We start from the raw sequence: 112758 nt of genomic DNA, 5'->3' as shown, positions 1-112758 counted from the left end.
CGCTCAGCCTCACGCGTCAACGGCTTGAGGGTATACAGCTTGGCCATCGCCTCCGCCGTCGGGTACAGGTTCGGGTTGTTGCGAATCGCCGGGCTCACCTTGTCGGTAGCATCTTTGTTCGGGTTCGGATAGCCGACGAAATCGCTGATCGGCGCGATCACCTCAGGCCGCAGCAGGTAGTTGATGAATGCATGGGCATCCTCCGGGTTTGCCGCGTTCTTCGGGATCGCCAGCATGTCGAACCAGATTGGTGCACCTTCCTTGGGCAGGCGCATGTCCACCACCACGCCATTCTTCGCATCCTTCGCCCGGTTGGCGGCCTGCGAGAAGCTGCCGCTGTAGCCCACCGCCACGCAGATATCGCCATTGGCGATGTCGGCCATGTACTTCGAGGAATGGAAGTAGGTGATGTACGGGCGGATCTTCAGCAACAGTGCTTCGGCCTTCTTGTAGTCGTCCGGCTTGTCACTGTTGGGGGGCAAGCCCAGGTGCTGCAGGGCCAGCGGCAAGATCTCCGACGGCGAGTCGAGCAGCGCGACGCCGCACTGCTTGAGCTTGGCGATGTTCTCTTCCTTGAAGATCAGGTCCCAGCTGTCGACCGGGGCTTTGTCGCCGAGCACGGCCTTGACCTTGTCCGGGTTGAAGCCGATCAGGATGGTGCCGTACATGTAAGGCACGGCGAACTTGTTGCCCGGGTCGTTGGCCTCGATCAGCTTCATCAGCGCCGGGTCCAGGTGTTGCCAGTTCGGCAGCTTGCTGCGGTCCAGCGGCTGGAACACCCCGGCTTCGATCTGTTTGGCGAGGAACACGTTGGACGGTACTACCACGTCGTAGCCGGAGTTGCCGGTGAGCAGCTTGGCCTCGAGCGCTTCGTTGGTGTCGAAGATGTCGTAGATCAGCTTGACGCCACTATCCTTCTGGAAGTCGCTCAAGGTCTGCGGTGTGATGTAATCGAACCAGTTATACACACGCAGGGTGCGCTGCTCGGCGTGAGCCTGCAGGGCACCGGTGAACAGGGTGGCAGCGATGAACGGGGCGAGCAGACGCTTGAGTCGGACCATGATCAGGCTCCTGGCTGGGCGCGCTGGAAGCCTTCCAGCACATTGACTGCGTTGATACCGATTTCTTCCACAGCATAGCCACCCTCCATCACGAACAGGGTGGGCTTGCCGAGCTGGGCGATGCGCTTGCCCATCTCCAAGTAATCCGGGCTATCCAGTTTGAACTGGGAGATCGGATCGTCTTTGAAGGTGTCCACGCCGAGGGAGATCACCAGCACGTCGGCGTCATAGGCGGCAATGCGTTGGCAGGCGTCTTCCAGTGCACCGCTCCAGGCTGCCCAGTCACTGCCGGCGGGCAGTGGGTAGTTGATGTTGCAGCCTTCACCTGCGCCTTCACCGGTTTCATCGGCATAGCCGAGGAAGAACGGGAATTCGTCCGTTGGATCGCCGTGGATCGAGGCGAAGTACACGTCGTTGCGCTGGTAGAAGATGTCCTGGGTGCCGTTGCCGTGGTGGTAGTCGACGTCGAGGATGGCCACCTTGGCGCGGCCCTGGTCGATGAAGGCCTGGGCGGCGATCGCAGCATTGTTCAGGTAGCAATAGCCACCCATGACTTCAGCGGCGGCGTGGTGCCCTGGTGGCCGGCACAGGGCGAAGGCCGAGTGAGCGCCTTGCTGGATGGCAGCCTGGGCGGTCAGGGCGACCTGCGCGGCGCTGTAGGCGGCTTGCCAGGTGCCAGCGGTGATCGGTGCGCCGGCGTCGAAGCTGTAGTAGCCCAGTTCGCCATGCAGGCCGGTTGGCTTGACCTGGCGCAGGGTGCGCGCGGGCCAGGTGAAGGGCAGCAGGTCGCCGTCGTGGCCGAGCGCGGCCCAGCGTGCCCAGGCGCCCTGGAAGAAGTCGAGATAGTCGGCGCTGTGAATGCGCTGCAGCGGCGCACGGCCGAAGTCGGTCGGGCCCTGGACGTCGCCCAGGTTGCGCTTTTTCACTTGTTCGAGGACGTGGTCGGCGCGTGAGGGCATTTCGAAGCAAGGCATCAGCTTGCCGTCGATCAGCTCGCAGCGGCCATGGTGCAGGCGGTGATCATCGGAATAGATCGTCAGCATTTGTTGTTCTCCGGGGGGGACTGGCGTGGGCCCATTTTCACGGGCGGCCAGGTGGCAGAGAACGACGCAAACGGCCAAAAGGGGATCGATATGGCCAAGCTCGTTGGCCACTGCGGGTCAACCGCGGAAGTGGCTGGGGGCGACCCCGCTCCAACGCTGGAATGCATGGCGGAAACTCGCGGTCTCGCTGAACCCCAGGGTCTCGGCGATCCTGTAGATGGGCATCTGTTCGTCGGCCAGCAATTGCTTGGCCCGATCGAAGCGCAGTTCATCGAGCAGTTGTTGATAACTGCAGCCCAGCGCCTGTAGGTGTCGACGCAAGGTCCGCGACGAACAGTTCATCTGTCGCGCCAGCCCCTCCAGGCCCGGCGCCGCGTCCAGTTGTTGCAGCAACAACTGACGGATCCGCCCAAGCCAGGCCTGGCGCCCGGTGAATTCCAGGTTCAGGCGCCGGCAGCGCTCACTCATGGCCTTGTGGGTAATCGGATCGGCCAGCGGCAATGGCATGTCCAGCCAGCGCCGTTCGAAGGCAAAGGCGTTGTCCTCGGCGTCGAAGGTCAGTGGGCACTGGAAGGCGCTGGTGTAGAGACCGTGGTAGCCGGGGCGTGGGTGCTCGAAGCGGGCGCCGAGCAGCGGCAGAGTGCGGCCGAGCAGGTCATCGCAGATCACTTTCAGCGACACCAGGCAGAACTCGGCATTGAAGGCGGCGAGGGCTGGGCTGTCATGGCATTCACTGGCGCTGAACCAGACGCGCTGGCCATCGTCGACCAGGCGCAGCTTGAAGACTGTTCCCAGCAGTGCCGGATAATGCAGCGCCAGGCGCAGGGCGTCACCCAAAGTGGCACTGGAGAGCAGGGCGTAACCGAGCATGCCGTAGCACGACACATGCATGCGACGGCCCAGTTCCAGGCCGATCTCTTCGCGCCGGGCCACGGCATTGGCGCACACCTGCAACTCTTGCTGGGTGGTGATGCGCGCGTCGCTATGGCCCAGGTCGGCCGGGCCTATGCCGCTGCCGGCGAGCAACGTCGTCGCCTCGCAGCCTTCTTCCCGGAACAGGTTGAGGATCAGCGAAACCGCGTTGAGGGTGGTCAGGTGGCTGTGCAGCATGCTCGGTCATCCCGTGGGCCTGGGAGGCATTATGGAGCAAGTTGTGTGCCGATACCGGCACGGCATGGCTGGCGCGGCATTCATGAGGCGAAAAAAAAGGCCCGGAGCGTGCGCTCGGGCCTTTGAAAGGTTGAGAGGTGTCTAGTCCCTCGACCTGGTGAGACTGTTTGCAGCGGTCTGAGTTACGCCTTCAGCGGAACCAGACGTGGAGCGATCATGTTTTCCGGACGCAGGATGTCGTCGAGCATCGCGTCGTCCAGCAGCTTCTCTTCACGCACCAGTTCCAGTACGCCGCGGCCGGTTTCCAGGGCAACGCGAGCGATACGGGTGGCGTTTTCGTAGCCGATGTAAGGGTTCAGGGCGGTGACCAGGCCGATCGAGTGCTCGACCAGTTCACGGCAGCGCTGTTCGTTGGCAGTGATGCCGACGATGCAGTGCTCGCGCAGCATGTCCATGGCGCGCTGGAGCAGGCGGATCGAGTCGAAGATCTTGTAGGCGATCAGCGGCTCCATCACGTTCAGCTGCAGCTGGCCACCTTCGGCGGCGACGGTCAGGGCCAGGTCGTTGCCCATGATGGCGAAGGCCACCTGGTTGACCGCTTCCGGGATAACCGGGTTGACCTTGCCTGGCATGATCGAGCTGCCTGGCTGACGCGCTGGCAGGTTGATCTCGTTGATGCCGGTGCGTGGGCCGCTGGACAGCAGGCGCAGGTCGTTGCAGATCTTCGACAGCTTGACCGCGGTACGCTTGAGCATGCCGGAGAAAAGTACGAAGGCACCCATGTCGGAAGTGGCTTCGATCAGGTCGGCAGCCGGTACCAGCGGCTGGCCGCTGATGGTGGCCAGGCGTTGTACGGCCAGGGCCTGGTAGCCCGGGTCGGCGTTGATGCCGGTACCGATGGCGGTACCGCCCAGGTTGATTTCGGTCAGCAGTTCCGGAGCCAGCGAGCGCAGGCGCTGCAAGTCTTCGGTCATGGTGGTGGCGAAGGCGCGGAATTCCTGGCCCAGGGTCATTGGCACGGCGTCCTGCAGCTGGGTACGGCCCATCTTCAGTACGTGGTCGAATTCCTTGCCTTTGGCAGCGAAGGCCTGGATCAGGCTGTCGAGGCTGGCCAGCAGGGCGTCATGGCCCAGCAGCAAGCCCAGGCGGATGGCGGTCGGGTAGGCGTCGTTGGTCGACTGCGCCATGTTCACGTCGTTGTTCGGGTGCAGGTACTGGTACTCACCCTTCTGGTGGCCCATGGCCTCCAGTGCGACGTTGGCGATGACTTCGTTCGCGTTCATGTTGGTGGAAGTACCGGCACCACCCTGGATCATGTCCACCACGAACTGGTCGTGGTAATCGCCTTTGATCAGGCGGGCGCAGGCTGCACTGATGGCAGCGTGCTTGGCATCGCTCAGGTGACCCAGCTCACGGTTGGCGTCGGCAGCGGCCTGCTTGACCATGGCCAGGGCCACGACCAGCTTCGGGTAGTGCGACAGCGGAACACCGGAGAGATGGAAGTTGTTGGCAGCGCGCAGGGTCTGGATGCCGTAGTAGGCATCGGCAGGGACTTCAAGGGTACCAAGCAGATCTTTTTCGACGCGGAACGATGCAGCGGAGGACATGATGGATATCATCTCGATTTTGACCCGGCACATGCCGGAATGGCGCCAATCCTAGGCCTGAAGCGGATTTTGCGGCCAATGCTGTTGCACGCTAACCTATGCACAAACGGCATAGTGTTTCATGTGACGCCAATTGACATTCGAGCGTGTTCCATTTTGGTGCGCTCTGGGAGATCTGCTTCATGAACCTCGAAAGCAAGTGGCTGGAGGACTTCAGTGCCCTGGCCTCCACCCGCAGTTTTTCCCAGGCGGCCGAGCGACGTTTCGTCACCCAGCCCGCCTTCAGCCGGCGTATACGTAGCCTGGAAGCGGCGCTGGGGTTGACTCTGGTGAATCGTTCCCGCACACCGATCGAGCTGACCGAGGCAGGGCAGCTGTTTCTTGTCACTGCACGTACCGTTGTCGACCAGTTGAGCGAAGTTCTTCGCCATTTGCATCACCTCGAAGGTGGCCAGGGTGAGGTGATCCAGGTGTCTGCCGCGCACTCGCTGGCATCGGGCTTTTTCCCACGCTGGGTAGCCCAGTTGCGCAATGATGGTTTGAACATCGCCACCCGCCTGGTCGCGACCAACGTCGGAGATGCGGTGCATGCATTAAGGGAAGGGGGTTGCGACCTGATGCTGGCGTTCTATGACCCTGACGCTGCCCTGCAGATGGATGCCGAGATCTTCCCTTCGCTGCACATGGGCACCACCGAAATGCTTCCGGTGTGCGCAGTGGATGCCAACGGCAAGCCGCTGTTCGACCTTGAAGCCGACAGCAGCGTGCCGTTGTTGGCCTATAGCGCTGGTGCCTTCCTGGGGCGTTCGGTGAACCTGCTGCTACGTCAACGCAATCTGCGATACACTACCGTTTATGAGACTGCCATGGCTGACAGTCTCAAGAGCATGGCGCTGGAAGGCATGGGTGTCGCCTGGGTGCCCCGTCTGTCGATGCGTGGCGAGCTGGAGCGCGGGGAACTTGCAATCTGTGGCGGGAGCCAGTGGCACGTGCCATTGGAGATTCGCCTGTATCGCTGCGCACTGGTGCGTAAGGCCAACGTGCGCTTGTTGTGGCGCAAGCTGGAAAACACACCGACGTCGGAGTGAACCTTTCTTTTCAGTGACCGAGCGTTTCGTTCAAGTAACTGGAAATGCTTGCTCTGTTCTCGTCGCTGTAGCGGTAGCAATTAGACCGAAGCGAATTGCGGAGCGGAAACACATAAGTTTCGCAACGCCAGGGGTTGTAGCGTAGTTCTGCCGCTTCGTGTGTTGCGGTCATCATATGACCCAGTTCGTGCCCCAAAGCTGTGTAGGTAGCAAGCGAAGCGATTCCGTAGGGGTAGCCTAATTTCGCCAAACCAAGGGTATCTGTGCCTTCACGGTTAAGGCCGAAAGTATCGCGCGCCAGCAAAACCGATTTCTGTCCACTGAACTGCGGTGGAGTGGCATTGCTGAAGGTTTGGTAAGTATCTTCTGGAGACATCTCCCGGTACCGGATATCAGTGATGCCAGCAATATTGCGTTTGAAGATGACCTCAATCGAATGGTTGCTTAATTCGCGCATTTCGTTCAGCCAGGGCTGTACGAAATCCTGACGTATCTTGTTGTCACTGATGTCTCCCAGTTCATCATGGGGATAGAGGGTTACTATCAGCGATTTCGCCGCCCAGGCAGGGGCTGCCTGCAGTGCCATCGTTATGTTGAAAGTCAGTGCAGCAAGGAATCGCTTGGTCATTTCTAGCTCCTGAAAAGTTGAACATCGAAGTCCTATCCTCTTGCAGCCGCCGATTCGTACAGCAGTGGGAAAAACTTGTCCCGCGAGACAGCTTGCCCTTTGATCCGACATGTGCTTATGGGGGTGGGCGGCCCGCCCAGAAATACGCTACAATCCCGCGCCTTCGACCGACCCGGTCGATTCAGAATCCGTATGACAAGCCACGCCGGTCCACCTGCGTGGCTTGTTGCTTTTAGCGCGCCAGAAGGCGCTTGCAGGAGAGGCTCGACGATGAGTGCACTGGTTGGCGTGATCATGGGCTCCAAGTCCGATTGGTCCACCCTTAGCCACACCGCCGATATGCTGGAAAAACTCGGCATTCCCTACGAAGTGAAGGTGGTTTCCGCCCACCGCACCCCGGACTTGCTTTTCCAGTACGCCGAAGAGGCCGAAGGGCGTGGCATCGAGGTGATCATTGCGGGTGCCGGTGGCGCTGCCCACCTGCCAGGCATGTGTGCCGCCAAGACCCACCTGCCGGTGCTGGGCGTGCCTGTCCAGTCGTCGATGCTGTCGGGCGTCGATTCGCTGCTGTCGATCGTGCAGATGCCTGCCGGCGTGCCGGTTGCCACCCTGGCCATCGGCCGTGCTGGCGCCGTCAACGCCGCTCTGCTGTCGGCGAGCATCCTCGGTGCCAAGTACCCGCAGTACCACGCGGCGCTGAAGCAGTTCCGCAGCGAGCAGACCGACACCGTGCTGGACAATCCAGACCCGCGCCAGGCTTGAGGCTGAACCCATGAAGATCGGTGTAATCGGTGGCGGCCAGCTGGGCCGCATGCTGGCCCTGGCGGGCACCCCGCTGGGCATGAACTTCGCCTTCCTCGACCCGGCGTCGGACGCCTGTGCGGCCACGCTGGGCGAGCACCTGCGTGCCGACTATGGCGACCAGGACCACCTGCGCCAGCTGGCCGACGAAGTCGACCTGGTGACCTTCGAATTCGAGAGCGTCCCGGCCGAGACCGTGGCTTTCCTGTCGCAGTTCGTCCCGGTCTATCCGAGTGCCGAAGCGCTGCGCATCGCCCGCGATCGCCTGTTCGAGAAGAGCATGTTCCGCGACCTGGGCATCCCGACCCCGGCCTTCGCCGACATCCTCTCGCAGGCGGACCTCGACGCAGCGGTCGCCAGCATCGGCCTGCCGGCCGTGCTGAAGACCCGCACCCTGGGCTACGACGGCAAGGGCCAGAAGGTTCTGCGCTCGCCGGAAGACGTGGTTGGCACCTTCGCCGAGCTGGGCAGCGTACCTTGCCTGCTGGAAGGCTTCGTGCCGTTCACTGGCGAAGTATCGCTGGTGGCGGTGCGTGCCCGCGATGGCGAAACCCGTTTCTATCCGTTGGTGCACAACACCCACGAGAGCGGCATCCTGAAACTGTCGGTGGCCAGCCAGGCGCACCCGCTGCAGGGGCTGGCCGAAGACTATGTCGGCCGCGTGCTCAAACAGCTGGACTACGTCGGCGTGATGGCCTTCGAGTTCTTCGAAGTCGACGGTGGCCTGAAGGCCAACGAAATCGCCCCGCGTGTGCATAACTCCGGGCACTGGACCATCGAAGGCGCCGAGTGCAGCCAGTTCGAGAACCACCTGCGCGCCGTGGCCGGCCTGCCGCTGGGCTCGACTGCCAAGGTCGGTGAAAGCGCCATGCTCAACTTCATCGGCGAAGTGCCGGCGGTTGAAAAGGTCGTGGCCATTGACGGCTGCCACCTGCACCACTATGGCAAGGCCTTCAAGGTCGGGCGCAAGGTCGGCCACGCCACCCTGCGCTGCCAGGACATGGTCAGCCTGAACGCCAAGATTGCCGAAGTGGAAGCATTGATCAGCAACTGATCGAACTTCTGCTCGGGGTCTGCCCTCTGAAAATGGCAACAAGCCAAACCGCTGTCTAGGCTTTGGCTTGTTCCATCTTCACTTCAGAGGGATTGCCATGGGCATCATTGGAACCATCTTCATCGGCCTCATCGTCGGCCTGCTGGCTCGCTTCCTCAAGCCGGGCGACGACAGCATGGGCTGGATCATGACCATTCTGCTGGGTATCGCCGGCTCCCTGCTCGCCACCTATGGCGGCCAGGCACTGGGGATCTACCAGGCGGGCCAGGCCGCAGGATTCATCGGTGCGCTGGTTGGTGCGATCATCCTTCTGGTGATCTACGGATTCATCAAGAAACGCTGAATACTGGTTAGAATGCCCGGCAATTCATCCCGAGTTGCCGAGCATTTCCATGCGTGCCTTTTTCCTCATTCCGTTGCTTCTGGCCAGTACCCTGGCCCATGCCGAACTGCCCGAAACCGACTGGCTGGAGCTGATGCCCAAGTCGGACCAGAAGGCGCTCGAAGAGATGCCCGAAATCGACCACAACTCGCCGGAAGCCAATGGCACCTTCACCGCCAAGGGCGGCCTGAAGCAGAGCAAGGGCCTGCCGGCGGTGATGTATTCGACCAAGACCGTGGCCGCCATGGACGGCAAGGACATCCGCCTGGGCGGCTACCCGGTGCCGCTGGAAAGCGATGCCAAGGGCAACAGCACGTTGTTCTTCCTTGTGCCTTACCCAGGCGCATGCATCCACTTGCCGCCGCCGCCGCCCAACCAGTTGGTACTGGTGCGGTATCCGAAGGGCCTGAAGATCGATGACATCTATACGCCGCTTTGGGTCAGCGGCAAACTGAAGGTGGAGAAGGTCAGCAATGACCTGGCCGATGCGGCCTATGCGCTGGATGCGGGGAAGGTGAGGGTGGTGGAAGACGCCGACCTCTGATCGCCTGTACCGGCCCCTTCGCGGGGAAGCCCGCGAAGAGGCCAGGCCTGCCAAAGCAGCAATCAAATCGCTGTGCTAGCGATCCTGACCTGCAGCGAATGACTGGCCCCGGGCTTGAGTTCCAGTACATCATCCCAGACATTCGCCGTCTCGATGCACAGCATCCGCTGCCAGCCGTCATCGGCCATGTCCGCCAGCTCCTTGGCCCGCTCGGTCCAAGGATTCCAGATCACCGCTGAGCGCGACCCGGTGCAGGTCAGGGTGATCCGCCGCTCCCAGTACGGATCGACAATGCTCAGCTTCTGCGGCGTATCCAGGTAGATCCGGTCAGTTTCCCCGGCAAAGCCCAACGCACCCTGCTGCTGGCGCTGTTCCCAGTCAGCCAGGGTTTCGATGTACTGCAGCCCTTCGACCTCTTCGACCCACGCCTGGCGCACGTCGCTGACGGCAAAGTAACTGTGCAGGGCCTGGCTGATGGTCACGGGGCTGTTGCCCATGTTGCGGTTATTCAAAGATACGCTGAGCTCATCACCCAGTACGATCTGCAGCTTCAGCTCGACATCATGTGACCAGCCCAGTAGCTCGCCCTGGGCCTGGGGCAGCTCGAATTCGATGTGCAGGTCATCGCCTTTTTCTTCGACGCCCAGCAACTGCCAGTCACGCGTACGCGCCAAGCCATGGGCGGGAGCCTGCTTGCCACAGTACATGTCCTGCACGGATGCGGGATTGCGCTGCAAGTTGCCAAACCACGGCCAGCACACCGGCACACCGGCACGCACCGATTTGCCTTGGCGGAAGATGGCCTGGTCGCTCAGCCACAGCAGCGGTGGCTCGCCAACACGCTGGTAGCTGAGGATCTGCGCGCCCTGCTGGGCGATCAGTAGTTCGGCGCGGTCGCTGCTGATGCGCCAGCAGTTGAGTTCGCCGTGTTGCTCGGATTCGACCTTGAAGGTAGCCATTACGCTCGTCTCATTGATTGCCTGTGGGCCCTTGGACCCGGTGACGTGCAATGAGTTTACCGCTCGCGAGGCTCAGCGACGAGGCACCGAGCGGGTTCGGCCACTGCCATCGATGGCGACGAACACGAATGTCGCTTCGGTAACCTTGCGCCACTCGCTGGACAGCGGGTCGTCACTCCACACCTCGACCATCATGCGGATCGAGCTGCGGCCGATTTCCAGGGTCTGGGTATAGAACGACAGTTGTGCGCCAACGGCCACCGGCACCAGGAATGCCATGCGGTCGATGGATACCGTGGCCACTCGGCCACCGGCGACGCGGCTGGCCATGGCGGTGCCGGCCAGGTCCATCTGCGCGACCAGCCAGCCGCCGAAGATGTCGCCGAAGCCATTGGTTTCGCGCGGCAGCGCGGTGATCTGCAAGGCCAGGTCGCCTTGCGGGATAGGATCTTCTTGTTCGAGCTCAATCATGCGATGGGGCCTCTGACCCGTGACGCTTTCGTTGGTGTGGCGCAAGGCCGGGAAAACGATTCAGCTGACAACATACTACGCCGATTCCGTTTCGCTGGGCGGCCGTAGGGAAACTCTGCGAAACCGTCTGACATCACGACCGGCGTTTTCGCACAACTTCCCAGGTTAAGGCAACCTTTTCCTACGAACGGCCAGTATATATAGCCAATCGCCCAGCGACGACCGCGTATTTATGAATATGTGTATGGATTTTGTATCGCTTTCAGCGCAGCTCGGCAATTTGCTATCTTCGCTCCTCGCCCCAATCCAGAAGCCGCGTGCCAAGCGGCCTGCATGACCTACAAGAGAACGAAGAGCGATGACCTCCGTGCCGAGCAGTATCGAGCAGCCCACGCGGCCGCTGACCCGCAGTGACTACAAGACCCTCTCACTGTCCGCCCTGGGCGGAGCCCTGGAGTTCTACGACTTCATCATCTTCGTGTTCTTCGCCACGGTGGTCGGCAAGCTGTTCTTCCCCGCCGACATGCCTGAGTGGCTACGCCTGATGCAGACCTTCGGCATTTTCGCCGCCGGCTACCTGGCACGACCGCTGGGTGGCATCGTCATGGCCCACTTCGGCGACCTGCTCGGGCGCAAGAAGATGTTCACCCTGAGCATCTTCATGATGGCGTTGCCGACCCTGATCATGGGCCTGCTGCCGACGTATGCGCAGATCGGCCTGTGGGCGCCGATCCTGTTGCTGCTGATGCGGGTGATCCAGGGCGCGGCCATCGGTGGCGAGGTACCGGGCGCCTGGGTGTTCGTCTCCGAGCATGTGCCGGAGCGCAACACCGGCTACGCCTGCGGGACCCTGACCGCGGGCCTGACGGCGGGCATCCTGCTCGGTTCGCTGGTGGCGACCCTGATCAACACCCTCTACAGCGCCGAGGAAGTGGCTGACTACGCCTGGCGTATCCCGTTCCTGCTCGGCGGTGTGTTCGGCCTGTTCTCGGTGTACCTGCGCCGCTGGCTGCACGAAACCCCGGTGTTCGCCGAGATGCAGCAGCGCAAGGCCCTGGCCGAAGAGCTGCCGCTGCGCGCGGTGCTGCGCGACCACCGTGGCCCGATCATCCTGTCGATGCTGCTGACCTGGATGCTGTCTGCCGGCATCGTCGTAGTGATCCTGATGACCCCGGCGTTGCTGCAGAGCATCTACCACGTCAGCCCCACCGATTCGCTCAAGGCCAACAGCCTGGCAATCGTGCTGCTCAGCTTCGGCTGCATCGGCGCCGGCAGCCTGGCCGACCGCTTCGGTGCGGGCCGGGTGTTCGTGATCGGCAGCCTGCTGCTGCTGGCCAGCTCCTGGACCTTCTACCACAGCCTGCCGACCCATCCTGAGCTGCTGTTCCCGCTGTATGCAGTGACCGGCTTGTGCGTGGGTGTGATCGGCGCGGTGCCGTACGTGATGGTCAAGGCGTTCCCGGCGGTGGTGCGCTTTAGCGGGTTGTCGTTCTCCTACAACGTGGCCTACGCCATCTTTGGTGGCCTGACGCCGATGGTCGTGACGGCGCTCCTCAAGGTGAGCCCGATGGCACCTGCCTACTATGTGGCAGGTCTTTGTGCCGTTGGTCTGATGGTGGGTCTGTACCTGCTCGCCAACAAGCGCTGATCTGCACCGAGACTGCTGGCCTCTTCGCGGCTTCAGTCGCGAAGAGGCCACTCCTGTTTTCAGTGATGGCCTTTCATCCATTTGTCACATTTGAGTCATATCGTATTCATGCGGCCTGCAGATACTTGGCCCCGTTCCATCCAACACCCCAAATATTCCTGCTAGGAGCAAGGCATGAAACTGAAGCGTTTGATGGCGGCCCTGACCTTTGTCGCCGCTGGCGTTGCGACCGCCAACGCGGTAGCCGCTGTCGACCCTGCAATCCCGACCTACACCAAGACCACCGGTGTATCGGGCAACCTCTCCAGCGTCGGTTCCGACACGCTCGCGAACTTGATGACTCTGTGGGCTGAGGCCTACAAAAAGGAATATCCGAACGTAAACATCCAGATTCAGGCTGCCGGTTCCTCGACTGCGCCACCCGCGCTGACCGAAGGCACCGCCAACCTCGGCCCGATGAGCCGCAAGATGAAGGATGTCGAGCTGCAGGCCTTCGAGCAGAAGTACGGCTACAAGCCAACCGCCATCCCGGTTGCCGTCGACGCCCTCGCTGTGTTCGTGCACAAGGACAACCCGATCAAAGGCCTGACCATGGCCCAGGTTGATGCCATCTTCTCGTCCACCCGCCTGTGCGGCGCCAAAGCCGAAGTCAAGACCTGGGGTGACCTGGGCGTGACCGGCGACCTGGCCAACAAGCCGGTTCAGCTGTTCGGCCGCAACTCGGTATCGGGCACCTACGGCTACTTCAAGGAAGAAGCCCTGTGCAAAGGCGACTTCAAGCCTAGCGTCAACGAACAACCTGGCTCGGCTTCGGTCGTGCAGTCGATCAGCTCCTCGCTGAACGGCATTGGCTACTCGGGCATCGGTTACAAGACTGCCAGCGTCAAGACCGTGGCCCTGGCCAAGAAAGAAGGCGGCGAGTTCATCGAAGACAACGAAGCCAACGCCCTGAACGGCTCGTACCCGCTGTCGCGCTTCCTGTATGTGTACGTCAACAAGGCGCCAAACAAGCCTCTGGCCCCGCTGGAAGCCGAGTTCGTCAAGCTGGTGCTGTCGCAAGCTGGCCAGCAGGTCGTGGTGAAGGATGGCTACATCCCGCTGCCGGCCAAAGTGGTCGACAAGACCCTGGCTGACCTGGGCCTGTCCCACTCGGACAATGTTGCAAAGAAGTAACTAACTGAGGATGAGGCCGGTGCTGATGCCCGGCCTCTTCCACGACTTTCCAGTCCGGTGCCAGGGTTCCTGTGCGGCGGGCTTTTTTGCGTCAACTCACTGTCATGTTTTTGTCATACGGGACCGCTAGGGTGTGCGCATGAATGATCTGGCCAATTCCACAATGACCCCAAACTCCCCGCCCGTGCGGATTGACTTCAATACGCCCGAGCTGCAACGCAAGCGCCGGATGCGCGCCCTCAAGGATCGCCTGACCCGCTGGTATGTACTGGTGGGCGGGCTAGCCGTATTGGCAGCTATCACGCTGATCTTCTTCTACCTGGCTTATGTGGTGCTGCCACTGTTCCAGGGTGCCGAGCTGACCAGCAAAAAAGCCCTGGAGCCGACCTGGTTGCAACAGGATGCCGGCAAGCCACTGATGATCGCCCTTGAAGAGCAGAACCTGGTTGGCATGCGCGTTTCGGACAAGGGTCAGGCCATTTTCTTCGACACCAAAGGCGGTAAAGAACTCAAGCATGTCGATCTGCCAGTGCCGGCAGGTACCCAGGTCACTTCGATCAGCGCCGACCAGCCGGGTAGCCCGCTGATCGTGCTCGGCCTGTCCAATGGTCAGGCACTGGTGTTCCACCACACCTACAAGATCACCTACCCGGACAACAAGAAGACCATCACCCCAGGTATCGACTACCCGTACGGCCAGGCGCCGTTCGTGCTCGATGAGCAGGGCCGTGCGCTGGAGCACGTGAGCGTCAACGTCAACGGCGAAACCCTGGTGCTGGCCGGTTCCACCGGTGCGCACCTGCAAGTGGTCGAGCTGTCGCAGACTGAAAACATGCTGACCGGTGAGACCAGCACCGAGCAGAACCGCATCGAATTGCCGCAGATGACCGAAGCGGTGAAGAACATCTTCATCGACCCGCGTCAGCAGTGGTTGTACGTGATCAACGGTCGCGCCACCGCCGATGTCTTCAGCCTGCGCGACAAGAGCCTCAATGGCCGCTACAAGCTGGCCGAAAGCGCCGACACCGAAGTCACCGCCACCGCCCAGCTGGTGGGCGGCATCTCGCTGATCATCGGTGACTCCAAGGGCGGCCTGGCCCAGTGGTTCATGGCCCGCGACCCGGATGGCGAGCAGCGCTTCAAGCAGATCCGGACCTTCCAGTTGGGCAAGGCACCGATCGCGCAGATCGACGCCGAAGAGCGCCGCAAGGGCTTCATCGCCCTGGACTCCGACGGCAAGCTCGGCGTGTTCCACAGTACCGCGCACCGCACACTGCTGGTCGAGCAGGCTGCCGAAGGTGCAGGCATCCTGGCCCTGTCGCCGCGAGCCAACCGCATCATCATCGAAGAAGGCGGCAAGCTGCTGCCGCTGAGCCTGCGCAACCCGCACCCGGAAATTTCCTTCAGTGCGCTGTGGGGCAAGGTCTGGTACGAAAACTACGACGAGCCTAAATACGTCTGGCAGTCGACCGCCTCGAACACCGACTTCGAGCCTAAGCTGAGCCTGTCGCCGCTGACCTTCGGTACCCTCAAGGCCGCGTTCTACGCAATGATCCTGGCGGCCCCGCTGGCCATTGCCGCTGCCATCTACACCGCCTACTTCATGGCCCCGGGCATGCGCCGCAAGGTCAAGCCGGTGATCGAACTGATGGAAGCGATGCCGACGGTGATCCTCGGCTTCTTCGCCGGCCTGTTCCTAGCCCCGTACCTGGAAGGCCACCTGCCCGGCGTATTCAGCCTGTTCCTGATCATGCCCATCGGCATTCTGCTGGCAGGCTATACCTGGAGCCGCCTGCCAGAGTCGATCCGCCTGCGCATCCCGGATGGCTGGGAAGCGGCAATCTTGATCCCGGTGATCCTGGCGATCGGCTGGATGGCCCTGGCTGTCAGCCCGTACCTGGAAAGCTGGTTCTTCGGCGGTGACATGCGTCTGTGGATCGAGCACACCCTCGGCCTGCGCTATGACCAGCGCAACGCCATGGTGGTAGGTATCGCCATGGGCTTCGCGGTCATCCCGAACATCTACTCGATCGCCGAAGACGCCGTGTTCAGCGTGCCGCGCAGCCTGACCCTGGGCTCTCTGGCCCTGGGTGCCACGCCGTGGCAGACCCTGACCCGCGTGGTCATCCTCACTGCCAGCCCGGGCATCTTCTCGGCGCTGATGATCGGCATGGGCCGTGCGGTGGGCGAGACCATGATCGTGCTGATGGCCACCGGCAACACTCCGGTGATGGAACTGAACCTGTTCGAAGGCATGCGCACCCTGGCCGCCAACGTGGCGGTGGAAATGCCTGAGTCGGAAGTCGGCGGCAGCCACTATCGCGTGCTGTTCCTCGCCGCCCTCGTGCTGCTGATGTTCACCTTCGTCATGAACACCTTGGCCGAGCTGATTCGCCAGCGTCTGCGCAAGAAATACTCGTCGCTTTGATAGAAAGGTAGCGATCCGTGAAAAAGGATTCCCTCAAAGGCTGGTTCAAGAGCGGCGCCCCAGGCGTCTGGATCAGCGGTGGCGCGGTGGCCATGGCGGTGATCATGACCGTCGGCCTGCTGGCGGTGATCGCCGTGCGCGGCCTGGGCCACTTCTGGCCGGCCGACCTGATCCAGGCCACCTACAAGGTGCCTGGCCAGGCCGACCATGTCGTCATCGGCGAAGTGGTGCAGAAGGAAGAAGTGCCGCGTGCCCGGCTCAAGGGCGCCGGCCTGCCGGTGCCGGACGACGGCCCGGAGTTCATGACCCGCGAGCTGATCAAGGTGGGTAACCGTGACCTCAATGGCAACGACTTCACCTGGGTGGTCGGCGACTGGCTGGTCGACGAGCAGAGCCCGGCCGACCTGATCGCCCTGGAGCGCCGCGAGTGGGGCAACTACTACGGCTACCTGGTCAGCGTCAAGGAAGAGGGCCGCGTGGTTGCCCAAGGCCCGGAGGCCTGGAGCGAGCTGCAAGCCCGTCTCAAGCGTGCCAACCAGCTCAACAGCGAACTGCAATCCCTCGAAAAGAAAGACATCGGTGCCATCAACCATGGCCTCGAACGCCTGCGCCTGCACGGTCGCAAGCTGGAACTGGACGGCAAGCTGGACGCCGCCGCCCAGGCCGACATGGACGCCGAACGCGCCGAACTGAACAGCCGTTACAAGGCCATCGAGGACCGCCTGCTGGGCCTGCACCAGGCCTTCGCCCGCGATAGCCTGGTGGCCCGCGACGGCAACGGCCGTGAAGTGGAAATCAACCTGAGCAAGGTGGTACACGCCATCCAGCCGAACGGCATGTCTGGCTTCAGCAAGATGGGCACCTACTTCACCAAGGTCTGGGATTTCCTCAGTGATGACCCGCGTGAGGCCAACACCGAGGGTGGTATCTTCCCGGCGATTTTCGGCACCGTGATGATGACCCTGATCATGGCCGTGATCGTCACGCCGTTTGGCGTGCTGGCTGCGGTCTACCTGCGCGAATACGCCAGGCAAGGCCCGGTGACCCGCCTGATCCGTATCGCGGTGAACAACCTGGCCGGCGTACCGGCGATCGTCTACGGCGTGTTCGGCCTGGGCTTCTTCGTCTATGTGCTGGGCGGCTCGATCGACCGCCTGTTCTTCCCTGAAGCGCTGCCGGCACCGACCTTGGGTACCCCAGGCCTGCTGTGGGCTTCGCTGACCCTGGCGCTGCTGGCCGTTCCGGTGGTGATCGTGGCCACCGAGGAAGGCCTGGCGCGGATCCCGCGGACCGTGCGTGAAGGCTCCCTGGCCTTGGGTGCGACCAAGGCCGAAACCCTGTGGAAGATCGTTCTGCCGATGGCCAGCCCGGCCATGATGACCGGCATGATCCTCGCCGTGGCCCGCGCCGCCGGTGAAGTGGCGCCGCTGATGCTGGTGGGTGTAGTGAAGCTGGCGCCATCGCTGCCGCTGGACGGCAACTACCCGTACCTGCACCTGGACCAGAAGATCATGCACCTGGGCTTCCATATCTACGACGTCGGCTTCCAGAGCCCGAACGTCGAAGCGGCGCGCCCGCTGGTATATGCCACCGCGCTGCTGCTGGTGCTGGTGATCGCCACCCTCAACCTGTCGGCGGTGTGGATACGTAACCACCTGCGCGAGAAGTACAAGGCGCTCGACAGCTGAACCTGAATTGCAAGCGTGCCGCCTGCCAGCCGGGCGGCCCTTTGAAACGAATTGAAAGCGTATGGAGTTGACCATGCAGAACGAATCCCACACCCGCGGCATCGACATGTCTGCCCTGGGTCGCGACAAGCAGGGCCTGCGCCTGGCCGAAGAAACCGTGGCCATCGAAGTGCCGGGCCTGAGCCTGTTCTACGGTGACAAGCAAGCCCTGTTCGACGTGCAGATGAACATCCCCAAGCAGCGCGTGACCGCCTTCATCGGCCCGTCCGGCTGCGGCAAGTCGACCCTGCTGCGCACCTTCAACCGCATGAACGACCTGGTCGACGGCTGCCGCGTGGAAGGCGCCATCAACCTGTACGGCAACAACATCTACCGCAAGGGCGAAGACGTGGCCGAGCTGCGTCGCCGGGTGGGTATGGTGTTCCAGAAGCCCAACCCGTTCCCCAAGACCATTTACGAGAACGTGGTCTACGGCCTGCGTATCCAGGGCATCAACAAGAAGCGCGTGCTCGATGAGGCCGTAGAGTGGGCTTTGAAGGGCGCCGCCCTGTGGGAGGAGGTCAAGGACCGCCTGCACGAGTCCGCCCTGGGCCTGTCCGGCGGCCAGCAGCAGCGCCTGGTGATCGCCCGTACCATTGCCGTCGAGCCGGAAGTACTGCTGCTCGACGAACCGTGCTCGGCGCTGGACCCGATCTCGACGCTGAAGGTCGAAGAGCTGATCTACGAACTGAAATCCAAGTACACCATCGTCATCGTGACCCACAACATGCAACAGGCGGCCCGTGTTTCGGACTACACCGCGTTCATGTACATGGGCAAACTGGTCGAATTCGGTGATACCGACACCCTGTTCACCAACCCGGCGAAGAAGCAGACCGAAGACTACATCACCGGTCGTTACGGCTAAGGCCGCTTTGCCCTGGGAACGATACGAACTACTTGAAGCTTGCAGCTGCTTCGCGGAGCGAACACATGATCAACAAAGAAAGCCTGACGCACCATATTTCCCAGCAGTTCAACGCCGAACTCGAAGAGGTGCGCAGCCACTTGCTGGCCATGGGTGGCCTGGTCGAGAAGCAGGTGAACGATGCCGTTACCGCGCTGATCGAGGCCGACTCGGGTCTGGCCCAGCAGGTGCGTGAAGTCGACGATCAGATCAATCAGATGGAGCGCAACATCGACGAGGAGTGCCTGCGCATCCTCGCCCGCCGCCAACCGGCGGCCTCCGACCTGCGCCTGATCATCAGCATCTCCAAGTCGGTGATCGACCTTGAGCGTATCGGTGACGAATCGACCAAGATCGCCCGCCGCGCCATCCAGCTGTGCGAGGAAGGCGAGTCGCCGCGTGGCTACGTCGAGGTGCGCCACATCGGCGACCAGGTGCGCAACATGGTGCGCGACGCCCTCGATGCCTTCGCCCGCTTCGACGCCGACCTGGCGCTGGCGGTGGCCCAGTACGACAAGACCATCGACCGCGAGTACAAGACCGCCCTGCGCGAACTGGTCACCTACATGATGGAAGATCCGCGTTCGATCACGCGGGTGCTCAGCGTGATCTGGGTGTTGCGTTCGCTGGAGCGCATCGGCGACCACGCGCGCAACATCTCGGAGCTGGTGATTTACCTGGTGCGCGGTACCGACGTACGTCACATGGGCCTCAAGCGCATGAAGGCAGAGGTCGAAGGCACTGTGGGTGACGCCGAAATTGCTAATGTTCCGGGCAAACCTGACGATAAATAAGATTGCTCCCGAGCATCGACGCCCGGCCCGTGCCGGGCGTTTTCGTGTGTGGCAGAGCAATCAGCAGGCACCCGCGAACGATGCGAAGAAGTCCCGGCGTGACCCTAGAGTTGGCAAGTGGCCACCATTGCGCGGTAGGCTAGTCGGGTACAAGAGGAGTATCGATGAGTAAAGTCAATGTGCTGGTCGTGGATGACGCACCGTTCATTCGTGACCTGGTGAGGAAGTGCCTGCGCAATGCCTTCCCGGGCATGGTCATCGAAGACGCGGTCAACGGTCGCAAGGCCATGGCCATGCTGGGCAAGGAACCGTTCGACCTGGTGCTGTGCGACTGGGAGATGCCAGAGATGTCTGGCCTCGAACTGCTGACCTGGTGCCGTCAGCAGCCGGAGATGAAGGACCTGCAATTCATCATGGTGACCAGCCGTGGTGACAAGGAGAACGTGATCCAGGCCATCCAGGCCGGCGTCTCCGACTTTGTCGGCAAGCCGTTCACCAACGAACAGCTGTTGACCAAGGTGAAAAAAGCCCTGAGCAAGATCGGCAAGCTGGAAAGCCTGATGGCCGGTGCACCGGCACGGGTGAATTCGGCATTTGCCAACGACTCGCTGAGTGCACTGACCGGTGGCAAGCCTGAAGCGGCCAAGGTGGCGGCCCCTGCTGCCGCGCCGGCCAAGCCTTTGCTCAATGCGCCGAAGCCGCAGACTGCGGCGGCTGCGGCCCAGGCCGGGCGGGGGCAGGGCCAGTTGCGCCTGGCCAGCGGCACGCAGCCCTGCGTGATCAAGGCGCTGAGCCTCAAGGAAGCGTTGCTGGTGGTACGTCGCAGTGCCGCGTTGCCACAGGTGCTGGAGGGCGCAGTGCTCGACCTGGAGCAGGGCGAGAATGCCGAAGTGGCGCGCCTGAACGGCTATCTGCACGCCATCGCGGCGCTGGAGCCCAAGCCAGAAAGTGACTGGCTGCAGCTGACCTTCAAGTTCGTCGACCAGGATGCGCAGAAACTCGACTACCTGTCGCGCCTGATTGCCCGCGGGACCCAGCAGAAGCACTTCACCCCCGGCGCTTGATCAAGGCCATAAACAGATCCCTTGTAGGAGCGTGTTTGCCCCGCGAACACCGGCAAAGCCGGTGCCAGTCACCGCGCTGCCCGCTTCTACAGGGTTCTTCCGACCAGCTGCAATACCGCTCCCAAATCCCGCTGCTAGTCTTCGACAGACCATACCTGTCAAAAAGCCACCATCATGCCAGCCGCCGCCCGCTTGCTGCTTTTCTGTGCCTTGCTTTCAGCTTCGGCGTCGAGCATGGGCATGACGATCTACAAGACCGTCGACAACTCCGGCGTGGTCTCGTACTCCGACCGCTACAGCCCGGGGGCGAAAACCTTCGAGCTCAGCGAGCCGATCCTCGATCACATCGATGGCAAGGTGCGCTTGCAGGCCGAAACCTTCCCGGGCGGCGTGCGCTTCATGGTGCGCAATGACTTGTATGTGCCGATGCAGGTCGAGTTGCGTATCGACAAGCTGACCAACGCTTTCGGTGGCAACCAGCCGCGCAACATCCGCGCCGTGGTGGGGCCGCGTTCGAGCAAGGTGCTGAGTTCGGTGCTGGCCGCGCCCGGTGGCAAGTTGCAGTACGCCACAAGCTTCCAGTACGCCATGGGCGACCCTGGCCAGCGTTCTTTGGCTTACCGCTACCCGTTTCCCTGGAAGGGCGGGCCATTTCGCCTGACCCAGGGGCCCAACGGACGTTTCAGCCACTTCGGCCCCAGGAGCCGCTATGCGATGGACATCGCCATGCCGGAGGGCACGCCGATCATCGCCGCCCGAGGTGGGATGGTGGTTAAGGTCGAGAATGGCCAGAGTGGACGGGGCACCAACCCAGGGGGCAATTTCGTGCGGATTCTGCACCCCGACGGCACCATGGGCGTGTATCTGCATTTGATGCGTGGTTCGGTGGCGGTGCGCGAAGGGCAGCAGGTGGTGGTCGGGCAGGCCCTGGCCAAATCAGGCAATACCGGTAACAGCACCGGCCCCCACCTGCATTTCGTGGTGCAGCGCAATGTGGGCTTGGCGCTGGAATCGATACCGTTCCAGTTCGACCGGCCGCTTGGCGGGTTGCCGGACTTCACCGCCGGCAACCCCTAGGGTCAGTCGAGTTTCAGAACCTTGGCCAGGACGATCTTCGGCCCTTTCATCTTCTTGATGATGATGCGCAGGCCTTCGACTTCCAGCACTTCCTCTTCCTCGGGCACGCGCTTGAGGGTCTCGTAGACCAGGCCGGCGAGGGTTTCTGCCTCGATGTGGTCGAGGTCGACACCGAGAAGGCGCTCGACCTTGAACAGCGGCGTGTCGCCCCGCACCAGCAGTTTGCCTGGCTGGTAGGCGAGGATGCCGCGTTCGGTCTTGCGGTGTTCGTCCTGGATGTCACCCACCAGCACTTCCAGCACGTCTTCCATGGTCAGGTAGCCGATCACCTTGCCGTCGGCTTCCTCTACCAACACGAAGTGCGCGCCGCCCTTGCGGAACTGCTCCAGCAGCTGGGACAGCGGCATGTGCCGCGATACGCGCTCCAGCGGGCGGGCCAGGTCGTCCAGGTCGATGGTTGCGGGCAGGTGTTCGAGTTCGGCCAGCTCCAGCAGCAAGTCCTTGATGTGCAGCAGGCCGATGAATTCCTCGCGCTCGGCGTCGTACACCGGGTAGCGGCTGAACTTGTGCCGGCGTACCAGGGCGAGGATTTCCTTGAGCGGGGCATGGGCGTCGATGCTGACCATATCCTCACGCGAGTTGGCCCAGTCCACCACTTCCAGCTCGCCCATTTCCACGGCAGAAGCGAGTACGCGCATGCCTTGGTCGCTCGGGTCCTGGCCACGGCTGGAGTGCAGGATCAGCTTGAGTTCTTCGCGGCTGTAGTGGTGCTCATGGTGCGGGCCCGGCTCACCCTGGCCAGCGATGCGCAGGATGGTGTTGGCGCTGGCGTTGAGCAGGTAGATGGCCGGGTACATGGTCCAGTAGAACAGGTACAGCGGCACGGCGGTCCACAGCGACAGCAGCTCGGGCTTGCGGATTGCCCACGACTTGGGCGCCAGTTCGCCGACCACGATGTGCAGGTACGAAATGACGAAGAAGGCGACGAAGAACGACACCGCTTTGACCAGTTCGGCGCTGTCCACGCCCAGGTAGGCCAGCAGCGGCTCCAGCAGGTGGGCAAAGGCCGGCTCACCGACCCAGCCCAGGCCCAGCGAGGCGAGGGTGATGCCCAGCTGGCAGGCGGACAGGTAGGCGTCGAGCTGGTTGTGTACCTTGCGCAGGATGCTGCCGCGCCAGCCATGCAGTTCGGCGATGGACTCGACGCGGGTGGCGCGCAGCTTGACCATGGCGAACTCGGCGGCAACGAAGAAGCCGTTGAGCAGCACCAGCAGGAAGGCGAAGATGATCATGCCGAAATCGGCGAATAACGAGGCGAGGCTGATACCAGGGGAAGGGTCCATGATGGAGTTTTTACGGGGTCCGTCTTTGAGATAGAGAGAAAAAAAGTGCCAGCTCTTGCTGGCACAGGGGATCCAATGTAGCGGCTGGGGCTGCAAAAGCAAAGGGCTGCAAAGCAGCCCCCGGCACCTCAGGCCTTGCCGTTGGCCAATTGTGCCGGCCCAAAGTGACAGGTGAAGGTACTGCCATGCCCCGGCACGCTGCTGATTTCCAGCTTGCCGCGGTGGCGCATCAGCACGTGCTTGACGATCGCCAGCCCAAGGCCGGTGCCGCCGGTATTCGATGCACGGCTGGAGTCGACCCGATAGAAGCGTTCGGTCAGCCGCGGCAGGTGCTTGGCGTCGATACCGACCCCGGAATCCTGCACCGACAGGTGCGCGCCGTGTTCGTCGCCCCACCAGCGGATGCGGATGTTGCCTTCATCCTGGGTGTACTTCACGGCGTTGAACACCAGGTTGGAGAAGGCGCTGCGCAGTTCCGACTCGCTGCCCTTCAGGCGTAGGCCCGGCGCGGCCTCCAGGGTGATCTTCTGGTTACGCGGCCCGGACAGTGCCTGGGCATCCTGCTTGATTGCGCTGAGCAAGGCATCGACCGCGACCGGCTGGTTGTCCGACGGGTAGTCGGTGGCTTCCAGCTTGGCCAGCAGCAACAGGTCGTTGAGCAGGGTCTGCATGCGCGAACCTTGTTGGGTCATCTGCTGCAGCGCCCGGGCCCAGCGCGGGTTCACGTCCTCGACGTTGTCCAGCAGGGTTTCCAGGTAGCCGGTGATCACGGTCAGCGGCGTGCGCAGCTCGTGGGAGACGTTGGCGACGAAGTCCTTGCGCATCTGCTCGAGCTGATGGATGCGGGTGACATCGCGCACCAGCATCAGGTGCTCGTTGTTGCCGTAGCGGGTAATGTGCAGCTGCACGCGCAGGCGGTCGTTGATCGGGGAAGGGATTTCCAGCGGCTCGACGTAGTTCTCTGCCTCGAAGTATTCCTTGAAGCGCGGGTGGCGCACCAGATTGGTTACCGGCTGGCCGCCGTCCTGCGGGGTCTTGAAGCCCAGCAGCGTCTCTGCGGCGCGGTTCCACCACTCCAGGTTGCCGTCGCTGTCGAGCATGATCACCGCGTCGCGCAGCGCCGCAGTGGACTCCTGCACCCGGTCGATTACCGCCTGCAGGCGCCCGCGCACGCGCTGGTCGCGGCGCTGCAGGTGGTAGATGCTGTCGAATACCTCGCCCCACAGGCCGTAGCCATCGGGTGGTGCTTCATCGGGTTGGTGGTTGCGCAGCCAGTCGTGCAGCCGCAGCAGCTGCTTGAGGGTCCAGCCCAGGTACAGCGCCAGGCCGATGGCCAGGCTCCAGCCGTAATAGCCGCTGACCAGGCCGCCGATCAGGCAGACGGTGATCAGCAGCAACAGGTGGCGAATCAGGGTCGCGTGCCAGTTCTGGTTCAATTGACGGTCCTTGTACAACGACTTGCAGCTTGGCGCTTGAAGGCTCGATCAGCTCTTGGTCGAGAAGCGGTAGCCAGTGCCCCGGACGGTTTGTACCAGATTTTCGTAGGCTTCACCCAGTGCCTTGCGCAGGCGACGGATGTGCACGTCGACGGTGCGCTCCTCGACATACACGTTGCCGCCCCACACCTGGTCGAGCAGTTGGCCGCGGGTGTAGGCGCGTTCCTGGTGAGTCATGAAGAACTGCAGCAGTCGGTATTCGGTAGGGCCCATCTCGGCCGGCTTGCCGTCGATGGTCACGCGGTGGCTGATCGGGTCGAGCAGCAGGCCACCGACTTCGATTGGCGCTTCGCTGTCGCTCGGGCCGGTGCGACGCAGCACGGCCTTCAGGCGGGCGACCAGCTCGCGGGGCGAGAACGGCTTGGTGATGTAGTCGTCGGCGCCAACTTCCAGGCCCTGGATCTTGTTGTCCTCTTCGCCTTTGGCGGTGAGCATGATGATCGGAATGTCGCCGGTCAGTTCGTCGCGCTTCAGGCGGCGTGCCAGCTCGATGCCGGAAGTACCGGGCAGCATCCAGTCGAGCAGGATCAGGTCCGGTTTGCGGTCGACAATGATCGCGTGGGCCTGTTGCGAATTCTCCGCTTCAAGGCAGTCATAGCCGGCCATTTCCAATGCAACGGCGATCATCTCGCGAATAGGCGCTTCGTCGTCGACGATCAGAATGTTTCTGCCAACCATGCTCAAAACCTCTCCCAGTAATCGTGTCTTGGCCCGCATTAGATAACGGAATTATTGCAGCTGTGTGACAGGGTGTTGGCCGTTCTGGCGACATTCCATGACTGGGCTAGGCTTCACAGGGCCGTTGCGGCGGCAAACAGAATGCAATCCACCCCCGAATTCATGGTGATTCCAATGACACGACATACGCTGAGCTGGATGGCCCTTTTCGCTGCACTGGCGCTTCCGGGGGTGGCGTCCGCCCACCATGCCATGGAAAAAGACGGCATGTGGGTCGACCACGAAGGCATGACGCTGTACACGTTCGACAAGGATGCAGGCGGCAAGTCGATGTGCAGTGGTGATTGTGCGACCAACTGGCCTCCACTGATGGTCGAGAAGGGCGAGAAGGCTGAAGGCAAGTGGACACAGATCAAGCGTGACGACGGCAAGATGCAGTGGGCCTATGACGGCAAGCCGCTGTACACCTTCGTCAAGGACAAGAAGGCCGGGGACATGACCGGTGATGGCATGAAGGACGTCTGGCATGTCGCCAGGCCGTAAAAGCTGACACTTGGCCCTGTGGGAGCGAGCTCACCCGCTCCCACAGGGGAGGTAAGGATCAGCGCAGGGCGTAATCCAGTACCACCCCGATGAACACCAGCAACCCCGCCCAGTGATTGTGCAGAAACGCCTTGAAGCACGACTCGCGGTCCAGCTTGCGCGTCGACCAGTATTCCCAGGCGAAGCACACCGCGGCACCCAGCAACCCCAGGTGGAACCAGCCGCCCAGCTCGAAACGGCTACCCGCCAGTAGCAGGCAGCCCAGCGATAGCAACTGCAATGTCAGGATGATCGTTCGGTCTGCATCGCCGAACAGGATCGCGGTCGATTTCACCCCGATCTTCAGGTCGTCATCACGGTCGACCATGGCGTAGTAGGTGTCGTAACCCACCGTCCACAGCAGGTTGGCGATGTACAGCAGCCAGGCACTGGCCGGCAACTCGCCCCCGGCTGCGGTAAAGGCCATGGGAATGCCCCAGGAATACGCGGCACCCAGCACCACCTGCGGGTAATAGGTGTAGCGCTTCATGAACGGGTAGCAGAACGCTAGCGCCACCGCGCCGAACGACAGCCACACGGTCCGGCTGTTGGTGCACAGCACCAGCAGGAAGCTCACCCCGACCAGGATGGCGAACAACGCCAGCGCCTCGCGCGATTTGACCCGGCCACTGGCCAGCGGGCGGTCGGCAGTACGTTTGACGTGGCCATCGACCTTGCGGTCGGCGAAGTCGTTGATGCAGCAGCCGGCGGCGCGCATCAGCACCACGCCCAGGCCGAAGATCAGCACGTTGGCGAAGGTTGGCGAACCGTGCCCGGCAATCCATACCGCTGACAGGGTCGGCCAGAGCAGCAGATAAATGCCGATCGGCCGGTCCATGCGGCTGAGCTGGACGAAGTCCCAGGCCCGTGGGTGCAGGCGGTTGAGCGACTTGAGCAGTTGCAGGTACATCAGCGGTTCTCCTCCTTGGCCGCTTGCCACAGTGTAGGCAGGAAAACCTCGGCCACCAGCAGATCGAGGCCGTCACGGGCGAAGCGCGAGCGGCGCCCCCACAAGCCGGCTTGTGCGGCATTGGCTGGCAACCAGCCTTGTGGATAACGGCACACTTCGAGCGGGTGGCGAATGAACGCCTGGTCGCAGAACAGCAGTTCGCCCAGCGAGCGGCTGCCCAGGGTTTCCAGGTCCAGCCCGCCCCGTTCCAGGGCGCTGCGGCTGGCCACGCTGCGGGCGAACACCCAAGGTTCGCCATGCCCGCGCAGGAACACTTCGCGCACCCAGCCTTCGGCGCCTGGAGCGATATTCAGCGCCAGACATTCGTCATCGCGCAGCGGTTGCCAGCCTTCGAACAGGGGGGTGACACTGAAGTGGTCCTGGGACAGCTGGGTGAGGCGGCGAGTCAGGGAGCCTTCGTCGAACAGCCAGGCCAGGGTTGGCTGGTCGATTTCAGTGGCCAGCTGTGAATACGGCAGCCACGCGAGAGCGGCTGCTTGCGGGGATTCGTACGACACGTCGGTATGCTTGATTACAGCCAGAGAGGCGGCGAGCTTAGCATGATTGCCCCGACTGCTTGCATAATGGCCGGCTACAACAAAGCCTGAGCGACAACGAGGAAAAAGACCTGATGAAAAAGTGGCAGTGTATTGTCTGTGGCCTGATCTATGACGAAGCCGAAGGCTGGCCGGATGACGGCATCCCGCCCGGTACTCGCTGGGAAGACGTGCCGGCAGACTGGCTGTGCCCTGACTGCGGCGTGGGCAAGAGCGACTTCGAAATGATCTCCATCGGCTGATAGAGGAAAGCAGCGCATGACGTCCCCCGTGGTAATCATTGGTACCGGCCTGGCCGGCTACAACCTGGCCCGTGAATTCCGCAAGCTCGATGGCGACACGCCGCTGCTGCTGATTACCGCCGACGATGGCCGTTCCTACTCCAAGCCCATGCTCTCCACCGGTTTTGCCAAGCACAAGGACGCCGATGGGCTGTGCATGGCCGAACCTGGCGTGATGGCCGAGCAGCTCAAGGCCGAGATCCGCACCCATACCCGCATCAGCGGTATCGACCCGGGCCACAAGCGCCTGTGGATCGGTGAAGAGGCGATCGCGTATCGCGACCTGGTACTGGCCTGGGGGGCGCAGACCGTGCGAGTGCCGATCGAAGGCGATGGTGCCGAGCGGGTATTCCCGATCAACGACCTTGAAGACTACGCGCGCTTCCGGGCCGCTGCTGCGGGCAAGCAGCGCGTGCTGATTCTCGGTGCCGGCCTGATCGGTTGCGAGTTCGCCAACGACATGCACCTGGGCGGTTTCGAGGTCGACGTGGTGGCGCCTTGCGAGCAGGTCATGCCGACCTTGTTGCACCCGGCGGCCGCCGCTGCCGTGCAAGCCGGCCTGGAAGGGCTGGGCGTACGCTTCCACCTCGGCCCGGTGCTGACGCGCTTGCAACAGGCGGGTGAAGGGCTTGAGGCGCATCTGTCCGATGGACAAGTGATCACCTGCGACCTGGTGGTATCGGCCATCGGCCTGCGCCCACGTACCGACCTCGCCGCTGCCGCCGGGTTGCAGACCAATCGCGGCGTGGTCGTGGACCGCCAACTGCGTACCTCGCACAACAATATTTTCGCCCTTGGCGACTGCGCCGAAGTCGACGGTATCAACCTGCTCTACGTCATGCCGTTGATGGCCTGCGCCCGTGCCCTGGCGCAGACCCTGGCCGGCAACCCGACCCCGGTCAGCTATGGGCCGATGCCGATCACCGTGAAGACCCCGGCGTGCCCGCTGGTGGTGTCTCCGCCGCCAGTGGGCCGTGAAGGCAACTGGCAGGTCGAAGGGCAGGGTAGCGACCTCAAAGTGCTCTGCCATGCTAGCGACGGGCAGTTGCTCGGCTATGCCCTGACCGGCAGCGCCGTCATGGAAAAGCTGGCGCTGAATCGGCAGTTACCCGCCCTGATGGCGTAAATAGCGGGCGTTCTGTCGGATTTATCCTGTTGTTGTCAGCACAATGGCCGCCCAGATACTGGCGCGGCCTCGGTGGGCGTGCCATTCTCAGTTCCGTCTGCCGCAGATTAGAGCCTGCGGTGCCTTGAACGCTGCTTCAATGGCAGCACGGCATAACAACAAGAAATCCCGTCAAAGAGGCTTCACTATGCGCAAACCAGAACTCGCCGCCGTCATCGCCGAAAAGGCTGATCTGACCAAGGAAAAGGCCAATTTGGTGCTGAACGCGATTCTCGACAGTATCACCGGAGCCCTGGACAAGGACACGGTCACCCTGGTCGGTTTCGGCACCTTTGAAAAACGTCATCGTGGTGCCCGCACTGGCAAGAATCCACAAACCGGTGAGCCGGTGAAGATCAAGGCCAGCAATACCGTTGCCTTCAAGCCTGGCAAGAATTTGCGCGACAGCGTCAACGTACCGGCCAAGCCAGCCAAGAAAAAGTGATCGACTGCTGACCCTCAGTGTCATCCAAGCGGGCGCCCCAGGGCGCCCGTATGCATTTTGGAGGCTAAGTGTTGCGAACTTGCGTAATAAGTTCAGGAAAAGGATAAACTGCGCGCTTCAGTCATTATTTATTCGAGGCGCGCTGATGAAGTTTCGCTTTCTTCTCTGGGCCATGGGGCTGCTGATGGCCCGGGCCAGCCGCAACAACCCGGCATTCCAGCAGCAACTCAAGGACAAGGACCTGGTGTTCCAGATGCAGACGCTGGACGGCAAGGTGGCGCGGCACTTCATCGTCAGCGGCGAGCGCATCAGCAGCAAAGGCGGCAGCCATCCGCAGCCGGCCTTCGCCATCGCCTTCAAGGACGCGGCCTATGGCTTTGCGACGATGCAGGCGAGCAACAAGCAGCTGGCGTTCATGCAGGGCATTCAGGACAAGAACATCCAGATCAAGGGCAACCCGGCGCTGGTGATGTGGTTCCAGGGGCTGATGAAGTACCTCAAGCCCAAGAAGAAAGGCTGAAATCGCCGGGGCTGCAAAGCAGCCCCAATGGCCTCAATGCGGGGCGTTGAGTTGCGACGCCAGATCCCGCAACAAGGCCTCGGCCTCGAGCACCTTGTTCACCGCTTCCTCCGCCTTGTCCCGGGTGAGCCCCAGGCGCTCCAGCAGTTCATCGGGAATCTGCTCCTGTGGCCCCGAACCAATCCCCCGCGAGCGCAACAGGCGAGTTGCCAGGCACACCAGGTTGGGGTACGCCGAGTATTCGCCGTCATACGCCGGGTCATGCTGGAAACGCAGCGCGGTCGACAACTCTTCGGGCATGTCCCAAAGCTTCATCAGCCAGGCGCCGATCTGCTCGCGGCTGATGCCCAGCAGGTGTTGTTCCACGTAGGTGTGGCACAGGTGCGGGTTGACCTCCAGATGGCGGCAGATCAACGAGAAGTGCGGTGGGAATACATGCGCCAGCAGCAGGTAGCCGAAGTTGTGCAGCAGCCCTGCCAGGTAGGTCAGGCCGGCTTCCGGGCGTTCGGCGCGCGGCATGGCGCGGGTCAGGCCTTCGATGATGGCTGCGGTGTAGATCGACTGCTGCCAGTACGGCGTGGCCTGCTGCGGGTGGTCCTTGGGCAGGCTCAGCGTCTTGCCCAGCGCCAGGCCAAGGGCCAGGTTGATCACCAGGTCGAAGCCCAGTACTCGGACAATGGCGTCTTCTACCGAGCGGATCTTGCCGGGTGAGGCGTAGTAGGGTGAAGCGGCCCAGCTGACCACCTGGGCGGCCAGGGCCGGGTCGGTTTCGACCACGCCGGTGATGTCGTCGATGCTGGCGTTGGGGTCGACCCGCAGCTTGATGATCTTCTGTGCGGTGTCAGCCAGTGGCGGGATCTCGATGGTCTCTTCCAGGCGCTTCTGGATGCGCCGGGCCGTGAAGGCCTGGACTGCCTGGGTGATTTCCTTGGGGTCGTCATCCGGACGATCGAGGTTGGGGCGGATATCGCGCACAGGTTGGCCGAAAGTGCCGGCACTGGCCTTGGCGAGCATGCGCTTGAAATCATCACGGCGCACTTTCAGCAGCAGGCCGTCCTCACCGGACTGGATGAACAGGTCTTCGGCCTCGAGCAGCTTGCCTTCGTACAGGCAGGGCGAGCTGGTCAGGGCCGGAATGGCCGGCAAGGCCTTGAGCTGGTGCTTGTCGAGCATCTGCTTGAGGCGTGGCAACGGCACGGCCTTGAGCTTGCGACCGGTCAACTCTTCGAGACGGTTGAGGTCCAGTAGCTTGCTCTGCGGGAACAGCACCAGCAGGGCGCCGATCTCGTCGTCGAGCAGGACCGCCTGCACTCGGGACGCGGCTGGCAGCTCCGGATGTTCCGCTACCTCTTCGAAGGCAACGCGCACTTTTTCGAGCAACAGCCGGATGACAGACGGTGCGTGTGGGGTTGCGGTGTCCAGGGCAACTTCAGTCATGGTCTGTATCCACAAATTCTTTTAAACGCGAAGTATAACCAGCCTGTTGGCAAAGCTGGGTCCATTCTGGTACAGGCGTCACACCTGCCCATATTGTTGACCGTGGCGCAGCCAGCGATCGAGCAGCGGGCTGACGTGGTCGGGCCAGCGCGCCAGTAGCGCCTGGGCCGCGTCACGCACGGCCGGTAGCAGGTCGGCGTCGCGCATCAGGTCGGCGACCTTGAACTGCAGCAGGCCGGTCTGGCGTGTGCCGAGCATTTCGCCGGGCCCGCGCAGCTCAAGGTCTTTCTCGGCGATGATGAAGCCATCGTTGGTTTCCCGCATGATGCCCAGGCGTTCGCGGCCGATCTGCGACAGCGGCGGGTGATACAGCAACACGCAGTGGCTCACCGCGCTGCCTCGGCCAACCCGGCCACGCAGCTGGTGCAGCTGGGCCAGGCCCAGGCGTTCGGGGTTCTCGATGATCATCAGGCTGGCGTTGGGCACGTCCACACCGACCTCGATCACCGTGGTGGCGACCAGCAGTTGCAGGTTGCCTTGCTTGAACTCGGCCATGACCTCGGCCTTTTCTGCCGGCTTCATGCGGCCGTGGATCAGGCCCACGCGCAGTTCGCCGAGTGCGCTGCCAAGCTCTTCGTAAGTGCTCTCAGCCGCTTGACAGGTCAGCTCTTCGGATTCTTCGATCAGCGTGCAAACCCAATAGGCCTGGCGCCCTTCGGCACAGGCGGCGCGAACCCGCTCGACCACTTCGAAGCGGCGGCTGTCGGCGACCAGCACGGTATTCACTGGCGTGCGCCCTGGCGGCAGCTCGTCGAGTACCGAGGTGTCGAGATCGGCATAGGCGCTCATGGCCAGAGTGCGTGGGATTGGCGTGGCGGTCATGATCAGCTGGTGCGGGCACAGCTCGCCGGCCACGCCTTTCTTGCGCAGCGCCAGGCGCTGCTGCACGCCGAAGCGGTGCTGTTCGTCGATGATCGCCAGGGCCAGGTGCTTGAAGCGAACTTCTTCCTGGAACAGCGCGTGGGTACCGACCACCATCGGCGCACCGCCGGCGATCTGCTCCAGCGCGCTGGCGCGGGCCTTGCCCTTGAGCTTGCCGGCCAGCCAGGCGACTTCGATGCCTAGCGGCTCCAGCCAGCGCTTGAAGGTGATGTAATGCTGTTCGGCCAGGATTTCGGTAGGCGCCATCAGCGCCACCTGGTAGCCGGCTTCCAGGGCCTGCAGTGCGGCGAGGGCGGCGACTACGGTCTTGCCGGCGCCGACGTCGCCCTGCACCAGGCGCATCATGGGCTCGTGCTGGCTGAGGTCATAGGCGATTTCGTTGGCTACCCGCTGCTGCGCCCCGGTCGGCTGGAAACCCAGGTTGGCCAGGTACTGTGCCTGCAGGCGCTTGGCCTTGGGCAGTACCGGCGCCCGCAGGCTGCGCAGGCTCTCGCGCAGGCGTTGCTGCGACAGCTGATGGGTCAGCAGCTCTTCGAAGGCCAGGCGGTGCTGGGCCCAGTGCTGGCCTTCGGCAAGCTCGTCGAGGTCGGCATCGGCCGGCGGGTTGTGCAGGTAGCGGATGGCATCATCCAGCGGCGCCAGGTGGTAGTCGCGGGCCAGTTCATCGGGCAGCCAGTCGGGCAAGCTGCGCGGCCCGAGCATCCCCAGGCTCTGCTGGCAGAGCAGGCGCAGGCGCTGTTGGGTGAGGCCTTCAGTTGACGGGTAGATCGGCGTCAGGGTTTGCTCGACCGGTGGCGGCGGCTCGTCGCCATTCAGCGCGCGGTATTCCGGGTGGTAGATTTCCAGGCCCGAGGCGCCGGGGCGGGCTTCGCCGTAGCAGCGCAGGTGGGTGCCGCGCTTGAGGCCTTCCTTCTGCGCGTTGCTGAAGTGGTAGAAGCGCAGGCTCAACACGCCTGTGCCGTCACCCAGGCGTACCACCAGGCTGCGGCGCTTGCCCATGGTTACGTCGGCACCGCTGACCACGCCCTCGATCACCGCGTCCTGGCCCGGGCGCAGCTGGCCGATCGGCACCACGCGGGTACGGTCCTGATAGCGCAGGGGCAGGTGGAACAGCACGTCCTGCAGGTTCTCCAGGCCGACCTTGGCGAGCTTTTCCGCCATGGCATCGCCTACGCCCTTGAGCGCCGTGACCGAGACCTTCGACAGCTCAGTCATGGATCAGGCCGGTTGTTCCACAGGTGGCTTGGCCACCGAGCAGAGGCGGATCGAGTCGGCAAGGATCTCGATCGCCTTCGGCCGCGGGAAACTGGCGCGCCAGGCAATGGCTACGGTACGGAACGGTGCAGGCGGGGAAAGCGGACGCACTTCGATGACCCCAGGCGCATAGTGATGGCTGTGCACGGCCGACAGCGGCAGGATCGACACCCCCAGGCCGGACGCGACCATGTGGCGGATGGTTTCCAGCGAGCTGGACTCGACCGTGGTGTGCTTGGAGCCTTCGCCACCTTTATTCAGCGTCGGGCAGGCTTCCAGCACCTGGTCGCGGAAGCAGTGGCCCTCGCCAAGCAGCAACAGGCTCCTGTCGTTGAGCATGGCAGTGTCGATGGTCTTCTTCGCCGTCCACGGGTGGTCGGCCGGCATCAACGCACAGAACGGCTCGTCGTACAGCGGCAGGGTCAGCACATCGGCTTCGTTGAACGGCAAGGCGATGATCACTGCATCCAGCTCGCCGTTGCGCAGCTTCTCGCGCAGCACGTGAGTGAAGTTTTCTTCGATATACAGCGGCATCTGCGGCGCCACCCGGTGCAGCTGCGGAATCAGGTGCGGGAACAGGTACGGGCCGACGGTATAGATGGCGCCGACCTTGAGCGGGGCGGTCAGCTGATTCTTGCCAGCCTGGGCCAGCTCGCGAATGCCCTGGGCTTGCTCCAGTACCTTCTGCGCCTGGGCCACGATGCTTTCGCCGACCGGGGTCAGGCGCACCGCGCTCTTGCTGCGCTCGAAGATCAGCACGCCAAGCTCGTCCTCAAGCTTCTTCACGCCGACCGACAGGGTCGGCTGGCTGACGTGGCAGCGCTCGGCAGCATGGCCGAAGTGCTGCTCCTGGGCGAGCGTGACGATGTAGCGTAATTCTGTGAGGGTCATAACGTGCGTCCATGAAGTTGCGGGCCCAGCATAGCGGCTGCAATCGATAGACGCACGTTATCAGACTTGCCGATTTGTGACAGAAACAAAAGTATCAGCGACGGTCCAGCGAGTAGACGAACGGAGCCACTACTTCGATCGTGCCATTGGTCAGCAACTCGGCTGGCGGCTTGGGTACCGTACCGGCGCGGCGGATCATTTCCATGGTCGCCCGGTCCAGGGCCGCGCTGCCGGAGCCGCCTGCCATGGAGTAGGACACCACCTTACCTTCGGCGTCGACCACGAAGCGCAGGCGGTTGATGCCTTGCAGGCCGCGACGGCGAGCGTCCTCCGGATAGCGCTTGTACTTCGCCAGGTGGCGCAGCAAGTCGCTCTGCCAGGTTGGCAGCGCCTGGCTGTTGGAAGCGATGCTTGGCGCCGGTGCCGCCGACTTCTGCGGTGGCGTGTTGCTTGGCGGCGTATCGGCTACCTGTTCCTTGGCCGGTGGCTCATCCTTCGGCGGCTCAGGCTTCTTCTCAGGCTTCGGTGGCTGAGGTTTGGGCTTCGGCTTGGGCGGCTTGGCGATGGCGATCTTCGGTTTCGGCGCCTCGACCAGCTTGGGCAGCGGTGGTTCTTCTACCGGTGCCGGTGGCTGTGGGGCGGCTTTCGGTGGTGGCGGCGGCGCGGGCTCGGGCAGCGGTGCCAGCTCGACCATCATGGCTGCCGGGGGCAGCTCGACGGCCTGGGGCACCGACCAGTCGAGCGTCAGCAGCACGGCGCCCACGTGCACGCCCAGCACGATCGCCAGGCTGCCCCCGTAGCGCGCCACGTTTGAGCGCGGTTTCGTCATTTCTTGGCTGCCGTCTCGAGACCTACCAGACCGACCTTGAGGTAGCCGGCCGCGCGCATGTTGTTCATCACTTCCATCAGGTCACCGTAATCCACGCCCTTGTCGGCCTGGAAGAAGATGGTGGTTTCCTTGTCGCCCTTGGTCTTGGCGTCGAGCATCGGGCCAAGCTGTTCGGGAACAGGTACCTGATCGTCGCCGACATACAGCTTCTGGTCGGCCTTGACGCTGACGAACACTGGTTTCTCGGGCCTCGGTGCCGGCTTGGCAGTCGAGGCCGGCAGGTCGACCTTGATGTCGACCGTGGCCAACGGGGCTGCGACCATGAAGATGATCAGCAGCACCAGCATCACGTCGATGAACGGCGTAACGTTGATTTCGTGGTTTTCGGCGAGGTCGTCGCCACCTTCGTTCAGATGCAGGCCCATGGTTTACCCCACTTTCACCATGTGCGGGGCGGCGCGGTCGCCACCCTGGTGGTCCAGATCACGGCTGACCAGCAGCAACACCTGGGCGGAGGCGTCGGACACCTGTGCCTTGTAGCCGGCGATGGAGCGGGCGAAGACGTTGTAGATGACCACGGCCGGGATCGCTGCGACCAGGCCCAGTGCAGTGGCCAGCAGGGCCTCGGCGATACCTGGGGCAACTACAGCCAGGTTGGTGGTCTGGGTCTTGGCGATGCCGATGAAGCTGTTCATGATGCCCCACACGGTACCGAACAGGCCGACGAACGGCGCGGTAGAGCCGATGGTGGCGAGCACGCCGGTGCCGTTGCTCATGGCGCGACCGCTGGCGGCTACCAGGCGCTCCAGGCGGAAGCTGACGCGTTCCTTGATGCCTTCTTTCTCGCGGGCATTGGCCGACAGGCGCATCTCTTCGAGGGCGTCGTGGACCAGGATGTGGGCCAGGGTGCCTTCTTTATTGGCGACGGTGCTGGCTTCTTTCAGGCTCACCGACTTCTTCAGGGCGGCAATCTCGCCACGCAGGCGGCGCTTGGCGCCCATCAGCTCGAAGCCCTTGGCGATCCAGATGGTCCAGGTGATGATCGAGGCGATGGCCAGGCCGATCATCACGATTTTCACGACGATGTCAGCGTTCTTGTACATGCCCCATGGGGACAGGTCGTGGGCCATGCCCAGCGAGGTGTCTTCAACCAGTTGCTGAACGGCTGGGTCAGCGGCGACAGGTGCATCGACCGGCGTGGCGGCCTGGCCTTCGACCGCAGTGGGTGCTGGAGTGGCAGGGGTGGCCAAAGCGGCAGCAGCTGGGGCGGCGGTGTTGGCGGCAGGCTCATCGGCCATGGCCACCGGGGCCAGCACCAGGCTAAGCAGCAGCGCGGCGATGGCGCGCCAGGCGCGCGACGGGGTTGGCGAAGCGGAAAGTTGAGTACGTGTCATGCTGGCCGGACCTGATGAAGAAGAAAGTGTACGTTCTCCACGGCCTCGAGATCGGCCGAGAACAGATAGGGGTGCCATTATTGCAAGTAATTCTTGTTAACAAAAGTAATCTTGTTGCTTTTTTCACCTGCGGTCTAGCCGCCTATCGTGTAATACGGCTAGCCTGATCCTTTGGTCTAGGGAGTATTGTGATGTCAGGCCTTTGCGCAATTATCGTGGGATGTGGTGATGTAGGCGGCCGTCTGGCCCGCCAGCTGCTGGCCAAAGGCTGGCAAATCAGTGGCCTCCGCCGCTCGGTCGAGCAACTGCCCGAGGGCATCGCGCCCATCGCTGCCGACCTGTCCGACCCTGCCATTCCACAGGCATGGCCACAGCGTTCGCCGGACTACCTGGTGTACTGCGTCGCCGCCAGCCAGCATGATGAGGCTGGCTATCAAGCCGCTTACGTCGACGGTATGCGCCATGTACTGGCGTGGCTGGCCGAGCGTGGTCAGCGCCCACGGCGCTTGCTGTTCGTCTCCAGCAGCAGCGTGTTCGCGCAAAAGGAAGGCGAATGGATCGACGAAACCGCGCCCACCGAACCTGAAGGTTATTCCGGGAAGGTGATGCTTGAGGCCGAAAGATTGGCGCTGGCCAGCGGCATGCCTGCCAGCGTGATTCGCCTGACCGGCATCTACGGCCCGGGTCGCGAGTGGCTGCTGAGCCAGGTGCGGCAAGGCTATCGGGTGGCCGAGGAGCCGCCGCTGTATGGCAATCGGATTCATGCCGAGGATGCAGCGAGCCTGATGGCGTTCCTGCTGCAGGCCGATGCCGAAGGTGTGGCGCTTGAGGATTGCTACATCGGCGTCGATGACGACCCGGCACCGCTGGCCGATGTTGTGGCCTGGCTGCGCGAGTACATGGGTGTTACCGAGTGGTCCGATGAGCAGCGGGTGCGCCGTACTGGCAGCAAGCGTTGCAGCAATGCCCGGGTGCGGGCGTTGGGCTGGGCGCCGGAGTATCCGAGCTACAAGGAAGGCTATGCGGCGATTCTGGAAGGCAAAAGCTGAATTCGCTGCTTGGCTGGTTTTTTGTAGGAGCGGGCTTGCCCCGCGAACACCGGCAAAGCCGGTGTCAGGCTCCGCGGGGGGCTTCTTCGCGGGACAAGCCCCCTTCTGCAGGGGCAGCGTTCGGTTTGAGAGCGGTCTTCAGTCCCGCTCCAGCACCCACTGCTGTGCGCCGGCTGCAAGCTGCGGAATCTCGTCCGCCTGGGCAGTGTTGATCGCCTGGAAGATTGCGATCTTGTCGCCATCACGCTTGAAGATGAACGGCGCGCCGCGCTGATTGCGCTCCAGCCACAGGCTGTCGTTGTTGCCACCCATGCTGGCGCAGTCGCCGGCCAGGCACAGGGCAAAACGGTCCGGGCCTGGCAGGCCGGTGACGTTGCCGGTATCGCTGAAGTGTACGGTGGCGCCCTTGCCCTGACCTTCGATGATCTTCCAGTCGCCACCGAGGTAGGCTTGGTACAGCGCCTTCTCGAAGCTGCCACCCAGCGGCGTATTGCCAGGTTGCTTGGCGCGCACGAAGGTCTGCTTGGTGCCGCTCTGGTCGGTGGCTTCGAGTTCGTCGCCGTCGAGTGCCAGCAATTCAGTCTGGCCGCCCGGGAAGCTGGCCTGCCATTGCTTGTCGTTGGCGCTCAGTTGGCCGTCGGCCGCCTCGAAGCCATTGCTGTAGCTGGCTCGCTGGCTGCTCACATCGAGCTTCCACTCGAATACCGGGCCGTGTTCGTTCAGGGCTTGGCGCAGGCTGTCGCCCTTGATGGCGGCCTTGATGGCGTCCTGGTTGATCCAGGTGCCGTTGAAATCTTCGGGTTTGTGGCTGGCGCAGCCGCCCAGAAGCAGGGCTGCCAGCGCGATGGGCAGTGCTTGACGCATGACGGGATAACCTTGCAGAGGAGGGTGACGGGCAAGGTGCCCGTCACCAGGGGCATCATTCGATGACCAGAATGGCGTCCATTTCGACCTGGGCGCCTTTCGGCAGTGCAGCAACGCCGATGGCGGCGCGGGCTGGGTACGGCTGTTCGAAGTAGCGGCCCATCACCTCGTTGACCTTGGCGAAGTGGCTCAGATCGGTGAGGAAGATGTTCAGCTTGACGATGTCCTTGAACGAACCGCCAGCCGCTTCAGCCACGGACTTGAGGTTCTCGAACACCTGCACGGTCTGGGCTTCGAAGCCTTCGACCAGTTCCATGGTCTTCGGGTCCAGCGGGATCTGGCCCGACATGTAGACGGTGTTGCCGGCCTTGATCGCCTGGGAGTAGGTGCCGATAGCGGCAGGGGCCTTGTCGCTGTTGATTACGGTCTTGCTCATGATGACTCCTTGCGGTTGGCGGACTACGTACGCATGCGGGTGATGCGGACCACGCCGGTCAAGGTACGCAGCTTCTTGATCACACGCGCCAGGTGCACACGGTCGTGCACGCTGACCACCAGTTGGACCACGCTGATACGGCCGTCGCGTTCGTCCATGCTGATCTTCTCGATGTTGCCGTCGGCAGCGTTGACGCTGCTGGCCAGCAGGGCGATCAGGCCGCGCTGGTGTTCAAGCTCGACACGCAGCTCGACGTTGAATTCGCCAGCGATGTCCTTGGCCCACGAGAGCTGTACGCACTTCTCAGGGTTGTGGCGAATTTCGCTGATGTTGCGGCAGTTTTCCAGGTGCACGACCATGCCCTTGCCTGCTGACAGGTGGCCAACGATCGGGTCGCCTGGGATCGGCGTGCAGCACTTGGCGTAGCTCAGCACCAGGCCTTCGGTCCCGCGGATCGCCAGCGGGCCTTCCGGGGCAGGCAGCTGTTCGCCTTCGGCCGACAGCAGGCGGCGGGCGACCACGTAGGCCATGCGGTTGCCCAGGCCGATGTCTTCGAGCAGGTCTTCGATCAGCTCCAGGCGGTACTCGGCGAGAATCGCCTGGATACGCTCCTGAGGGATTTTCTCCAGGCTGCTGTCGAAGCCAGTCAGCACCTTGTTCAGCAGGCGCTCGCCGAGGCTGATCGACTCGGAGCGGCGCTGCTGCTTGAGGGCATGGCGAATGTGCGTGCGTGCCTTGCCGGTGACCACGAAATTGAGCCAGGCCGGATTCGGTCGTGCGCCCGGGGCGCTGACGATTTCCACCGTCGAGCCGCTCTGCAGCGGCTCGGACAGTGGTGCCAGGCGGCGGTTGATGCGGCAGGCGATGCAGCTGTTGCCAACGTCGGTGTGCACCGCGTAGGCGAAGTCGACGGCGGTGGAGCCTTTGGGCAGCTCCATGATCCGCCCTTTGGGCGTGAACACGTAGACCTCGTCCGGGAACAGGTCGATCTTCACGCTTTCGATGAATTCCAGCGAGTTGCCGGCACGTTGCTGCAGCTCGAGGATGCCCTTGACCCACTGACGCGCCCGGGCATGGCTGCCCTTGGGTTGCTCGTCCTCGTTGGACTTGTACAGCCAGTGTGCGGCGATGCCGTTGTTAGCCATCTCTTCCATCTCGCGGGTGCGGATCTGGATTTCGATGGGCACGCCGTGCATGCCGAACAGCGTGGTGTGCAACGACTGGTAGCCGTTGGCCTTGGGGATCGCGATGTAATCCTTGAAGCGACCGGGCAGTGGCTTGTACAGGTTGTGCACGGCGCCGAGCACGCGGTAGCAGGTGTCGACTTTGTCGACGATGATGCGGAAGGCGTACACGTCCATGATCTCGTTGAAGGCGCGGCGCTTGCCACGCATCTTCTTGTAGATGCCATAGAGGTGTTTCTGCCTGCCGCTGACCTCGCCCTCGATGCCGTCTGCGGCCAGGCAGTTGGCCAGCGAGTGCTCGATCTTGGCGACGATCTCTTTACGGTTGCCGCGTGCGCTCTTCACCGCCCGGTGGATCAGCGACGAACGCATCGGGTGCATGGCCTTGAAGCCGAGGTCCTCGAACTCCACGCGCACAGTGTGCATCCCCAGGCGGTTAGCGATGGGGGCGTAGATCTCGAGGGTTTCCTTGGCGATGCGCCGGCGTTTTTCGCCAGACAGCACTTCAAGGGTGCGCATGTTGTGCAGGCGATCGGCCAGCTTGACCAGGATCACGCGAATATCGCGGGCCATGGCCATGGCCATCTTCTGGAAGTTTTCGGCCTGCGCCTCGGCCTTGGTCTCGAAGTTCATCTGGGTCAGCTTGCTGACCCCATCGACCAGTTCGGCCACGGTCTCGCCAAACTGCTGGCAGAGGGCTTCCTTGGCGATGCCGGTGTCTTCGATCACGTCGTGCAGCATGGCGGCCATCAGGCTCTGATGGTCCATGTGCATGTCGGCGAGAATGCTGGCCACGGCCAGCGGATGGGTCACGTAGGGCTCGCCGCTGCGGCGGCGCTGCCCGTCGTGTGCCTGTTCGGCGTAGAAATAGGCGCGGCGAACCAGGTTGACCTGTTCGGGGCCCAGGTAGGTCGACAGCCGTTCGGCTAAGGCTTCTATGCCCGGCATGGTTTCACCTCTTGCCGAGGAAGAGGGCCTTGTGCCGCGCGACGTCGACAGGGCATCGATCAGACAGCCTCGTTGGACTCGTCCTCGAACGCGGCGAAGACCGGATCCTCGGTGACGATCTCTTCGGCGGCGATGAACTCAGGGGTAACGATACCTTCGGCGATTTCGCGCAGAGCGACCACGGTCGGCTTGTCGTTTTCCCACGCAACGCGTGGCTCTTTGCCGCCGGTAGCCAGCTGACGGGCGCGCTTGGTCGAGAGCATGACCAGCTCAAAACGGTTATCCACGTGTTCCAGGCAGTCTTCAACAGTTACGCGGGCCATGGTCTTCCTCAGTAGCAAATGCGGTAGGCGTGCAGCCCAATATGGGCAGGCGGACTCGATAGTTTAAAAAATCACCAGCCAATAGGGAAGCGCTGTTTTATCGGCTACCCCGTCAGGCCTGCGTATCACCATACCCTGTGGGAGCGGCTTCAGCCGCGAAAGGGCCGGAACAGACACCCTCGATGCATGCCCTGACGATAACCTCAGAGCATCGCATCCCGCAACCGCGGCGTCAGTTCTTCGAACAGCGTCTGCACCGAGCGCAACGCCCGGCAATCCGGCCGGGTCAGCAGCCACAGCTGGGTATCGCAGCCTGGCAGCGGCCCGCTCAACGCGTCGACTCCCGGCAGTGCATCCACCATATAGTCCGGCAATGCCGCCACGCCCAACCCGGTGCTCACCAGCTGGGCGATGGTCGACATGCCACTGCACTGGTAGCGCGGGTTCAGCCCCGGGAATTGCTGGTTGCGCCAGACCACGGTGGGGTGGTCCTGCATGGAATCGTCCGGGGCGATCCACGGCACGCTGCTGGCCGATTCGTTCAGGCGCTCGCGCCACTGCGGCTGACCGCAGATCACATAAGATGTCGAACCCAGACAACGGCCCACCAGATGCTCCGGCGGCGTATTGGTCAGGCGCAGGGCGATATCGGCATCGCGCCGGCTGAGGTTGGCGAAGGTGTTGGAAGTGCCCATCTCCAGCGACAACGCCGGGTAGTTCGGCATGAATGCGGCCAGCGCCGGCAGCAGCAGGCTGTGCATCACCGCCTCGGTGCAGGTCAGGCGCACGGTGCCGCTGACCACTTGCTCGCCGCTGGTCATGGCGATGCGTGCGGCATCCAGCGCCTGCTCGGCGCGCTCGGCCTGCTCGGCCAGGGCCTGGGCCGTGTCGGTCGGCAGGTAGCCTTTGCGGCTTTTCACGAACAGCGCGGTGCCCAGCGCCGACTCCAGCCGGCGAATCGAGCGGAACACGGTCGAAACGTCGACCTTGAGCAGTTCGGCGGCCTTGGCCAGTGAGCGCCCGCGTTCCAGTGCCAGGACCAGGGAAAGGTCGGCGTGAGTAATCTGATATTGCATTGGTGCACGCTCTGCTTGCCGAATTGCCAATGTCTGTTGCATGAGGGCCATTTTATAGTGAAACGGCCCCCGGGAATCAATGCGCCCGGTCGGGTAACCAATCCCCACGATGGGAAAGTGAAAAGAACAACAGCTGCAACCATCGTCGCCCGTGAGGCGCCAGCCGTATCCCCACATCGCCGCAGCAAATCATAGGATGTAAGCCATGACGTCGGTCACCCCGTGCGCCAGTACTTCCAGCGAGATGAATGACTTCCTTCAGGCCCATCCGGATACGCAGTACGTCGATCTGCTGATTTCCGACATGAACGGCGTGGTACGCGGCAAGCGCATCGAGCGCGCCAGCCTGCACAAGGTGTACGAGAAGGGTATCAACCTGCCGGCCTCGTTGTTCGCCCTCGATATCAATGGCTCGACCGTGGAAAGCACCGGCCTGGGCCTGGACATCGGTGACGCCGACCGTATCTGCTATCCGATTGCCGGTACGCTGTCCGACGAGCCGTGGCAGAAGCGCCCGACCGCGCAGCTGCTGATGACCATGCACGAACTCGACGGTGAGCCGTTCTTCGCCGACCCGCGCGAAGTGCTGCGCCAGGTGGTGAGCAAGTTCGACGCCATGGGCCTGGATATCTGCGCCGCGTTCGAGCTCGAGTTCTACCTGATCGACCAGGACAACCTCAACGGCCGCCCGCAGCCGCCACGCTCGCCAATCTCGGGCAAGCGCCCACAGTCGACCCAGGTGTACCTGATCGACGACCTCGACGAATACGCCGACTGCCTGCAGGACATGCTCGAAGCGGCCAAGGAACAAGGCCTGCCAGCCGATGCCATCGTCAAGGAAAGTGCCCCGGCGCAGTTCGAAGTCAATCTGCACCATGTGGCCGACCCGATGAAGGCCTGCGACTATGCGATTCTGCTCAAGCGCCTGATCAAGAACGTCGCGTACGACCATGAGATGGACACCACGTTCATGGCCAAGCCCTACCCGGGCCAGGCGGGCAATGGCCTGCACGTGCACATTTCGTTGCTGGACAAGAAAACCGGCAAGAACATCTTCGCCAATGAAGACCCGCTGCAAAGCGACGCCCTGCGCCACGCCATCGGCGGTGTGCTCGAGACAATGCCGGCGTCGATGGCCTTTCTGTGCCCGAACATCAACTCCTACCGCCGCTTCGGTGCGCAGTTCTACGTACCGAACGCGCCGAGCTGGGGCCTGGACAACCGCACCGTGGCCGTGCGCGTACCGACCGACAGCAGCGATAACGTGCGCATCGAGCACCGCGTGGCCGGTGCCGATGCCAACCCGTACCTGATGCTGGCGGCCATCCTTGCCGGCATCCACCACGGCCTGACCAGCAAGATCGAGCCGGGTGCACCGATCGAAGGCAACTCCTACGAACAGCTGGAGCAGAGCCTGCCGAACAACCTGCGCGACGCCCTGCGTGCGCTGGATGACAGCGAAGTTCTCAACCAATACATCAGCCCGGACTACATCGACATCTTCGTGGCCTGCAAGGAAAGTGAGCTGGCCGAGTTCGAAGTTTCGATTTCCGACCTCGAGTACAACTGGTACCTGCACACGGTGTAAGCCCATGAGCGCAATTGCGGTCCCCTTGATCGGTATCATCGCCTGCCGCCAGCAGGTGGGGAAGAACTCGTCGCACACGGTGGGCGACAAGTACGTGGAGGCCGCCGGCTTCGCCGGATTGCCGCTGATTCTGCCGGCCCGCGACGGCGGCAGTGACACGCAGGCGCTGCTGGCCCAGCTCGACGGCATTGTTTTCACCGGCTCGCCTTCAAATATCGAGCCGCATCATTACAATGGCGCCGCCAGCGCTGAAGGGACCCGGCACGACCTTGCCCGTGACCGGCTGACCCTGCCGCTGCTGCAGGCGGCGATTGCCGCTGGCGTGCCGGTGTTCTGCATCTGCCGTGGCTTCCAGGAACTGAACGTGGCCCTGGGCGGCAGCTTGCACCAGCGTGTGCAGGAGCTGCCCGGCTACATGGACCATCGTGAACCCGAGGATGCACCCCTGGAGGTGCAATACGGCCCTCGTCATCCCGTCAGCGTTGCGCCAGGCGGGTTGTTCGAGCGCCTGGGCCTGGCTGTGCAGTTCGAGGTCAACTCGCTGCACAGCCAGGGCATCGACCGTCTGGCCCCAGGCCTGCGGGTCGAGGCACGGGCCCCGGATGGCCTGATCGAAGCAGTGTCGATGCCTGACGCGCCGGGCTTTGTACTTGGCGTGCAGTGGCACCCTGAATGGCGTTTCGCCGACAACCCGGTCTCCCGGAGCCTTTTCCAGGCGTTCCGCGAGGCCTGTATTGCCCATGCTGCACGGGAGGTCTGACAGCAGTCAGCCAAAAGTCCGGGATGACTCACCCCCGGCAGCGCGCTTTCAATGAGTGGAAGCAGGCCTTGGGAACGAGGCCTGTGAAAACAATTCCAATAGTTACGGCAAAAACTCATGAGCAATTACACAGAAGCCGGCCGCCCACCCGATGTGGCCGACTCGGGCAGCACTCAGCGCAGCAAAGGTCTGGCCAAGGGCCGACTTGGCCTGCTGGCCAGCGTGGTGCTGGGCATTTCCACCATCGCCCCGGTCTACACCCTGACCGGCGCCCTTGGCCCGACCGTACGTGAGGTCGGTGCTCATCTTCCAGCCGTGTTCATTGTCGGCTTCCTGCCGATGCTGCTGGTTGCCCTGGGCTACCGCGAGCTGAACTCGGCCGAGCCGGATAGCGGCACTTCGTTTACCTGGTCGGCCCGTGCCTTCGGCCCAATGATTGGCTGGATCGGTGGTTGGGGGCTGGTCGTTGCCACCACCATCGTGCTGTCCAACCTGGCGGGTGTTGCCGTCGACTTCTTCTATCTGTTCCTCAGTCAGATCACCGGCCACCATGAGCTGGCGGCGCTGGCCGACAACCTGTTGATCAATGTCACCACCTGTTGCGTGTTCATTGCCATGGCGGTGTGGATCTGCTGCCGCGGCATGGCCACCACCATGACCGTGCAATACGGCCTGGTGGCGCTGCAGCTGATGGTATTGCTCGGCTTTGCCTTCGCGGCCTTCGGCAGCACCACCGCGCCGCCGCCGCTGGAGTTCGATTTCGCCTGGTTCAACCCGTTCGGTGTCGAGTCGTTCTCGGCCTTCGCTGCGGGGCTGTCGCTGTCGATCTTCATTTTCTGGGGGTGGGACGTGTGCCTGACCGTCAGCGAAGAGTCGGTCGGCAGTGACGAGGTGCCGGGCAAGGCGGCCACCTGGACCGTGCTGCTGATCCTTGGCCTGTACCTGGTTACCGCCATTGCCACCCTGCAGTTCGCCGGCATCAGCGAGCAGGGCCTGGGCCTGAACAACCCGCGCATCCAGGAAAACGTGTTCGCGCACCTGGCCGGGCCGGTGATGGGGCCGTTGGCGATCCTGATGTCGATTGCGGTGCTGGCGAGTACCGCGGCATCGCTGCAGTCGACCTTCGTTTCGCCGGCGCGCACGCTGTTGGCCATGGGTTACTACGGCGCAGTGCCGCAGAAGTTCGCCAGCGTCTGCCCGCGTTCACAAACGCCGCGTTACGCAACCATCTGCGCCGGTGTGGCGGCAGGCCTGTTCTACGTGACCATGCGCACCCTGAGCGAGAACGTGCTGGCAGACACCATCACGGCGCTGGGCATGATGATCTGCTTCTACTATTCGCTGACGGCGTTCGCCTGTGTCTGGTACTTCCGTGACAGCCTGTTCGGCAGCCTGCGGCACTTCTTCATGCGCGGCCTGTGCCCGTTGGTGGGAGGGGTGATCCTATCGGTGATCTTCGTGCGCACGGCCATCGACAGCGCCTCGCCGGACTTCGGCAGCGGCTCGCATGTGGCCGGGCTGGGGTTGGTGTTCGTGATTGCGGCGATCATTTCGGCACTGGGGATCGTGCTGATGATGATTTCGCGGATGCGTGCGCCGGCTTACTTCCTCGGGGCGACCCTGCGCCAGCAGGCTACCTTGCCACTGCAGGAATGATGCAAGGGGCCGCAAAGCGGCCCCTTTCGATTTATCAGGCGAGCAGTTCTTTAAGTAGTTCGCTGTTGCCCTGCTGCTGTTTCTTCAGCAGCAGTCGGTTGGCCACGAACACCGCTTTCAATTCCTCCAGCGCCACATCGAAGTCGTCGTTGATGATGACGTACTCATACTCGTCGTAGTGCTCCATCTCGCTGACCGCTTCCTTCATGCGCCCGGCGATGATCTCTTCGCTGTCCTGGCCACGGCCATCCAGACGCTCGCGCAGGGCCTGCTGGCTCGGCGGCAGGATGAACACCGAACGTGCCTCGGGCATCAGCTTGCGCACCTGCTGGGCGCCTTGCCAGTCAATTTCCAGGATCAGGTCGTTGCCCCGGTCCAGCACCTCTTGCAGTGCGCTGCGCGAAGTCCCGTAGAAATTGCCAAACACTTCGGCGTGTTCGAGGAAGTCACCCTTGGCGATCAGCCCCTTGAAATCGTCATGGCTGACGAAGTGGTAGTTCACGCCGTGTTCTTCGCCCGGGCGCATGGCGCGGGTGGTGTGCGAGACCGAGACGCTGACGCGCGGGTCGGCCTTGATCAGGGCGGTGACCAGGCTGGTCTTGCCGGCGCCGGACGGTGCCGAAACGATATAGAGGGTGCCGCTGCTTTGATTCATGGTCGGGGTGGCCTTACTCGATGTTCTGTACTTGTTCACGCATCTGTTCGATCAACACCTTCAGGTTGACCGCCGCTTGCGTGCTGCGTGGGTCGAAGGCCTTGGAGCCCAGGGTGTTGGCCTCTCGGTTGAGTTCCTGCATCAGGAAATCCAGGCGCCGACCGGCGGCACCGCCGGACTTGAGCACCCGGCGCACTTCGTTGACGTGAGTGCTGAGGCGGTCGAGTTCCTCGGCGACGTCGCTCTTCTGTGCCAGCAGCACCATTTCCTGCTCCAGGCGCTGCGGGTCGAGCTCGGCCTTGAGGTCGCCGAAACGGTCGAGGATCTTCTGGCGCTGGGCGGCGAGCATCTGCGGCACCAGGGCGCGCAGGGTGGTGACCTCGGTGGTCATGTTGTCCAGGCGTTCGTTGATGAGCCGGGCCAGCTCCTGGCCTTCGCGCAGGCGCCCGGCCTTGAGCTCGGCCAGGGCCTCGTCGAACAGCGCCACGGCTTCGGCGTTCAGGGCCTGGGGGTCAGTGGCGTCGGCCACCAGCACGCCCGGCCAGGACAGCACTTCCAGCGGGTTGAGTGCGGCCGGCTGCTTGATCAGGCCGGCTACCTCCTCGGCGGCGGCGACCAGCTGCGCGGCGCGCTCACGGTCGACCTTGAGCGGCTTGCCGTTGCTGTCTTCGTGCAGGCGCAGAGTGCATTCGACCTTGCCGCGCGACAGACCCTGGCGCAGGCCTTCACGTACCGCGCCTTCCAGGTCGCGCAGGGCGTCCGGCAGGCGCAGGTGGGGCTCAAGGTAACGGTGGTTGACCGAGCGCAGTTCCCAGACCAGGGTGCCTTGGCTGCCTGCACGCTCGACACGAGCAAAAGCGGTCATGCTGTGCACCATGGGAAGTACCTCGCGTAAATGAATTGAAGGCGCGCGATTGTAGCGCAGTGCGCACGTGGCGCCCAATCCGCCCATGTTACAGAGCGCGTGCCAGGGAGTGGGAAAAGGCGACAGGCTGCCAAGGGCGCGACAATAGGCATGTCCTCTGGGGGCGACGGGCTCTATAATGGCGGGCAGATTCAAAGTCCCAGTACAGGTATCCCAGATGAAACGTCCAAGTGGTCGCGCCGCCGATCAGCTCCGCTCGATCCGCATCACCCGCAACTACACCAAGCACGCCGAAGGGTCGGTACTGGTCGAGTTCGGTGACACCAAGGTCATCTGCACGGTCAGCGTCGAAAACGGCGTGCCGCGCTTCCTGAAAGGCCAGGGCCAAGGTTGGCTGACCGCCGAGTACGGCATGCTGCCGCGCTCCACCGGCGAGCGTAACCAGCGCGAAGCCAGCCGTGGCAAGCAAGGTGGCCGCACCCTGGAAATCCAGCGCCTGATCGGCCGCTCGCTGCGCGCCGCCCTGGACATGAGCAAGCTCGGTGATATCACCCTGTACATCGACTGCGACGTGATCCAGGCCGATGGCGGCACCCGCACCGCTTCGATCACTGGCGCCATGGTCGCCCTGTGCGACGCCCTGGCCGTGATCAAGAAGCGCGGTGGCCTGAAGGCCGGCAACCCGCTCAAGCACATGATCGCTGCCGTGTCGGTGGGCATGTACCAAGGTGAAGCAGTACTCGACCTGGACTACCTGGAAGACTCCGCTGCAGAAACCGACCTCAACGTGGTCATGACCAGCGCCGGTGGTTTCATCGAAGTACAGGGCACTGCCGAAGGTGCGCCGTTCCAGCCTGAAGACTTCAACGCCATGCTGGCGCTGGCGCAAAAGGGCATGAGCGAAATCTTCGAACTGCAGAACGCCGCGTTGGCCGACTGACTGTTCCTGCAGACACAAAAAAGCCGACATCACTGTCGGCTTTTTTGTGTCTGAGCAGGGCTCAGATGGTCAACGTCCAGTCGTAGTCGACAATCAGCGGCGCATGCTGGGAGAAGCGCGGCTGACGCGGCAGGCGGGCATTGCGCACGAAGCGGCGCAGGCCCGGGGTGAGGATCTGGTAGTCGAACCGGTAGCCCAGGTTGAGCATCTCGGCCTGCTCGTTGTCCGGCCACCAGCTGTACTGGTCGCCTTCACGGCTGACTTCGCGCAAGGCATCGACATAGCCCATGTCGCCGGTGATCGCATCCATCCATGCCCGCTCTGGCGGCAGGAAGCCCGGCGACTGCTGGCTGTCACGCCAGTTCTTGATGTCGAGCTTCTGTTGCGCCACGTAGAACGAGCCGCAATAGATGTATTCGCGACGCTTGCGACGCTGCTTGTCCAGGTACTTGGCGAAGTCGTCCATCAACTTGAATTTCTGGTTCAAGTCTTCGTCGCCGTTCATACCCGAAGGCAGCAGCAGGCTGGCAATACTGACTTTGTCGAAATCTGCTTGCAGATAACGCCCGTAGCGGTCGGCTGTCTCGAAACCCAGGCCGGTGATGACTGCCTTGGGCTGCATGCGCGAGTACAGTGCCACGCCACCTTGGGCGGGTACCTCCGCGTCGCAGGCATAAAGGAAATAGCCATCGAGCTGGAAAGCTGGGTCGTCGAGTTCAAAGGCCGAGGCGCGGGTATCCTGAAGGCAGATGACGTCGGCATTCTGGGCTTGCAGCCAGCTGAGCAATCCACGCTCGGCTGCAGCCTGAATGCCATTCACGTTCACACTGATGATCCGCATAAATGGCCCCAAAAATCTCGTGCGTGTATGATACCCGAGCTCAACCCATTTAGCTAAATCCGTGGTGTCCGGGACCTTACATGCAGCCGTATCAGCGCGACTTCATCCGTTTTGCCATCGATCGCGGCGTGCTGCGCTTCGGTGAATTCACCCTGAAATCGGGGCGTACCAGCCCGTATTTCTTCAATGCCGGCCTGTTCAACACCGGTTCCGCCCTTGCGCAACTGGGCCGTTGCTACGCGGCAGCCATCGTCGACAGCAAGATCCCGTTCGACGTGCTGTTTGGCCCAGCCTACAAGGGTATCCCCCTGGCGGCGGCCACCGCCGTGGCCCTGGCCGATCAGCACCAGCTCGACGTGCCGTGGTGCTTCAACCGCAAGGAAGCCAAGGATCACGGCGAAGGCGGCAGCCTGGTAGGCGCGCCGCTGGCCGGTGACGTGCTGATCATCGACGACGTGATCACTGCCGGTACCGCGATTCGCGAAGTGATGCAGATCATCAACGCCCAGCAGGCCAAGGCCGCTGGCGTGCTGATCGCACTGAACCGCGAAGAGCGCGGCAATGGCGAGCTGTCGGCGATTCAGGAAGTGGAGCGTGACTTCGGTATTCCTGTAGTCAGCATCGTTTCGCTGACCCAGGTACTGGAGTTCCTGGCGGACGATCCGCAGCTCAAGCAGCATCTGCCGGCTGTCGAGGCATACCGGGCGCAGTACGGGATCTGATCCTGGCCCGGTAACGAAAAAAGGCGACCTTCGTGAGAAGGTCGCCTTTTTTGTGACGCCTGTTACGGCCTCTTCGCGGGTTATGCGTGACGCTTGCGGTTGGTGATCAGGGTGCCGACGCCGCTGTCGGTGAAGATCTCCAGCAGCACCGCGTTCGGCACGCGGCCGTCGACGATGTGCGAGCTGTTGACGCCGCCCTGGACCGCTTCCAGCGCGCACTTGATCTTTGGCAGCATGCCGCCGTAGATGGTGCCGTCGGCGATCAGTTCGTTGACCTGCTCGGTGGTCAGGCCGGTCAGGACCTGGCCCTGCTTGTCCATCAGGCCGGCGATGTTGGTCAGCAGCATCAGCTTTTCAGCCTTCAGTGCTTCGGCGACCTTGCCCGCCACCAGGTCGGCGTTGATGTTGTACGACTCACCGTTGGCGCCCACGCCGATCGGCGCGATCACCGGGATGAAGTCGCCTTTCACCAGCATGTTCAGCAGGTCGGTGTTGACGCTGACTACTTCGCCGACGTGGCCGATGTCGATGATTTCCGGCTGGGTCATCTCCGGGGTCTGGCGGCTGACGGTGAGCTTCTTCGCACGAATCAGCTCGGCGTCCTTGCCGGTCAGGCCGATGGCGCTGCCGCCATGGCGGTTGATCAGGTTGACGATGTCCTTGTTGACCTGGCCGCCGAGGACCATCTCCACCACGTCCATGGTCGCGGCGTCGGTGACGCGCATGCCATCGATGAAGTGGCTCTCGATCGACAGGCGCTTGAGCAGGTCACCGATCTGCGGGCCGCCACCGTGCACGACCACCGGGTTGATGCCCACGGCCTTCATCAGCACGATGTCCCGGGCAAAGCCGGTCTTGAGCTCCTCGCTCTCCATCGCGTTGCCGCCGTACTTGATCACCAGGGTCTTGCCGACAAAGCGGCGAATGTAAGGCAGTGCTTCGGACAAAACCTCGGCTACATGGGAAGCGGCATCGCGATCGAGGGTCATGCAGGGCTCCTGTAAGGAACAGATAGTCGGTCAGAACGGCAGTTGCAGCTCAGGGGCAACCCGCAGCAACTGGGCACGGAAAACATCCTTGATACGTTGCAACTCGGCGGCGCTTTCAGCCTCGAAACGCAGCACCAGCACCGGTGTGGTGTTGGAGGCGCGGACCAGGCCCCAGCCTTTCGGGTAGTCGACCCGCACACCGTCGATGGTGGTCAGGTTGGCTTCGCCCCAGTCGGCGTCGCGTTGCAGTGCATCAATGATGCTGAATTTACCCTCGTCGGTCACATCAATATTGATTTCCGGCGTGGAAATATCGTTCGGGAAGGCGGCGAACAGGTCTTCGGCGTTCTGCGAGGCCTTGCTGAGGATCTCCAGCAGGCGCGCTGCGCTGTAGATGCCGTCGTCGAAACCGTACCAGCGTTCCTTGATGAAGATGTGACCGCTCATCTCGCCAGCCAGCAGCGAGCCGGTCTGCTTCATCTTCTTCTTGATCAGCGAGTGGCCGGTCTTCCACATCAGGGCGCGGCCACCGTGCTGTTCGATCAGCGGGGTCAGGCGGCGGGTGCATTTGACGTCGAAGATGATCTCGGCGCCCGGGTTGCGCTCCAGCACGTCGAGGGCAAACAGCATCAGCAGGCGGTCGGGGTAGACGATGCTGCCGGTGTTGGTCACCACGCCCACGCGGTCACCGTCGCCGTCGAAGGCCAAGCCGATGTCGGCGCCGGTTTCCTTGACCTTGGCGATCAGGTCTTCGAGGTTTTCCGGCTTGCCCGGGTCCGGGTGGTGGTTGGGGAAGTTGCCGTCCACTTCGCAGAACAGCGGGATGACTTCGCAGCCCAGGGCTTCGATCAGCTGCGGCGCCACGACACCGGCGGCGCCATTGCCGCAATCCACTACGACCTTGAGCGTCTTCACAAGCTTCACGTCACCGACGATCTGCTGGAAATAGCGATCGAGGATTTCGACCTTCTGCACGCTGCCTTCGCCGCGTGGCACGTCGTTGGTCTTCAGGCGGGTCAGCAGGGCCTGGATCTGCTCGTTCGCCAAGGTGTCGCCAGCGATGACGATCTTGAAGCCGTTGTAGTCCGACGGGTTGTGGCTGCCGGTGAGCATCACGCCCGACTTGCCGGCCAATACGTTGGCGGCGTAGTACAGGGCAGGGGTCGGCACCAGGCCGACGTCGCTGACCTGGCAACCGGCATCGACCAGGCCTTGGATCAACTGCTCGACCAGCATCGGGCCGGACAGGCGGCCATCACGGCCAACGGAAATCTGTGGTTCGCCCTGGGCGATGGTCTGCGCGCCGATGGCGCGGCCGATCCAGTAGGCGGTTTCGCCGTGCAGGGTCTTGCCGACCACACCGCGGATGTCATAGGCGCGGAAGATGCTTTCCGGCAGTGCCGGGACCAGGTGGGCCATGTCGTTCATCTCGGGAAACTCCATTAGTCAAAGGCTTTTCTGGGCAGGCGCAAACTGAACGCTTGGACGGTGGAATCGCCAGAGAGTTCGCCATCCTTGGCCTGAACGCTTGTTGGTCGACTCAGTGACTGCCGGAATGGCCGAAGCCGCCTGTGCCACGCTGGCTCTCGTCGAAGCTCTCGACGATGTCGAAATGCGCTTGTACCACCGGCACTAGCACCAACTGAGCGATGCGCTCGCCGACAGCGATGGTGAACGGCGTGTTGCCACGGTTCCAGCACGACACCATCAGCTCGCCCTGGTAGTCCGAGTCGATCAGGCCGACCAGGTTGCCAAGCACGATGCCATGCTTGTGGCCCAGGCCCGAGCGCGGCAGGATCATGGCCGCCAGGCCTGGGTCGCCGATGTAGATCGACAGGCCGGTCGGGATCAGCAGGGTCTGGCCCGGCTCGAGGACGGTGTCCTCTTTCAGCAGGGCGCGCAGGTCGAGGCCGGCGGAACCCGGGGTGGCGTATTGCGGCAGCGGGAATTCGCTGCCCAGGCGTGGGTCGAGAATCTTGGCTTGAAGAGCGTGCATGTAACTTATTGAACCTGATTGAGCCGTTCGGCGATGAAGGCGACCAGTTGCCGGGCGATCTTGCCTTTGCTGGTCTGCGCGAAGAGGGTCTGGTGCTGCTGGCGGTCGATCACGGTCAGGGCATTTTCCTCGCTGTTGAAGCCGATGCTGGGGTTGGCCACATCATTGGCGACGATCAGGTCGAGGTTCTTGTCCTTGAGCTTGCGCGTGGCGTAATCGAGCAAGTGTTCGGTCTCGGCGGCGAAGCCGACGCTGAACGGGCGGTCGGCACGGCCAGCGATGGTGGCAAGAATATCGGGATTGCGCACCATCTGCAGCAGCATGCCGTCGCCGGTCGTAGGATCTTTCTTGAGCTTTTGCGGGGCAACCACCTCTGGGCGGTAGTCTGCGACCGCCGCGGACGCGATGAACAGGTCGCACGGCATGGCGGCTTCACAGGCTGCGAGCATGTCCCGCGCGCTGACCACGTCGATACGCTGAACGCGGTCGGGGGTCTGCAGGTGTACAGGGCCGGTGACGAGGGTCACCCGAGCACCGGCTTCGGCGGCCGCTTCGGCCAGGGCGAAGCCCATCTTGCCGGAGCTATGATTGGTGATGTAGCGCACCGGGTCGATGTTTTCCTGGGTCGGGCCGGCGGTGATCAGCACATGCTTGCCGGTCAGCGCCTGGCGCTTGAAGCTTTCTGCGGCGCACCAGGCCAGGTCGGTGGCTTCGAGCATGCGGCCCAGGCCCACGTCGCCACAGGCCTGGCTGCCCGAGGCCGGGCCGAAGACCTGGATGCCACGGCGCTTGAGCAGTTCGAGGTTGTCTTGCGTGGCCGGGTCGCGCCACATCGCCTGGTTCATCGCCGGGGCCACGGCCACGGTGGCGTCGGTGGCCAGCACCAGAGTGGTCAGCAGATCGTCGGCCATGCCTTGGGCCATGCGCGCCATGAGGTCGGCGGTGGCCGGTGCGATCAGCACCAGGTCGGCCCACTTGGCCAGTTCGATGTGGCCCATGGCCGCTTCGGCGGCAGGGTCGAGCAGATCCATGTGCACCGGGTGGCCGGACAGCGCCTGCAGGGTCAGCGGGGTGATGAATTCGGCACCACCGCGGGTCATGACGACGCGCACCTGCGCGCCGTGCTCCAGGAGTCGGCGAATCAGTTCGGCACTTTTGTAGGCGGCAATGCCACCTCCGACGCCGAGAACGATGCGCTTGCGATACAGCCGCTGCATAGGCTTGCCTTTTTCCAGTGAGAGCGGGCGGCGACGTTTGAAAATGCCTGCGGCAGAACGTCGCATGTACGAGGCGAAATAGATTAACACAGGGCCGAAACGGGCCGCAGCAAGGGCAGGGAGCGGGGATGAATATCAGGGAGTGGCCGGCTGCAGAGCGGCCGAGGGAGAAGTTGTTGGAGCGCGGGGCGTCGGTGCTGTCGGATGCCGAATTGTTGGCCGTATTGCTGGGCTCGGGGGTTGCCGGGCGCAATGTGCTGGATCTGGCTCGAGGGATTTTGCTGCGCTTTGGCGGGCTTAGGCAGTTTCTTGAGGCAGACCGTGAGGCCGTGCTTCTCGAGCCAGGGCTGGGGCCGGTGAAATATGCGCAGCTGCAGGCCTTGCTTGAGATCGGCAGGCGTTATCTGGACGAGTCCATCGAGCGCAAGCCGGTTCTGGAGAGTCCGGCGTCAGTTCGGCGTTACCTGAAGTCCATGCTGCGTCATGAGTCCAGTGAGGTGTTTGGCTGCCTGTTTCTAGATTCCAAGCACCGGCCGCTAGCGTTCGAGATCCTGTTCAGGGGCACGATAGACCGGGCGAGCGTCTACCCGCGAGAAGTGGTGCGGCGGGCGCTGCAACACAATGCGGCGGCGCTGATCCTGTGTCACAACCATCCTTCGGGCAACAGTGAGCCGAGCCAGGATGATGTGCACCTGACACTGTCGCTGAGGCGGGGGTTGGGGTTGATTGATGTACGGGTGCTGGACCATATCATCATTGGCGACGGTGAGCCGCTGTCGATGGTCGAGCAGGGGTGGATTGTGGCTTAGAACCTTCTACAGCCTGTGCCGGCCTCTTCGCGGGTCAAGCCCGCTCCTACAAGTGCCGCGATTCCTGTAGGAGCGGGCTTGTCCCGCGAAAGGGCCGGTGCAGGTTTAGCGAGTAGCCGAGACCTTGCTGAAGTCCAGCCGCCCGAACGGGCTCACCTGATACCCCTCGACCCCTTGGCGCAACAGCGTCGCCGCCGTCGGATGCGCCAGCGGCACCCACAGCGCCTGCTGCTGAATCAGGGTTTGTGCCTGCTGGTACAGCCGGCTGCGCACGCTCTGGTCAGTGGTGGTGCGCCCGGCACTGATCAGCTGGTCCAGGCGGTCATCGCAGAACCGTGCGAAGTTGGTCCCCGACTTTACCGCCGCGCAGGAAAACTGCGGGCTGAGGAAATTGTCCGGATCGCCGTTGTCACCGGCCCAGCCCATGAACAGCAGGTCATGCTCACCCGCCTTGGCCCGGCGGATCAGCTCGCCCCACTCGATCACGCGGATTTCCGCCTTGATGCCGATCTTCGCCAGGTCGGCCTGAAGCATCTGTGCCCCCAGGCTCGGATTGGGGTTGAGCAGGCTACCCGACGGACGGGTCCAGATGGTCGTGCTGAAACCATCGGCCAGGCCTGCCTTGGCCAGTAATGCCTTGGCCTTGGTCAGGTCCAGCGGGTAGCCGGGCAAGTCCTTGGCGTAGCTCCAGGTGGTGGGCGGGTAGGGGCCGTTGGCGGCGGTGGCGGTGTCTTCGAACACTGCCTTGAGGTAGGCCTGCTTGTCGAAGGCCAGGTTGATCGCCTGGCGTACTTCAGGCTTGTCCAGCGGCGCGTGTTCGCTGTTGATGGCGACAAAGGCGGTCATGAACGCCGGCGTGGTGGCGACCTTGAGATTTCCGTCCTTGCCGGCTTCCGTGATGTCCACCGGCTTGGGCGACAGGGCCACCTGGCATTCGTTGCGCTTGAGCTTCTGCAGGCGCACGTTGGCGTCGGTAGTGATGGCGAAGATCAGCGGGTCGACCGCAGGCTTGCCGTCGAAGTAATCCGGGTTGGCGCGATATCGCACCACTGCGTCTTTCTGGAAGCGCTGGAAGACGAACGGACCGGTGCCGATAGGCTGGCTGTTGAGCTTCTCCGGGGTGCCGTCCTTCATCAGCTTGTCGGCATACTCGGCCGAGTAGATCGAGGCAAAGCCCATACTCAGGGTGGCCAGGAAGGTGGCATCGGCGTGGGTCAGGGTGAAGCGCACGGAGTTCGGCTCGGGCGCCTCGATAGTCTTTATCAAGCTGCCCAGTTGCAGCGACTGGGCATGCGGGTAACCGCCCGGGGCGGTCTTGTGCCAGGCGTGGGCGGGGTAGAGCATGCGCTGGAAACTGAACAGCACGTCGTCGGCGTTCAGTTCGCGGGTGGGTTTGAAGTACGGCGTGGTATGGAACTTCACCCCGTCGCGCAGCTTGAAGTCATACGTCAGGCCATCGGCCGACACCGTCCAGCTCTGTGCCAGGCTGGGCACCACCTTGCCCTGGCCCACGTCAAACTCGACCAGGCGGTTCATCAGCACGTCGGCCGAGGCGTTGGTGGTGGTCAGCGAGTTGTACTGGACCACGTCGAAGCCTTCAGGGCTGGCCTCGGTGCAGATGCTCAGCGGCGTGGCCTGGGCAACGCCCGCGGCGATCAGGGAGGTGAACAATAAGGAAAGGGCGGCAGCACGCATCGTGGCTCCTTGGCTGGTCAGTGGCCCATCTGCCGGCGCAGTCTGGAAAAGTCCTACCCTAGTGCGCGTTTTCGGAAATGACCACCTTCTTTTTCAGTCGCTTGGCGACGAGCGGTCGACAGCGCGGCGGGCGAGTCGCTATGCTGCTCGCGCGCTATTTGCAGCACACGAATGCTCATCTTCTGTTGTTGCGGCGTAGTCTTTCTGGTATAAAGCAGCGCTCTTTTCTAGGGGCTCGGCCTGTCGCATCAGCGGATCCGGTCGATAAGACCTCCAGAATCACGGCGCCTGGCGCCAAAGACTGAGAGATTAAGCGGCCAACCCATGCCGGGTTGGGCATGTGGTTTTAGAGGGCTGAGTCATGTCGAGAGTCTGTCAAGTTACTGGTAAGGGTCCAGTAACCGGGAACAACATTTCCCACGCAAACAACAAAACCCGTCGTCGTTTCCTGCCGAACCTGCAGCACCACCGTTTCTGGGTTGAATCCGAGAAGCGTTTCGTGCGTCTGCGCGTATCCGCCAAAGGCATGCGTATCATCGACAAGCGCGGCATCGACGCCGTTCTGGTTGATATCCGTAAAGCTGGCGCCAAGGTTTAAGGGAGAACATCATGCGTGAATTGATCCGTCTGGTTTCGAGTGCCGGTACCGGCCACTTCTACACCACCGACAAGAACAAGCGCACCACCCCGGACAAAATCGAGATCAAGAAATACGATCCGGTTGTTCGCAAGCACGTGGTGTACAAGGAAGCCAAGATCAAGTAATTGATCGGCGACCTGAAAAAAACCCGCATCCGAAAGGACGCGGGTTTTTTTATGCCTGCGGCAAGATCAATTGAAGCTGAAGCCCTGGATCAGCTGGTTGGCATCGGTGCGGATGTGAATCCGGTTGATGTCGTATTCTTTTGTACTCATTTCGTTAGGCCCTACGACGCGAGGGCGGCCAGTGATTTCGGTGATGGTGCTTTTCACCGACGGCTCGTAGGGCGTACCGACCAGGTGGGAGAGAGCTTGCAACACTTCGTCGTTGTTCATGATGAGCTTCCTTTTGCGTGAGAATGGCCCGATGCGGGCGGGATCATCCTCACGCAGCCGATGAAGGCGTCGGCGCTACATAATTACTTCTGCTCGAACATCACATAGATCTTGCGGCAAGGCTCCAGCACTTCCCAGGTGCCCTTGAAGCCTGCCGGGATGACAAACCGATCACCGGCACGCAGGGTCTTGGCCCCGCCATCCTGGTCGCGCAGCACCGACACACCCTGCACGATCTCGCAATATTCATGCTCGGTGTAGCTCACCGTCCATTGCCCCACCTCACCTTCCCAGACACCTGCGGCAAACTGCCCGCATGGGCTGGAATAGTGGTTGTAGACAGCCTGGTCCGGCTCGCCCTTGAGAATTTTTTCCGCCGCAGGGCGGTAGCGTTCGGCCTCGGTGAGAACCTGGGCGAAGTCGATGATGCTGTCGATGCTCATGGTGCGGCTCCTGTTGTTGTTTAATAAAATGCACATCAGTAGGCTTTTAGGCTGTTCGTGTCAAATATATTGATACTTTACCCCGCCTGGTTTAGGGTATCGCTTGCCCGTGTGCGCTCGTCGCCCGGCCAGCATTCTGACAACGCCAGTGAGTCCTCAGTGCGGCGTTGCACCTAAACAAGAGGAGGAGTTTCGTATGACCACCCTGACTCGTGCGGACTGGGAACAACGTGCCCAGCAACTGAAGATCGAAGGCCGCGCCTTCATCAACGGCGAATACACCGACGCCGCATCCGGTGAAACATTCGACTGCCTGAGCCCGGTCGACGGACGCTTCCTGGCCAAGGTTGCCAGCTGCGACCTGGCCGACGCCAACCGCGCCGTGGAAAATGCACGCGCCACTTTCAATTCCGGCGTCTGGTCGCAACTGGCCCCAGCCAAGCGCAAGGCCAAGCTGATCCGCTTTGCCGACCTGCTGCGCAAGAACGTCGAAGAGCTGGCGCTGCTGGAAACCCTGGACATGGGCAAGCCGATCGGCGACTCCTCCAGCATCGACGTGCCGGGCGCGGCGCAAGCCATTCACTGGACCGCCGAAGCCATCGACAAAGTCTACGACGAAGTCGCCCCTACGCCACACGACCAGCTTGGCCTGGTGACCCGTGAGCCGGTGGGTGTGGTCGGTGCCATCGTGCCGTGGAACTTCCCGCTGCTGATGGCCTGCTGGAAAATCGCTCCGGCCCTGGCTACCGGTAACTCGCTGGTGCTCAAGCCGTCCGAAAAATCCCCGCTGACCGCCATCCGCATCGCCCAGCTGGCGATCGAAGCCGGTATCCCGGCTGGCGTGCTGAACGTGCTGCCAGGCTATGGCCACACCGTGGGCAAGGCCCTGGCCCTGCACATGGACGTCGACACCCTGGTGTTCACCGGTTCGACCAAGATCGCCAAGCAGCTGATGGTCTACGCTGGCGAGTCGAACATGAAGCGCATCTGGCTGGAAGCCGGCGGCAAGAGCCCGAACATCGTCTTCGCCGACGCCCCGGACCTGCAAGCCGCCGCTGAAGCTGCGGCCAGCGCCATCGCCTTCAACCAGGGCGAAGTCTGCACCGCTGGTTCCCGTCTGCTGGTCGAGCGTTCGATCAAGGACAAGTTCCTGCCAATGGTGGTCGAGGCCCTCAAAGGCTGGAAGCCAGGCAACCCGCTGGACCCACAGACTACCGTCGGTGCCCTGGTCGACACCCAGCAGATGAACACCGTGCTGTCGTACATCGACGCCGGCCACAAGGACGGCGCCAAGCTGCTGGCCGGCGGCAAGCGCACCCTGGAAGAAACCGGTGGCACCTACGTCGAGCCAACCATCTTCGACGGCGTGACCAACGCCATGAAGATCGCCCAGGAAGAAATCTTCGGCCCAGTGCTGTCGGTGATCGCCTTCGACACCGCCGAAGAAGCCATCGCCATCGCCAACGACACCCCGTATGGCCTGGCCGCTGGCATCTGGACCTCGGACATCTCCAAGGCCCACAAGACCGCCCGTGCCGTGCGCGCTGGCAGCGTCTGGGTCAACCAGTACGACGGCGGCGACATGACCGCGCCGTTCGGTGGCTTCAAGCAGTCGGGCAACGGCCGCGACAAGTCGCTGCATGCACTGGAGAAGTACACCGAGCTGAAGGCGACCTGGATCAAGCTGTAATTCCAGTGGGGGCCGCCTAGCGGCCCCAACAATGGCCGGGGCGGCTCATACCGCCCCGGCTTCGTCGTTTCTGCCATTCAAGAATTCTGCCTGGGAGGCTGCAATGCGTTGGGGAACCTATTTTGCCGTGCTGGCGTCGGTGCTCAGTGTCGGGCTCGCGCTCGGTGTGAGCATGCCGCTGGTGTCTCTGCGCCTTGAGGCTTGGGGCTACGGTGGGTTCGCCATCGGCGTGATGGCGGCCATGCCGGCGCTGGGCGTGCTGCTCGGGGCCAGCTTGGCCAGCCGCCTGGCCGGCTGGGTCGGCGTGCCCTCGGCGATGCGCCTGTGCCTTTGGGGTGGGGCGCTGTCCATTGGCCTGGTGGCGCTGCTCCCAAGCTACCCGTTGTGGCTGGCCCTGCGCCTGCTCATAGGCATGTCGCTGACCGTGGTGTTCATCCTTGGCGAGAGCTGGATCAACCAGTTGGTGGTCGAACAATGGCGCGGTCGCCTGGTGGCGCTGTACGGCAGCAGCTACGCCCTGAGCCAGCTGGCCGGGCCGTTGGTGCTGGGTTTCCTCGGTTCCGGCGATGACTTCGGTTTCTGGGCCGCGACCGGGCTGTTGCTGCTGGCACCCTTGCTGCTGCTCGGGCGTGGTGGCGCACCCAGCACCGAAGCCTGCAGCGTGACCTTCGGCGACCTGTTCGCCTTCTGCCGCCGCTTGCCGGTGATTGCCTGGGCTGTCGCCCTGTTTGCCGCCTTCGAGGCGATGATTCTTACCTTGCTGCCGGTGTATTGCCTGGAGCAGGGCTTCAGCACCGAGGTCGCCCTGTTCATGGTCAGCACCGTGGTGGTGGGCGATGCGGTGCTGCAGTTGCCGATCGGCGCCTTGGCCGACCACATGTCGCGGCAGGCTCTGTTCACCGGCTGTGCGGTGACCTTGATGGTTTCCAGCCTGGCGATTCCGTTGTTGTTGGACACACCCGCGATCTGGCCCCTGTGGGTGCTGTTCGGTGCCAGTGCCGGTGGTTTGTTCACCTTGTCGCTGATATTGATCGGCGAGCGCTATCGCGATGACGCCCTGGTGCGGGCCAATGCTCATGTGGCGCAGCTATGGGGTATCGGTTGCCTGCTCGGGCCGTTGCTGGCCGGCGCGGGGAGCCAGTGGATCAGCGGGCATGCGCTGCTGTGGCTGATGGCTGCGGGGGCAGCCGGCCTGGTGGTGCTGACCCGCAGGCGCGGAGCATTCGAGCCTGCCTCGGCCTGAGCCTAGAGCATTTTCTCCAGGCCAACGGCCTTGCTGATCCAGGCATTGAAGCGTCGCCAGAGGCCGCCTGGTTCTGATGTCAGCATGTGCCGTTGGCCATTGTCCTCAGTGGCCCAGACCAGCTTGTCGCCCACCAGCTTGACCTGGTAACTCAACGCTGGCGCCATACCCTGCTGGGCCAGCTCGCGGGTGTATTCGGCCAGCTCCGGGCTGTCCACCAGCACGCCAACCTCGGTGTTCCACAGCACCGAGCGAGGGTCGAAGTTGAACGAGCCGATAAAGGTCTTGCGGCGGTCGAACACGATGGCCTTGGTGTGCAGGCTCGAGTCCGAGCTGCTGCCATGGAAGCTCAGGCGCGCAGGGGGCGGGGCGCCTGGCTGACGACGCAATTCGAACAGCTGCACGCCGTGCTCGAGCAGCGCGCGGCGATAGGGTGCATAACCGCCGTGTACCGCCGGCACGTCGGTGGCTTCCAGCGAGTTGGTCAGCAACTTGACCGAAGCCCCGGCGTCGGCCCGGCCGGTCAGGTACAGCAAACCCGGCTCACCCGGCACGAAATAGGCCGACATCAAAATCAGCTCGCGTTGCACGTTGGCCAGGTCCGGTGCCAGTTGCTGGCTCATCAGCAGTTGCGGGTCCGGCTCATCATCGGCCAATACCTTGCTCGGCGCATCCCACAGTGCCTGGGCGTGGGCCCAGATCAGTTCGTTGCGCCACGTATCCAGGCGCGGTTGCGTCTGGTAGGACATGAGCCGGTCATACAGCGCCTTGCGCTGTACCCGCGCCTGGGCCAGGGACACTTCCAGACGCTGGCGGCTGGCGCGCAGGTCATCGGCATCCGGGGCATGCCAGAGGAAGTCGGTGATCGGCCGGCTCAGGGCGCTGTTCCAGTACTGGTCGAAGCTGTGCCCCAGTTGTTCGGCCACCGGGCCGACGCCAAGCAGGTCAATGTCGGTGAAGTTGAGGTTGGGTTCGGCATCGAAGTACTCGTCACCCAGGTTGCGCCCGCCGACGATGGCCATGCTGTTGTCTACCAGAAACAACTTGTTATGCATGCGACGGTGCTGGCGCGACAGGTTGAACAGGCGGCCGACTGCACGCGTCACGCCTGTGCTGCGCCCAAGGTGCAACGGATTGAACACACGGATCTCGATGTTCGGGTGGGCATCGAGGGTACCCATGATGGTGTCCAGGCCATCGCTGGTGGTGTCGTCGAGCAGGATGCGCACGCGTACGCCGCGGTCGGCTGCACGCAGCAGTTCGTGCACCAGGGCGCGGGTGCTCAAGCCATCGTGGACGATGTAGTACTGCAGGTCGATGCTCGCCTGGGCGTTGCGAATCAGCTCGGCGCGGGCACGGAAGGCCTCGTTGCTGTTGGGCAGCAGGCGAAAACCCGAACGCCCGTTATAGGACGCGGCCTGGCGCAACACCGAGCGGCCGAATGCCGACTCGCTGGCGGGCAGGGCCTGGCTGGTTTCGTGGGGCGTGCCGATGCTGGCGCAGCCATTGAGGCCGAGCAGCAGCACCAGCAGCAGAGACAAGGCTCGCTGGAGTCTCAAGGGTGAATCGTCCTGTACGGCAAAGCACTAAGGGGTTGGACTACGAAAGGCGGCGCAAAGTTACGCCTCGACGTTGCCTTCAGCCACTAGACGAAGGGCGGTTTCACCAACCTTGCGCACGGCCGCTTCGATCTCCGGTGTTGGCCGCGCGGCGAAATTCATGCGCAGGCAATGCCGGAACTTGCCCGAGGCCGAGAAGATGCTGCCCACGGCGATCTGCACACCCTGCTCCAGTAAAGCGCGGTTCAGGCGTAGCGTGTCGAAATCTTCGGGCAACTCCACCCACAGCATGAAGCCGCCTTGCGGCCGGCTGACCCGGGTACCGGGCGGGAAATAGCGGGTTACCCAGTCGCTCATCAGGTCGCGGCCACGCTGGTACTGGCTGCGCATGCGTCGCACATGGGGCTGGTAGTGGCCAGCGGCGATGAAGTCGGCGATCGCCAGTTGCGGCTGGCTGGCAGTGCTGCCGGTGCTGATGTATTTCATGTGCAGCACCCGCTCCAGGTAGCGGCCGGGGGCGACCCAGCCGATGCGCAGGCCAGGGGCGAGGGTCTTGGAAAACGAACTGCACAGCAGCACACGGCCGTCGTCGTCGAACGACTTGAGGGTGCGCGGGCGCGGGTAGGTGTAGGCCAGGTCGCCATACACGTCGTCTTCAAGGATCGCCACATCGTAGCGCTGGGCCAGGCTCAGCAGGGCTTTCTTGCGGGCTTCGGGCATGATGTAGCCGAGCGGGTTGTTGCAGCTCGGGGTGATCTGGATGAGCTTGATCGGCCATTGCTCGAGCGCCAGTTCCAGGGCTTCGAGGCTGATGCCGGTGACCGGGTCGGTAGGAATTTCCAGGGCCTTCATGCCCAGGCCTTTGAGGGTCTGCATGGCGCCGTGGAAGCTTGGCGAGTCGACCGCGACGATATCGCCCGGCTCGCACACTGCACGGATGCTGCACGACAGCGCCTCATGGCAGCCCGTGGTTACCACCAGGTCGGCCGGCCCCAGGCGGCAGCCGGAGTCGAGCATCAGCCGGGCGATCTGCTCGCGCAGGGCCAGGTTGCCATGGATGTTGTCGTAGTACAGGCCGGGCATGTCCTGGCGCCGGCTCAGTTGGGCGAGGCTGCGCAGCAGCGGCTTGAGGGTCGGGCTGTCGATGTCGGGCATGCCGCGGCCGAGCTGGATCACATCCTGGCGCGGGGTGCTGCGTAACAGTTCCAGTACCTGCTCCCATTGCGAGATATCCACCGGGCGTTGGGCCGGGCGGCTGACCGCGGGCAGGGCAGGGAGGTGGCGGTGGTCGCTGACGAAGTAGCCGGACTTGGGCCGTGGCGAGACCATGCCGCTGTCTTCGAGCATGCGGTAGGCCTGCTGCACGGTACTCAGGCTGACACCGTGCTCCACGCTGAGGGCGCGCACCGATGGCAGGCGTTGGCCGGGGCGGTAGAGGCCCTGTTCGATGCGCGCACCGAGCAGCTCGGCGAGGTTCAGGTAGAGGGTCACGGCATACTCCTACGCTTCTTGTAGGAAGCGACCAGTACAGTTGCGTTGAAAATACAGCATTCAGGCGTCAGACGACCAATTCTGTATGGGAATAATAAGCCAGTATTGGATCTGTATTGCCACACTTGTCGTCGCGCATGCTTTCTCCACGGTTACACACTGAATGGGAGAGAGCAGCGATGGGTGGCATGAGCGATGTGCGCTTGCAACTGTTGGCCAAGGAACTGGACGCCGGGCAGCAGACCAAGGTTTTCAACGCACCGGTAGGGCTCGGGCGTTGGGGGCTGATGCTGCATCGCTGGCACACCCGCCGAGCCCTGCTGCAGCTGGATGATCACCAGCTGCGGGACATCGGCCTGAGCTGGGAGCAGGCACATACCGAGGGGCGCAAACCCTTCTGGAGAGACTAGCAATCCAAGGCCTCAGACCAGCTCTTTGAGCCGATGCCAGAGCATCCCCAGGGCCAGTACTGGCGAGCGCAGGTGCTTGCCGCCGGGGAAGGTGACATGCGGCACCTTGGCGAACAGGTCGAAGCGCCCGCTTTCCTGGCCGCTGATCGCTTCACCCAACAGGCGCGCGGCCAGGTGGGTGGCGTTGAGGCCGTGGCCCGCATAGGCCTGGGCGTAGTAGACGTTAGGCTGGCTGGCCAGGCGGCCGACCTGTGGCAGGCGGTTGGCGCCGATGCCGATCATGCCGCCCCACTGATAATCGATGCGCACATCCGCCAGCTGCGGGAACACCTTGAGCATCTTCGGCCGCATGTAGGCGGCGATGTCCTTCGGGTCGCGCCCGGAATAGTGGCAGGCACCGCCGAACAACAGGCGGCGGTCGGCCGACAGGCGGTAGTAGTCCAGCGCCACACGCTGGTCGCACACGGCCATGTTCTGCGGTAGCAACTGATGGGCGCGTTCTTCGTCCAGCGGCTCGGTGGCAATGATGTAGCTACCGGCGGGCAGCACCTTGCCGCCCAGCTCACGGTTGAGGTCGTTATGGTAGGCATTGCAGCACAGCACCAGGGTCTTGGCGCGCACCCGGCCCTGGGCGGTGTGCACCTGGACTTCAGGGCCGTAGTCGATGCGCGTGACCTCGGACTGCTCGAACAGCTTTGCGCCCAGGTGGCTGGCCACGGCCGCTTCACCCAGGGCCAGGTTGAGCGGGTGCAGGTGGCCCGAACCCATGTCGATCAGGCCGCCGACGTAGCGGTCGGAACCCACCACGCTGTGCATGTCGTCCTTGCCGACCAGGCGCAGTTCGTGGCGGTAGCCCAGGCTGTGCAGTTCATCGGCATCCTCGGCAAAGCCCTTCAGCTCGCTGGGTTTGTTGGCCAGGTCACAGTAGCCCCAAGTCAGGTCGCAGGCGATGGCATGGCGCTCGACCCGTTCGCGAACGATCTGCACGGCTTCCAGGCCCATTAGCCTCAGGCTGCGTACGCCTTCTTCGCCGAGCACCGGGAGAAACTGCTCCAGGCCGTGGCCGACGCCGCGAATCAGCTGGCCGCCATTGCGCCCGCTGGCGCCCCAGCCGAGCTTGCGTGCTTCCAGGAGGATCACCGAGAAGCCGCGCTCGGCCAGTTCGATGGCGGTGTTCAGGCCCGAGTAGCCACCACCGACGATACACACGTCGGCGCTGTGTTCGCCTTGCAGGTAGGAATGGTCCGGGTGGGGCGCGCTGCTGGCGGCGTAGTAGGAGGCGGCGTGCTGCGCGCTGTGAATCATGAGCGAGGTCCTGTGGCGATTTTGGTTGTAGGAGGATAAGCCGTGGCTTGGTAATTGGCCCTATAATTCAAACCGGATTTCACTTTCAATCTTGTACCCAGCCATGTCCTGCAACCGTCACAAGATCCACTTCCTGCGCGAGCTCATTCCTTCGTTCGAATGCGAGCCCGGCTGTCATGACTGCTGCGGCCCGGTGACCACCTCATCGGAGGAGATGGCCCGCCTGCCGCGCAAGACCCAGGCCGAACAGGAGGCCGCGCTGGAGCACCTGAACTGCGTGCACCTGGGCCCCAACGGCTGCACCGTCTATGAAGAACGGCCGATGATCTGCCGCCTGTTCGGCACCACGCCGCGCATGGCCTGCCCGCGTGGCCGAGGCCCGGACCCGATGATCGAGCCCGAAGCCGAACAGCTGGTCCACCAGTTCATCGCCAGCACGCGCCAGGTGCTGGTCTAGCCTCAGTCAGGGATCGGCAGGCAGAGGCTCTCTTTCACCTCTTCCATCACGATGTAGCTCTTCGACTCGCGCACGTGTGGCAGCTTCAGCAGGATGTCGCCGAGCAGCTTGCGGTATGAGGCCATTTCGGAAATGCGCGCTTTCACCAAGTAGTCGAAGTCGCCGGATACCAGATGGCATTCCAGCACATGGGGCAGTTTGAGCACCGCACGGCGGAACTCCTCGAAAGTGTCGCCGGACTTGTAGTCCAGGCTGATTTCCACGAACACCAGCAGGCTGCCCTTGAGGTGCTGCGGATTCAGCCGGGCGTTGTAGCCCATGATGATGCCCTCGCGCTCCAGGCGGCGCACGCGCTCGGTGCAAGGCGTGGTGGAAAGCCCAACTTTCTCGCCCAGTTCGGTGAAGGAAATACGCCCGTCATTCTGCAGAATGCGCAGGATGTTACGGTCGATCTTGTCCAGTTCACGCTTGCTCTGGTGCTGGGTTCTCATAGGGGATGCCCCTCCGTGAAAGGCGATTTTGCCGAGAATTCTCGCCAATAATAGGCTTTTATATAGTGAATTGCACTGGGCTCAGATTCTTATACTGCGCGCATCCATGCCATATCAACAAAATAGCGGTGCGCCGCGCGCGAGGGATGAACGATGCGAGTATTGGTACTAGGTAGCGGTGTGATTGGTACCGCCAGTGCCTATTATCTGGCCCGGCAAGGCTTTGAGGTGACCGTGGTCGACCGCCAGCCGGCAGTGGCCCTGGAAACCAGCTTTGCCAACGCAGGCCAGATCTCGCCCGGCTATGCCTCGCCCTGGGCCGCCCCCGGCGTGCCGCTGAAAGCCATCAAGTGGTTGCTGGAGCGCCACGCGCCCCTGGCCATCAAACTGACCGGTGATGTCGACCAGTACCTGTGGATGGCGCAGATGCTGCGCAACTGCACCGCCAGTCGCTACGCAGTGAACAAAGAGCGCATGGTGCGCCTGTCCGAGTACAGCCGTGACTGCCTCGACGAACTGCGCGCCGAAACCGGTATTGCCTACGAGAACCGGAGCCTGGGTACTACCCAGCTGTTCCGCACCCAAGCCCAGGTTGACGCCGCGGCCAAGGATATCGCCGTGCTCGAACAGTCCGGCGTGCCTTACGAGCTGCTCGACCGTGATGGTATTGCCCGTGTGGAACCGGCCCTGGCCGGGGTGAAGGACATCCTCGCTGGCGCCCTGCGCCTGCCCAACGACCAGACCGGCGACTGCCAGCTGTTCACCACCAAGCTCGCCGAAATGGCGGTGAAGCTGGGTGTGGAGTTCCGCTTCGGCCAGGACATCCAGCGCCTGGACTTCGCCGGTGACCGCATTAATGGTGTGTGGATCGACGGCAAGCTGGAAACCGCCGACCGCTACGTGCTGGCCCTGGGCAGCTACTCACCGCAGATGCTCAAGCCCCTGGGCATCAAGGCCCCGGTGTATCCGCTCAAGGGTTACTCGCTGACCGTGCCGATCACCAATGCCGACATGGCGCCGACCTCGACCATTCTCGACGAGACTTACAAGGTCGCGATCACCCGTTTCGACAACCGCATCCGCGTTGGCGGCATGGCTGAAATCGCCGGTTTTGACCTGTCGCTGAACCCGCGTCGGCGCGAAACGCTGGAGATGATCGTCAACGACCTTTATCCTCGCGGCGGCGACCTGAGCGAGGCCAGTTTCTGGACCGGCCTGCGCCCGGCGACCCCGGACGGTACGCCGATCGTGGGTGCCACCGCGTTCCGCAACCTGTTCCTCAACACCGGCCACGGTACGCTGGGCTGGACCATGGCGTGCGGTTCTGGCCGCTTGCTGGCCGACCTGATTGCGCGCAAGAAGCCGCAGATCAGTGCCGAAGGCCTGGACATCTCCCGGTATGGCAACAGCCCGGAAGTCGCCAAGCACGGTCAGGCCGCGCCTGCCCACCAGCAGTAAGGTCGCCTGTACTGGCCCCTTCGCGGGGCAAGCCCGCTCCTACAGGGCCCGCGTCGCCCTGTGTGAAACCTGTAGGAGCGGGCTTGCCCCGCGAAAGACCCAACACCGTTTTCAACTTGTGAACCACCATAAGGCAGCCGCCATGCGACCCGCCCGCGCCCTGATCGACCTGCAAGCCCTCCGCCACAACTACCGTCTGGCCCGTGAACTGTCCGGTGCCAAGGCCCTCGCCGTGGTCAAGGCTGACGCCTACGGCCACGGTGCCGTGCGTTGCGCCCTGGCCCTGGAGCCCGAAGCCGATGGCTTTGCCGTGGCCTGCATCGAAGAAGCGCTGGAGTTGCGCGCGGCCGGCATCAAGGCCCCGGTATTGCTGCTCGAAGGTTTCTTCGAAGCCAGCGAACTGGCGCTGATCGCCGAGCACGACCTGTGGTGCGTGGTGCATTCGCTGTGGCAGCTCGAAGCCATCGAGCAGACCCAGGTGCACAAGCCGCTGACCATCTGGCTCAAGCTCGACAGCGGCATGCACCGTGTCGGCCTGCACCCCAAGGACTACCACGACGCCTACCAGCGCCTGCTGGCCAGCGGCAAGGTTTCGCGCATCGTGCTGATGAGCCACTTTGCCCGCGCCGACGAGCCGGAGGCCGACGCCACCGAGCAGCAGATCGCCGTGTTCAACGCCGCCCGTGAAGGCCTGGCTGCCGAATGCAGCCTGCGCAACTCGCCCGGTGTGCTGGCCTGGCCGCAGGCCCCGAGCGACTGGGTGCGCCCAGGCATCATGCTGTACGGCGCCAGCCCCTTCGAAGCCGACCAGCCCCAGGCTGCGCGCCTGCAGCCGGTGATGACCCTGCAATCGCGGGTCATCAGTGTGCGCGAGCTGCCTACCGGTGAGCCGGTGGGCTACGGTGCCAAGTTCGTCAGCCCGCGCCCGACCCGCGTTGGCGTGGTCGCCATGGGCTACGCCGACGGTTACCCGCGCCATGCGCCCACCGGCACACCGGTGATGGTTGCCGGCAAGCGCAGCCAGCTGATTGGCCGTGTGTCGATGGACATGCTCTGCATCGACCTCACCGACGTGCCCGAGGCTACCGTCGGCAGCCCGGTCGAGCTGTGGGGCAAGCAGGTGCTGGCCAGTGATGTGGCGATGCAGGCCGGGAGCATTCCCTACCAGATCTTCTGCAACCTGAAACGCGTGCCGCTGGACTATTACGGCGAATAAGGCGCCGAAGCGGACAGCATGAGGGGCGGTGTGTTGTAAATACTGAACGGCATTGCCATGATATCGTTCACATATACCCCGCCATCTCACCGTTTCAGGAGGCTCCAGCTTTGGACGTCGGCGAACGACTGCAAGCCATCCGCAAGCTCAAGGGCCTGTCCCAGCGGGAACTCGCCAAGCGCGCGGGGGTGACCAACAGCACCATCTCGATGATCGAGAAGAACAGCGTCAGCCCCTCGATCAGCTCGCTGCGCAAGGTCCTCAGCGGCATTCCCATGTCGATGGTCGAATTCTTTTCGGTCGAGCTGGAGGCCGAAAGCCCCGCGCAGATTGTCTACAAGGCCCACGAGCTGATCGACATCTCCGACGGTGCGGTGACCATGAAGCTGGTGGGCAAGTCGCACCCCAACCGCGCCATCGCCTTCCTGACCGAGGTTTATCCACCCGGTGCCGATACCGGCGCCGAGATGCTCACCCACGATGGTGAAGAAACCGGCATCCTGCTCGAAGGCAAGCTCGAACTGGTGGTGGGCAACGAGATCTTCATCCTTGAGGCGGGCGACAGCTACTACTTCGAAAGCACCCGTCCGCACCGTTTCCGCAATCCGTTCGACGCGCCAGCGCGGCTGATCAGTGCGGCGACACCGTCGAACTTTTGATCCAGCGCAGTGCATTGCTTCGGCAATACCCCTTTCCTGAGTGGGGTCGTTTCACGGTTTCCGGGTTCCCGCTATACTTTTCAACGCTCGCATTACCGTGGCCGCGGGCGTGATTAGCCACCATGAGGGTGTTCGCGTGAACCAAATCAAGAAGATGCTGGCCGTACCAGCAGCCGTATTCGCCCTTTGGGCAATGAGCGCAACCGCAGCGACCAACGACGAGCTCGCCAAACGCCTTGAGCCGGTGGGCCAGGTGTGTGTGCAGGGCCAGGAATGCAAGGGTATGGAAGTGGCAGCCGCAGCAGGCGGTGGCGGAGCCAAGACCCCGGATGACGTGATTGCCAAGCATTGCAACGCCTGCCACGGTACCGGCTTGCTGGGGGCGCCGAAGATTGGCGACGGGGCAGCGTGGAAGAAGCGCGCTGACGAGCAGGGTGGCGTGGACGGGCTGTTGGCCAAGGCCATTACCGGCCTGAACGCCATGCCGCCGAAGGGCACCTGCGCGGACTGCTCGGACGATGACCTGAAAGGGGCCATCAAGAAGATGTCCGGGCTCTGAGCCATAGATGAATTGCACAAGGCCCGCCTTCTTTGGCGGGCTTTGTATTTGTGTAGTCTGTGCCGGCCCTTTCGCGGGGCAACCAACCCACTAGCGCCATGTCCAACCCCTGACCCCATGGATGATTCAGGAGGCCACGATGCACCTTTGCTCCATCGACCAGGCCGTCGAGCAGGTCCTCTCCCGCTTGCCAGCCCATATACACATGGGCCTGCCGTTGGGCCTGGGCAAGCCCAACGCCTTCGTCAACGCGCTGTACGCCCGCGTGCGCGAATTGCCGGAGCGGAGCCTGACAATCTACACGGCGTTATCCCTGGGCCGGCCACCCTTGGGCGACGGCCTGCAAAGGCGCTTCCTCGAGCCCTTCATCGAGCGCGTGTTCGCCGACTACGAAGAACTCACCTACCTCGCCGACTTGCGCAACGACTGTCTGCCGCCGAACATCCGTGTCGAGCAGTTCTTCATGCAACCCGGCAGCCTGCTGCACAGCGAAACTGCCCAGCAGGATTACATCAGCAGCAACTACAGCCATGCCGCTCGCGACATCAACGCCAAGGGCCTGAACCTGGTCGCCCAGTTGGTCGCCGCCACGCCGGAGAAGCCTGTCCACCTGAGCCTGGCCTGCAACCCCGACATCACCCTCGACCTGCAGCCGATGATCGCCAAGCGGCGGGCGGCAGGTGAAACCATCCTCATGCTCGGGCAGGTGCATACCGAACTGCCCTACATGCCGGGCGATGCCGAACTGCCGATCGACGCGTTCGACCTGTTGATCGACGAAGCGGAGCAGCGCCGGCTGTTCTCTACCCCGAACATGCCGGTTACCACCCAGGACCACTGCATCGGTTTGCACGCAAGTTCGCTGGTGCGCGACGGCGGCACCCTGCAGATTGGCATCGGCGCCATGGGGGATGCGCTGGCGGCCGCGTTGCTGGCGCGCCAGGGTGACAACGAAGGGTATCGCGCCTTGCTCGGCGAACTGGATGTCGGCGCGTGGCAAGCGCTGATCGAGCGGGAAGGGGGGCTGGATGCCTTTGCTCAGGGCCTGTACGGGTGCAGTGAAATGTTCGTCAACGGCCTGCTGGCGCTGGCCGAGGCCGGTGTGGTGCGGCGCCCGGCGGACGAACAGGGCGTTCTGGTGCACGGTGGGTTCTTCCTCGGCCCGCAGGCGTTCTACCAGCGTCTACGCGAGATGCCTCTGGAGCAGCGTGCCCGGTTCGCCATGACCCGCATCAGCTTCATCAACGAACTGTACGGCCAGGAAGACTTCAAGCGCCGCCAGCGCCGCCATGCGCGCTTCGTCAACACGGTGTTCGGCATGACCCTGCTCGGCGCCGGGGTGGCCGACCAGCTGGAGGACGGGCGCGTACTCAGCGGGGTCGGCGGGCAATACAACTTCGTTGCCCAAGGCCATGCGCTGGAAGGAGGGCGCTCGATCCTGCTGCTGCGCAGCTGGCGCGAATCGGGCGGTGAAGTGACGTCCAACCTCTTCTGGCAATACGGCCACTGCACCATTCCCCGGCACCTGCGCGATATCGTGGTGACCGAGTACGGCATTGCCGATTTGCGTGGGCAGACCGACAGCGAGGTGATTGCACGGTTGCTGGCGGTGAGTGATTCGCGCTTTCAGGGCGAGTTGATGGAGCAGGCCAAGCGTGCCGGCAAGCTGGCCAGGGACTTTCAGCTGGATGCGCGGTTTACTGACAATACGCCTGAGCGGCTGGAAGCGATCAAGGCGCGGCATGCGCGACTGTTCCCCGAGTATCCGCTGGGCACGGATTTCACGGCAGAAGAACGCGATCTGTTGCGGGCGCTGAACTGGTTGAAGAGCAAGTTCAAGCTGAGCGAAGTGTTGGAGCTGGGCAAGGCAGCACTGGAGGCGCCGGGGCCGGAAGGGTATGAGGCGCACCTGGCGCGGATGCAGCTGGATCGGCCGCAGGGGTTGAAAGAGGAGCTGTACCAGCGGTTGCTGCTGGCGGGGTTGGCGGCAGCGCGTTAGATCGGTGCTGGGGCATTCGCGGGCGGTCCGACGCCTCGGCAAGCCCGCTTCTACAGGGGAACGCGATCTCCTGTAGGAGCGGGCTTGCCGAGGCGTCGGACCGCCCGCGAAGCAGGCGACGCGGTTACTCGATGAAGCTGACCACACCACCTTCCAGCGACTTCACCCGGGCCAGCGATTCAACGCGGTAGCCCTGGCTGTCCAGCTCGGCACGGCCGCCCTGGAACGACTTCTCGATGACGATGCCCAGGCCGGCAACGGTGGCACCGGCCTGCTTGATGATCGAGATCAGCGCCTGCGACGCCTTGCCGTTGGCCAGGAAGTCGTCGATCACCAGCACGCGGTCGCTGCTGTTGAGATGGCGCGGCGAGATGGCCACGGTGTTCTCGGTCTGCTTGGTGAAGGAGTACACCGAGGCGGTCAGCAGGTTCTCGGTCAGGGTCAGCGACTGGTGCTTGCGCGCGAAAATCACCGGTACGCCCAGCTTCAGGCCGGTCATCACCGCCGGGGCGATGCCCGAGGCTTCGATGGTGACGATCTTGGTCACGCCAGCATCGGCGAACAGGCGGGCGAACTCGTCACCGATCAGCTGCATCAGCGCCGGGTCGATCTGGTGGTTGAGAAACGCGTCGACTTTGAGAACCTGGTCGGAAAGCACGATGCCTTCTTCGCGAATCTTCTGATGCAGTGCTTCCACTGTGGTATTCCTCGATGTAACAAAGGTGGCCGCTGAAAGCGGCAGATTTAAAGAATAAGGGTTGATCAGCGTTTGAGCATCGCCCGGATATCGGCCAGGGCGTTGTTGCCGCGAGCGGCCTTCACCTCGACCGGCGCGTCGTCCAGGCCTTCCCAGGCCAGGTCGTCCGGTGGCAATTCATCGAGGAACCGGCTCGGCGTGCAGTCGATGATCTCACCGTACTGCTTGCGCTTGGCGGCGAAGGTGAAGGCCAGGGTCTGGCGCGCGCGGGTGATGCCCACGTAGGCCAGGCGGCGTTCCTCTTCGATGGTGTCGGCCTCGATGCTGGAGCGGTGGGGGAGGATTTCCTCCTCCATGCCCATGATGAACACGTAAGGGAATTCCAGGCCCTTGGAGGCGTGCAGGGTCATCATCTGCACACCTTCGGCGTTTTCTTCCTCTTCCTGCTGGCGCTCGAGCATGTCGCGCAGCACCAGCTTGCCGATGGCGTCCTCGATGGTCATGTCACCCTCTTCGTCCTTCTCGAGGGTGTTCTTCAGCGCTTCGACCAGGAACCAGACGTTGCTGATGCGAAACTCCGCAGCCTTGTCGCTGGCGGTCTGCTGGCGAATCCAGTTCTCGTAGTCGATGTCGCGGATCATCTCGTGCAGCGCGGCAATCGGGTCTTCCAGGGCGACCTTGTGGCGTACGCCGTCGAGCCAGTGCTTGAAGCGCTGCAGGCGCTCGGTGTAGCGGGCGTCCAGGTGCTCACCCAGGCCCAGCTCCTCGCTGGCGGCGTACATCGAGATGCCGCGCTCGGTGGAATAATTGCCGAGCTTTTCCAGGGTGGTCGAGCCGATTTCCCGGCGCGGTACGTTGATCACCCGCAGGTAGGCGTTGTCGTCGTCCGGGTTCACCAACAGGCGCAGGTAGGCCATGAGGTCCTTGACCTCCTGGCGGCCGAAGAAGCTGTTGCCGCCCGACAGGCGATACGGCACCTGGTGGTGCTGCAGCTTCAGTTCGATCAGCTTGGCCTGGTAGTTGCCGCGGTAGAGGATGGCGAAGTCGCTGTACGGGCGGTTGGTGCGCAGGTGCAAGGTGAGGATTTCCATGGCCACGCGTTCGGCCTCGGCTTCCTCGTTCTTGCAGCGGATCACGCGGATCTCGTCGCCCACACCCATCTCGCTCCACAGCTGCTTTTCGAATGCATGCGGGTTGTTCGCAATAAGCACGTTGGCGCAGCGCAGGATGCGGCTGGTGGAGCGGTAGTTCTGTTCGAGCATGACGATCTTCAGGGAGGGGTAGTCCTCCTTGAGCAGCATCAGGTTCTCTGGGCGTGCGCCACGCCAGGCGTAGATCGACTGGTCGTCATCGCCCACCACGGTGAACTGGTTACGCATGCCGATCAGCATCTTCACCAGCAGGTACTGGCTGGCGTTGGTGTCCTGGTATTCGTCCACCAGCAGGTAGCGCACGCGGTTCTGCCAGCGTTCGAGCACGTCGGGGTGCTCTTGGAACAGCTTGACCGGCAGCAGGATCAGGTCGTCGAAGTCCACCGCGTTGAACGCCTTGAGCGTGCGCTGGTAGTGGGTGTAGACGATGGCGGCGGTCTGCTCGCGCGGGTTGCGCGCCTTTTCCAGGGCTTCGGCGGGCAGGATCAGGTCGTTTTTCCAGGCACCGATCATGTTCTTGATCTCGTCGATGCCGTCGTCGCCGGAGTACTCCTTCTGCATGATGTCCGACAGCAGCGCCTTGATGTCGGACTCATCGAAGATCGAGAAGCCCGGCTTGTAGCCCAGGCGCCCGTGCTCCTTGCGGATGATGTTCAGGCCCAGATTGTGGAAGGTACACACCGTCAGGCCCCGGCCTTCCCCCGGACGCAGCAGGGTGGCGACCCGCTCCTTCATCTCGCGGGCGGCCTTGTTGGTGAAGGTCATCGCCACGATGTACTGGGCACGGATGCCGCAGTTCTGGATGAGGTGGGCAATCTTGCGCGTGATCACGCTGGTCTTGCCCGAGCCAGCACCGGCGAGCACCAATAGAGGGCCGCCGACGTAGTCACGGGCTTCCTGTTGCCGGGGATTGAGTCGGGACATGCTAGAAACCGGGGGTCGCCAGAAAATAGCCGCGCATTCTAACAGGCATGGGCCACTTGTGGCGCGACCGTCTGACGTTTGAGTCAGACTTTTGTTCGGGGGGAAGCATTAGTGAAACTAATGCTATTCACCGGAAAAATCGTAATTGCTGGTTTGCCGACTTTCGCGCAGGATGCACGTCAAAATGCGACGGGAGGCACTGTAGGCAAAGGATATGTCTAAAAGTGAAAATCATTTTCATTTATGCAGTGGCATGTCCGATATCCAACGCTACACCTTACGAGTCTTAAGGAGCCCGCTTGTCCACGCCTGTCGAACCTTTGCGTTTGCTGCTGTTGGCTGATGAGCCGGAATGGGCCGCCTTGTTACGCGAATGCCTGCTGCCGCTGGACGGTAGCGCAGTACTGCTGACCGCGCCGAACTGGGCGGCAGTCGATACCCTTTTCAGCGCAGATCGCCAGGCGGTGGTGCTGGCCACGCCGGCGTTGCAGCCCGCCCCCGGGCGCTGCGAGCTGCCGACCATCCTGTTGCTGGACCATGAACCAGACACTTCCCCAACGGGCGTGAGTGACTGGCTGGTACGCGACCATCTCAATGTCGATGCCCTGCGCCGCTCATTGCGCCATGTACGCGAGCGCGGTGTGCTGGTGGCCACCTTGCAGCGCCTGGCCGAGCAGGACCCACTGACCGGCATTGCCAACCGCCAGGGCTTCCAGGCCCTGCTGACCACGCGCCTGGCCGAGAACGAAGGCCGAGGCGTGGCCCTCGGCCACCTGGACCTGGACAACTTTCGCCATGTCAACGACGCCCTGGGCCATCAGTGCGGCGACCGCCTGATCTTGCAGGTGGTGGCGCGCCTCAAGCAGCAGCTGGAGGCCGGTGACCAGCTGGCGCGCCTGGGCAGCGACGAATTCGCCTTGCTGATCGACACGCGGCGCGATGCCAACCGCGCCGAATGGATCGCCGAACGCATCGTCGAGGCGCTGGCCGAACCTTACTGGATCGACGGCGAAAGCCTGCTGCTGGGTTGCAGCCTGGGCCTGGCCCACGCTCGTGCCCAGGGCGGGCCCGACCCGCTGATGTGGCACGCGCACATCGCCATGCGCCAGGCCAAGGGCAGCCAGGGCTGCACCTTCCACGTGTTCAACGAACGCATCAACCGCAATGCGCGCAGCCTGGCCGACCTGGAAAGCGAACTGCGCCGAGCCTTGCGCCGCGACGAACTGGAGCTGCATTACCAGCCGCGGCTGAACCTTCCCGATGGGCGCATCGTCGGCCTCGAGGCCCTGGTGCGCTGGCGCCATGCCGAGCGCGGCTTGCTGCCGCCCAGCGAGTTCGTGCCACTGGCCGAGCAAAGCGGGCTGATCGTGCCACTGGGTTACTGGGTGATTTCCCGTGCCCTGCGCGACATGCAGGCGCTGCGCGAGCGCGGTCTGGAGCCACTGCACATGGCGGTGAACCTGAGCTTCCGCCAGTTCCAGGACAGCCAGTTGCTGGCCACCCTGAGCCGGTTGATCATCGAACACGGCGTTGATGCCCGTTGGCTGGAGTTCGAACTGACCGAAACGGCGGTGATGCGCCGCAATGAGCTGGTGCGCCAGACCATGGACGCCCTCGGGCGGCTGGGGGTGCGCTTCTCGCTGGACGACTTCGGTACCGGCTTCTCGTCGTTCGTGCACCTGAACAGCCTGCCGATCACCTTGCTCAAGGTCGACCGCAGTTTCGTTGCCGAGATGGAGATGCGCGAGGAGAACCGCAAGCTGGTGCACGCCATGATCAACCTGGCGCACAACCTCAACCTGGAAGTGGTGGCCGAGGGTGTGGAAAGCCCGGAACAGATGGCCTTGCTGCGCGGGTTCGGCTGTGACCAGGTACAAGGGTTCCTGGTCAGCAAGCCGCTACCGGTGGGGGAGTTGATCGATTATCTGCAGCAGGCGTCCGACCGCCCCCTCGTAGCCGCCCTCTAGGGCCTCTTCGCGGGACAAGCCCGCTCCTACAGGATCGCGCGGGACCTGTAGGAGCGGGCTTGTCCCGCGAAGAGGCCCTCCAGTCAGGCCGATACAGCAGCCCCAACCCCGGCCTTGCCCAGCAACCGCTTCATCCGCCACTCGAAGCCAATGGTCAGCGCCACCGCCGCGCAGGCCAGCCCCAACGCCAGCCCCCACCACACCCCCACGGCCCCGCCACCCAAGGTAAAGGTGAACAGCCAGGCACTCGGCGCCCCCACCAGCCAGTAGCAGCACAGTCCGATCAGGAAGGTGGTCTTGGCATCCTTCAAGCCACGGATCGAACCCATGGCGATGGTCTGCATGCCATCGAACAATTCGAACCACGCGGCCACCATCAGCAGCTGCACCGCCAGCTGATAGATCGCGGTAAAGCCGGGGTCGTTACGGTCGATGAACAGCCCCACCAGAGCCTCTGGCAGCAGCAGGAACAACGCCGCAAAGGCAAACATGATCGTCGCCCCGAAGCCGATCCCCACCCGCCCGGCACTGCGGGCGGCCAACAGGTTGCCGGCGCCATAGTAAAGGCCCACGCGCATGGTCACTGCATACGACAGCCCGGTCGGCACCATGAACGCGGTAGAGACGATCTGCAGGGCAATCTGGTGCGCCGCCAGTTGCGTGCTGCCCAGCACGCCCATGCACAGCGCGGCGAAGGCGAACAGCCCGACTTCCACCATGTAGGTGCCGCCAATCGGCAGGCCCAGCCGCCACAGCTCGCGCAGGGCTGGTAGCGAAGGGCGCGACAGCCCTTTGCGCAGCGGGTAGTCGGCGTAAGCCGGGTGCCAGCGGATGTACAGCGCCAGGGCGATGGCCATGCCCATCGACACCACCGCAGTGACCAGGCCGATACCCATCAGGCCCAGCTTCGGCAGGCCAAACATGCCTTCGATCAGGGCGACGTTGAACAGATAGTTGAGCACCGTGCCGACCAGGCTGATGACCATCACCGGGGTCGAGCGCCCCAGCGCACTGGTGAAGCCGCGCAGGGCCATGAAGGTCAGGTAGCCGGGCAGGGCCAGTGGCAGCAGGGTGAGGAACTCGGCCGCCGAGTCGACATTCTCCGGCTGCTGGCCGAACAGCAGCAGCACCGGTTTCAGGTTCCACAGCACCAGTGCCGCCACCAGCGCCAGGCCCCAGGCCAGCCACAGGCCGTTCTGCGCCAGGCGAGTGGCGCCCTCGATGTCGTTGGCGCCCTTGCGGATCGCCACCAGGGTGCCCACTGCGGCGATCACGCCCAGGCAGAAGATCGACACGAACGAGTAGCTCGCTGCACCCAGCCCGCCACCGGCCAGGGCCTGCGGGCTGATGCGGGCCATCATCAGGGTGTCGGTGAGTACCATCAGCATGTGCGCCAACTGCGAGGCGATCAGCGGCCCGGCCAGGCGCAGCAAAGCCTTGAGTTCTGTGGTGGGCGCGACATGCATGGGGGTGTCCTTCTTCCTGAATCGGTGAGCAAGGCGACGATTCTGAGGCTTCGGTCAACTTTGCACAAAAGGATAAATGCGATGGTTGGCATGAGTTGAACTCATGTATATATGATTCTGTGCATTCCATTCCCACCCCCGGATGACAGGTGCCCCATGTCCCGCCAGATGCCTCCCCTGTATGCACTGCGCGCATTCGAAGCGGCTGCGCGGCTGAGCTCGTTCACCCGTGCCGGTGAAGAGCTGTCGATCACCCAGAGCGCGGTTAGCCGGCATATTCGCACCCTCGAAGAGCACTTCGCCTGTCGGCTGTTCGTGCGTAGCGGTCGCAGCCTGCAGCTGACCGAAGCGGCACGGGTGCTGTTGCCCGGTGTGCGTGAAGGCTTTGCGGCGCTGGAGCGCGCCTGCGATACCTTGCGCGGGGAGGATGACATCCTGCGCATGAAGGCGCCGTCGACCCTGACCATGCGCTGGCTGCTGGCCCGACTGAGCCGCTTCCGGCACCTGCAACCGGGCAACGAGGTGCAGCTGACCAGTGCCTGGATGGATGTCGACCATGTGGACTTCAATCAGGAGCCGTTCGATTGCGCGGTGCTGCTCAGCGACGGGGTGTTTCCGGCGGACTGGGAAGTGCGTCGGTTGTTTTCCGAGCTGTTGATCCCGGTAGGTGCGCCGGACCTGTTGAAGGAGGGGCCGTGGGACGAGCGGCGGCTGGCCAGTATCGAGCTGCTGCACCCGACCCCCGACAAGCGTGACTGGCGCGAATGGCTGGAGCGCATGGGGCTCAGCGACAAGGTCTCACTCAAAGGCGGGCAGGTGTTCGATACCCTGGAGCTGGGCATGATCGCGGCGGCGCGAGGGTATGGCATCTCCATGGGGGACTTGTTGATGGTCGCCGAGGATGTTGCTCAGGGGCGCCTGAGCCTGCCGTGGCCGACGGCGGTGCCAAGTGGCATGGATTATTACCTGGTGTGGCCGCGGACCCGGCCGGGTGGGGAGCGGTTGCGGCGGTTGAGTGTGTTTCTACAGGAAGAAGCGGCAGCGGTGGACTTGCCAGCTGTGGAAATTCTGCCGGCACTTTGACTGCCTGCACTGGCTTCTTCGCGGGGCAAGTTGAAGGAAAACGTTTGCGAATACCCCGGCCCGACACTCAAGTATTCAAATGCGACGCCGATCTAATGGCACCAGCGTCCCGGAAGAGGACGCGATTTCCCGTCTACAACAAGCGGGCGGTCAGGGTGATCAGGACGATCCCGGCCTCTTGCCAGGAGCTTCTTCATGTCTCGACCGCGTGCCCGAATTGCCTCGCAACTCGGTGTCGCCCTCGCCATCGTGCTGGCGCTGGTGATTTCCGGCAGTACCCTGTTCGCCCTGCGTGCGCTGGACGACGCCAATCTCGCCACCCGCCAGGCCCACCTGGCCAGCGAAGCACGGCTGCTGGCCGACCAGCTCGATACCTTCCACGGTTCGCTCAAGGACAACACCCAGCGCCTGAGCGGCCTGTTCGAGCGCCGCTTCGCCTCGGGCCTGTCGCTGCACGCTAGCGAGACCGTGCAGGTCGCAGGCCAAAGCACGCCCGCCCTGTACCTGGGTGATCGGCTGCTGAACAACGATTTCCAGGTGGTCGACGAATTCCAGCAGATGACCGCCGGCATCGCGACCCTGTTCGTGCGCAGCGGCGATGACTTCGTGCGCATCAGCACCAACCTGAAGAAGCAAGACGGCACCCGCGCCATCGGCACCCAGCTCGACCGCCAGCACCCGGCCTATACCAAACTGCTGGCCGGGCAGATGTACGTCGGCCGCGCCGTGCTGTTCGAGCGCAACTACATGACCCGCTATGTGCCGGTCAGCGACAGCAGCGGCCGGGTGATCGCAGTGTTGTTCGTCGGCTTCGATTACACCGACGCGCAGAACGCCCAGTTCGCCAACCTCAAGCGCTTCCGTATCGGTGAAACCGGCTCCCTGGCCATTCGCGATGAAAAAGACCAATGGCTGGTGCCGCCGGCCAATGCCGACCAGGACCTGTTCAGCGCCAGCGCGCCGTTCGCCGAGGGCCCCTGGACCGTGGTCGCTAGCATGCCGAAGGCGGAAATTCGCGAAGTGACCTGGAGCGTCGGCCTGCGCCTGGCCATCGGCAGCCTGCTGGCGATGCTGCTGGCCGTGGCCGCCACCCTGTGGCTGCTGCGCCGCAAGCTGCGGCCGCTGGATGACCTGGTGCGTCAGGCCGAGGCATTGGGGGCCGGCGACCTGAATGCGCGCCTGAGCGTGACCAGCCATGACGAGATCGGCCAGCTGGCGCGCAGCTTCAACCAGATGGGCGAAGCGCTGGCGACCATGGTCGAGCACATCCGCAGTGCCTCCGAGCAGGTCAGCAGCCGCGCGCGTTCGCTGTCCGGGCTGTCTGCCGGTGCCTGTGAAGGCATGGACCAGCAGTCTGGCGAGATCACCAGCATGGCCGGTGCGGTGGAGGAGTTCAGTGCGACCTCGATGAACATCGCCGACAACATGGCCGGTACCGAGCGCATGGCCCGTGACAACGCCCAGCAGACCCGTATCGGCCGCAGTGCCATGGATGAAGCGTCGAGCTCCCTGCGGCAGATTGCCGAAGCGCTGGGCGGTACTGCCACGGTAATGGACAGCCTTGGCGCACGCTCGCAGGAGATCGGCGGCATCATCAGCGTGATCACTGCGATTGCCGAGCAGACCAACCTGCTGGCGCTTAACGCCGCCATCGAGGCTGCCCGGGCCGGTGAGCAGGGCCGAGGCTTTGCCGTGGTCGCGGATGAAGTGCGCGGGCTGGCTGCGCGCACGCGCCAGGCGACGGATGAGATTTCCGGGATGATCACCAGCATCCAGCAACAGACAGGCCACGCCATAAATACCTTGGAGCAGGGCAATCAGCTGATGCAGGAAGGGCTGGCGCGCAACGACAAGGTCGCCGAGGCGCTGGCGCGGATCGATGAGCAGAGCCGTACGGCGGGTGAGCGGTTTGCCGTGATCAGCACGGCAACCCAGGAGCAGAGCAGCACGGCCACTGTACTCAGCCGCAACCTGCAGAGCATTGCCCAAGCCAACAGCGAGCAGCGCGATGTGGCCAACGAACTGGCCTTCACCGCGCGGGAACTGGAAGGGTTGGCGGCGCAGCTGCGCCAGGAAGTGGACCGCTTCCGCTGAGATTGCAGGGGGCCGTTTCGCGGCTTGTCCCGCGAATGGGGCGCAAAGCGCCCCCGGCAATCCTGAGCCTTACATCGAACCCAGGTTCAACGCCTGGGCACAAGCCTGCAACGAGCGCCGCTCGCTCTGCGCATACAGCGCCAGCTCATCCTGCACCTGCAGCCCCAGCGCCGCTTCAAAGGCCTCGCGGTTGGCATTGCTGCCATACTCGGCCTGGCCCTCATCCCCCAGATTCGACTGGAAGATCCCCGCCGCACTCACCGGCAGGAAGTCCTCGTAAACCAGTGCCTCGAAGTGCACATGGCCGGCCGCGATCAGGCCTTCCAGCGTAGTCGGGCGGTCCTGCTGGTCGCGCTGCGCCATACCTTTCTCCGTGGCGAAATAGCGGAAGTACGCCAGCCCCTGTTCACGCATCTGCGCCAGGTCATCCGGGAATGCAGCGAAGCTTTCCTGCAGCAGCGCCCTGTAGCGCTCGGCATTGGCCTCGGCTGGCGCGCCACCCAAGGCGGCGCGGGTGGCGTCGAGCAGCTTGTCGTAGAGCTGGCGGCCTTTCGGCGTCAGTGCCGCGCCGCGCTGTTCGATCTCGCCGAAACGTGCGGTGTGGCTGCCCTGGTGATCGCTGAACGCAACCTTCTCCTGCAGCGCTTTGAAGCTGGTCTGGCGCAGCAGGATCGGGTGGCGGCGGGTCGGTGGGCCTTCGACCACGGCTTTCGGCGGGATGCCCTTGGCCGGCATGCCGACCTGGATCGCGTCGATGTCCAGGGTGCGCGGGGTCAGGTGGTTGATGTGCGGGCCTTTGAAGGCCACCACGTCGGCGATCAGGCGGTGCTGGTCGTGCAGCTGCTGGTACTGCTCGGCAGTGACCGTGGCGTCCTGGTGCCAGCGGAAGGTGTGCAGAGCTTCGCGGACGAATTCGTCGGCATCGGCCGCGTTCAGGCCGCCATCGTGCTCGGATTGGGCAATCAGTTCGAGTGCGCGAGCGGTGAAGATCTTGCGCTTGGCCAGGATGCCTTGGGCCAATTCGCGCAGTGGCAGGTTGTCGATCAGCTCCAGGCGCAGCAGCGAGGTGAACACGCGGAACGGGCTGACGTGCAGCGACTGCTCGTGCACGGCGCGGAACGCGGTGGAATGCACCGGAACGCCAGCGGAACTGAGGTCGTAGTAGCCGACCGGCGCCATGCCCATCACCGCGAACAGGCGGGCGATGGTGGCCAGCTCTTCGGCGCTGCCGACGCGGATGGCGCCGTGGCGCTCCTGGTCCAGGCGCTCGATCTCGCCGGTCCAGCGCAGGGCTTCGGCAACCTTGGGCTGCTCGGCCATGACCTGCTGGTTGATTTCGCTCACCAGCTCCAGCAGCGTGCCATACAGCGGCACTTCCTGTTTGTACATGAGCGACATGGCGGCAGAGAACTGCGCGCGGATGCTGTCGGGGCTGACGAAATCGTGGGCGGGCATCGCTAGCTTCCTGGTTAGGTTCGGACACTTACATGAAAGCTGGGAATGCACTTTGCTCACAAGCGAAAAAAAGTGAGTGTGTCATTCCTTTTTTGATCGACCTCCATGGCCCTTTCGCGGCTAGAGCCGCGAAGAGGCCCTCAAGCCTGGAGCTGCTCGCGAATCCATTCCACCAATGCCCGCACCTTCGGTACTTCAGCTGCATGCTCGGCATAGGCCAGGTAATGCTTACCGGCACTGCGCATCGCATGATTCCACGCAATGACCAGGCTCCCCTCAGCCAGCTCCTTGGCAACCAGGTACCGCGGCACCAACGCCACCCCACACCCGGCCTGTGCCGCACTCAACGCCATGTAGAACGTATCGAAGCGCGGCCCGTGGTAGGCGCTGACGCTGTGCAACCCCTGCTCGAGGAACCACTCATGCCAGGCCTCCGGCCGCGAAGTGCTTTGCAGCAGCACCATCTGCGCCAACTCGCCGGCATCCGCCAGCTCACGTCCGGCCAGCAACTCCGGCGCACAGACCGGCACCACCTCTTCGCCGAACAGCTCCACACAGGTAGCCCCCGGCCAGGTGCCCTGGCCGTAGAAGAACACCACATCCGCTGAGCCCTGCAGCAGGGCGAACGGCTCCATCTCGTTGCGGATGTCGAGGTGGATGTTCGCGTGGCGTTTGCCAAAGCCCTTGAGGTGCGGGATCAACCAGCGCACGCCAAAACTCGGTTGAGTGGCTACTTTCAATATCTCGGTCTGCTCGCCGTAGGTGAGCACGTAGCGGCTCGACATGTCGACCTGGGTGAGGATCTTGTTGACCTCGGCCAGATACAGGCTGCCAGCGGGCGTGAGTTGCAGGCGCCGGCGGATACGCAGGAACAGGTGGTGGCGCAGCATCTCTTCGAGCTGCGCCACCTGCTTGCTGACCGCGCTCTGGGTCAGGTGCAGCTCTTCGGCGGCACGGGTAAAGCTCAGGTGACGGGCTGCAGCTTCGAAGCACTGCAGGGCGGTCATGGAGGGCACCAGGCGTTTGGACATAGTGGTCTCTGTGGCTCAAATCATTACCTGACGGAATGATATGCGGAATAAAGGTCGTTTGTTGCGCCGGTGTGATCGGATTAATACTGATCCACATCATTTTTCCACCCCATCACCCGATGTAGGAGAAGCACAAATGGTTGCTGGATTGCTCGAGCGCCTTGGCGTTGCCGCCGAGGCTTACACCCAGGGCGACTACCCTGTTCACACGCCGATCGACGGCAGCCAGATCGCCAAGGTGAAACTGCTCGGCAAGGCCGAGACCATCGCCCGCATCGATCAGGCCCAGAGCGCCTTCGAGGCCTGGCGCAGTGTGCCGGCTCCGCGCCGTGGCGAACTGGTGCGCCTGTTCGGCGAAGTGCTGCGTGAGCACAAGGCCGACCTCGGTGAGCTGGTCTCGATCGAAGCCGGCAAGATCACCCAGGAAGGCCTGGGCGAAGTGCAGGAAATGATCGACATCTGCGACTTCGCCGTCGGCCTGTCGCGCCAGCTGTACGGCCTGACCATCGCCTCCGAGCGCCCGGGCCATCACATGCGTGAAACCTGGCACCCGCTGGGCGTGGTCGGCGTGATCAGCGCCTTCAACTTCCCGGTGGCCGTATGGGCCTGGAACACTGCTTTGGCCCTGGTAGCCGGTAACTCGGTGGTGTGGAAGCCGTCCGAGAAGACCCCGCTGACCGCCCTGGCTTGCCAGGCGCTGTTCGAAAAAGCCCTGAAGGCCTTCGGTGACGCCCCAGCTGGCCTGGCACAACTGGTGATTGGCGGTCGCGAAGCTGGCGAAGCCATGGTCGACGATCCACGCGTACCACTGGTCAGCGCCACCGGCAGCACCCGCATGGGCCGTGAAGTAGGCCCACGTGTTGCCGCCCGCTTCGGTCGCAGCATCCTCGAACTGGGTGGCAACAATGCCATGATCCTGGCCCCGAGCGCCGACCTCGACCTGGCCGTGCGCGGCATCCTGTTCTCTGCGGTCGGCACCGCCGGCCAGCGCTGCACCACCCTGCGTCGCCTGATCGTGCACCGCTCGATCAAGGACGAAGTGGTTGCCCGTGTCAAAGCCGCCTACGGCAAAGTGCGCATCGGCGACCCACGCAAGGACAACCTGGTCGGCCCGCTGATCGACAAGCAGTCGTTCGACGCCATGCAGGGTGCACTGGCCAAGGCCCGTGACGAGGGTGGTCAGGTATTCGGCGGCGAGCGTCAGCTGGCCGAGCAGTACCCGAATGCCTACTACGTGTCGCCGGCCATCGCTGAAATGCCGGCCCAGAGCGACGTTGTGCGCCACGAAACCTTCGCGCCGATCCTCTACGTGCTGGCTTATGACGACTTCGAAGAGGCCCTGCGCCTGAACAACGAAGTGCCACAAGGCCTGTCGTCGTGCATCTTCACCACCGACATTCGCGAAGCCGAGCGCTTCCAGAGTGCGTCGGGCAGTGACTGCGGCATCGCCAACGTCAACATCGGCACCAGCGGCGCCGAGATCGGTGGGGCGTTCGGTGGCGAGAAGGAGACTGGCGGTGGCCGTGAGTCCGGTTCCGATGCCTGGAAAGGCTACATGCGTCGCCAGACCAACACCGTGAACTACTCGCGCGAGCTGCCGCTGGCGCAGGGTATCGTGTTCGACTGATGGATTGATGCTGCATGGCCGGGGGCGTAGCCCCCGGTTCGCGGGGCAAGCCCGCTCCTACAGGGATCTCCATCGCCTGCGCGATCCCTGTAGGAGCGGGCTTGCCCCGCGAATGGGCTGCAAAGCAGCCCCAACAAGAACAAATTGCTGGAGCCGGGCCATGTCCGAACTGCGTCAACAATGCTTGTGGGAACACGTCAGCCAACCTAGCGTCGCCAGCCAGGCCCTGGCCGGGGAACACAAGGCCGATGTCTGCGTGATCGGCGGCGGCATCACCGGCCTGTCGACGGCCATCCACCTGCTCGAACAGGGCAAGTCGGTGATCCTGCTGGAGGCCTGGAAGATCGGCCACGGCGGCTCCGGGCGCAACGTCGGCCTGGTCAACGCCGGCACCTGGATCCGCCCCGATGACGTCGAGGCAACCCTCGGCCAGAAGCAGGGCAGCCGCCTGAACAAGGTGCTCGGTGAAGCCCCGGCTGAAGTGTTCGCCATGATCGAGCGCCTCGGCATCGACTGCCAGGCCCAGCACAAAGGCACGCTGCACATGGCGCACAACGCCACCGGCATTGCCGACCTCCAGGCCCGCCACGAGCAATGGCGCCGCCGTGGTGCCGACGTCGAGCTGTTGACCGGCACCCAGTGCCAGGAATACTGCGGTACCGACAAAATTTCCGCCGCGTTGCTCGACCGCCGCGCCGGCACCATCAACCCGATGGGCTACACCCAGGGCCTGGCTGCCGCCGTGGCGCGCCTGGGCGGCAAGCTGTTCCAGCAATCCTCGGTCGAAGGCCTTGAGCGCGAGGGCGACGCCTGGCGGGTGAAGACTGCGCGTGGTTCGGTACGCGCCGAGAAAGTAGTGATTTCCACTGGTGCCTACACCGAAGGCGACTGGAGCAACCTGCAGAAGCAGTTCTTCCGTGGGTACTACTACCAGGTGGCGTCCAAGCCGCTGCACGGTGCGGCAGCCGACAAGGTGCTGCCGCACGGCCAGGGCTCGTGGGACACCCGCACCGTACTCAGCAGCATCCGCCGCGACGACCAGGGCCGCCTGCTGCTGGGTAGCCTCGGCCGGGTCGACAACAAACCGGCCTGGTTCGTGCGCAGTTGGGCCGACCGGATCCAGAGCCATTACTACCCGGAGCTGGGCAAGGTCGAGTGGGAAATGCACTGGACCGGCTGTATCGACTTCACCCCGGACCACCTGATGCGGCTGTTCGAGCCGGCGCCGGGGCTGGTGGCGGTGACGGGTTATAACGGCCGTGGCAACACCACCGGAACCGTGATTGGCCGAGCGTTTGCCGAGTTCCTGCTGAAGGGGGAAGCAGACAGCTTGCCGATTCCGTTCTCGCCCATGGCCGGGGTGAGCGCGCCTTCGTTGCGGACCGCGTTCTATGAATCCGGGTTCTCGCTGTACCACGCGGGGCAATGTCTGAGAGTTGTGCTGTAACCACGGCCCTCTTCGCGGGGCCGATACAGGTTTATTTGTGCAACCAGCTGAGGAAGCCGCCTTTCTTGATCGAAACCGGCTTCTGCAGCAACAACGATTCCCGGCTCTGGCGCCGGAACCGCTGCAACTTGGTCAGCGCCGTCTGCACCTCGCCACGCTGCACCAGGCAGCTCTTCACCTGTTCCTTCTCGATCCGATAAAGCACGCAACTGGTCAGGGTCCTGAACTCGGCAAACGAGTCATCTTCATCGATGATCCCCTCGATCCCCAGCACCTCACCCGGCCCCATGCGCCCCGCCTCCAGCAGCTTGTCGCCATCGCGCACCGACGCCGAAACCACGCCGCTGCCAATCACCAGCAAATGCTCGGACTGCTCGCCCACCTCCAAAATCACCTGGTCGGCCAGGTACTCCACCGCGGTCATGCGTTGGCTCAAGGCATCCCGTTCTTCATCACTCAGTGAGCGGAACACCCGCACCTCGTCCAGCACTTCGCGCTGACGGCTGCGTGGCGGCATGGCCAAGTCGACGTTCCACATCACCCCATTGGCCTCCAGATGGCGGTGCGCCAGGTCGAACAGCTGGTTGCGTGCGTCGGTCTTGCCGGCCATGTCAGCGATGAATCCGCTGGCCTCGTACTCCACCGATTCCAGTGTCGAGGCTTTCACCGAGACCTTGGGCTTGGGTGAGGGGAGGATCGCGCTGGTGCCTTGCAGGGCTTTCTCCAGGGCATCGAAAACCCGCTTGGGGCGTACTTTGGCCGGTACAACCACACAGATCGACACCCCGTTCACATCGGCCGGACGGCTGTGGTTGAGCAGCCGTGCCTTGGCCGCCACCGAGTTGGGAATCACCGCCAGGCTGCCACTGCCGGTGAGCAGGCGCGTGGCGCGCCAGTCGATATCCAGCACCTTGCCCTCGGTGCCGTCGATGGAGATCGAATCGCCAATCTGATAGGGCCGCGTGGTGTTCAGCACGATGCCGCTGAACACGTCGGCCAGGGTGCTCTGCAGCGCCAGGCCGATGACGATGGCCATTACCCCGGAGGTGGCCAGCAGGCCCTTCACCGGCAGTTGCAGCACATAGCCCGCCGCCGCGACCACGGCCGCGAGGAAGATCAGCGCCCCCAGCACATCCTGCAGCAGGCGCCCGCCATGGCTGCCACGGGCCACCAGCAACAGGCCGAACACCACGGTTACCGTACGCGCGCCAAACAGCCACCAACCGATGGTCAGTACTGTGGCCATCAGGTTGCGCGACACATCGTCGGGCCACGGCGGTGGTTGCAGCGGGCTCATGCCGGCAGCCACCAGTACCGAGCTGAACAGCAGGAATATCGCCAGCCGTGCGCCGATTCGCCAGGCCCGGCGCTGGATCGGGATCAGCTGCCAGAGCACGAGGTCGAGCAGGATCAGGGCGGTGCCGAGCAACAACGGGGACGACTGGATGAACGCCAGCATGGAAGTCTCGGGGGATGAGGGGAGGGCTGTGCGTAGTAATAGAGCAGGTTGCTCGGGCAAGCAATGTGACCAGCAAATCCACTGCCAACAGATCGTTCCCTAAATAGAACGCTAAAGCCAAAAACCACTAACTACCGCTCCAAAGGTGTTGGTTTTAATCTTCTCCCATCAACGCGAAACACCCAACTTACTGAAAATCAAAACCCTTAGGAGCTACCACCATGACCAACTTCAAATACAACCGCCTGAACAAAGACGACGCCGCTGTCCTGCTGGTCGACCACCAGGCTGGCCTGCTGTCCCTGGTGCGCGACATCGAGCCGGACGCGTTCAAGAACAACGTCCTGGCCCTGGCCGACCTGGCCAAGTTCTTCAACCTGCCGACCATCCTCACCACCAGCTTCGAGCAAGGCCCCAATGGCCCGCTGGTGCCGGAGCTGAAAGAACTGTTCCCGGACGCTCCATACATTGCCCGCCCAGGCCAGATCAACGCCTGGGACAACGAAGACTTCGTCAAGGCGGTGAAGGCCACGGGCAAGAAGCAACTGATCATCGCCGGCGTAGTGACCGAAGTGTGCGTGGCCTTCCCGGCGCTGGCTGCTCTGGAAGAAGAGTTTGAAGTGTTCGTGGTGACCGACGCTTCCGGCACGTTCAACGCCATGACCCGCGACGCCGCCCATGACCGCATGAGCCAGGCAGGCGCACAACTGATGACCTGGTTCGGCGTGGCCTGTGAGCTGCACCGCGACTGGCGCAACGACATCGAAGGCCTGGCCGCGCTGTGCTCCAACCACATCCCGGACTACCGCAACCTGATGACCAGCTACAACGCCTTCAACGCCAACAAGTAAGCCGCGCCCCCGGGCACCGCCAGGCGGTGCCCGCCAAGGGCAGCACACTCATTCAATCCTCCGCCCGTCCGCCGTTGCACAGTGGATGCGGGCAAGCTCATCTCAAGGAACGCCGATGAACACCGCACTCCAAGACAACCGCAACGTGGTGACCTTGGTCATCCAGCACAAGGCCCGCGCCGAGTCGCTGGCGGCTTACGAAGCGTGGCTCAAGCGTACGGTCAGCGCCGCACGCCGTCAGCCGGGGCATCTGGACGTCAATGTCATCCGCCCCGATGAAGGCGGTCTGCACTTCACCACCGTGGTGCGCTTCGCCGACGCCAGCCTGCTGCAGGCCTGGGTCAACTCGGCCGAGCGCCAGGCGCTGGTCAACGAAGTGCTGCCACTGCTCGAAGGCGGTGACCACACCCAGGTGCACGACGACCCGGAGTTCTGGTTCACCCCGCCGAGCGTCAACGCGGCGCAACCGCCACGCTGGAAGCAGGCGCTGCTGACCTATCTGGTGATCTGCCCGATGACCATGGTCATCCCGCAGCTGCTGGCACCGTTGTTCACCCGCTTCCCGCAGCTGGGCGGCCCGGTCAGCGGCAACCTCATCGTCAACCTGTTCGTCATTCTGCCCGTGGTGTTCTACATCATGCCTTGGGTAACCCGCCGCTGCGCCAACTGGCTGCGCGGCTGAGCCACGTCTTCACCTTCTGACTTTCAAGGAGATGCCGACATGACCACGCTTGTTACCCGCGACGGCACTTCGATCTATTACAAGGACTGGGGCAGCGGCAAACCGGTGCTGTTCAGCCACGGCTGGCCACTGGACGCCGACATGTGGGACGCGCAGATGGAGTTCCTGGCCAGCCGGGTTTGCCGTGACCCATGCGCAGCAGCTCAATGAAGACCTGCTGGCATTCCTCCAGAAGTAGTTGCGGTAGGTATTCGCGGGAGAAACCCTGGCAGCACAAATGGTGAACAGGGCTAACCTTCTACGACTCACCGCACATCCATGCAATCTCTGGCCTTGCACCAACCGGCATGCTCCGCAGTTGCGGCTGCCGCCGTCGCACCCAGATGGAGAAGCCCATGCCCCAGGACCGCAACGACAAGACTCGTCGCCAGTTCCTCGCCACCAGCACCGTGCTAGGTGCCGCCGGCGCTCTCTGGTCCGCATTGCCCTTCACCGGCCAAGCCGGTTCCGCCCACGCATCCACCCAAGGAGGCTCCATGAACGCCGACCTGATTCTGTTCAACGGCAAATTGCACACCGTTGACCGCGAAAAGCCCACCGCCACTGCCGTCGCCATCAAGGACGGCCGCTTCGTCGCCGTGGGTAACGACGCCGAGGCCATGGCCCACAAGGGCGCTGCCACGCAGATCATCGACCTCAAGCAGCGCACGGTGATCCCGGGCCTGAACGACTCGCACCTGCACCTGATCCGCGGTGGCCTGAACTACAACCTGGAACTGCGCTGGGAAGGCGTGCCGTCGGTGGCCGATGCCCTGCGCATGCTCAAGGACCAGGCCGCACGCACGCCGACCCCTCAATGGGTGCGCGTGGTCGGTGGCTGGAACGAATTCCAGTTCGCCGAAAAACGCATGCCGACCCTGGAGGAAATCAACCAGGCTGCGCCGGACACCCCGGTGTTCCTGCTGCACCTGTACGACCGCGCGCTGCTCAACCGCGCTGCCCTCAAGGCCGTCGGCTACGACAAGACCACGCCCAATCCGCCGGGTGGCGAGATCCAGCGCGACAAGTTCGGCAACCCGACCGGCATGCTGATCGCCCGCCCCAACGCGATGATCCTCTACGCAACCCTGGCCAAAGGGCCGAAGCTGCCGCTGGAATATCAGGTCAACTCCACCCGTCAGTTCATGCGCGAGCTGAACCGCCTGGGCCTGACCAGTGCCATCGATGCTGGCGGCGGCTATCAGAACTTCCCCGATGACTACTCGGTGATCCAGGAGCTGGCCGACAACAACCAGCTGACCGTGCGCATCGCCTACAACCTGTTCACCCAGAAGCCCAAGGAAGAGCTGGACGACTTCCGCAAGTGGACCTCCAGCGTCAAATTGCACAGCGGCACCGACTTCCTGCGCCACAACGGTGCTGGCGAGATGCTGGTGTTCTCCGCCGCCGACTTCGAGGACTTCCTCGAGCCGCGCCCGGACCTGCCGCAGACCATGGAAGAAGAACTGGAGCCGGTGGTGCGCCACCTGGTCGAGCAGCGCTGGCCATTCCGCCTGCACGCCACCTACAACGAATCGATCACGCGCATGCTCGACGTGTTCGAGAAGGTCAACCGCGACATCCCGTTCAACGGCCTGCCGTGGTTCTTCGACCACGCCGAGACCATCACCCCGGAGAACATCGAGCGCGTGCGCGCGCTGAGTGGCGGCATTGCTATCCAGGACCGCATGGCCTTCCAGGGTGAATACTTCGTCGACCGCTACGGCGCCAAGGCGGCCGAGCAGACCCCGCCGATCAAGCGCATGCTTGAGATGGGCGTGCCGGTGGGTGCCGGTACCGATGCCACCCGCGTGTCCAGCTACAACCCGTGGACCTCGCTGTACTGGCTGGTCAGCGGCAAGACCGTCGGCGGCATGGAGCTGTACAAGGAAGGCCTGGACCGCGAAACCGCACTGCAGCTGTTCACCCAGGGCAGCGCCTGGTTCTCCAGCGAGCAGGGCAAGAAGGGCCAGATCAAGGTAGGCCAGCTGGCCGACCTTGCGGCGCTGTCGCTGGACTTCTTCAGCGTCGATGAAGAAGCGATCAAGGGCATCGAGTCGGTGCTGACGGTTGTTGACGGCAAGGTGGTGTACGGCGCGGCCGAATTCGACAAGCTCGGCCCGCCGCAGGTGCCGGTGCTGCCGGAGTGGTCACCGGTGGTCAAGGTGCCGGGGCACTGGCGCGTGGGCACGCCGTCGCTGGCAGCAGCCGTGCATCAATGTTCGGGGCCGTGCGGGGTGCATGCGCACAGCCATGACAAGGCGCGTCAATCGAGTGTGCCGGTCAATGACTTCCAGGGCTTCTGGGGGGCGTTGGGTTGCTCGTGCTTCGCTTTCTAAGCTGAGTTGATGTGAAAAGGGGGCCAGTTACTGGCCCCCTTTTTTGTTCCTTCAGTGCTGGCCTCTTCGCGGGAAGGCCACGATCAATGGTGAGCCTTGTGCTCCCCCCCAGCCAACAGATGCCGGATCTTCACCTCGACCCCATCGGTCTGCTGCATCCGCACCCGCGCCTCGATTTTCAGCTCCCCCCGGGTCACCCGATGGTGATGCCGTAAATGCTCCAGCCACGACTCCTCGAAGAAGAACTCCAGCCATAACGCAGGATCTGCACTGTCACGCATCAACCCCCAAGACAACGCGCCATTGCGCTTGCGCATCGCCTCCAGCTCACGCGCTGCCTGCTGAAACGCCTCGGCCTTGGCTGGCTCGATGTGGTACTCCACGGTCACCATGACCGGCCCGCTTTCCTTGTCCATGTCATCGCTCAGCACCGGTACCGGCCAGTGCAGCGACGGCGTCAGCTCCTCGGCTTCGGTTTCCGGCAGCGTGACCTTGCAGGTCAGCAACGTACCCAGCGCCAGGCCACCGGCTGCCAGCAACAGGCTCAGGGTGATCGACGCATGACTGGCCAGCGTACCCCACAGCAACCCGCCGCTGGCCATGGCACCGAAGAAGACCAGGATGTACACCGACAATGCCCGCGCCCGTACCCAGGCCGGTACCGAAGTCTGCGCCGCCACCTGGAGGTTGGACAGCACCGCGATCCACGCTGCACCGCTGAGCAGCATCGCCGGCAGCAATACGTAGAAGCTGCGTACCAGCGCCAGGGCCAGCAGGAACAGGGCGTACAGCAAGCTTGCAAACATCACCAGGCGGTCGCGGCTGATGCGCTCGCGCAGGCGGGGCAGCAAGGTGGCGCCGGCTACCGCACCGATGCCGATGGCCGCCAGCAGCAGGCCGAAGTCGGCCGCAGTGCCGTGCATCTCACCGCGTACGATCAACGGCAGCAGCGAGGTCCCGGCACTGGCGCAGAAAAAGAACGCCAACGCCCGCAACAGCACGGCCTGCAAGGGTTTGGCACTGCGCGCAAAGCGCAGGCCGGTGCGCATGGCGCCGACGAAGCGCTCGGCCGGTAACAACGGCTCCTTCACGTCGCGTTTCCACAGGAACAGCACCAGGATTACCCCGGCGAAGGACGCGGCATTCAAGGCGAACGTCAGCCAGGGGCCGACCATGCTCACCACCACGCCGGCCAGTGCCGGGCCGATGGCGCGGGACACGTTGATGCCGACGCTGGAAATGGCTACCGCGTTGGCCAGGTCTTCCTTGCCCACCAGCTCCGGCGTCAGCGCGCTCCAGGCCGGCATCATCAACGCCGTGCCGATACCCAGCGCCAATGTCAGCACCAGTAGCAGGGTGACATTCATCAGCCCGAGCAGCGTCAGGGCCGCCAGCACCACGGCCACCGATGACATCCACAACTGCACCAGCAGCAAGTAGCGGCGTTTGTCGACGATATCCGCCGCCGCGCCGGCCGGCAGGGCAAGGAAGAACATCGGCAGCGAGCCGGCCACTTGGATCAGCGCCACATGCAGTGGGTTGGCCGACAGCGTGGTCATCAGCCAGCCGGCGCCCACCTCGTGCATCCAGGTGCCGATATTGGAGGCTATGGTGGCAATCCACAGCATGCGGAAGGTGGTGTTGCGCAACGGGCTCCAGGCGCCTGAAGGGGACGTGCTCATGTCAGAAGCTGCCTTTGAGTGGGTATTCGATGATCAGGTAGATACGGTCGATGTCATCGCCAGCCTGGGCCTGGTTGGCGCGGTGGCTGACGTGGGAGAAGGACAGGCTCAGGTCTTTGGCAGCGCCAGACTGCACCACGTATTTCAGGTCGATATCGCGCTCCCAGTGCTTGCCGCCCTGGCCGTACTGGTTCACGTAGGCGCCGCCCGCAGGGGCATGGCTGCCATCGATGCCGCGACCGCTGACGTAGCGGCCCATCAGGCTAAGGCCCGGGACGCCTAGGGTGGCGAAGTTGAGGTCATAGCGCAGTTGCCACGAACGTTCGCCGGGGCCGTTGAAGTCGGCGTACTTGATCGAGTTGGCCAGGTAGATGGAGTCGCCGCCGACGAAGTCGAACGGCGTGTCGCCCTCGACCTTCTGGTAAGCCAGGGTCAGGGCCTGAGCGCCGAAGCTGTACTTGGTCAGCAGGCTGTAGGCGAGGGTGTCGATCGCTCCGGCGCTGGCGTTGCCGGTGTCACGGGTCTTGTAGAGATTGCCGTCCAGGCGCCAGTTGCCCTCGGCCAGGTTCAGGTTGAGGTAGGCCTGGCGCCAGGTGTCCTCCAGCTCCCCGGCGTACAGCGCGCCGCCGAACGGGCCGTGCGGCGCGAAGGTGGCGCCGGCCAAGCTGATGGCGCGGTTTTGGGTGGTGGCGCCGTAGCCGCTGAAGTCATCGTGGGTGGAGCTGTTGTCCTGGTTGTTGAAGGCGGTGAAGCGCCCGGCCTGCAGCCGCCAGTCGGGCAGGTCGGTGTTGTCCATTAACCAGCCAGTGGCATATTCGGGGTGCAGGCGCTTGTCGCCGGTATCGAACACCGGGGTTTCCACAGTCATTTCGCCGTAGCGCAACTGGGTGTTGCCCAGGCGCAGCTTGAGCGCGGCGCCGGCGCTGGAGTAGTCGGACTCGGCGCGGCCATCGCTGTCGCGAGGCAGCAGGCCAGTGCCGGCATGGCCGCGACCACCGTCGAGCTTGAGGCCGAGGAAACCGTGGGCGTCGAGGCCGACGCCGACTGTGCCCTCGGTGAAGCCGGAGCGGACCTCGCCGATGAAACCCTGGGCCCATTCCTGGCGGTAGTTCTGGCCGCTGGCGGAGGGCGAGCGGTAGTCGCTGTGCAGGAAGTAGTTGCGGCTGAGCAGCGACCAGCCAGGTTCGTCTGCCTGGCCAAGTGCCGGGCAGAGGGCGAGGGTGGCGAACAGGGCGCGGCCTGGTCCGTGATTGGCGCGGATCATGGGGCCTCCAAGGGGGATGATCCGGGACTGTGAAGCAAGGATAGGTCAGGGGTCTTGTAACGGTGTGCTGGTTGAACTGCTTAACCGCTGCCGGCCTCAAGCCATGTCGCTGATGGCGAACTCTTCGGCCAGGTGATCGATCAGCGCCCGCACCGACGGCAGCAACCCGCGCCGCGACGGGAAGATCGCATGCACGATGCCGCATCGTGGGTGCCAGTCAGGCGTCAGCTCCACCAGTCGCCCCGCCGCCAGGTCTTCACGCACCGCCACCCGCGGCAAATGCGCAATGCCCACTCCAGCCACCACGAAGTGGCGCAGGGCGAACAGGTCATCGGTCACCATACGCGGCGTATGCGGGATGACGATACTGCGGCTGTTGTCCTCGCCCTGGAACAGCTCCCACTGATACTCCCGCTGCGCGCTGCCCCAATGCAGGCTTGGCAGCGTGCCGAGCAACTTTGGGTCAAAGCCTTTCGGCAGCTGTTCCAGGTACTGCGGCTGGCCGACCAGGCACTGGGTGCTGTTGCTCAACACCTTCATCACCATGTCGGTGTTCTCCAGCGGCGGGAAGCGCACCCGCAGGGCAATGTCAAAGCCCTCGTGCAGCAGGTCGACACGGCGGTTGGTGCTCTCGATGAACAGCTCGACCTGCGGGTACTTGAGCATGTAGCGGGTCAGCATCGGCCCGACCCATGAGTTGAGCAGGGTGGTCGGGCAACTGATGCGCACCAGCCCGCGCGGTTCGCTGCGATTGCGCTCGATGATCTCTGCCGCGCCCTCGGCTTCCACGCGCATGGCCAGGCAACGGTTGTAGTAGGCCTGGCCGATCTCGGTCAGCGAGCAGTGGCGGCTGGTGCGGTGTAGCAGGCGCACGCCCAGGCGCTCCTCAAGGTCGGCGATGCGCCGGCTGAGCTTCGACTTGGGCATGTCCAGCGCCCGCCCGGCTGGGGCGAAGCCACCGTGCTCTACAACCTGGGTGAAGTAATAGAGGGAGTTGAGGTCTTCCAACGGTCGTTCTCCAGATGGAACGCTAAGGGCAATTTTCGCAGTCTACCGCCGTAAAGGTGATGATTTTAATCTGTGCCCATCAACGCGAGACACCCCCAGATTGCTGAAAAATTCATAAACCTTAGGAGCACAGACCATGAGCAAATTCACCTACAACCGCCTGAACAAAGACGACGCTGCTGTCCTGCTGGTCGACCACCAGGCGGGCCTGCTGTCCCTGGTCCGCGACATCGAGCCGGACAAGTTCAAGAACAACGTCCTGGCCCTGGCGGACCTGGCCAAGTTCTTCAACCTGCCGACCATCCTCACCACCAGCTTCGAGCAAGGCCCCAACGGCCCGCTGGTACCGGAGCTGAAGGAACTGTTCCCCGACGCCCCGTACATCGCCCGGCCAGGTCAGATCAATGCCTGGGACAACGAAGACTTCGTCAAGGCGGTGAAGGCGACTGGCAAGAAGCAGCTGATCATTGCGGGTGTGGTTACCGAGGTCTGCGTGGCATTCCCGGCGCTGGCAGCCCTGGAAGAAGAGTTCGAGGTGTTCGTGGTGACCGATGCTTCCGGCACCTTCAACGAAATGACCCGTGATGCTGCCCACGATCGCATGAGCCGGGCCGGTGCCCAGCTGATGACGTGGTTCGGCGTGGCCTGTGAGCTGCACCGTGACTGGCGCAACGACATCGAAGGGCTGGCGGCGTTGTGCTCCAACCATATTCCGGACTACCGCAACCTGATGACCAGCTACAACGCGCTGACTGCAGGTAAGTAACACCGAGCAGTTCAAATAGAAGAGGCCGGCCCCAACATGGGGCCGTCCTTTTTTGTTGCGCTTTGTTCCATCCTTTGACCCTTACCGGTGTCGTTGCTAGCGTTTCCCCCGAGCGCGAAGCCAGTTGCCATTCAGCGGCAGTAACTGGATCAGGAACCCCGTCGGTGGCTACGGCGCTTACTTGCTTCCCTTGAGGTCGCACAAACGCCTGCAGATATGAGCCGTCCTGGTAACCGCCTTCATCCTCTGCATGGAAAGCGGGACAGCTTTTGGGCAGTTATGTCTAGGGTAACTGGCGCCTGGTATTCCGCTTCGTGGGTACCGATGTGGAACTTGTCGATTATCTGGATTACCACTAGGAGGTTTCATTCATGCCTATGTTCGACCCTCCCCATCCTGGGGAATCCTTGCGAGAAGACGTGTTGCCCGCAATTGGCATGAACGTCACTGAGTTGGCTCGCCACCTCGGCTATTCACGGGGGCAGTTATCCACAGTGCTCAATGGGCGCGCCGCCATTTCAGCCGATCTTGCTTATCGACTTGAGCTGGCGGGCCTTGGTCCTGCTCGGCAGTAGCTTGCCGAACAGGCAGCTTACGATCTATGGCAAGCCGCGAACCGTGAGCATCCACAGATTGCGCGGCTGGTGATTGCCTGACTAATCAGTCGGCATCCGAATCAAACAACCGCGCCAACTCCACCCGCGCCTCCTTGGCCGTCTGCATCACCTTGGCCCGGTCATCACGCACCAGCCCCTGAGCCTCCAGCACTTCCTCGTCATGCTGGGCAAACCGCTCGATCCGGTCCGCCGCCTGCTCGTCGCTCAAGCCCAGCCCGACCAGTGCCCGGCGGGTCATCTCCAGGCTGGAGTAAAACGTCTCGCGAATCGGCTCGGCCCCTACATCCGCCAGCTTGTGCACATGCTGGCGGTTACGCGCGCGGGCCAGCACTTTCAGGTGCGGGTATTGGCGCTTCACTCGTTCAGCGGTATGGATGGCGGCTTCAGGGTCATCGATGGTGATGATGAAGTACTCCGCTTCACCGACCTTGGCCGCATGCAGCACCTCCGGACGCAGCGGGTCGCCGTAGAACACCGGCACCTGTTCGAACATGCGCGTCATTTCGATGGTGTCCACCGAGGTTTCCAGGGCAATGAACGGGATCTTCTGTGCCCGCAGGATGCGCGCGACGATCTGGCCCATGCGGCCCATGCCGACGATCACCACCCGCGGCGTGCCAGCGTCGATGGTCTTGTACTGCTCGGGCACATCACGCGCCGGTTGCGGGCGCTTGAGCGCGCGAGCACAACCGAGCATCAGCAGCGGGGTGATGGCCATCGACAGGGTAATGGTCATCAGCAGCAGGTCGTAGGTCTGGGTGTCGAACAGGCCTTGGTCCTTGCCCAGCTTGAACACCACGAAGGCGAACTCGCCACCGGCGGCCAGCACCATGCCCAGGCGCAGCGCGCTGGCGCTGTTCAGGCCGCCGGCCAGGCGGGCGACGCCGATCAGCAGGGCCAGCTTCACCGCCACCAGCAGCAGGGTCAGGCCCAGCAGTACCAGTGGTATTTCCAGCAGCAGGCTCAGGTTGGCTCCCATGCCGACACTGATGAAGAACAGCCCCAGCAGCAGGCCCTTGAACGGCTCGATCTGCGATTCAAGCTCATGACGGTACTCCGAGTCGGCCAGCAGCAGGCCGGCGAGGAAGGCGCCCAAGGCCATGGAAATGCCGGCTTCTTCCATCAGCCAGGCGGTACCGATCACTACCAGCAGTGCGGTGGCAGTGGACACTTCCGGCAGGCCGGTGCGGGCCACGGTGCGGAACACCGGGCGCAGCAGGTAGCGGCCGCCGATGATGACCACGGCGATGCTGGCGAATACCTTCAAGCCGTGTTGCAGGCTGTCGCCGTGGCTGGTGTCCGGGCCGCTGGCGGCCAGCAACGGGACCAGGGCGATCAGCGGGATCGCGGCGATGTCCTGGAACAGCAGGATGGCGAACGCCAGGCGGCCATGGGGCGCGTTGAGCTGCTTGGTTTCGGCCAGGCTTTGCAGGCCGAGGGCGGTGGACGACAGCGCCAGGCCCAGGCCGAGCACGATGGCAGCCGGTAGCGACTGGCCGAAGCCGAACAGGGCAATGGCACCGATCACCGCGCCGGTCAACAGCACCTGTGCGGTGCCGACGCCGAACACCGACTTGCGCATCAGCCACAGGCGTTTGGGCGACAGCTCAAGGCCGATGATGAACAGCAGCAGGACCACGCCCAGCTCGGAAATGTGCGCGACGCTTTCGGTGTCGCGAATCAGGCCCAGGGCCTGCGGGCCTATGGCCACGCCGGCGAGCAGGTAACCGATCACGGCTCCCAGTTGCAGGCGCTTGGCCAGTGGGACGGCGACGACTGCGGCGAGCAGGAAGATCACCGCGGTTTGCAGAAGGCTGCCTTCGTGTGGCATTGGCTCGTACTCCATGAGCTGCCGGGGCAGCATTTGAACAGTTTGACGGACAATTCTGGGGAATGTGCAGGAGTCAGACAATCTGCCCGGATTGAGAAACATTGTCCCGAAAAACGAGACAAGCGTATCGGCCTCTTGACTCAAGCCCCGCCAAACTGCGCCCGATACTGCGCCGGTGTCATGCCGATCCGCTCGCAGAACACCTTTCTCATATGCCGGTCACTGCCAAACCCGCAGCGCGCCGCCACCACCTTCAACGGCAGCTCGCCGCACTCGAGCAGTTTGCGCGCGTGGTCGATCCGCGCATTCTGCAGGTACTGCAGCGGCGTGATCCCGACCTCACGCTGAAAGGTTCGGGCAAAGTTGCGCCCGCTCATGGCCACCAGGTCGGCCATCTTCTGCACGGTGAACGCCTGGTCGATGTGGTCGACGATATAGGCCTGCACCCGGGCAATCGGCGAATCATCCCTCGGTACGGCGGCCAGCAGCGGCCCGTAAGGCGTCTGCCCGCCTTGGCGATGGCGGGCGACCAGCAGCACCTTGGCGACCTCCAGGGCCAGCGCCTTACCGTGGTCCTCGGCCACCACCGCCAGCGCCAGGTCGATCCCTGCAGTGATCCCTCCCGAAGTGATCAGGCAACGGTCGATCACGTAGATCTGCTCGGTTTCAACCTTGGCCTCGGGAAACGCCTGGGCCAGACGCTCCACGTAGTTCCAGTGGGTGGTGCAGCGATAGCCACCGAGCAACCCGGCACGCCCGAGCAAAAACACCCCCGTACAGATTGCGCCGAAGCGCCGGGCCTGGTGCACGGCCTGGGGCAGCCAGCGTTCGATCGTCGGCAGGGCGACGTGGTAGGCCCCCGGTCCACCGGGTACCAGTAACAGGTCGACGCTGGCCGGCAATTGCTCCAGGCGCAAGTCGGCCACGACCTTAAGGCCGCATGAGCCTCGAATGGTCCCTTGGCCGTCGGCCACGGTCAACAACCGATAATGTTTGTCTTCAGGCAAGAACCGGTTGGCGATGGCAAAGGCATCCATCGGCCCGGTTACGTCCAGCAATAGCACGTCGTTGAACAGCACCATGGCCACGGTTCGATGAGCGCGATTTTCCTGCATACCCCATAGCCCTTCGTATTCTGAGCACTGCATCTTAGGGCAGCGCTGCACAATTAAGAACAATTCAGCTTTGGCTCAGGACTTTGTCACAGGCCGGCGGCGAGACTTTCTCCATTGAACAGGAGAGTCGCCATGCACCCTGGGACGCCCCAAGAGCTTCTGCAGACCCCCGGCGCACTGACGCCCGCGCGGTTGCGCCAAGCCAAGGAACTGATGCTGCGCAGCTCGCTGTCGATCATCCAGATCGCGGCTGTGTGCAACCTCACCCGTAGCCATTTCTCCCGTGCCTTCAAGGTCAACACCGGCCTGTCGCCCCAGGCCTGGCGCTTGCTGGCGCGCATGGAAAAGGCCAAGCGCCTGCTCGTCACCGAGGCACCGATCACCCACGTGAGCCTGGAATGCGGCTTCTGCGACCAGGCCCATTTCACCCGCGCCTTCAGCCGCCTGGTTGGCCAGCCGCCCAAGGCCTGGCGCCAGGCGCAGGCATTTTCTTAAGCCGGATCTATCCGCTGGGATAAGCCCTTGAGCAAGTCCCGGCCCGTTTTCCCAACCCAAGGAGTCACCCCCATGAGCCAACCTGATTACAATCGCCTGAACAAAGACGACGCCGTGGTGCTGCTGGTCGACCACCAGACTGGCCTGATCTCGCTGGTGCAGGACTTCTCGCCCAACGAATTCAAGAACAACGTCCTGGCCCTGGGCGACCTGGCCAAGTTCTTCGGCCTGCCGACCATTCTCACCACCAGTTTCGAGCAAGGCCCCAACGGCCCGCTGGTGCCGGAGTTGAAGGAGATGTTCCCGGAGGCGCCGTACATTGCTCGTCCAGGCCAGATCAACGCCTGGGACAATGAGGACTTCGTCAAGGCGATCAAGGCCACTGGCCGCAAGCAGCTGATCATCGCCGGCGTGGTGACAGATGTGTGCGTGGCCTTCCCGACCCTGTCGGCATTGGCTGAAGGCTTTGAAGTGTTCGTGGTGACTGATGCCTCGGGCACCTTCAACGAGACTGTGCAGCAGGCGGCATGGGTGCGCATGACTCAGGCGGGTGCGCAGATGATGAACTGGTTCTCGGTGGCCTGTGAGCTGCACCGCGACTGGCGCAACGACATCGAAGGGCTGGGTAACCTGCTGTCGCAGCGGATCCCCAACTACCGCAACCTGATGAACAGCTATGCTGCGTTGAGCGCTCGCTGAAGTAAACCTGCCCCGGCCTCTGTGGGAGCGGGCTTGTCGAGGCGTCGAACCGCCGCGCAGAGGCCGAAACAGGCTACGAATGATTCATAGGCAGAGTGAAGCGAATCCGGCACCCGCCAAACGCCGACTCCAGCGCCTGCAGCTGCCCACCATGGGCCTGCACCACCGAGCTGCAGATCGCCAGCCCCATCCCCAACCCTTCGTCCTTCGTGGTATGAAACGCGTCAAACACCTGCGCCCGCTCATCCAGCGGGATGCCGGGCCCATTGTCGTCCACGCAGATCTCCACCACGTCTGCACCCACTGCAGATGAAATCCGCAACACGCCATCACTGCGATACCCGGCCAGGGCCTCCAGCGCATTGGTGATCAGGTTGAATACCAGTTGCTGCAGCTGCACCGGGTCGGCCATCACGCTCACCCCTGCCTGCAATCGGGTCTGTACCTCGACCAGGTGCTTGGCGGCATCGGCCGAGGTCAGCCGTAGTACCTCGCGAAGCAGCTCGTCGACCTTTACGGGTTTGAGCTGCATTGGCGACTGTTTGGCCAGCGAGCGCAGTGCGCGGACGATATTGGCGGCGCGCTCGCTGTCGTTGCGGATGTCTTCCAGGCCGGCAATCGCCTCTTCCAGGTTGGGCTCGGCGCGCTTGAGCCAACGCAGGCTGGCCGCGGCGTTGGAGGCAATACCCAGCAGCGGCTGGCTGATCTCGTGGGCAATGGACGCCGACAGCTCGCTCATCACCTGCAAGTGGGCGCTGCGCGCAAGTTCGGCGCGTGATCGGCGCAGTTCTTCTTCCATTTGCGCCCGGGCCTGGTTGTCCTCGGCCAGACGTGTATAGAACTTGGCCGTCTGCAGCGACACGGCCGCCTGTGAAGCGAGGATCTCCAGCATCGCCAGGCGCTGGCTGCCGAACAGGTTCGGCACCAGGCGGTTTTCCAGGTACACCAGGCCGATCAGCACGCCCTGGATCACCAGCGGCAGGCACAGCACCGAACGGGCGTTGCGTGCGTGCAGCTCCTGGCGGAAGGCTTCGGGGCAATCGTTTTGGGCATCATTGAGCACCAACGGCTTCTTGGTACGGAGGGTGGCGTTGATGATCGACAGCGGCGCCTGGGTCATGAACTTCTGGCAGTTGTCCATGCTCACGTGCAGCCCGGCGTCGTCGATGAAGGCGAGGGCGGCCATCTGGAACTCGGCACCACTGACGATCAGCAGTGCACCGTTATCGGCGCCGGAGTGTTGGGTGAGGTGGCCCATCAGCGTCTCGATCAGGCCCTCGAGCAGCACTTCCTCGGACAACGCCCGCGCCGCCTCGATACCGGCCTCGAGGTCCAGCTTGGCCTGCTGGGTGGCGCGGTAGGTCTCCTGGACGGGTTGAGTGCGCAAGAACGGGTGCAAGGCCTCCAACTGCTGCACCTTGCCGGTCGCCCCCCAGATATGGAAGCAGTCGCGGGCAATACGCAGGTGCAGGTTGGCGCCGGAGATCAGCCCGCTGGGGATGCAGACCTCGGCCAGTTGCTCGTGGGCCAGGGCCTGTTCGTGGATAAAACCGGCGGCGGTTGCGGCGATCTGTGCCTGGTCGAAGCAGCGTATGGCCGCCAGTCCGTCGCCTTCGAGCTTGGCAATTACCCCTTCGATCAGCAGTAGCTTGCTGCGGAAGGTCACCGGATTGAAGCCGGCCCAGCGGCCGAAGCGTTCGCGCAGGGCCTGCAGCTCGGCCAGCTTGTCGACAAGGCTGCCGGGGGCTTCCGGGCTGCCCAGGGCCAAGCCGCGGAACAGGTGGTAGTCCGCCAGGTTGATATGTGCCGGTGCTGCCCAGGCGTTTTCGCCCGCAGCGTTCAGACTGTGCATGGCTTGCGCGACATTGCCCAGGTAGAAAGCTGACATGCCGCTGAACAGCTGCTGGAAGAACAACGTTATGGGTGAGTTCACCTGCGCGGGCGGGATCGTGCAGGTTACGCCGCTCAGGCTGGCGACGAATGCCTGCTGGGCTTGCAGGATCTGTTCGATATCGCTGTAGCCGTAATCGCGCACGGTAGCCAGGCCCTGTGCCACCTCTTCGGCCACCTCCGGCAGATAGCGGCCCATGAACAGGGAGTCGGAAACTAGATGGTTGCAGGCATAGCAGGTCATGGCCACGTCACCGCTCACGCGTGTCGAGTCGAGCGCTTCCAGCGCCATGCGGCGGGCAAACTCCATGGGCGAGGTCCAGGCACTGACCTGGTCCAGGGCCAGCAGCGCGCTGGTGAGATCGGCCTCGAAGCCGTGCCGTTCGATCAGCTTGAGCGCGGCCAGGCAGCAGGCATGGCCGTCGTGGTAGCTGCCGAAGCGCTCGGCGATCATCACCCCGTACCAGGCCAGGCCGTAGGTGCTGCCCGGGGCGACACCGTGCAACAGCGATAGCTCAATCAGCTTGGCCAGGTGCAGGAAGCAGATATCGTCCTTTACGAAAAACGATGACGACAAGGTGGCCAGCAAGCTAATGGCAACCGCGACTTCCTCCGAGTCGGTACGCGGCAGCGACGCCAGGCAATGGCGGCCTTGCTGATCGATCAGGGCCCGGACATGCGCATGGCTGGCTTCCACCTGCTGCGGGTCGACACCGCAAGTCAGGCTGATCCCCAGCAGTTCGAGGCCGGCAATGGCGGTGTTGATGGCGGCCTGGTAATCGCCGCTCACGGTGTGCAGGCGTGCCTGCAGCCGGCATACCCGTGCCCGCTCCAGCGTCGAACGTGCGCGCTGGCGGCATTCCATGATCCGTTCTTCGGCTGCTGTCATGCGCGACAGCTGCAGGTCGCACTCTGCAGCCATGCAGGCAATGGCAAAGGCATGCGTGGCGTGGCTTTGCGGCGTGGCGCTCTGTTGCAGCAACTGCTCGCACGTTTGCAGGTAGGCCGCAGACTGCTCGCAGGCGCCCGTGTCACGCGAGCGCAGCGCCGCATCACGCAAAAGCTGCAGGAAAAGATCGCAGTCATCCGCTGCAAACCCGCATGGGCTGGCGCGTTGCAGCTGATTGGCGACCTCGAACACAGCCTCCTGCAAGTCGTTGCGCCAGACCTGGAGCATGGCCAGGGCAATGCTCGCATGCAGCTGGCCGCGATCACACGCAGGCGTGAGTTGATAGGCAGCCTCCATCACACGGCCATGGGCGAAGCTCAGACCTTTTTGGCCCGGTAGCAGGAAGCCCGCGTCAATCAATGCCTTCAACGGTTTGCCCGGCAGCAGTGCAAGCAGCAGGCGTTCATCACAGCGGCTGCCTGCCGCGCTGGCGATTCGCAGCACATCCCGTTGGGGCGCCGGCAGGCGTGCCAGACGGTGGATCATCAGATCGGCGACGTTGTCGGAATAGCGTTGCCGGGCCACGGCTTGCAGGCACCATGACCAGCGCATGGCCTGGGTATCGAAGGTGAACAGCCGGTCCTCGACCATGACCCTGAGGATCTGGTTGATGAAGAACGGGTTGCCTGCGGTCTTGCCGTGAATCAGCTCGGCAACCTGCAACGCCTGGTCGGGCCTGATGTGGTAACGCTCGCCGACCAGCTCGGTGACTGCACCGACGGTCAGTGGGCGAAGGTTCAGGGTGATGCTGCGCAGCGTTGCGGGCGCGGCAAGTGGCGTAACCGCGGTGTGCGCATCGTTGCGTTGAACGAAGATCAGCAGCAGGTTGTCGGGGGCTTGGGTGAGCAACTGTGCCAGCAGCTGTTGGCTGGCATCGTCGGCCCACTGCAGGTCATCGAAACATAGCGTCAGCGGGTGGCCAGGGTGGCTGAGCACCTGCAGGAATTCGACGATGGCCCGCTGTGCCTTCTGCAATGCCAGTCGAGTGGGCTTTTCCGGTAGCTCGGGCAGGGGGCCGAGGATCAGTTGCAGGTCTGGGGCCAGTTTGCCGAGTAACCGACCGTGGTCTTTGATGCGATCCAGGATCTCGCGGCGCAGGGTGTCCAGGTCCTGGCTGTTCTTGGCCAGCAGCTGGGTGGTCAGCGAACCGAGGATCTCGACCCAGGGGGCATAGGGCACAGCCTGTTCCGGGCTGCTGCACGTGCCGACAGCCCAATAGCCTTCGGCATGGGCTTTGAGTGCGGCCTGGACCAGGCTGGACTTGCCCATGCCCGCCGCGCCGTTGATGAACAACACCTGGGGTTTGCTATCGCGACGCAGGGCATTGAGCATCTGGGCGATGACATTCTGTTCGGCCTCGCGGCCGTACAGGCGCTCGCGACTGGGCGAAACCGGGTCGGCGCAACCGGGCTCGAAGGGGGCGATGGTCTTGCTGGCGGCCCATTGCCGTTGGCAGTGGGCCAGGTCTACGGCCAGAGCCTGGGCGCTCTGGTAGCGCGCGTCAGGTTCCTTTGCCAGGGCCTTGGCCAGGATCCTGCTGAGCGCCTGCGGCACCTGGCGGTCGACCTCGCAGGCCGTGCGTGGCTGGACGCCGGCATGCAACTGGCGCCAGTGCTGGGTGTCGCGCCCGGCCAGCGGCAGCTCGCCCAACAGCAGCTGGTAGAGGATCGCGCCCAAGGCATAGATGTCGCTGCGCCGGTCGCCGCTGCTGCCATGGGGGCAGACCTGCTCCGGTGCCAGGTAGGCCCAGTTGCCGAGCGCATTGCCCTGCTCGCTGATCAGCTCTGGCGTATCGGCACGAAAGCAGCCCAGTCGCACCCGCTGGTTCGGCTGCAGGCACACGTGTTCGGGCTGCAACGCACCGTGCAGTACATTGTGCTCGTGGGCTTGGGCCAAGGCGTTGGCGGCATTTACCGCGATGTCGAGAAAGGTCGCCAGGGCGATCGGGCCCTCGCTGATCAGGTCGGCGATGGAGCGGCCGGCCGGGTACACCAGCAAAGGGCCTTCGGCGGAACGGACGAACGCTGACGGGATTACCGCCCATTGCGGGTCCAGCTGCAGGCGGTAGTCGCGCTCAAGACGCTGGCAGGCAGCGGGGGCCTCGAGCGGTGCGCGCACGGCGATCCAGGCTTGGCGGGTGGCGGGGTCGCGCAAGCGGAAGTAGCTGAGCTCACCCTCCTGGCCCAGTTGTGTGATGTCGCAGCGATTCAGCCAGTCGTCGTCGATCGACTGGTCAAAATCGATGGGCCTGTTTGCGAGGCGTTCATCGAGCATAAAGCACTCCCTGCTAGCGACATCCTGACGCGCGAGTATACGCAGCAACCCCTTCAAGAATGCGGCCTGCAGCCTCCTTGGCAGAAACGGGTACGCCGTTGTCCGTTATCAATACCTGGCGGCTGGAGGGCGCTTGTATAGTGCTGAGGCCAACCTATCCCTCGGGATAATTGTCTGAATGCGGTTGCTCGCCTAGGCTGCCCGAGGCTGCGCAAACGCCCATGCCCGCGTGAGGAAACCATGATCCGAATCGGTAATGCCCAGGTGTCGCTGGAGCGGCGAGAAGCCTTTCTCGATGGCAAGCCGGTCCCATTGGGCGGGCGTGCATTCGAGGTGTTGGCCACACTGATCAAGGCCAAGGGCCGGGTGGTCTGCAAGGATGAGCTGTTCAGCCAGGTGTGGGCCGGCACGGTAGTCGAGGACAACAACCTGCAGGTGCAGGTGTCGCTGCTGCGCAAGGCCTTCGGCGACCGCGGGCTGATCCAGACCGTGCCGCGCCGGGGTTATCGTCTGGCTGCGCAGGTCAGTTTCGACGTACCTTGCCTGGCCCTCGGTCAGTCGCCATTTGGCGCTATGGCTGATGCCAACGAACCGTTCGACGACGCCATGAACGTCCCTGTGCTGGTGGTGGATGACGATCCTTCGGTGCGCACGGCACTGGGCCGCCTGCTGCGTTCGCAAGACATTCCACACCGTTTGTTCGCCAGCGCCGAAGAGCTTTTCGACGCTCGCCTGGAAAGCCCTTGCGCTTGCCTGCTGCTGGACATGCATTTGCCCGAAACCAGCGGCCTTGAGGTTCAGGCTGCGCTGCACCGGCTGGCGCTGCCTTGGCCGATCGTGTTCATGACCGGTTTCGGCACTATCCCCATGACGGTCCAGGCCATGCGTGCCGGGGCCGTGGAGTTCCTGACCAAGCCCTTCGACGAAGACCAGTTGCTGGCACTGCTTGAGTCGGTACGTACGCGCGCCGTGGCCGAGGGGCGCAAATGGCAGCATGCGCGGCAGGTCGAAGAAAAGTACCAGCACCTGACCCAGCGCGAGCGCCAGGTATTTTCGCTGGTGGTTGGCGGCTTGTCGCACAAGCAGATTGCCAAGGCGATCGGCACCAGTGAAGTGACCACAAAGGTGCACAAGAAGAACATCATGAACAAGATGCAATCCCGCTCGCTGCTGGAGCTGGTGGCCATGCACAACGTCATCGAGGCTCGGTCTGGCACATGAGCAGAGCGGTGTGCATCGTCGATGACGATGCTTCTGTGCGCAAAAGCCTGGGCAACCTGCTGCGTTCTGCGGGGTTCGAGTGCTTGGCGTTCGCTGCGGGCGAGGTGTTTCTGGCCTCGGGCCAGTCACGTGAGGCTGGGTGCGTTCTGCTCGATCTGAAGATGCCGGGGATGAGCGGGCTGGAGGTGCAGCGTGAGCTGGCGCGGCGGGGTTGGCGCTTGCCGGTGATCGGCATGTCGGCGCATTGGGACGAAGGTGCGGTGCAGGCGGCGCTAGCAAATGGCGCGCAATCTTGCCTGGGTAAGCCGTTTTCCGAAGAGGTACTGCTCAAGGTGGTCGAAGCGGCGTTGGCAGCTGAATGAGCACACCTGAACAATCAATTGCTGTGCCGCCGGCTGATGCTCGTTGGGTTGATTGAATCACGAGATCTTTGCCATGCCACACCTCAAGACCCTTCATGCTCCCCAGTCGCCAACCCTTATCGCCAGTGGCCTGCTGTTCATGCGGGTGATGGCCGCTGTGCTGCTGTTTTCCATCCACGGGTTACCCAAGCTGCTGGACTGGAGCGGGGAGTTGCAGCGCATCGAGGATCCTTTTGGCCTGGGGGCGCCGCTGACCTTGGGCCTGGCGGTGTTTGCCGAAGTGGTCTGCCCGGTGTTGCTGGTGCTGGGCGTGGCAGCGCGGTTGGCCTGCTTGCCGGTGCTGGCAGTGTTGCTGGTGGCGCTGGTGGTGGTGCACCCGGACTGGTCGCTGGAGCAGGGCCAGTTTGCCTGGTTGCTGGTGGCGCTTTATGGCGGGCTGGCGTTGACTGGGCCTGGGCTGTACTCGGTCTCCGGGTTGATCGGCCGAAGCAAGTTTTCCTGATGGATCTTGGGGCGGCAAGGCAGCCCCAGGCTCTAGCTGCTGCCCGGCCGGTACTGTAAAGCCTCGGCCAGATGCCCGCGGCTGATCGCCTGGCTAGCTTCCAGATCCGCCAAAGTCCGGGCCACCTTCAGCAACCGATGCGCCGCCCGCAAAGAAAGCGTCAGCCGCTCGCAGGCATTCTCCAACCAAGCCTGGTCCGCCGCTACCAGCTGACAATGGCTCCGCAACCCTTCCAGGTTCAGAAACGCATTGGCACAGCCTTGCCGCCGCTGCTGCACCTCACGAGCCTCTGCCACCTTTACAGCCACGTCGGCACTAGTCTCCCCACTGGGCTGGTTGTTCAGCGTGGTGGTCTCGCGGGCCACGGTCAGGTGCAGGTCGATGCGGTCCAGCAACGGGCCGGACAGTTTGTTGCGATACCGTGCGATCTGCTCGGTGCTGCAGCGGCAGCGGCCGGTGGGGTCGCCCAAGTAGCCGCAAGGGCAGGGGTTCATCGCCGCCACCAGCTGGAAGCGCGCCGGGAAACGCACCTTGTCGCGCGCCCGCGCAATCACGATTTCGCCCGACTCCAGCGGCTCGCGCAGGACTTCCAGCACGCGCCGTTCAAACTCTGGCAGCTCGTCGAGAAACAGCACGCCATGGTGCGCCAGGGTGATCTCGCCTGGCTGCGGCCGGCTGCTGCCGCCTACCAGCGCTGGCCCCGAAGCCGAATGGTGCGGATGGCGAAACGGGCGCTGCGGCCAGCTGCTCAGCGGCGTGTGGCCACTCACCGACTGGATCGCCGCCACTTCCAGCGCCTCTTGTTCATCCAGAGGTGGCAGCAGGCCGGGCAGGCGGCTGGCGAGTAGCGTCTTGCCCGTTCCGGGCGGCCCGGTGAACAGCAGGTTATGCGCCCCGGCTGCGGCCAGCAGCAATGCCCGCTTGGCCGCAACCTGGCCTTGTACCTCGCTGAGGTCCGGATAAGGCTGTTGCTTCAGGACCAAGCCATTGGCGGCAAACGGAGCTAGTGGCACCTGCCCGTTCAGATGCGCCACCAATTCCAGCAGGTGCCCCACTGCATATACCACCAGCCCGCCCGCCAGGCTGGCTTCTTCAGCGTTTTCCCGCGGCACCACCAATGCCCGGCCAGCCTCGCGCGCCGCCAGTGCCGCTGGCAACACGCCCTGCACCGGGCGCAACTTACCCGACAGGGCCAGCTCGCCCAGACATTCCATTTCAGTCAGGGCGGGCAACGGCACCTGGCCATCGGCGGCGAGGATGCCCAGGGCGATGGCCAGGTCATAACGCCCGCCGTCCTTGGGCAGGTCGGCCGGTGCGAGGTTCTGGGTAATGCGCCGCTGCGGGTAGTTCAGCCCGGAATTGACGATGGCGCTGCGCACACGGTCCTTGCTTTCCTTGACCGTGGTTTCCGGCAGGCCGACCAGAGTGAGGTGGGGCAGGCCGTTGGCCAGGTGCGTTTCGACGCTGACCGCCGGGGCCTGCACGCCGACCTGGGCACGGCTGTGAACGAGGGCGAGGGACATGGACGCTCCGTTGTCATGAGTGGGGAGCCGCTTCCTGCGGCTGACCCAAGCATAGTGATCCAGGGGCCCGCTCTATCGAGTAAAGTGCTTCAGCGTCTTTCGCTGGGCCTGCGCCTGCAAGGCAATCAGCAAATCCTCGATTTTTTCGATCGCATCATGGCTGACCGGTTGTACGGTCCAAATGGTCGGCCGCCGCCAGGCATGCTGTGAAACGCAGGGTTTTCCCTGCCTTTTGAAAAAGCCTGACAAATACTGGATCCAATTCTTTGCGAAGAACCCGGCTATAGCTTAGTGTTCAACAGCGACTGCTGTTGCCATGGGATGGCAACGCAACCCTTGAAATGGACTTAAGGTACTGCCCGTGCAAACGCTCATTCGCACCCGCCAGCAGATCCGAGAACGGGTGCAGGCCAATGAATACGCTGAACTCAACCGTTTGTTCGATGCGCTGGAGGCGCAGTGGCGCCAGGCGCCCCCTGGTGAGTGCCCCGTCTACCTGGAAGCTGTGCAAGGCTACATGCTGGATTGGGACACACAGGGCGGCAAGGCCCTGACGCACACCCTCAAGGCCTGGATCGACGCCTGCCCCAAGGCTTATCACCCGCATGTGGTGATGGGTTTTCACTGCTTCAACCATGCCTGCCAGATTCGTGGGCAGGCTGATGCTCATGAAGTGTCCGAAGAACGCTGGCTGGCTGCCGAGCAGGCCTGCGAGAAAGGCACGGCGCACTTCCTGCAGGCCCTGGAGCGCAGCGCGCAACCGGTTGCCGCAGTCATCGGCATGCTGCACATCAGCGCTTACCTGCGCGAGCCTGGCTGGTTGGTCGAATTGTTCGCTGGGCAGGCGGCGCGCTATCGGCCCAGCGCGCATGCCGATGTGGAGGTGCAGGAGGCCGCAGCGCCATTGTTGGTCAAGTACGGCCTGACGCCCTTGCTGGAACTGCCGCAAACGTTGCCGGCCGGGTTGAGCGCGCGTTTGCATGAGCAAGGCGAGCCCGCCAGGGATTACTGGCTGCGCCATGCGCTGTGGTGGTTTCCCGGCTGCTTCGAGGCAATCGAGGCCTATGCCGCTTACCTGACCCCTCGTTGGGGTGGCAGCGCTGAAGCGATTGACGCACTGGCCAGCGGGCCGCTTTGCCACGGTTGGTCTGAAGCACAGCGCAATGCGATCCGCTGGCTGGCCCTGGAAGAGACTTTCTGGCTGCCGCATGCCAAGCAACTGCCTCAGGTCGCAACCTGGCAAAGAACCTTTGCCCAATGGGCCCAACGCGAACTCAGGCCCAAAGAGCGC

At 63.4% G+C, this 112758-nt stretch carries 100 protein-coding genes and 4 pseudogenes (2 of these 104 only partly in view); 54 read left to right on the top strand and 50 right to left on the bottom strand.

Features of this window, described 5'->3' with window-relative positions:
• The 4 genes from ACOKS3_RS29035 to aspA all read right to left on the bottom strand — a co-directional run.
• A protein-coding gene (locus tag ACOKS3_RS29035) for a polyamine ABC transporter substrate-binding protein (RefSeq protein ID WP_103448436.1) crosses the window boundary here: on the bottom strand, positions 1-1061 show its 5' portion. Its footprint begins 43 nt before the window's first position; only the first 1061 of its 1104 coding nucleotides appear in the window; the start codon lies at positions 1059-1061; the stop codon falls past the left edge of the window.
• Between the two features lie 2 nt (positions 1062-1063).
• Entirely contained in the window at positions 1064-2104 is a 1041-nt protein-coding gene (locus ACOKS3_RS29030; protein WP_103448437.1) for a histone deacetylase family protein, read from the bottom strand.
• Between the two features lie 117 nt (positions 2105-2221).
• On the bottom strand, positions 2222-3214 hold the full coding sequence (locus tag ACOKS3_RS29025; RefSeq protein WP_103448438.1) for an AraC family transcriptional regulator: 993 nt from the start codon (positions 3212-3214) through the stop codon (positions 2222-2224).
• A gap of 182 nt (positions 3215-3396) precedes the next feature.
• Entirely contained in the window at positions 3397-4821 is a 1425-nt protein-coding gene (aspA, locus tag ACOKS3_RS29020) for an aspartate ammonia-lyase (RefSeq protein ID WP_027917067.1), read from the bottom strand.
• Between the two features lie 182 nt (positions 4822-5003).
• Between aspA and ACOKS3_RS29015 the strand changes: the two genes are divergently transcribed.
• Positions 5004-5909: a LysR substrate-binding domain-containing protein gene (locus ACOKS3_RS29015; protein WP_103448439.1), complete on the top strand. Its 906-nt coding sequence runs from the start codon at positions 5004-5006 to the stop codon at positions 5907-5909.
• A 10-nt stretch (positions 5910-5919) separates the two neighbouring features.
• Here ACOKS3_RS29015 and ACOKS3_RS29010 read toward each other — a convergent pair whose 3' ends face one another.
• Positions 5920-6537 carry a hypothetical protein gene (locus tag ACOKS3_RS29010; protein WP_422763585.1) on the bottom strand — a complete coding sequence of 206 codons (618 nt, stop codon included), beginning with the start codon at positions 6535-6537 and terminating at the stop codon, positions 5920-5922.
• Positions 6538-6807: 270 nt separating this feature from the next.
• On the opposite strand from ACOKS3_RS29010, the gene purE reads away from it, so the two are divergent.
• From purE to ACOKS3_RS28990, 4 genes are all read left to right on the top strand, one after another.
• Positions 6808-7299: a 5-(carboxyamino)imidazole ribonucleotide mutase gene (gene purE, locus ACOKS3_RS29005; protein ID WP_103448441.1), complete on the top strand. Its 492-nt coding sequence runs from the start codon at positions 6808-6810 to the stop codon at positions 7297-7299.
• Positions 7300-7309: 10 nt separating this feature from the next.
• Positions 7310-8392, top strand: a complete 1083-nt coding sequence (locus tag ACOKS3_RS29000) for a 5-(carboxyamino)imidazole ribonucleotide synthase (protein ID WP_422763584.1) — start codon at positions 7310-7312, stop codon at positions 8390-8392.
• A 97-nt stretch (positions 8393-8489) separates the two neighbouring features.
• Positions 8490-8735, top strand: a complete 246-nt coding sequence (locus tag ACOKS3_RS28995; protein WP_060507722.1) for a GlsB/YeaQ/YmgE family stress response membrane protein — start codon at positions 8490-8492, stop codon at positions 8733-8735.
• A 49-nt stretch (positions 8736-8784) separates the two neighbouring features.
• The gene (locus ACOKS3_RS28990; protein WP_422763583.1) at positions 8785-9318 is read left to right on the top strand and encodes a DUF3299 domain-containing protein; all 534 of its coding nucleotides are present in this window, start codon (positions 8785-8787) and stop codon (positions 9316-9318) included.
• 62 nt (positions 9319-9380) lie between these two features.
• Here ACOKS3_RS28990 and ACOKS3_RS28985 read toward each other — a convergent pair whose 3' ends face one another.
• Both ACOKS3_RS28985 and ACOKS3_RS28980 read right to left on the bottom strand, forming a co-directional pair.
• Positions 9381-10277: a D-hexose-6-phosphate mutarotase gene (locus ACOKS3_RS28985; RefSeq protein ID WP_422763582.1), complete on the bottom strand. Its 897-nt coding sequence runs from the start codon at positions 10275-10277 to the stop codon at positions 9381-9383.
• A gap of 72 nt (positions 10278-10349) precedes the next feature.
• Positions 10350-10748, bottom strand: coding sequence for an acyl-CoA thioesterase (locus ACOKS3_RS28980; RefSeq protein ID WP_027917060.1), 399 nt, complete (start codon positions 10746-10748; stop codon positions 10350-10352).
• A gap of 358 nt (positions 10749-11106) precedes the next feature.
• Between ACOKS3_RS28980 and ACOKS3_RS28975 the strand changes: the two genes are divergently transcribed.
• From ACOKS3_RS28975 to ACOKS3_RS28940, 8 genes are all read left to right on the top strand, one after another.
• Positions 11107-12396, top strand: a complete 1290-nt coding sequence (locus ACOKS3_RS28975) for an MFS transporter (RefSeq protein ID WP_103448445.1) — start codon at positions 11107-11109, stop codon at positions 12394-12396.
• A gap of 174 nt (positions 12397-12570) precedes the next feature.
• Positions 12571-13569: a phosphate ABC transporter substrate-binding protein PstS gene (locus ACOKS3_RS28970; protein ID WP_103448446.1), complete on the top strand. Its 999-nt coding sequence runs from the start codon at positions 12571-12573 to the stop codon at positions 13567-13569.
• 139 nt (positions 13570-13708) lie between these two features.
• Positions 13709-15997, top strand: a complete 2289-nt coding sequence (locus ACOKS3_RS28965) for an ABC transporter permease subunit (RefSeq protein ID WP_103448447.1) — start codon at positions 13709-13711, stop codon at positions 15995-15997.
• Between the two features lie 17 nt (positions 15998-16014).
• Positions 16015-17685: a phosphate ABC transporter permease PstA gene (gene pstA, locus ACOKS3_RS28960; protein WP_422763581.1), complete on the top strand. Its 1671-nt coding sequence runs from the start codon at positions 16015-16017 to the stop codon at positions 17683-17685.
• Positions 17686-17758: 73 nt separating this feature from the next.
• Positions 17759-18592, top strand: a complete 834-nt coding sequence (gene pstB / locus ACOKS3_RS28955) for a phosphate ABC transporter ATP-binding protein PstB (RefSeq protein ID WP_422763580.1) — start codon at positions 17759-17761, stop codon at positions 18590-18592.
• A gap of 65 nt (positions 18593-18657) precedes the next feature.
• A complete protein-coding gene (gene phoU / locus ACOKS3_RS28950) occupies positions 18658-19425 on the top strand; it encodes a phosphate signaling complex protein PhoU (RefSeq protein WP_103448449.1) in 768 nt (255 codons plus the stop codon).
• 164 nt (positions 19426-19589) lie between these two features.
• The gene (locus ACOKS3_RS28945; protein WP_103448450.1) at positions 19590-20489 is read left to right on the top strand and encodes a response regulator; all 900 of its coding nucleotides are present in this window, start codon (positions 19590-19592) and stop codon (positions 20487-20489) included.
• Positions 20490-20663: 174 nt separating this feature from the next.
• Positions 20664-21566, top strand: a complete 903-nt coding sequence (locus ACOKS3_RS28940; protein ID WP_422763579.1) for a peptidoglycan DD-metalloendopeptidase family protein — start codon at positions 20664-20666, stop codon at positions 21564-21566.
• 2 nt (positions 21567-21568) lie between these two features.
• On the opposite strand, the gene ACOKS3_RS28935 is transcribed toward ACOKS3_RS28940, so the two are convergent.
• The 3 genes from ACOKS3_RS28935 to phoB all read right to left on the bottom strand — a co-directional run bounded on the left by ACOKS3_RS28935 (position 21569) and on the right by phoB (position 25083).
• A complete protein-coding gene (locus tag ACOKS3_RS28935) occupies positions 21569-22909 on the bottom strand; it encodes a hemolysin family protein (protein ID WP_103448452.1) in 1341 nt (446 codons plus the stop codon).
• A 128-nt stretch (positions 22910-23037) separates the two neighbouring features.
• Positions 23038-24345: a phosphate regulon sensor histidine kinase PhoR gene (gene phoR, locus ACOKS3_RS28930; RefSeq protein ID WP_103448453.1), complete on the bottom strand. Its 1308-nt coding sequence runs from the start codon at positions 24343-24345 to the stop codon at positions 23038-23040.
• Between the two features lie 48 nt (positions 24346-24393).
• A complete protein-coding gene (phoB, locus tag ACOKS3_RS28925) occupies positions 24394-25083 on the bottom strand; it encodes a phosphate regulon transcriptional regulator PhoB (RefSeq protein ID WP_003253341.1) in 690 nt (229 codons plus the stop codon).
• Between the two features lie 174 nt (positions 25084-25257).
• On the opposite strand from phoB, the gene ACOKS3_RS28920 reads away from it, so the two are divergent.
• Positions 25258-25626: a COG4315 family predicted lipoprotein gene (locus tag ACOKS3_RS28920; RefSeq protein WP_103448454.1), complete on the top strand. Its 369-nt coding sequence runs from the start codon at positions 25258-25260 to the stop codon at positions 25624-25626.
• Between the two features lie 58 nt (positions 25627-25684).
• Here ACOKS3_RS28920 and ubiA read toward each other — a convergent pair whose 3' ends face one another.
• Both ubiA and ACOKS3_RS28910 read right to left on the bottom strand, forming a co-directional pair.
• On the bottom strand, positions 25685-26575 hold the full coding sequence (gene ubiA, locus ACOKS3_RS28915) for a 4-hydroxybenzoate octaprenyltransferase (RefSeq protein ID WP_103448455.1): 891 nt from the start codon (positions 26573-26575) through the stop codon (positions 25685-25687).
• Complete coding sequence (locus ACOKS3_RS28910; protein ID WP_103448456.1) at positions 26575-27132, bottom strand: chorismate--pyruvate lyase family protein; 558 nt, start codon at positions 27130-27132, stop codon at positions 26575-26577. The genes ubiA and ACOKS3_RS28910 overlap by 1 nt, the downstream gene beginning before the upstream one ends.
• Positions 27133-27245: 113 nt before the next feature.
• Here ACOKS3_RS28910 and ACOKS3_RS28905 point away from each other — a divergent pair, with 113 nt between their 5' ends.
• From ACOKS3_RS28905 to ACOKS3_RS28890, 4 genes are all read left to right on the top strand, one after another.
• Positions 27246-27413: a rubredoxin gene (locus ACOKS3_RS28905; RefSeq protein ID WP_027917042.1), complete on the top strand. Its 168-nt coding sequence runs from the start codon at positions 27246-27248 to the stop codon at positions 27411-27413.
• 16 nt (positions 27414-27429) lie between these two features.
• Positions 27430-28578: an NAD(P)/FAD-dependent oxidoreductase gene (locus ACOKS3_RS28900; protein WP_103448457.1), complete on the top strand. Its 1149-nt coding sequence runs from the start codon at positions 27430-27432 to the stop codon at positions 28576-28578.
• Positions 28579-28765: 187 nt separating this feature from the next.
• The gene (locus tag ACOKS3_RS28895) at positions 28766-29062 is read left to right on the top strand and encodes an HU family DNA-binding protein (protein WP_103448458.1); all 297 of its coding nucleotides are present in this window, start codon (positions 28766-28768) and stop codon (positions 29060-29062) included.
• Positions 29063-29207: 145 nt separating this feature from the next.
• Complete coding sequence (locus ACOKS3_RS28890) at positions 29208-29582, top strand: helicase (protein WP_103448459.1); 375 nt, start codon at positions 29208-29210, stop codon at positions 29580-29582.
• Between the two features lie 33 nt (positions 29583-29615).
• Here ACOKS3_RS28890 and ACOKS3_RS28885 read toward each other — a convergent pair whose 3' ends face one another.
• From ACOKS3_RS28885 to exbB, 6 genes are all read right to left on the bottom strand, one after another.
• The gene (locus ACOKS3_RS28885; protein WP_103448460.1) at positions 29616-31019 is read right to left on the bottom strand and encodes an aminoacyl-tRNA deacylase and HDOD domain-containing protein; all 1404 of its coding nucleotides are present in this window, start codon (positions 31017-31019) and stop codon (positions 29616-29618) included.
• A 78-nt stretch (positions 31020-31097) separates the two neighbouring features.
• Entirely contained in the window at positions 31098-33176 is a 2079-nt protein-coding gene (gene recG, locus ACOKS3_RS28880; protein WP_103448461.1) for an ATP-dependent DNA helicase RecG, read from the bottom strand.
• Positions 33177-33179: 3 nt separating this feature from the next.
• A complete protein-coding gene (locus tag ACOKS3_RS28875) occupies positions 33180-34106 on the bottom strand; it encodes a hydrogen peroxide-inducible genes activator (protein ID WP_422763578.1) in 927 nt (308 codons plus the stop codon).
• A gap of 94 nt (positions 34107-34200) precedes the next feature.
• On the bottom strand, positions 34201-34935 hold the full coding sequence (locus ACOKS3_RS28870) for an energy transducer TonB (protein WP_103448463.1): 735 nt from the start codon (positions 34933-34935) through the stop codon (positions 34201-34203).
• Entirely contained in the window at positions 34932-35360 is a 429-nt protein-coding gene (gene exbD / locus ACOKS3_RS28865; RefSeq protein ID WP_103448464.1) for a TonB system transport protein ExbD, read from the bottom strand. Before exbD ends, ACOKS3_RS28870 begins: the two co-directional genes overlap by 4 nt.
• A gap of 3 nt (positions 35361-35363) precedes the next feature.
• A complete protein-coding gene (gene exbB, locus ACOKS3_RS28860) occupies positions 35364-36329 on the bottom strand; it encodes a tonB-system energizer ExbB (protein WP_422763577.1) in 966 nt (321 codons plus the stop codon).
• A 191-nt stretch (positions 36330-36520) separates the two neighbouring features.
• On the opposite strand from exbB, the gene ACOKS3_RS28855 reads away from it, so the two are divergent.
• Complete coding sequence (locus ACOKS3_RS28855; RefSeq protein WP_103448466.1) at positions 36521-37378, top strand: SDR family oxidoreductase; 858 nt, start codon at positions 36521-36523, stop codon at positions 37376-37378.
• 138 nt (positions 37379-37516) lie between these two features.
• Here ACOKS3_RS28855 and ACOKS3_RS28850 read toward each other — a convergent pair whose 3' ends face one another.
• The 5 genes from ACOKS3_RS28850 to ACOKS3_RS28830 all read right to left on the bottom strand — a co-directional run bounded on the left by ACOKS3_RS28850 (position 37517) and on the right by ACOKS3_RS28830 (position 42209).
• The gene (locus ACOKS3_RS28850; RefSeq protein WP_103448467.1) at positions 37517-38242 is read right to left on the bottom strand and encodes a hypothetical protein; all 726 of its coding nucleotides are present in this window, start codon (positions 38240-38242) and stop codon (positions 37517-37519) included.
• Positions 38243-38297: 55 nt separating this feature from the next.
• Positions 38298-38678 (bottom strand): RidA family protein, encoded by a 381-nt coding sequence (locus tag ACOKS3_RS28845; RefSeq protein ID WP_043199829.1) that lies wholly within the window; start codon positions 38676-38678, stop codon positions 38298-38300.
• A gap of 23 nt (positions 38679-38701) precedes the next feature.
• A complete protein-coding gene (gene spoT / locus ACOKS3_RS28840; RefSeq protein ID WP_103448468.1) occupies positions 38702-40810 on the bottom strand; it encodes a bifunctional GTP diphosphokinase/guanosine-3',5'-bis pyrophosphate 3'-pyrophosphohydrolase in 2109 nt (702 codons plus the stop codon).
• Positions 40811-40869: 59 nt separating this feature from the next.
• Positions 40870-41133, bottom strand: a complete 264-nt coding sequence (gene rpoZ / locus ACOKS3_RS28835; protein ID WP_016394025.1) for a DNA-directed RNA polymerase subunit omega — start codon at positions 41131-41133, stop codon at positions 40870-40872.
• Between the two features lie 203 nt (positions 41134-41336).
• Entirely contained in the window at positions 41337-42209 is an 873-nt protein-coding gene (locus tag ACOKS3_RS28830) for a LysR family transcriptional regulator (protein WP_422763576.1), read from the bottom strand.
• Positions 42210-42414: 205 nt separating this feature from the next.
• On the opposite strand from ACOKS3_RS28830, the gene ACOKS3_RS28825 reads away from it, so the two are divergent.
• From ACOKS3_RS28825 to ACOKS3_RS28815, 3 genes are all read left to right on the top strand, one after another.
• Positions 42415-43797, top strand: coding sequence for a glutamine synthetase family protein (locus ACOKS3_RS28825; protein WP_103448470.1), 1383 nt, complete (start codon positions 42415-42417; stop codon positions 43795-43797).
• 4 nt (positions 43798-43801) lie between these two features.
• Positions 43802-44557: a gamma-glutamyl-gamma-aminobutyrate hydrolase family protein gene (locus tag ACOKS3_RS28820; protein WP_103448471.1), complete on the top strand. Its 756-nt coding sequence runs from the start codon at positions 43802-43804 to the stop codon at positions 44555-44557.
• 117 nt (positions 44558-44674) lie between these two features.
• The gene (locus tag ACOKS3_RS28815; RefSeq protein ID WP_103448472.1) at positions 44675-46213 is read left to right on the top strand and encodes an APC family permease; all 1539 of its coding nucleotides are present in this window, start codon (positions 44675-44677) and stop codon (positions 46211-46213) included.
• Positions 46214-46247: 34 nt separating this feature from the next.
• Here ACOKS3_RS28815 and gmk read toward each other — a convergent pair whose 3' ends face one another.
• A complete protein-coding gene (gene gmk / locus ACOKS3_RS28810) occupies positions 46248-46868 on the bottom strand; it encodes a guanylate kinase (protein WP_422763575.1) in 621 nt (206 codons plus the stop codon).
• A gap of 13 nt (positions 46869-46881) precedes the next feature.
• Positions 46882-47745 carry a YicC/YloC family endoribonuclease gene (locus ACOKS3_RS28805; protein WP_422763574.1) on the bottom strand — a complete coding sequence of 288 codons (864 nt, stop codon included), beginning with the start codon at positions 47743-47745 and terminating at the stop codon, positions 46882-46884.
• Between the two features lie 205 nt (positions 47746-47950).
• Here ACOKS3_RS28805 and rph point away from each other — a divergent pair, with 205 nt between their 5' ends.
• Positions 47951-48673 (top strand): ribonuclease PH, encoded by a 723-nt coding sequence (gene rph, locus ACOKS3_RS28800; RefSeq protein WP_103448475.1) that lies wholly within the window; start codon positions 47951-47953, stop codon positions 48671-48673.
• A gap of 61 nt (positions 48674-48734) precedes the next feature.
• Here rph and ACOKS3_RS28795 read toward each other — a convergent pair whose 3' ends face one another.
• Positions 48735-49514 (bottom strand): exodeoxyribonuclease III, encoded by a 780-nt coding sequence (locus tag ACOKS3_RS28795; protein WP_008091582.1) that lies wholly within the window; start codon positions 49512-49514, stop codon positions 48735-48737.
• Between the two features lie 80 nt (positions 49515-49594).
• Here ACOKS3_RS28795 and pyrE point away from each other — a divergent pair, with 80 nt between their 5' ends.
• A complete protein-coding gene (gene pyrE, locus ACOKS3_RS28790) occupies positions 49595-50236 on the top strand; it encodes an orotate phosphoribosyltransferase (protein WP_103448476.1) in 642 nt (213 codons plus the stop codon).
• 80 nt (positions 50237-50316) lie between these two features.
• Here the strand turns inward: pyrE and argB are convergent, their stop codons facing one another.
• The 4 genes and pseudogenes from argB to coaBC all read right to left on the bottom strand — a co-directional run bounded on the left by argB (position 50317) and on the right by coaBC (position 54438).
• Complete coding sequence (gene argB, locus ACOKS3_RS28785; RefSeq protein ID WP_103448477.1) at positions 50317-51225, bottom strand: acetylglutamate kinase; 909 nt, start codon at positions 51223-51225, stop codon at positions 50317-50319.
• 30 nt (positions 51226-51255) lie between these two features.
• Positions 51256-52629 (bottom strand): annotated as a pseudogene (locus ACOKS3_RS28780) (phosphomannomutase/phosphoglucomutase); the annotation flags it as partial.
• A 136-nt stretch (positions 52630-52765) separates the two neighbouring features.
• Positions 52766-53221, bottom strand: coding sequence for a dUTP diphosphatase (gene dut / locus ACOKS3_RS28775; protein WP_103448479.1), 456 nt, complete (start codon positions 53219-53221; stop codon positions 52766-52768).
• A 5-nt stretch (positions 53222-53226) separates the two neighbouring features.
• On the bottom strand, positions 53227-54438 hold the full coding sequence (gene coaBC / locus ACOKS3_RS28770; RefSeq protein WP_110639900.1) for a bifunctional phosphopantothenoylcysteine decarboxylase/phosphopantothenate--cysteine ligase CoaBC: 1212 nt from the start codon (positions 54436-54438) through the stop codon (positions 53227-53229).
• Positions 54439-54566: 128 nt separating this feature from the next.
• Between coaBC and radC the strand changes: the two genes are divergently transcribed.
• A complete protein-coding gene (gene radC / locus ACOKS3_RS28765; RefSeq protein WP_103448481.1) occupies positions 54567-55247 on the top strand; it encodes a RadC family protein in 681 nt (226 codons plus the stop codon).
• Positions 55248-55352: 105 nt separating this feature from the next.
• Here radC and ACOKS3_RS28760 read toward each other — a convergent pair whose 3' ends face one another.
• Positions 55353-56942, bottom strand: coding sequence for an ABC transporter substrate-binding protein (locus ACOKS3_RS28760; RefSeq protein ID WP_103448482.1), 1590 nt, complete (start codon positions 56940-56942; stop codon positions 55353-55355).
• Positions 56943-57303: 361 nt separating this feature from the next.
• Here ACOKS3_RS28760 and rpmB point away from each other — a divergent pair, with 361 nt between their 5' ends.
• Positions 57304-57540: a 50S ribosomal protein L28 gene (gene rpmB / locus ACOKS3_RS28755; RefSeq protein WP_003253504.1), complete on the top strand. Its 237-nt coding sequence runs from the start codon at positions 57304-57306 to the stop codon at positions 57538-57540.
• Between the two features lie 11 nt (positions 57541-57551).
• The gene (rpmG, locus tag ACOKS3_RS28750; RefSeq protein ID WP_003253507.1) at positions 57552-57707 is read left to right on the top strand and encodes a 50S ribosomal protein L33; all 156 of its coding nucleotides are present in this window, start codon (positions 57552-57554) and stop codon (positions 57705-57707) included.
• A 66-nt stretch (positions 57708-57773) separates the two neighbouring features.
• On the opposite strand, the gene ACOKS3_RS28745 is transcribed toward rpmG, so the two are convergent.
• A complete protein-coding gene (locus tag ACOKS3_RS28745) occupies positions 57774-57977 on the bottom strand; it encodes a hypothetical protein (protein ID WP_103448483.1) in 204 nt (67 codons plus the stop codon).
• Positions 57978-58060: 83 nt separating this feature from the next.
• Complete coding sequence (locus ACOKS3_RS28740; protein ID WP_159412763.1) at positions 58061-58420, bottom strand: cupin domain-containing protein; 360 nt, start codon at positions 58418-58420, stop codon at positions 58061-58063.
• 196 nt (positions 58421-58616) lie between these two features.
• Here ACOKS3_RS28740 and ACOKS3_RS28735 point away from each other — a divergent pair, with 196 nt between their 5' ends.
• Positions 58617-60110, top strand: coding sequence for an aldehyde dehydrogenase (locus ACOKS3_RS28735; RefSeq protein WP_103448485.1), 1494 nt, complete (start codon positions 58617-58619; stop codon positions 60108-60110).
• A gap of 103 nt (positions 60111-60213) precedes the next feature.
• On the top strand, positions 60214-61353 hold the full coding sequence (locus ACOKS3_RS28730; protein WP_103448486.1) for an MFS transporter: 1140 nt from the start codon (positions 60214-60216) through the stop codon (positions 61351-61353).
• A gap of 2 nt (positions 61354-61355) precedes the next feature.
• On the opposite strand, the gene ACOKS3_RS28725 is transcribed toward ACOKS3_RS28730, so the two are convergent.
• Together ACOKS3_RS28725 and ACOKS3_RS28720 are read right to left on the bottom strand one after the other, a co-directional pair.
• Complete coding sequence (locus ACOKS3_RS28725; protein WP_103448487.1) at positions 61356-62912, bottom strand: phospholipase D family protein; 1557 nt, start codon at positions 62910-62912, stop codon at positions 61356-61358.
• Between the two features lie 60 nt (positions 62913-62972).
• Positions 62973-64403, bottom strand: a complete 1431-nt coding sequence (locus ACOKS3_RS28720) for an aminotransferase-like domain-containing protein (protein ID WP_103448488.1) — start codon at positions 64401-64403, stop codon at positions 62973-62975.
• Between the two features lie 179 nt (positions 64404-64582).
• Between ACOKS3_RS28720 and ACOKS3_RS28715 the strand changes: the two genes are divergently transcribed.
• Positions 64583-64813 (top strand): DUF1127 domain-containing protein, encoded by a 231-nt coding sequence (locus ACOKS3_RS28715; RefSeq protein ID WP_103448489.1) that lies wholly within the window; start codon positions 64583-64585, stop codon positions 64811-64813.
• 12 nt (positions 64814-64825) lie between these two features.
• Here ACOKS3_RS28715 and ACOKS3_RS28710 read toward each other — a convergent pair whose 3' ends face one another.
• On the bottom strand, positions 64826-66118 hold the full coding sequence (locus tag ACOKS3_RS28710; RefSeq protein ID WP_422763573.1) for an NAD(P)/FAD-dependent oxidoreductase: 1293 nt from the start codon (positions 66116-66118) through the stop codon (positions 64826-64828).
• A gap of 103 nt (positions 66119-66221) precedes the next feature.
• On the opposite strand from ACOKS3_RS28710, the gene ACOKS3_RS28705 reads away from it, so the two are divergent.
• Positions 66222-66575 carry a YkgJ family cysteine cluster protein gene (locus tag ACOKS3_RS28705; protein WP_103448491.1) on the top strand — a complete coding sequence of 118 codons (354 nt, stop codon included), beginning with the start codon at positions 66222-66224 and terminating at the stop codon, positions 66573-66575.
• 2 nt (positions 66576-66577) lie between these two features.
• Here ACOKS3_RS28705 and dadR read toward each other — a convergent pair whose 3' ends face one another.
• Complete coding sequence (dadR, locus tag ACOKS3_RS28700) at positions 66578-67066, bottom strand: transcriptional regulator DadR (protein ID WP_003258963.1); 489 nt, start codon at positions 67064-67066, stop codon at positions 66578-66580.
• A 153-nt stretch (positions 67067-67219) separates the two neighbouring features.
• Here dadR and dadA point away from each other — a divergent pair, with 153 nt between their 5' ends.
• The 5 genes from dadA to ACOKS3_RS28675 all read left to right on the top strand — a co-directional run bounded on the left by dadA (position 67220) and on the right by ACOKS3_RS28675 (position 72957).
• The gene (dadA, locus tag ACOKS3_RS28695) at positions 67220-68524 is read left to right on the top strand and encodes a D-amino acid dehydrogenase (RefSeq protein ID WP_103448492.1); all 1305 of its coding nucleotides are present in this window, start codon (positions 67220-67222) and stop codon (positions 68522-68524) included.
• 142 nt (positions 68525-68666) lie between these two features.
• On the top strand, positions 68667-69740 hold the full coding sequence (gene alr, locus ACOKS3_RS28690; protein ID WP_103448493.1) for an alanine racemase: 1074 nt from the start codon (positions 68667-68669) through the stop codon (positions 69738-69740).
• A 110-nt stretch (positions 69741-69850) separates the two neighbouring features.
• Positions 69851-70399 carry a cupin domain-containing protein gene (locus tag ACOKS3_RS28685; protein WP_027917004.1) on the top strand — a complete coding sequence of 183 codons (549 nt, stop codon included), beginning with the start codon at positions 69851-69853 and terminating at the stop codon, positions 70397-70399.
• A gap of 136 nt (positions 70400-70535) precedes the next feature.
• Positions 70536-70958 carry a c-type cytochrome gene (locus ACOKS3_RS28680; protein ID WP_027917003.1) on the top strand — a complete coding sequence of 141 codons (423 nt, stop codon included), beginning with the start codon at positions 70536-70538 and terminating at the stop codon, positions 70956-70958.
• 139 nt (positions 70959-71097) lie between these two features.
• Entirely contained in the window at positions 71098-72957 is a 1860-nt protein-coding gene (locus ACOKS3_RS28675) for an acetyl-CoA hydrolase/transferase C-terminal domain-containing protein (protein WP_103448494.1), read from the top strand.
• A 124-nt stretch (positions 72958-73081) separates the two neighbouring features.
• On the opposite strand, the gene ACOKS3_RS28670 is transcribed toward ACOKS3_RS28675, so the two are convergent.
• Complete coding sequence (locus ACOKS3_RS28670; RefSeq protein WP_003253535.1) at positions 73082-73654, bottom strand: xanthine phosphoribosyltransferase; 573 nt, start codon at positions 73652-73654, stop codon at positions 73082-73084.
• Between the two features lie 65 nt (positions 73655-73719).
• The gene (rep, locus tag ACOKS3_RS28665; RefSeq protein WP_103448495.1) at positions 73720-75729 is read right to left on the bottom strand and encodes a DNA helicase Rep; all 2010 of its coding nucleotides are present in this window, start codon (positions 75727-75729) and stop codon (positions 73720-73722) included.
• 299 nt (positions 75730-76028) lie between these two features.
• On the opposite strand from rep, the gene ACOKS3_RS28660 reads away from it, so the two are divergent.
• Positions 76029-77696, top strand: a complete 1668-nt coding sequence (locus tag ACOKS3_RS28660; RefSeq protein WP_103448496.1) for a putative bifunctional diguanylate cyclase/phosphodiesterase — start codon at positions 76029-76031, stop codon at positions 77694-77696.
• A gap of 83 nt (positions 77697-77779) precedes the next feature.
• Here ACOKS3_RS28660 and ACOKS3_RS28655 read toward each other — a convergent pair whose 3' ends face one another.
• The gene (locus tag ACOKS3_RS28655; protein WP_422763572.1) at positions 77780-79162 is read right to left on the bottom strand and encodes a NorM family multidrug efflux MATE transporter; all 1383 of its coding nucleotides are present in this window, start codon (positions 79160-79162) and stop codon (positions 77780-77782) included.
• A 156-nt stretch (positions 79163-79318) separates the two neighbouring features.
• On the opposite strand from ACOKS3_RS28655, the gene ACOKS3_RS28650 reads away from it, so the two are divergent.
• The 3 genes and pseudogenes from ACOKS3_RS28650 (at position 79319) to ACOKS3_RS28640 (ending at position 82339) form a co-directional block, all read left to right on the top strand.
• Complete coding sequence (locus ACOKS3_RS28650; protein ID WP_422763571.1) at positions 79319-80245, top strand: LysR substrate-binding domain-containing protein; 927 nt, start codon at positions 79319-79321, stop codon at positions 80243-80245.
• 195 nt (positions 80246-80440) lie between these two features.
• Positions 80441-81481 (top strand): annotated as a pseudogene (locus tag ACOKS3_RS28645) (Cache 3/Cache 2 fusion domain-containing protein); the annotation flags it as partial.
• Positions 81479-82339, top strand: coding sequence for a methyl-accepting chemotaxis protein (locus ACOKS3_RS28640; protein ID WP_422763603.1), 861 nt, complete (start codon positions 81479-81481; stop codon positions 82337-82339). The pseudogene ACOKS3_RS28645 and the gene ACOKS3_RS28640, both read left to right, overlap by 3 nt.
• 69 nt (positions 82340-82408) lie before the next feature.
• Here the strand turns inward: ACOKS3_RS28640 and hglS are convergent, their stop codons facing one another.
• Both hglS and ACOKS3_RS28630 read right to left on the bottom strand, forming a co-directional pair.
• The gene (hglS, locus tag ACOKS3_RS28635; RefSeq protein WP_103448499.1) at positions 82409-83794 is read right to left on the bottom strand and encodes a 2-oxoadipate dioxygenase/decarboxylase HglS; all 1386 of its coding nucleotides are present in this window, start codon (positions 83792-83794) and stop codon (positions 82409-82411) included.
• A 140-nt stretch (positions 83795-83934) separates the two neighbouring features.
• Complete coding sequence (locus ACOKS3_RS28630; RefSeq protein WP_103448500.1) at positions 83935-84825, bottom strand: LysR family transcriptional regulator; 891 nt, start codon at positions 84823-84825, stop codon at positions 83935-83937.
• Positions 84826-84961: 136 nt separating this feature from the next.
• Between ACOKS3_RS28630 and amaB the strand changes: the two genes are divergently transcribed.
• The gene (gene amaB, locus ACOKS3_RS28625) at positions 84962-86452 is read left to right on the top strand and encodes an L-piperidine-6-carboxylate dehydrogenase (RefSeq protein ID WP_103448501.1); all 1491 of its coding nucleotides are present in this window, start codon (positions 84962-84964) and stop codon (positions 86450-86452) included.
• Between the two features lie 160 nt (positions 86453-86612).
• Positions 86613-87899 (top strand): L-pipecolate oxidase, encoded by a 1287-nt coding sequence (amaA, locus tag ACOKS3_RS28620; protein WP_103448502.1) that lies wholly within the window; start codon positions 86613-86615, stop codon positions 87897-87899.
• Positions 87900-87930: 31 nt separating this feature from the next.
• Here the strand turns inward: amaA and ACOKS3_RS28615 are convergent, their stop codons facing one another.
• Positions 87931-89358 (bottom strand): mechanosensitive ion channel domain-containing protein, encoded by a 1428-nt coding sequence (locus tag ACOKS3_RS28615; RefSeq protein ID WP_422763570.1) that lies wholly within the window; start codon positions 89356-89358, stop codon positions 87931-87933.
• Between the two features lie 221 nt (positions 89359-89579).
• Here ACOKS3_RS28615 and ycaC (ACOKS3_RS28610) point away from each other — a divergent pair, with 221 nt between their 5' ends.
• The 4 genes and pseudogenes from ycaC (ACOKS3_RS28610) (at position 89580) to ACOKS3_RS28595 (ending at position 93269) form a co-directional block, all read left to right on the top strand.
• Complete coding sequence (gene ycaC / locus ACOKS3_RS28610) at positions 89580-90209, top strand: isochorismate family cysteine hydrolase YcaC (protein ID WP_103448504.1); 630 nt, start codon at positions 89580-89582, stop codon at positions 90207-90209.
• Between the two features lie 115 nt (positions 90210-90324).
• Positions 90325-90891: an antibiotic biosynthesis monooxygenase gene (locus tag ACOKS3_RS28605; protein ID WP_103448505.1), complete on the top strand. Its 567-nt coding sequence runs from the start codon at positions 90325-90327 to the stop codon at positions 90889-90891.
• A 39-nt stretch (positions 90892-90930) separates the two neighbouring features.
• Positions 90931-91068 (top strand): annotated as a pseudogene (locus ACOKS3_RS28600) (alpha/beta fold hydrolase); the annotation flags it as partial.
• 359 nt (positions 91069-91427) lie between these two features.
• Positions 91428-93269 (top strand): amidohydrolase, encoded by a 1842-nt coding sequence (locus tag ACOKS3_RS28595; protein WP_422763602.1) that lies wholly within the window; start codon positions 91428-91430, stop codon positions 93267-93269.
• A gap of 83 nt (positions 93270-93352) precedes the next feature.
• Here the strand turns inward: ACOKS3_RS28595 and ACOKS3_RS28590 are convergent, their stop codons facing one another.
• The 3 genes from ACOKS3_RS28590 to ACOKS3_RS28580 form a co-directional block, all read right to left on the bottom strand.
• Entirely contained in the window at positions 93353-94951 is a 1599-nt protein-coding gene (locus tag ACOKS3_RS28590) for an MFS transporter (RefSeq protein ID WP_103448507.1), read from the bottom strand.
• A gap of 1 nt (position 94952) precedes the next feature.
• On the bottom strand, positions 94953-96215 hold the full coding sequence (locus tag ACOKS3_RS28585) for an OprD family porin (RefSeq protein WP_103448508.1): 1263 nt from the start codon (positions 96213-96215) through the stop codon (positions 94953-94955).
• Positions 96216-96311: 96 nt separating this feature from the next.
• The gene (locus tag ACOKS3_RS28580; protein ID WP_103448509.1) at positions 96312-97223 is read right to left on the bottom strand and encodes a LysR substrate-binding domain-containing protein; all 912 of its coding nucleotides are present in this window, start codon (positions 97221-97223) and stop codon (positions 96312-96314) included.
• A gap of 136 nt (positions 97224-97359) precedes the next feature.
• Between ACOKS3_RS28580 and ycaC (ACOKS3_RS28575) the strand changes: the two genes are divergently transcribed.
• Together ycaC (ACOKS3_RS28575) and ACOKS3_RS28570 are read left to right on the top strand one after the other, a co-directional pair.
• Positions 97360-97989 (top strand): isochorismate family cysteine hydrolase YcaC, encoded by a 630-nt coding sequence (gene ycaC / locus ACOKS3_RS28575; RefSeq protein ID WP_079230358.1) that lies wholly within the window; start codon positions 97360-97362, stop codon positions 97987-97989.
• 371 nt (positions 97990-98360) lie between these two features.
• Positions 98361-98645: pseudogene (locus ACOKS3_RS28570) on the top strand (HigA family addiction module antitoxin).
• A gap of 4 nt (positions 98646-98649) precedes the next feature.
• Here the strand turns inward: ACOKS3_RS28570 and ACOKS3_RS28565 are convergent.
• Both ACOKS3_RS28565 and ACOKS3_RS28560 read right to left on the bottom strand, forming a co-directional pair.
• Positions 98650-100437, bottom strand: coding sequence for a monovalent cation:proton antiporter-2 (CPA2) family protein (locus ACOKS3_RS28565; protein ID WP_463581464.1), 1788 nt, complete (start codon positions 100435-100437; stop codon positions 98650-98652).
• A gap of 140 nt (positions 100438-100577) precedes the next feature.
• On the bottom strand, positions 100578-101552 hold the full coding sequence (locus ACOKS3_RS28560; RefSeq protein ID WP_103448512.1) for a GlxA family transcriptional regulator: 975 nt from the start codon (positions 101550-101552) through the stop codon (positions 100578-100580).
• A 132-nt stretch (positions 101553-101684) separates the two neighbouring features.
• Between ACOKS3_RS28560 and ACOKS3_RS28555 the strand changes: the two genes are divergently transcribed.
• Complete coding sequence (locus tag ACOKS3_RS28555; RefSeq protein WP_103448513.1) at positions 101685-102047, top strand: helix-turn-helix domain-containing protein; 363 nt, start codon at positions 101685-101687, stop codon at positions 102045-102047.
• Between the two features lie 72 nt (positions 102048-102119).
• Positions 102120-102746 (top strand): isochorismate family cysteine hydrolase YcaC, encoded by a 627-nt coding sequence (gene ycaC, locus ACOKS3_RS28550; RefSeq protein ID WP_103448514.1) that lies wholly within the window; start codon positions 102120-102122, stop codon positions 102744-102746.
• A gap of 73 nt (positions 102747-102819) precedes the next feature.
• Here the strand turns inward: ycaC (ACOKS3_RS28550) and ACOKS3_RS28545 are convergent, their stop codons facing one another.
• Positions 102820-107859: a trifunctional serine/threonine-protein kinase/ATP-binding protein/sensor histidine kinase gene (locus ACOKS3_RS28545; protein ID WP_422763569.1), complete on the bottom strand. Its 5040-nt coding sequence runs from the start codon at positions 107857-107859 to the stop codon at positions 102820-102822.
• Between the two features lie 240 nt (positions 107860-108099).
• Between ACOKS3_RS28545 and ACOKS3_RS28540 the strand changes: the two genes are divergently transcribed.
• The 3 genes from ACOKS3_RS28540 (at position 108100) to ACOKS3_RS28530 (ending at position 109944) form a co-directional block, all read left to right on the top strand.
• Positions 108100-109080 (top strand): response regulator, encoded by a 981-nt coding sequence (locus ACOKS3_RS28540; RefSeq protein ID WP_103448516.1) that lies wholly within the window; start codon positions 108100-108102, stop codon positions 109078-109080.
• The gene (locus ACOKS3_RS28535) at positions 109077-109442 is read left to right on the top strand and encodes a response regulator transcription factor (RefSeq protein ID WP_181004526.1); all 366 of its coding nucleotides are present in this window, start codon (positions 109077-109079) and stop codon (positions 109440-109442) included. Before ACOKS3_RS28540 ends, ACOKS3_RS28535 begins: the two co-directional genes overlap by 4 nt.
• Positions 109443-109515: 73 nt before the next feature.
• Positions 109516-109944: a DoxX family protein gene (locus tag ACOKS3_RS28530; RefSeq protein ID WP_103448518.1), complete on the top strand. Its 429-nt coding sequence runs from the start codon at positions 109516-109518 to the stop codon at positions 109942-109944.
• Between the two features lie 32 nt (positions 109945-109976).
• On the opposite strand, the gene ACOKS3_RS28525 is transcribed toward ACOKS3_RS28530, so the two are convergent.
• Positions 109977-111467, bottom strand: a complete 1491-nt coding sequence (locus tag ACOKS3_RS28525; RefSeq protein WP_103448519.1) for a YifB family Mg chelatase-like AAA ATPase — start codon at positions 111465-111467, stop codon at positions 109977-109979.
• 361 nt (positions 111468-111828) lie between these two features.
• On the opposite strand from ACOKS3_RS28525, the gene ACOKS3_RS28520 reads away from it, so the two are divergent.
• Positions 111829-112758, top strand: partial view of a DUF4034 domain-containing protein gene (locus ACOKS3_RS28520; protein ID WP_103448520.1) — the start only. It continues 1083 nt past the right edge of the window; the window shows 930 of its 2013 coding nt (coding positions 1-930); its start codon is at positions 111829-111831; the stop codon falls past the right edge of the window.

Source organism: Pseudomonas sp. HS6-2 (genome assembly GCF_049325675.2).
In the GTDB taxonomy this organism is placed as follows: domain Bacteria; phylum Pseudomonadota; class Gammaproteobacteria; order Pseudomonadales; family Pseudomonadaceae; genus Aquipseudomonas; species Aquipseudomonas putida_N.
This window is presented reverse-complemented; position numbering and strand designations above follow the sequence as displayed.

Bases quoted from the DNA above. Each gene is read 5' to 3' on its own strand.
- ycaC (WP_079230358.1), top strand. From the start codon at position 97,360: ATGAGCAAATTCACCTACAACCGCCTGAACAAAGACGACGCTGCTGTC.
- ACOKS3_RS29025 (WP_103448438.1), bottom strand. From the start codon at position 3,214: ATGCTGCACAGCCACCTGACCACCCTCAACGCGGTTTCGCTGATCCTC.
- ACOKS3_RS29010 (WP_422763585.1), bottom strand. From the start codon at position 6,537: ATGACCAAGCGATTCCTTGCTGCACTGACTTTCAACATAACGATGGCA.
- ACOKS3_RS28940 (WP_422763579.1), top strand. From the start codon at position 20,664: ATGCCAGCCGCCGCCCGCTTGCTGCTTTTCTGTGCCTTGCTTTCAGCT.
- ACOKS3_RS28845 (WP_043199829.1), bottom strand. From the start codon at position 38,678: ATGAGCAAGACCGTAATCAACAGCGACAAGGCCCCTGCCGCTATCGGC.
- ycaC (WP_103448514.1), top strand. From the start codon at position 102,120: ATGAGCCAACCTGATTACAATCGCCTGAACAAAGACGACGCCGTGGTG.
- ACOKS3_RS28850 (WP_103448467.1), bottom strand. From the start codon at position 38,242: ATGCGTCAAGCACTGCCCATCGCGCTGGCAGCCCTGCTTCTGGGCGGC.
- ACOKS3_RS28745 (WP_103448483.1), bottom strand. From the start codon at position 57,977: ATGAACAACGACGAAGTGTTGCAAGCTCTCTCCCACCTGGTCGGTACG.
- ACOKS3_RS29000 (WP_422763584.1), top strand. From the start codon at position 7,310: ATGAAGATCGGTGTAATCGGTGGCGGCCAGCTGGGCCGCATGCTGGCC.
- ACOKS3_RS28905 (WP_027917042.1), top strand. From the start codon at position 27,246: ATGAAAAAGTGGCAGTGTATTGTCTGTGGCCTGATCTATGACGAAGCC.
- ACOKS3_RS28730 (WP_103448486.1), top strand. From the start codon at position 60,214: ATGCGTTGGGGAACCTATTTTGCCGTGCTGGCGTCGGTGCTCAGTGTC.
- ACOKS3_RS28640 (WP_422763603.1), top strand. From the start codon at position 81,479: ATGGGCGAAGCGCTGGCGACCATGGTCGAGCACATCCGCAGTGCCTCC.
- exbB (WP_422763577.1), bottom strand. From the start codon at position 36,329: ATGACACGTACTCAACTTTCCGCTTCGCCAACCCCGTCGCGCGCCTGG.
- pyrE (WP_103448476.1), top strand. From the start codon at position 49,595: ATGCAGCCGTATCAGCGCGACTTCATCCGTTTTGCCATCGATCGCGGC.
- ACOKS3_RS28815 (WP_103448472.1), top strand. From the start codon at position 44,675: ATGAGCAATTACACAGAAGCCGGCCGCCCACCCGATGTGGCCGACTCG.
- ACOKS3_RS28760 (WP_103448482.1), bottom strand. From the start codon at position 56,942: ATGCGTGCTGCCGCCCTTTCCTTATTGTTCACCTCCCTGATCGCCGCG.
- ACOKS3_RS28885 (WP_103448460.1), bottom strand. From the start codon at position 31,019: ATGACTGAAGTTGCCCTGGACACCGCAACCCCACACGCACCGTCTGTC.
- ACOKS3_RS28805 (WP_422763574.1), bottom strand. From the start codon at position 47,745: ATGGTGCACAGCATGACCGCTTTTGCTCGTGTCGAGCGTGCAGGCAGC.
- ubiA (WP_103448455.1), bottom strand. From the start codon at position 26,575: ATGTACCTGCAACTGCTCAAGTCGCTCAACCGCCTGCACCCACGGGCC.
- dadA (WP_103448492.1), top strand. From the start codon at position 67,220: ATGCGAGTATTGGTACTAGGTAGCGGTGTGATTGGTACCGCCAGTGCC.
- rep (WP_103448495.1), bottom strand. From the start codon at position 75,729: ATGTCCCGACTCAATCCCCGGCAACAGGAAGCCCGTGACTACGTCGGC.
- ACOKS3_RS29015 (WP_103448439.1), top strand. From the start codon at position 5,004: ATGAACCTCGAAAGCAAGTGGCTGGAGGACTTCAGTGCCCTGGCCTCC.
- alr (WP_103448493.1), top strand. From the start codon at position 68,667: ATGCGACCCGCCCGCGCCCTGATCGACCTGCAAGCCCTCCGCCACAAC.
- ACOKS3_RS28895 (WP_103448458.1), top strand. From the start codon at position 28,766: ATGCGCAAACCAGAACTCGCCGCCGTCATCGCCGAAAAGGCTGATCTG.
- exbD (WP_103448464.1), bottom strand. From the start codon at position 35,360: ATGGGCCTGCATCTGAACGAAGGTGGCGACGACCTCGCCGAAAACCAC.
- ACOKS3_RS28870 (WP_103448463.1), bottom strand. From the start codon at position 34,935: ATGACGAAACCGCGCTCAAACGTGGCGCGCTACGGGGGCAGCCTGGCG.
- ACOKS3_RS28590 (WP_103448507.1), bottom strand. From the start codon at position 94,951: ATGAGCACGTCCCCTTCAGGCGCCTGGAGCCCGTTGCGCAACACCACC.
- amaA (WP_103448502.1), top strand. From the start codon at position 86,613: ATGTCCGAACTGCGTCAACAATGCTTGTGGGAACACGTCAGCCAACCT.
- rpoZ (WP_016394025.1), bottom strand. From the start codon at position 41,133: ATGGCCCGCGTAACTGTTGAAGACTGCCTGGAACACGTGGATAACCGT.
- hglS (WP_103448499.1), bottom strand. From the start codon at position 83,794: ATGCCCGCCCACGATTTCGTCAGCCCCGACAGCATCCGCGCGCAGTTC.
- rph (WP_103448475.1), top strand. From the start codon at position 47,951: ATGAAACGTCCAAGTGGTCGCGCCGCCGATCAGCTCCGCTCGATCCGC.
- ACOKS3_RS28650 (WP_422763571.1), top strand. From the start codon at position 79,319: ATGTCCCGCCAGATGCCTCCCCTGTATGCACTGCGCGCATTCGAAGCG.
- ACOKS3_RS28595 (WP_422763602.1), top strand. From the start codon at position 91,428: ATGAACGCCGACCTGATTCTGTTCAACGGCAAATTGCACACCGTTGAC.
- ACOKS3_RS28985 (WP_422763582.1), bottom strand. From the start codon at position 10,277: ATGGCTACCTTCAAGGTCGAATCCGAGCAACACGGCGAACTCAACTGC.
- amaB (WP_103448501.1), top strand. From the start codon at position 84,962: ATGGTTGCTGGATTGCTCGAGCGCCTTGGCGTTGCCGCCGAGGCTTAC.
- ACOKS3_RS28605 (WP_103448505.1), top strand. From the start codon at position 90,325: ATGAACACCGCACTCCAAGACAACCGCAACGTGGTGACCTTGGTCATC.
- recG (WP_103448461.1), bottom strand. From the start codon at position 33,176: ATGACTGAGCTGTCGAAGGTCTCGGTCACGGCGCTCAAGGGCGTAGGC.
- ACOKS3_RS28555 (WP_103448513.1), top strand. From the start codon at position 101,685: ATGCACCCTGGGACGCCCCAAGAGCTTCTGCAGACCCCCGGCGCACTG.
- ACOKS3_RS28995 (WP_060507722.1), top strand. From the start codon at position 8,490: ATGGGCATCATTGGAACCATCTTCATCGGCCTCATCGTCGGCCTGCTG.
- dut (WP_103448479.1), bottom strand. From the start codon at position 53,221: ATGCACGCTCTTCAAGCCAAGATTCTCGACCCACGCCTGGGCAGCGAA.
- ACOKS3_RS28525 (WP_103448519.1), bottom strand. From the start codon at position 111,467: ATGTCCCTCGCCCTCGTTCACAGCCGTGCCCAGGTCGGCGTGCAGGCC.
- ACOKS3_RS28795 (WP_008091582.1), bottom strand. From the start codon at position 49,514: ATGCGGATCATCAGTGTGAACGTGAATGGCATTCAGGCTGCAGCCGAG.
- ACOKS3_RS28825 (WP_103448470.1), top strand. From the start codon at position 42,415: ATGACGTCGGTCACCCCGTGCGCCAGTACTTCCAGCGAGATGAATGAC.
- ACOKS3_RS28540 (WP_103448516.1), top strand. From the start codon at position 108,100: ATGATCCGAATCGGTAATGCCCAGGTGTCGCTGGAGCGGCGAGAAGCC.
- spoT (WP_103448468.1), bottom strand. From the start codon at position 40,810: ATGCCGGGCATAGAAGCCTTAGCCGAACGGCTGTCGACCTACCTGGGC.
- ACOKS3_RS29030 (WP_103448437.1), bottom strand. From the start codon at position 2,104: ATGCTGACGATCTATTCCGATGATCACCGCCTGCACCATGGCCGCTGC.
- ACOKS3_RS28630 (WP_103448500.1), bottom strand. From the start codon at position 84,825: ATGTCCAAACGCCTGGTGCCCTCCATGACCGCCCTGCAGTGCTTCGAA.
- ACOKS3_RS28980 (WP_027917060.1), bottom strand. From the start codon at position 10,748: ATGATTGAGCTCGAACAAGAAGATCCTATCCCGCAAGGCGACCTGGCC.
- ACOKS3_RS28740 (WP_159412763.1), bottom strand. From the start codon at position 58,420: ATGAGCATCGACAGCATCATCGACTTCGCCCAGGTTCTCACCGAGGCC.
- dadR (WP_003258963.1), bottom strand. From the start codon at position 67,066: ATGAGAACCCAGCACCAGAGCAAGCGTGAACTGGACAAGATCGACCGT.
- ACOKS3_RS28920 (WP_103448454.1), top strand. From the start codon at position 25,258: ATGACACGACATACGCTGAGCTGGATGGCCCTTTTCGCTGCACTGGCG.
- pstB (WP_422763580.1), top strand. From the start codon at position 17,759: ATGCAGAACGAATCCCACACCCGCGGCATCGACATGTCTGCCCTGGGT.
- ACOKS3_RS28705 (WP_103448491.1), top strand. From the start codon at position 66,222: ATGTCCTGCAACCGTCACAAGATCCACTTCCTGCGCGAGCTCATTCCT.
- ycaC (WP_103448504.1), top strand. From the start codon at position 89,580: ATGACCAACTTCAAATACAACCGCCTGAACAAAGACGACGCCGCTGTC.
- ACOKS3_RS28990 (WP_422763583.1), top strand. From the start codon at position 8,785: ATGCGTGCCTTTTTCCTCATTCCGTTGCTTCTGGCCAGTACCCTGGCC.
- purE (WP_103448441.1), top strand. From the start codon at position 6,808: ATGAGTGCACTGGTTGGCGTGATCATGGGCTCCAAGTCCGATTGGTCC.
- ACOKS3_RS28675 (WP_103448494.1), top strand. From the start codon at position 71,098: ATGCACCTTTGCTCCATCGACCAGGCCGTCGAGCAGGTCCTCTCCCGC.
- ACOKS3_RS28830 (WP_422763576.1), bottom strand. From the start codon at position 42,209: ATGCAATATCAGATTACTCACGCCGACCTTTCCCTGGTCCTGGCACTG.
- ACOKS3_RS28820 (WP_103448471.1), top strand. From the start codon at position 43,802: ATGAGCGCAATTGCGGTCCCCTTGATCGGTATCATCGCCTGCCGCCAG.
- ACOKS3_RS28975 (WP_103448445.1), top strand. From the start codon at position 11,107: ATGACCTCCGTGCCGAGCAGTATCGAGCAGCCCACGCGGCCGCTGACC.
- ACOKS3_RS28710 (WP_422763573.1), bottom strand. From the start codon at position 66,118: ATGATTCACAGCGCGCAGCACGCCGCCTCCTACTACGCCGCCAGCAGC.
- ACOKS3_RS28585 (WP_103448508.1), bottom strand. From the start codon at position 96,215: ATGATCCGCGCCAATCACGGACCAGGCCGCGCCCTGTTCGCCACCCTC.
- ACOKS3_RS28855 (WP_103448466.1), top strand. From the start codon at position 36,521: ATGTCAGGCCTTTGCGCAATTATCGTGGGATGTGGTGATGTAGGCGGC.
- coaBC (WP_110639900.1), bottom strand. From the start codon at position 54,438: ATGCAGCGGCTGTATCGCAAGCGCATCGTTCTCGGCGTCGGAGGTGGC.
- ACOKS3_RS28935 (WP_103448452.1), bottom strand. From the start codon at position 22,909: ATGGACCCTTCCCCTGGTATCAGCCTCGCCTCGTTATTCGCCGATTTC.
- ACOKS3_RS28615 (WP_422763570.1), bottom strand. From the start codon at position 89,358: ATGCTGGCGTTCATCCAGTCGTCCCCGTTGTTGCTCGGCACCGCCCTG.
- radC (WP_103448481.1), top strand. From the start codon at position 54,567: ATGAATATCAGGGAGTGGCCGGCTGCAGAGCGGCCGAGGGAGAAGTTG.
- aspA (WP_027917067.1), bottom strand. From the start codon at position 4,821: ATGTCCTCCGCTGCATCGTTCCGCGTCGAAAAAGATCTGCTTGGTACC.
- ACOKS3_RS28900 (WP_103448457.1), top strand. From the start codon at position 27,430: ATGACGTCCCCCGTGGTAATCATTGGTACCGGCCTGGCCGGCTACAAC.
- ACOKS3_RS28875 (WP_422763578.1), bottom strand. From the start codon at position 34,106: ATGACCCTCACAGAATTACGCTACATCGTCACGCTCGCCCAGGAGCAG.
- ACOKS3_RS28735 (WP_103448485.1), top strand. From the start codon at position 58,617: ATGACCACCCTGACTCGTGCGGACTGGGAACAACGTGCCCAGCAACTG.
- phoB (WP_003253341.1), bottom strand. From the start codon at position 25,083: ATGGTTGGCAGAAACATTCTGATCGTCGACGACGAAGCGCCTATTCGC.
- ACOKS3_RS28655 (WP_422763572.1), bottom strand. From the start codon at position 79,162: ATGCATGTCGCGCCCACCACAGAACTCAAGGCTTTGCTGCGCCTGGCC.
- argB (WP_103448477.1), bottom strand. From the start codon at position 51,225: ATGACCCTCGATCGCGATGCCGCTTCCCATGTAGCCGAGGTTTTGTCC.
- ACOKS3_RS28545 (WP_422763569.1), bottom strand. From the start codon at position 107,859: ATGCTCGATGAACGCCTCGCAAACAGGCCCATCGATTTTGACCAGTCG.
- ACOKS3_RS28565 (WP_463581464.1), bottom strand. From the start codon at position 100,437: ATGCCACACGAAGGCAGCCTTCTGCAAACCGCGGTGATCTTCCTGCTC.
- ACOKS3_RS28530 (WP_103448518.1), top strand. From the start codon at position 109,516: ATGCCACACCTCAAGACCCTTCATGCTCCCCAGTCGCCAACCCTTATC.
- ACOKS3_RS28970 (WP_103448446.1), top strand. From the start codon at position 12,571: ATGAAACTGAAGCGTTTGATGGCGGCCCTGACCTTTGTCGCCGCTGGC.
- phoU (WP_103448449.1), top strand. From the start codon at position 18,658: ATGATCAACAAAGAAAGCCTGACGCACCATATTTCCCAGCAGTTCAAC.
- rpmG (WP_003253507.1), top strand. From the start codon at position 57,552: ATGCGTGAATTGATCCGTCTGGTTTCGAGTGCCGGTACCGGCCACTTC.
- rpmB (WP_003253504.1), top strand. From the start codon at position 57,304: ATGTCGAGAGTCTGTCAAGTTACTGGTAAGGGTCCAGTAACCGGGAAC.
- ACOKS3_RS28535 (WP_181004526.1), top strand. From the start codon at position 109,077: ATGAGCAGAGCGGTGTGCATCGTCGATGACGATGCTTCTGTGCGCAAA.
- gmk (WP_422763575.1), bottom strand. From the start codon at position 46,868: ATGAATCAAAGCAGCGGCACCCTCTATATCGTTTCGGCACCGTCCGGC.
- ACOKS3_RS28945 (WP_103448450.1), top strand. From the start codon at position 19,590: ATGAGTAAAGTCAATGTGCTGGTCGTGGATGACGCACCGTTCATTCGT.
- ACOKS3_RS28890 (WP_103448459.1), top strand. From the start codon at position 29,208: ATGAAGTTTCGCTTTCTTCTCTGGGCCATGGGGCTGCTGATGGCCCGG.
- ACOKS3_RS28715 (WP_103448489.1), top strand. From the start codon at position 64,583: ATGGGTGGCATGAGCGATGTGCGCTTGCAACTGTTGGCCAAGGAACTG.
- ACOKS3_RS28560 (WP_103448512.1), bottom strand. From the start codon at position 101,552: ATGCAGGAAAATCGCGCTCATCGAACCGTGGCCATGGTGCTGTTCAAC.
- ACOKS3_RS28965 (WP_103448447.1), top strand. From the start codon at position 13,709: ATGAATGATCTGGCCAATTCCACAATGACCCCAAACTCCCCGCCCGTG.